At 70.4% G+C, this 115,343-nt stretch carries 102 protein-coding genes (1 of these 102 running past the window's edge); 57 read left to right on the top strand and 45 right to left on the bottom strand.

Annotated features, from left to right (window positions below; translation table 11 throughout):
• Together HNQ52_RS00510 and HNQ52_RS00505 are read left to right on the top strand one after the other, a co-directional pair.
• A protein-coding gene (locus HNQ52_RS00510) for a methylmalonyl-CoA mutase family protein (protein ID WP_183958706.1) crosses the window boundary here: on the top strand, positions 1-2,130 show its 3' portion. The gene continues 1,407 nt to the left of window position 1, outside the view; the window shows 2,130 of its 3,537 coding nt (coding positions 1,408-3,537); its start codon lies beyond the left edge, outside the window; the stop codon is at positions 2,128-2,130.
• 46 nt (positions 2,131-2,176) lie between these two features.
• On the top strand, positions 2,177-2,734 hold the full coding sequence (locus tag HNQ52_RS00505) for a DUF3228 family protein (protein ID WP_183958704.1): 558 nt from the start codon (positions 2,177-2,179) through the stop codon (positions 2,732-2,734).
• 23 nt (positions 2,735-2,757) lie between these two features.
• Here HNQ52_RS00505 and HNQ52_RS00500 read toward each other — a convergent pair whose 3' ends face one another.
• Complete coding sequence (locus HNQ52_RS00500; protein WP_183958702.1) at positions 2,758-3,657, bottom strand: hypothetical protein; 900 nt, start codon at positions 3,655-3,657, stop codon at positions 2,758-2,760.
• A gap of 96 nt (positions 3,658-3,753) precedes the next feature.
• Between HNQ52_RS00500 and HNQ52_RS00495 the strand changes: the two genes are divergently transcribed.
• Positions 3,754-4,419, top strand: a complete 666-nt coding sequence (locus HNQ52_RS00495) for an RNA polymerase sigma factor (RefSeq protein WP_183958700.1) — start codon at positions 3,754-3,756, stop codon at positions 4,417-4,419.
• Positions 4,412-4,789, top strand: coding sequence for a VOC family protein (locus tag HNQ52_RS00490; protein ID WP_183958698.1), 378 nt, complete (start codon positions 4,412-4,414; stop codon positions 4,787-4,789). Before HNQ52_RS00495 ends, HNQ52_RS00490 begins: the two co-directional genes overlap by 8 nt.
• 6 nt (positions 4,790-4,795) lie before the next feature.
• On the opposite strand, the gene HNQ52_RS00485 is transcribed toward HNQ52_RS00490, so the two are convergent.
• Positions 4,796-5,116: a thioredoxin family protein gene (locus HNQ52_RS00485; RefSeq protein WP_183958696.1), complete on the bottom strand. Its 321-nt coding sequence runs from the start codon at positions 5,114-5,116 to the stop codon at positions 4,796-4,798.
• Between the two features lie 71 nt (positions 5,117-5,187).
• On the bottom strand, positions 5,188-5,898 hold the full coding sequence (locus HNQ52_RS00480; RefSeq protein ID WP_183958694.1) for an rRNA pseudouridine synthase: 711 nt from the start codon (positions 5,896-5,898) through the stop codon (positions 5,188-5,190).
• A gap of 143 nt (positions 5,899-6,041) precedes the next feature.
• On the opposite strand from HNQ52_RS00480, the gene HNQ52_RS00475 reads away from it, so the two are divergent.
• On the top strand, positions 6,042-6,593 hold the full coding sequence (locus HNQ52_RS00475) for an NADPH-dependent FMN reductase (protein ID WP_183958692.1): 552 nt from the start codon (positions 6,042-6,044) through the stop codon (positions 6,591-6,593).
• Positions 6,594-6,615: 22 nt separating this feature from the next.
• On the opposite strand, the gene HNQ52_RS00470 is transcribed toward HNQ52_RS00475, so the two are convergent.
• Positions 6,616-7,296, bottom strand: a complete 681-nt coding sequence (locus HNQ52_RS00470; protein WP_183958691.1) for a glutathione S-transferase family protein — start codon at positions 7,294-7,296, stop codon at positions 6,616-6,618.
• Between the two features lie 253 nt (positions 7,297-7,549).
• Positions 7,550-8,407 (bottom strand): pseudouridine synthase, encoded by an 858-nt coding sequence (locus HNQ52_RS00465; protein ID WP_246387446.1) that lies wholly within the window; start codon positions 8,405-8,407, stop codon positions 7,550-7,552.
• 258 nt (positions 8,408-8,665) lie between these two features.
• Here HNQ52_RS00465 and HNQ52_RS00460 point away from each other — a divergent pair, with 258 nt between their 5' ends.
• The gene (locus tag HNQ52_RS00460) at positions 8,666-9,523 is read left to right on the top strand and encodes a PA4780 family RIO1-like protein kinase (RefSeq protein ID WP_183958687.1); all 858 of its coding nucleotides are present in this window, start codon (positions 8,666-8,668) and stop codon (positions 9,521-9,523) included.
• Positions 9,524-9,539: 16 nt separating this feature from the next.
• Here HNQ52_RS00460 and HNQ52_RS00455 read toward each other — a convergent pair whose 3' ends face one another.
• The gene (locus HNQ52_RS00455) at positions 9,540-10,340 is read right to left on the bottom strand and encodes an alpha/beta hydrolase (RefSeq protein WP_183958685.1); all 801 of its coding nucleotides are present in this window, start codon (positions 10,338-10,340) and stop codon (positions 9,540-9,542) included.
• A 95-nt stretch (positions 10,341-10,435) separates the two neighbouring features.
• Here HNQ52_RS00455 and HNQ52_RS00450 point away from each other — a divergent pair, with 95 nt between their 5' ends.
• Positions 10,436-10,897: a winged helix-turn-helix transcriptional regulator gene (locus HNQ52_RS00450; protein ID WP_183958683.1), complete on the top strand. Its 462-nt coding sequence runs from the start codon at positions 10,436-10,438 to the stop codon at positions 10,895-10,897.
• Position 10,898: 1 nt separating this feature from the next.
• Here HNQ52_RS00450 and HNQ52_RS00445 read toward each other — a convergent pair whose 3' ends face one another.
• Positions 10,899-11,444, bottom strand: a complete 546-nt coding sequence (locus HNQ52_RS00445; protein WP_183958681.1) for a gamma-glutamylcyclotransferase — start codon at positions 11,442-11,444, stop codon at positions 10,899-10,901.
• Positions 11,445-11,451: 7 nt separating this feature from the next.
• Positions 11,452-11,679: a hypothetical protein gene (locus tag HNQ52_RS00440; protein ID WP_183958679.1), complete on the bottom strand. Its 228-nt coding sequence runs from the start codon at positions 11,677-11,679 to the stop codon at positions 11,452-11,454.
• A 147-nt stretch (positions 11,680-11,826) separates the two neighbouring features.
• Between HNQ52_RS00440 and HNQ52_RS00435 the strand changes: the two genes are divergently transcribed.
• The 14 genes from HNQ52_RS00435 to HNQ52_RS00370 all read left to right on the top strand — a co-directional run bounded on the left by HNQ52_RS00435 (position 11,827) and on the right by HNQ52_RS00370 (position 22,495).
• Entirely contained in the window at positions 11,827-12,336 is a 510-nt protein-coding gene (locus tag HNQ52_RS00435) for a DUF1993 domain-containing protein (RefSeq protein ID WP_183958677.1), read from the top strand.
• A 431-nt stretch (positions 12,337-12,767) separates the two neighbouring features.
• Positions 12,768-13,361 carry a 2OG-Fe(II) oxygenase gene (locus tag HNQ52_RS00430; protein WP_183958675.1) on the top strand — a complete coding sequence of 198 codons (594 nt, stop codon included), beginning with the start codon at positions 12,768-12,770 and terminating at the stop codon, positions 13,359-13,361.
• A 37-nt stretch (positions 13,362-13,398) separates the two neighbouring features.
• Entirely contained in the window at positions 13,399-14,937 is a 1,539-nt protein-coding gene (locus tag HNQ52_RS00425; protein ID WP_183958673.1) for a B12-binding domain-containing radical SAM protein, read from the top strand.
• A gap of 92 nt (positions 14,938-15,029) precedes the next feature.
• Entirely contained in the window at positions 15,030-15,464 is a 435-nt protein-coding gene (locus HNQ52_RS00420) for an MbcA/ParS/Xre antitoxin family protein (RefSeq protein WP_183958671.1), read from the top strand.
• Positions 15,464-16,174, top strand: a complete 711-nt coding sequence (locus tag HNQ52_RS00415; protein ID WP_183958669.1) for an RES family NAD+ phosphorylase — start codon at positions 15,464-15,466, stop codon at positions 16,172-16,174. Before HNQ52_RS00420 ends, HNQ52_RS00415 begins: the two co-directional genes overlap by 1 nt.
• A 201-nt stretch (positions 16,175-16,375) precedes the next feature.
• Positions 16,376-16,681, top strand: coding sequence for a BufA1 family periplasmic bufferin-type metallophore (locus tag HNQ52_RS00410; RefSeq protein WP_183958667.1), 306 nt, complete (start codon positions 16,376-16,378; stop codon positions 16,679-16,681).
• A gap of 31 nt (positions 16,682-16,712) precedes the next feature.
• A complete protein-coding gene (gene bufB / locus HNQ52_RS00405; RefSeq protein WP_183958665.1) occupies positions 16,713-17,609 on the top strand; it encodes an MNIO family bufferin maturase in 897 nt (298 codons plus the stop codon).
• Positions 17,606-18,373, top strand: coding sequence for an HvfC/BufC N-terminal domain-containing protein (locus HNQ52_RS00400; RefSeq protein ID WP_183958663.1), 768 nt, complete (start codon positions 17,606-17,608; stop codon positions 18,371-18,373). Before bufB (HNQ52_RS00405) ends, HNQ52_RS00400 begins: the two co-directional genes overlap by 4 nt.
• Before the next feature lie 3 nt (positions 18,374-18,376).
• Positions 18,377-18,880, top strand: a complete 504-nt coding sequence (locus HNQ52_RS00395) for a DoxX family protein (RefSeq protein WP_183958661.1) — start codon at positions 18,377-18,379, stop codon at positions 18,878-18,880.
• Positions 18,881-18,946: 66 nt separating this feature from the next.
• Positions 18,947-19,540: an RNA polymerase sigma factor gene (locus HNQ52_RS00390; RefSeq protein WP_183958659.1), complete on the top strand. Its 594-nt coding sequence runs from the start codon at positions 18,947-18,949 to the stop codon at positions 19,538-19,540.
• Positions 19,533-20,204: an NrsF family protein gene (locus HNQ52_RS00385; RefSeq protein ID WP_183958657.1), complete on the top strand. Its 672-nt coding sequence runs from the start codon at positions 19,533-19,535 to the stop codon at positions 20,202-20,204. The genes HNQ52_RS00390 and HNQ52_RS00385 overlap by 8 nt, the downstream gene beginning before the upstream one ends.
• Positions 20,205-20,352: 148 nt before the next feature.
• A complete protein-coding gene (bufA2, locus tag HNQ52_RS16955) occupies positions 20,353-20,811 on the top strand; it encodes a BufA2 family periplasmic bufferin-type metallophore (protein ID WP_183958655.1) in 459 nt (152 codons plus the stop codon).
• Entirely contained in the window at positions 20,811-21,692 is an 882-nt protein-coding gene (gene bufB, locus HNQ52_RS00375) for an MNIO family bufferin maturase (protein ID WP_183958653.1), read from the top strand. The genes bufA2 and bufB (HNQ52_RS00375) overlap by 1 nt, the downstream gene beginning before the upstream one ends.
• On the top strand, positions 21,689-22,495 hold the full coding sequence (locus tag HNQ52_RS00370) for an HvfC/BufC family peptide modification chaperone (protein ID WP_183958651.1): 807 nt from the start codon (positions 21,689-21,691) through the stop codon (positions 22,493-22,495). The genes bufB (HNQ52_RS00375) and HNQ52_RS00370 overlap by 4 nt, the downstream gene beginning before the upstream one ends.
• A 90-nt stretch (positions 22,496-22,585) precedes the next feature.
• Here the strand turns inward: HNQ52_RS00370 and HNQ52_RS00365 are convergent, their stop codons facing one another.
• The 17 genes from HNQ52_RS00365 to HNQ52_RS00285 form a co-directional block, all read right to left on the bottom strand.
• Positions 22,586-25,030, bottom strand: coding sequence for a serine/threonine-protein kinase (locus tag HNQ52_RS00365; RefSeq protein ID WP_183958649.1), 2,445 nt, complete (start codon positions 25,028-25,030; stop codon positions 22,586-22,588).
• On the bottom strand, positions 25,017-25,592 hold the full coding sequence (locus tag HNQ52_RS00360; protein ID WP_246387444.1) for an ECF-type sigma factor: 576 nt from the start codon (positions 25,590-25,592) through the stop codon (positions 25,017-25,019). The genes HNQ52_RS00365 and HNQ52_RS00360 overlap by 14 nt, the downstream gene beginning before the upstream one ends.
• A gap of 627 nt (positions 25,593-26,219) precedes the next feature.
• Complete coding sequence (locus tag HNQ52_RS00355; protein ID WP_246387442.1) at positions 26,220-27,188, bottom strand: L,D-transpeptidase family protein; 969 nt, start codon at positions 27,186-27,188, stop codon at positions 26,220-26,222.
• Positions 27,185-27,817, bottom strand: a complete 633-nt coding sequence (locus tag HNQ52_RS00350; RefSeq protein WP_183958645.1) for a c-type cytochrome — start codon at positions 27,815-27,817, stop codon at positions 27,185-27,187. The genes HNQ52_RS00355 and HNQ52_RS00350 overlap by 4 nt, the downstream gene beginning before the upstream one ends.
• A 71-nt stretch (positions 27,818-27,888) precedes the next feature.
• Positions 27,889-31,149, bottom strand: coding sequence for an efflux RND transporter permease subunit (locus HNQ52_RS00345; protein ID WP_183958643.1), 3,261 nt, complete (start codon positions 31,147-31,149; stop codon positions 27,889-27,891).
• A complete protein-coding gene (locus HNQ52_RS00340) occupies positions 31,142-32,218 on the bottom strand; it encodes an efflux RND transporter periplasmic adaptor subunit (protein WP_183958641.1) in 1,077 nt (358 codons plus the stop codon). The genes HNQ52_RS00345 and HNQ52_RS00340 overlap by 8 nt, the downstream gene beginning before the upstream one ends.
• Positions 32,215-32,421 carry a YgaP family membrane protein gene (locus tag HNQ52_RS00335; protein ID WP_183958639.1) on the bottom strand — a complete coding sequence of 69 codons (207 nt, stop codon included), beginning with the start codon at positions 32,419-32,421 and terminating at the stop codon, positions 32,215-32,217. The genes HNQ52_RS00340 and HNQ52_RS00335 overlap by 4 nt, the downstream gene beginning before the upstream one ends.
• The gene (locus HNQ52_RS00330) at positions 32,418-33,752 is read right to left on the bottom strand and encodes an NAD(P)/FAD-dependent oxidoreductase (RefSeq protein WP_183958637.1); all 1,335 of its coding nucleotides are present in this window, start codon (positions 33,750-33,752) and stop codon (positions 32,418-32,420) included. Before HNQ52_RS00330 ends, HNQ52_RS00335 begins: the two co-directional genes overlap by 4 nt.
• Positions 33,753-33,976: 224 nt before the next feature.
• The gene (locus HNQ52_RS00325; protein ID WP_343059115.1) at positions 33,977-34,522 is read right to left on the bottom strand and encodes a GNAT family N-acetyltransferase; all 546 of its coding nucleotides are present in this window, start codon (positions 34,520-34,522) and stop codon (positions 33,977-33,979) included.
• A gap of 69 nt (positions 34,523-34,591) precedes the next feature.
• Positions 34,592-35,242: a BON domain-containing protein gene (locus HNQ52_RS00320; protein WP_183958635.1), complete on the bottom strand. Its 651-nt coding sequence runs from the start codon at positions 35,240-35,242 to the stop codon at positions 34,592-34,594.
• Positions 35,243-35,353: 111 nt separating this feature from the next.
• On the bottom strand, positions 35,354-37,033 hold the full coding sequence (locus HNQ52_RS00315) for an ABC1 kinase family protein (protein ID WP_183958633.1): 1,680 nt from the start codon (positions 37,031-37,033) through the stop codon (positions 35,354-35,356).
• A gap of 32 nt (positions 37,034-37,065) precedes the next feature.
• Positions 37,066-39,636, bottom strand: a complete 2,571-nt coding sequence (locus HNQ52_RS00310; RefSeq protein ID WP_183958631.1) for a cation-translocating P-type ATPase — start codon at positions 39,634-39,636, stop codon at positions 37,066-37,068.
• A 64-nt stretch (positions 39,637-39,700) separates the two neighbouring features.
• Positions 39,701-40,906, bottom strand: a complete 1,206-nt coding sequence (locus HNQ52_RS00305; RefSeq protein WP_183958629.1) for an acetate/propionate family kinase — start codon at positions 40,904-40,906, stop codon at positions 39,701-39,703.
• Positions 40,903-42,336, bottom strand: a complete 1,434-nt coding sequence (locus HNQ52_RS00300; RefSeq protein WP_183958627.1) for a bifunctional enoyl-CoA hydratase/phosphate acetyltransferase — start codon at positions 42,334-42,336, stop codon at positions 40,903-40,905. The genes HNQ52_RS00305 and HNQ52_RS00300 overlap by 4 nt, the downstream gene beginning before the upstream one ends.
• A gap of 4 nt (positions 42,337-42,340) precedes the next feature.
• Positions 42,341-42,853, bottom strand: a complete 513-nt coding sequence (locus HNQ52_RS00295) for a hypothetical protein (RefSeq protein ID WP_183958624.1) — start codon at positions 42,851-42,853, stop codon at positions 42,341-42,343.
• Positions 42,850-44,622: a PHA/PHB synthase family protein gene (locus HNQ52_RS00290; RefSeq protein ID WP_183958622.1), complete on the bottom strand. Its 1,773-nt coding sequence runs from the start codon at positions 44,620-44,622 to the stop codon at positions 42,850-42,852. The genes HNQ52_RS00295 and HNQ52_RS00290 overlap by 4 nt, the downstream gene beginning before the upstream one ends.
• Entirely contained in the window at positions 44,619-45,383 is a 765-nt protein-coding gene (locus tag HNQ52_RS00285) for a flavodoxin family protein (protein ID WP_183958621.1), read from the bottom strand. Before HNQ52_RS00285 ends, HNQ52_RS00290 begins: the two co-directional genes overlap by 4 nt.
• Before the next feature lie 66 nt (positions 45,384-45,449).
• On the opposite strand from HNQ52_RS00285, the gene HNQ52_RS00280 reads away from it, so the two are divergent.
• Complete coding sequence (locus HNQ52_RS00280) at positions 45,450-45,893, top strand: Hsp20/alpha crystallin family protein (protein ID WP_183958620.1); 444 nt, start codon at positions 45,450-45,452, stop codon at positions 45,891-45,893.
• 83 nt (positions 45,894-45,976) lie between these two features.
• Complete coding sequence (locus tag HNQ52_RS00275; protein ID WP_183958618.1) at positions 45,977-46,819, top strand: universal stress protein; 843 nt, start codon at positions 45,977-45,979, stop codon at positions 46,817-46,819.
• Positions 46,820-46,841: 22 nt separating this feature from the next.
• Here the strand turns inward: HNQ52_RS00275 and HNQ52_RS00270 are convergent, their stop codons facing one another.
• Positions 46,842-47,219 carry a low affinity iron permease family protein gene (locus HNQ52_RS00270; protein ID WP_183958616.1) on the bottom strand — a complete coding sequence of 126 codons (378 nt, stop codon included), beginning with the start codon at positions 47,217-47,219 and terminating at the stop codon, positions 46,842-46,844.
• Entirely contained in the window at positions 47,195-48,064 is an 870-nt protein-coding gene (locus tag HNQ52_RS00265; RefSeq protein WP_183958614.1) for a hypothetical protein, read from the bottom strand. Before HNQ52_RS00265 ends, HNQ52_RS00270 begins: the two co-directional genes overlap by 25 nt.
• A gap of 175 nt (positions 48,065-48,239) precedes the next feature.
• Here HNQ52_RS00265 and HNQ52_RS00260 point away from each other — a divergent pair, with 175 nt between their 5' ends.
• A complete protein-coding gene (locus HNQ52_RS00260; protein ID WP_183958612.1) occupies positions 48,240-48,947 on the top strand; it encodes a helix-turn-helix domain-containing protein in 708 nt (235 codons plus the stop codon).
• Here HNQ52_RS00260 and HNQ52_RS00255 read toward each other — a convergent pair whose 3' ends face one another.
• Both HNQ52_RS00255 and HNQ52_RS00250 read right to left on the bottom strand, forming a co-directional pair.
• Complete coding sequence (locus HNQ52_RS00255; protein ID WP_183958610.1) at positions 48,948-50,906, bottom strand: PAS domain S-box protein; 1,959 nt, start codon at positions 50,904-50,906, stop codon at positions 48,948-48,950. It lies immediately after the preceding gene.
• Positions 50,907-50,908: 2 nt separating this feature from the next.
• Entirely contained in the window at positions 50,909-51,631 is a 723-nt protein-coding gene (locus tag HNQ52_RS00250; RefSeq protein ID WP_183958608.1) for a response regulator, read from the bottom strand.
• 154 nt (positions 51,632-51,785) lie between these two features.
• Here HNQ52_RS00250 and adhP point away from each other — a divergent pair, with 154 nt between their 5' ends.
• The 19 genes from adhP (at position 51,786) to HNQ52_RS17500 (ending at position 71,115) form a co-directional block, all read left to right on the top strand.
• Positions 51,786-52,817, top strand: coding sequence for an alcohol dehydrogenase AdhP (gene adhP, locus HNQ52_RS00245; protein ID WP_183958606.1), 1,032 nt, complete (start codon positions 51,786-51,788; stop codon positions 52,815-52,817).
• Positions 52,818-52,913: 96 nt separating this feature from the next.
• Positions 52,914-53,744: a universal stress protein gene (locus HNQ52_RS00240; protein ID WP_183958604.1), complete on the top strand. Its 831-nt coding sequence runs from the start codon at positions 52,914-52,916 to the stop codon at positions 53,742-53,744.
• A 115-nt stretch (positions 53,745-53,859) separates the two neighbouring features.
• A complete protein-coding gene (locus HNQ52_RS00235) occupies positions 53,860-54,585 on the top strand; it encodes a thermostable hemolysin (RefSeq protein ID WP_183958603.1) in 726 nt (241 codons plus the stop codon).
• Positions 54,582-56,108 (top strand): AMP-binding protein, encoded by a 1,527-nt coding sequence (locus tag HNQ52_RS00230; protein ID WP_183958601.1) that lies wholly within the window; start codon positions 54,582-54,584, stop codon positions 56,106-56,108. The genes HNQ52_RS00235 and HNQ52_RS00230 overlap by 4 nt, the downstream gene beginning before the upstream one ends.
• Positions 56,105-56,788, top strand: coding sequence for an iron-containing redox enzyme family protein (locus tag HNQ52_RS00225; RefSeq protein WP_183958599.1), 684 nt, complete (start codon positions 56,105-56,107; stop codon positions 56,786-56,788). The genes HNQ52_RS00230 and HNQ52_RS00225 overlap by 4 nt, the downstream gene beginning before the upstream one ends.
• Positions 56,789-56,791: 3 nt before the next feature.
• Positions 56,792-57,595 carry an SDR family oxidoreductase gene (locus tag HNQ52_RS00220; protein WP_183958597.1) on the top strand — a complete coding sequence of 268 codons (804 nt, stop codon included), beginning with the start codon at positions 56,792-56,794 and terminating at the stop codon, positions 57,593-57,595.
• Positions 57,596-57,606: 11 nt separating this feature from the next.
• A complete protein-coding gene (locus HNQ52_RS16950) occupies positions 57,607-58,257 on the top strand; it encodes a tetratricopeptide repeat protein (RefSeq protein WP_183958595.1) in 651 nt (216 codons plus the stop codon).
• Between the two features lie 21 nt (positions 58,258-58,278).
• Positions 58,279-58,938: a response regulator gene (locus HNQ52_RS00210; RefSeq protein WP_183958593.1), complete on the top strand. Its 660-nt coding sequence runs from the start codon at positions 58,279-58,281 to the stop codon at positions 58,936-58,938.
• The gene (locus tag HNQ52_RS00205; RefSeq protein WP_183958591.1) at positions 58,935-60,290 is read left to right on the top strand and encodes an ATP-binding protein; all 1,356 of its coding nucleotides are present in this window, start codon (positions 58,935-58,937) and stop codon (positions 60,288-60,290) included. Before HNQ52_RS00210 ends, HNQ52_RS00205 begins: the two co-directional genes overlap by 4 nt.
• On the top strand, positions 60,251-60,619 hold the full coding sequence (locus HNQ52_RS00200; RefSeq protein WP_343059114.1) for a cupredoxin domain-containing protein: 369 nt from the start codon (positions 60,251-60,253) through the stop codon (positions 60,617-60,619). Before HNQ52_RS00205 ends, HNQ52_RS00200 begins: the two co-directional genes overlap by 40 nt.
• A gap of 1 nt (position 60,620) precedes the next feature.
• On the top strand, positions 60,621-61,433 hold the full coding sequence (locus HNQ52_RS00195; protein ID WP_183958589.1) for an FTR1 family protein: 813 nt from the start codon (positions 60,621-60,623) through the stop codon (positions 61,431-61,433).
• Positions 61,426-62,115 (top strand): hypothetical protein, encoded by a 690-nt coding sequence (locus tag HNQ52_RS00190; protein WP_183958587.1) that lies wholly within the window; start codon positions 61,426-61,428, stop codon positions 62,113-62,115. The genes HNQ52_RS00195 and HNQ52_RS00190 overlap by 8 nt, the downstream gene beginning before the upstream one ends.
• 151 nt (positions 62,116-62,266) lie before the next feature.
• The gene (locus HNQ52_RS00185) at positions 62,267-62,917 is read left to right on the top strand and encodes a BON domain-containing protein (protein ID WP_183958585.1); all 651 of its coding nucleotides are present in this window, start codon (positions 62,267-62,269) and stop codon (positions 62,915-62,917) included.
• A 37-nt stretch (positions 62,918-62,954) separates the two neighbouring features.
• The gene (locus tag HNQ52_RS00180; protein WP_246387441.1) at positions 62,955-64,316 is read left to right on the top strand and encodes an MBL fold metallo-hydrolase; all 1,362 of its coding nucleotides are present in this window, start codon (positions 62,955-62,957) and stop codon (positions 64,314-64,316) included.
• 74 nt (positions 64,317-64,390) lie between these two features.
• Positions 64,391-65,125: a DUF2238 domain-containing protein gene (locus HNQ52_RS00175; RefSeq protein WP_343059113.1), complete on the top strand. Its 735-nt coding sequence runs from the start codon at positions 64,391-64,393 to the stop codon at positions 65,123-65,125.
• A gap of 85 nt (positions 65,126-65,210) precedes the next feature.
• Entirely contained in the window at positions 65,211-66,152 is a 942-nt protein-coding gene (locus HNQ52_RS00170; RefSeq protein ID WP_183958583.1) for an MBL fold metallo-hydrolase, read from the top strand.
• Positions 66,153-66,782: 630 nt separating this feature from the next.
• Positions 66,783-69,167 (top strand): carboxypeptidase regulatory-like domain-containing protein, encoded by a 2,385-nt coding sequence (locus HNQ52_RS00165; protein WP_183958581.1) that lies wholly within the window; start codon positions 66,783-66,785, stop codon positions 69,165-69,167.
• A gap of 14 nt (positions 69,168-69,181) precedes the next feature.
• On the top strand, positions 69,182-69,886 hold the full coding sequence (locus HNQ52_RS00160; RefSeq protein WP_183958579.1) for a response regulator transcription factor: 705 nt from the start codon (positions 69,182-69,184) through the stop codon (positions 69,884-69,886).
• Positions 69,886-71,115 carry a histidine kinase dimerization/phospho-acceptor domain-containing protein gene (locus HNQ52_RS17500; protein WP_221281864.1) on the top strand — a complete coding sequence of 410 codons (1,230 nt, stop codon included), beginning with the start codon at positions 69,886-69,888 and terminating at the stop codon, positions 71,113-71,115. The genes HNQ52_RS00160 and HNQ52_RS17500 overlap by 1 nt, the downstream gene beginning before the upstream one ends.
• A gap of 102 nt (positions 71,116-71,217) precedes the next feature.
• Here HNQ52_RS17500 and HNQ52_RS00150 read toward each other — a convergent pair whose 3' ends face one another.
• The 4 genes from HNQ52_RS00150 to HNQ52_RS00135 form a co-directional block, all read right to left on the bottom strand.
• Entirely contained in the window at positions 71,218-73,365 is a 2,148-nt protein-coding gene (locus HNQ52_RS00150; protein ID WP_183958577.1) for a TonB-dependent receptor family protein, read from the bottom strand.
• A gap of 409 nt (positions 73,366-73,774) precedes the next feature.
• A complete protein-coding gene (locus HNQ52_RS00145; protein ID WP_183958575.1) occupies positions 73,775-74,488 on the bottom strand; it encodes a DUF4142 domain-containing protein in 714 nt (237 codons plus the stop codon).
• Between the two features lie 90 nt (positions 74,489-74,578).
• A complete protein-coding gene (locus HNQ52_RS00140) occupies positions 74,579-75,205 on the bottom strand; it encodes a ferritin-like domain-containing protein (protein WP_183958573.1) in 627 nt (208 codons plus the stop codon).
• A 67-nt stretch (positions 75,206-75,272) separates the two neighbouring features.
• Positions 75,273-77,630 (bottom strand): catalase, encoded by a 2,358-nt coding sequence (locus HNQ52_RS00135; RefSeq protein ID WP_183958571.1) that lies wholly within the window; start codon positions 77,628-77,630, stop codon positions 75,273-75,275.
• A 243-nt stretch (positions 77,631-77,873) separates the two neighbouring features.
• Between HNQ52_RS00135 and HNQ52_RS00130 the strand changes: the two genes are divergently transcribed.
• Entirely contained in the window at positions 77,874-78,359 is a 486-nt protein-coding gene (locus HNQ52_RS00130; RefSeq protein WP_183958569.1) for a hypothetical protein, read from the top strand.
• A 13-nt stretch (positions 78,360-78,372) separates the two neighbouring features.
• On the opposite strand, the gene HNQ52_RS00125 is transcribed toward HNQ52_RS00130, so the two are convergent.
• Positions 78,373-78,732 carry a response regulator gene (locus HNQ52_RS00125; RefSeq protein WP_183958567.1) on the bottom strand — a complete coding sequence of 120 codons (360 nt, stop codon included), beginning with the start codon at positions 78,730-78,732 and terminating at the stop codon, positions 78,373-78,375.
• A 354-nt stretch (positions 78,733-79,086) separates the two neighbouring features.
• Between HNQ52_RS00125 and HNQ52_RS00120 the strand changes: the two genes are divergently transcribed.
• Entirely contained in the window at positions 79,087-80,205 is a 1,119-nt protein-coding gene (locus HNQ52_RS00120; RefSeq protein ID WP_183958565.1) for a PAS domain-containing sensor histidine kinase, read from the top strand.
• A gap of 13 nt (positions 80,206-80,218) precedes the next feature.
• Here the strand turns inward: HNQ52_RS00120 and HNQ52_RS00115 are convergent, their stop codons facing one another.
• From HNQ52_RS00115 to HNQ52_RS00095, 5 genes are all read right to left on the bottom strand, one after another.
• Positions 80,219-80,641, bottom strand: coding sequence for a response regulator (locus HNQ52_RS00115; RefSeq protein WP_183958563.1), 423 nt, complete (start codon positions 80,639-80,641; stop codon positions 80,219-80,221).
• On the bottom strand, positions 80,626-81,165 hold the full coding sequence (locus HNQ52_RS00110) for a hypothetical protein (protein ID WP_183958561.1): 540 nt from the start codon (positions 81,163-81,165) through the stop codon (positions 80,626-80,628). Before HNQ52_RS00110 ends, HNQ52_RS00115 begins: the two co-directional genes overlap by 16 nt.
• Positions 81,146-82,501, bottom strand: a complete 1,356-nt coding sequence (locus HNQ52_RS00105) for a sigma-54-dependent transcriptional regulator (protein WP_183958560.1) — start codon at positions 82,499-82,501, stop codon at positions 81,146-81,148. Before HNQ52_RS00105 ends, HNQ52_RS00110 begins: the two co-directional genes overlap by 20 nt.
• Before the next feature lie 116 nt (positions 82,502-82,617).
• Positions 82,618-82,932 carry a hypothetical protein gene (locus tag HNQ52_RS00100; protein ID WP_183958558.1) on the bottom strand — a complete coding sequence of 105 codons (315 nt, stop codon included), beginning with the start codon at positions 82,930-82,932 and terminating at the stop codon, positions 82,618-82,620.
• Positions 82,929-83,123: a hypothetical protein gene (locus tag HNQ52_RS00095; protein ID WP_183958556.1), complete on the bottom strand. Its 195-nt coding sequence runs from the start codon at positions 83,121-83,123 to the stop codon at positions 82,929-82,931. Before HNQ52_RS00095 ends, HNQ52_RS00100 begins: the two co-directional genes overlap by 4 nt.
• A 274-nt stretch (positions 83,124-83,397) precedes the next feature.
• Here HNQ52_RS00095 and HNQ52_RS00090 point away from each other — a divergent pair, with 274 nt between their 5' ends.
• The 5 genes from HNQ52_RS00090 (at position 83,398) to HNQ52_RS00070 (ending at position 89,937) form a co-directional block, all read left to right on the top strand.
• Positions 83,398-86,829, top strand: a complete 3,432-nt coding sequence (locus HNQ52_RS00090) for a response regulator (RefSeq protein WP_221281863.1) — start codon at positions 83,398-83,400, stop codon at positions 86,827-86,829.
• Between the two features lie 25 nt (positions 86,830-86,854).
• Positions 86,855-87,691 carry a CheR family methyltransferase gene (locus tag HNQ52_RS00085; RefSeq protein ID WP_183958552.1) on the top strand — a complete coding sequence of 279 codons (837 nt, stop codon included), beginning with the start codon at positions 86,855-86,857 and terminating at the stop codon, positions 87,689-87,691.
• Positions 87,688-88,263 (top strand): chemotaxis protein CheB, encoded by a 576-nt coding sequence (locus HNQ52_RS00080; RefSeq protein ID WP_183958550.1) that lies wholly within the window; start codon positions 87,688-87,690, stop codon positions 88,261-88,263. The genes HNQ52_RS00085 and HNQ52_RS00080 overlap by 4 nt, the downstream gene beginning before the upstream one ends.
• On the top strand, positions 88,260-89,432 hold the full coding sequence (locus HNQ52_RS00075; protein WP_183958548.1) for a hybrid sensor histidine kinase/response regulator: 1,173 nt from the start codon (positions 88,260-88,262) through the stop codon (positions 89,430-89,432). The genes HNQ52_RS00080 and HNQ52_RS00075 overlap by 4 nt, the downstream gene beginning before the upstream one ends.
• Before the next feature lie 157 nt (positions 89,433-89,589).
• The gene (locus HNQ52_RS00070) at positions 89,590-89,937 is read left to right on the top strand and encodes a response regulator (RefSeq protein WP_183958546.1); all 348 of its coding nucleotides are present in this window, start codon (positions 89,590-89,592) and stop codon (positions 89,935-89,937) included.
• Between the two features lie 16 nt (positions 89,938-89,953).
• Here HNQ52_RS00070 and HNQ52_RS00065 read toward each other — a convergent pair whose 3' ends face one another.
• Both HNQ52_RS00065 and HNQ52_RS00060 read right to left on the bottom strand, forming a co-directional pair.
• Positions 89,954-91,072, bottom strand: a complete 1,119-nt coding sequence (locus HNQ52_RS00065; RefSeq protein WP_183958544.1) for a TFIIB-type zinc ribbon-containing protein — start codon at positions 91,070-91,072, stop codon at positions 89,954-89,956.
• Between the two features lie 78 nt (positions 91,073-91,150).
• Positions 91,151-92,215 carry an SPFH and helix-turn-helix domain-containing protein gene (locus HNQ52_RS00060; protein WP_183958542.1) on the bottom strand — a complete coding sequence of 355 codons (1,065 nt, stop codon included), beginning with the start codon at positions 92,213-92,215 and terminating at the stop codon, positions 91,151-91,153.
• A gap of 125 nt (positions 92,216-92,340) precedes the next feature.
• Here HNQ52_RS00060 and HNQ52_RS00055 point away from each other — a divergent pair, with 125 nt between their 5' ends.
• Together HNQ52_RS00055 and HNQ52_RS00050 are read left to right on the top strand one after the other, a co-directional pair.
• Positions 92,341-93,486, top strand: a complete 1,146-nt coding sequence (locus tag HNQ52_RS00055; RefSeq protein WP_183958541.1) for a threonine aldolase family protein — start codon at positions 92,341-92,343, stop codon at positions 93,484-93,486.
• Positions 93,487-93,643: 157 nt separating this feature from the next.
• Positions 93,644-94,108 (top strand): hypothetical protein, encoded by a 465-nt coding sequence (locus HNQ52_RS00050; RefSeq protein WP_183958539.1) that lies wholly within the window; start codon positions 93,644-93,646, stop codon positions 94,106-94,108.
• Positions 94,109-94,136: 28 nt separating this feature from the next.
• Here the strand turns inward: HNQ52_RS00050 and HNQ52_RS00045 are convergent, their stop codons facing one another.
• The gene (locus tag HNQ52_RS00045; protein WP_183958538.1) at positions 94,137-96,278 is read right to left on the bottom strand and encodes a tetratricopeptide repeat protein; all 2,142 of its coding nucleotides are present in this window, start codon (positions 96,276-96,278) and stop codon (positions 94,137-94,139) included.
• Positions 96,279-96,434: 156 nt separating this feature from the next.
• Here HNQ52_RS00045 and HNQ52_RS00040 point away from each other — a divergent pair, with 156 nt between their 5' ends.
• Together HNQ52_RS00040 and HNQ52_RS00035 are read left to right on the top strand one after the other, a co-directional pair.
• A complete protein-coding gene (locus HNQ52_RS00040; RefSeq protein WP_183958536.1) occupies positions 96,435-98,066 on the top strand; it encodes a hypothetical protein in 1,632 nt (543 codons plus the stop codon).
• Between the two features lie 90 nt (positions 98,067-98,156).
• A complete protein-coding gene (locus HNQ52_RS00035) occupies positions 98,157-99,386 on the top strand; it encodes an NAD(P)/FAD-dependent oxidoreductase (RefSeq protein WP_183958534.1) in 1,230 nt (409 codons plus the stop codon).
• Between the two features lie 63 nt (positions 99,387-99,449).
• Here HNQ52_RS00035 and HNQ52_RS00030 read toward each other — a convergent pair whose 3' ends face one another.
• Positions 99,450-100,877, bottom strand: a complete 1,428-nt coding sequence (locus HNQ52_RS00030; protein WP_183958532.1) for a choice-of-anchor Q domain-containing protein — start codon at positions 100,875-100,877, stop codon at positions 99,450-99,452.
• Between the two features lie 223 nt (positions 100,878-101,100).
• Here HNQ52_RS00030 and HNQ52_RS00025 point away from each other — a divergent pair, with 223 nt between their 5' ends.
• Together HNQ52_RS00025 and HNQ52_RS00020 are read left to right on the top strand one after the other, a co-directional pair.
• Positions 101,101-103,632, top strand: coding sequence for a winged helix-turn-helix domain-containing protein (locus tag HNQ52_RS00025; RefSeq protein ID WP_183958530.1), 2,532 nt, complete (start codon positions 101,101-101,103; stop codon positions 103,630-103,632).
• Positions 103,633-104,061: 429 nt separating this feature from the next.
• Positions 104,062-109,068 (top strand): S8 family serine peptidase, encoded by a 5,007-nt coding sequence (locus HNQ52_RS00020; RefSeq protein WP_183958528.1) that lies wholly within the window; start codon positions 104,062-104,064, stop codon positions 109,066-109,068.
• 162 nt (positions 109,069-109,230) lie between these two features.
• Here the strand turns inward: HNQ52_RS00020 and HNQ52_RS00015 are convergent, their stop codons facing one another.
• Positions 109,231-110,898, bottom strand: coding sequence for a hypothetical protein (locus HNQ52_RS00015; protein ID WP_183958526.1), 1,668 nt, complete (start codon positions 110,896-110,898; stop codon positions 109,231-109,233).
• 176 nt (positions 110,899-111,074) lie between these two features.
• On the opposite strand from HNQ52_RS00015, the gene HNQ52_RS00010 reads away from it, so the two are divergent.
• Positions 111,075-113,768, top strand: a complete 2,694-nt coding sequence (locus HNQ52_RS00010; RefSeq protein ID WP_183958524.1) for a protein kinase domain-containing protein — start codon at positions 111,075-111,077, stop codon at positions 113,766-113,768.
• A 340-nt stretch (positions 113,769-114,108) separates the two neighbouring features.
• On the opposite strand, the gene HNQ52_RS00005 is transcribed toward HNQ52_RS00010, so the two are convergent.
• A partial coding sequence (locus tag HNQ52_RS00005; RefSeq protein WP_281377897.1) for an RHS repeat-associated core domain-containing protein occupies positions 114,109-115,343 on the bottom strand: 1,235 nt, incomplete at its 5' end.

Here is a 115,343-nt window from a genome sequence, read left to right as displayed (position 1 = left end):
GGCAGGGCGATCAACGCGTCGATCCGGAAGCAGGCCGACGCCGCCAGCCGCGCGCAAAGCTACTGGCAGTCGCTGCGCGACATCGGCGAGGACGCGCTGCCGGCGGCGCTCGGCATCTACGCATCCGCGGACATCGCGCCGGGCGCCGTCGACGACCGCGCGCTGCTGACCCTGCGCCAGCGCTACAACGATGCGGTGCAGTCGCTCACGAACGACAACCTCAAACTGTTGCGCGATTGGCCCGAGCGGCTCAAGTCGATCACCGACGAACACTTCACCTACGAAGTGCGCGGCAAGCAGATCACCGGCGACAACTACCGCACGTCGCTCAGCCACCAGCAGATCCCGAAGATCGCGGCGCCCACCTACACCTCGTGGGGCGAACTGCTGGTGTTTCTCGGCAAGGAAAACCTGCCGGGCAGCTATCCCTACACCGCGGGCGTCTATCCGTACCGCCGCAGCGGCGAGGACCCGATCCGCATGTTTGCCGGCGAAGGCACGCCCGAGCGCACCAACCGCCGCTTCCATTACCTGAGCGTCGGCCAGCCGGCGGCGCGGCTTTCCACGGCGTTCGACTCGGTCACGCTGTATGGAGAGGACCCGGCGCCGCGTCCGGACATCCACGGCAAGATCGGCAACTCCGGCGTCAACATCCCGACGCTCGACGACATGAAGAAGCTCTACTCGGGCTTCGACCTCTGCGCGCCGACCACGTCCGTCTCGATGACGATCAACGGTCCCGCGCCGATGCTGCTCGCGATGTTCATGAACACCGCCGTCGACCAGCAGGTCGAGCTCTACCTGCAGGAAGACCCGCAGCGCTGGGCGCAGGCACAGGCGAAGATCGACGCATGGTTCGACGGCAAGCCGCGGCCGCGCTATCACGGCGACCTGCCGCCGACAAACAACGGCCTGGGTCTGAAGCTGCTCGGCATCACCGGCGATCAGCTGCTCGACGCAGACACCTATGCACGCATTCGCGCCAGGACGCTCGCCACCGTGCGCGGCACCGTGCAGGCCGACATCCTGAAGGAAGACCAGGCCCAGAACACCTGCATCTTCAGCACCGAGTTCGCGTTGCGGATGATGGGCGACATCCAGCAGTTTTTCGTCGACAACAACGTGCGCAACTTCTACTCGGTGTCGATCTCCGGCTACCACATCGCGGAGGCCGGCGCGAACCCGATCTCGCAGCTCGCCTTCACGCTCTCCAACGGCTTCACCATCGTCGAGTACTACCTCGCGCGCGGCATGAAGGTCGACGACTTCGCGCCCAACCTGAGCTTCTTTTTCAGCAACGGCATGGACCCGGAGTACACCGTGATCGGCCGCGTGGCGCGCCGCATCTGGGCGCGCGCGATGCGCGAGCGTTACGGCGCCAACGAACGCAGCCAGATGATGAAGTATCACATCCAGACGAGCGGTCGCAGCCTGCACGCGCAGGAGATCCAGTTCAACGACATCCGCACCACGCTGCAGGCGCTGTACGCGCTATTCGACAACTGCAACAGCCTGCACACCAACGCCTACGACGAAGCCATCACCACGCCGACGGAAGAATCCGTGCGGCGCGCGGTGGCGATCCAGATGATCATCAACAAGGAACTGGGCCTGAACTTCTGCGAAAATCCGTGGCAGGGCAGTTTCATCGTCGACAAGCTCACGGACATCGTCGAAGAAGCGGTATACAAGGAATTCGAGGCGATCAGCGAGCGTGGCGGCGTGCTCGGCGCGATGGACACGATGTACCAGCGCGGCAAGATCCAGGAAGAATCGATGTACTACGAGCACAGGAAACACGACGGCTCGCTGCCGCTGGTGGGTGTCAACACCTTCCTGCCGAAGGAGCATGGCGGCGACATCGTCACGCAGATCGAGCTGATTCGCTCCACGCCCGAGGAAAAGAACCAGCAGATCGACAACGTGGCCCGCTACCAGGCGCTGCGCAATCCGCTGGCCGGCGGCGCGTCTCCGTCATCCGGCGACGATGGCCTGCGACGGCTGCAGGCGACGGCGCGCGAGCGGCGCAACGTGTTCGCCGCGCTGATGGACGCGGTGAAGACGCACAGCCTGGGTCAGATCAGCCACGCGCTCTACGACGTGGGCGGCGAATACCGGCGCAACATGTGATGCGTCCGGATCGCGCCCTGCCTCCGCCTTGCGCCTGCGAGCCGCCGTGTCCATCGTCCTGACGCCCTTCGCCCGGGCCCGCCTGTTTCCGGTCCAGCCGCGCCGCAACACCATCCAGGACGTATCGGCCGAGGAGTTCGAGACGCATCTCAATACCGTGACGCCGCAGGCGGTGCTCGACGGCTACGCGCCGTTCTGCAAGCTGCATGTGCATCGCAACTGGACGTCGACACGCCTGCTCGCCATGCCGATCACCGCCGCGAACCGGCATTTGCTGCGTTCGGCGTACGAAGCGCGCACCGCCGACGAGTTGCCGATGCTGGTGCGGTGGTTCGAAGGCGTGGACCCTCCGGTGGCCGATTATCTGATCGCGATCCTCTACAGCCGCGAGCAGCTCGCGCGCGAGGGCACGGCGATCGATGCGTCGTGGGGCGTGGTCGGCTGCATGTACACGGCGCAGCCGCAGGAAACGCCGATGGCGCCGATCACGATGCTGCGCAATGCGCTGGGCGTGGAAGAAGGCGGCTCGGGCGTGCCGATCGATCGCGCGGCCTACCGCCGCGCCGTGGCGTTCTGGGACACGCACGCCAACTGGCGCGGCTAGCCGTCGCCGGGCGTTCGCATTCGTCAGTAGAACGCCACGCCGGGCCGCAGCACGCACTGGAAGACGAGGAGCAGGGCGGTCGCCGCGATCAGTGGCGCCGCGATCGACGGTGCCGCGATCGACTGCGGAGCAGGCGCCGCATTCACCGCCACGCGCCCGCGCCACGCGCCCGCAAGCATCCACGCAAGGCCTGGCACGGTCACGAGCACGGGCAGCAGAACCACCTCGATCGCCTCGCGCGGTACGCGGAACGGCACGATGAGTGCGATCGCAAGCAGCGCAGGCAGCGCCGCGGCGAGCGCGACGAAGCGCGTGCGCCCGGCCGCGCCGGCGACGTCCGCCGGGGTCGCCAATCCGAGCAGCGACGGCAGCAGCCACAGCGCGAACGCGCCGATGCAGGCCAGCGCAACAAGCGCGAGCGCCGTCGTCGTGGTCGGTTGCAGACCGAAGAACGCCATCGCCATGCCGACGTCGCTGCGTTCGCTCAACGTGCCGATCACCACCTGCGGCAGGGCCATCAGCACGCCGCAGTACGCCATCCACAACAGGAACAGGCGCATGCCGGTACGACGCACGCGGCTGCTGCGAAGCAGCCAGGCGCACGCCATGCCCAGCACCAGCGTCGCGGCCGCGCCCGTGCCCTGGAACAGGCGCGCGAGCGGGTGTTCGCCGTCCCAGCCGTGGTTGTTGTGGAACAGCGTCGGTCGCAGCCCGGGCGTCAGTGCCTTTGGCACGACGAGAAACAGTTCCTGCACGAAAAACGTCAGATTGAACGCGAGGGTGTAGTGCAGCATCGAAGCCACGCTCAGGCGCCACGACCAGGCCGGTGTCGGCACGTCGTTGCGCGAGGCGCGCCGCACGCCGGCCAGCCCCAGCAGCAGCGGCGCCACGACCAGCAGCACGAACACGGCGATCCACAGCATGCGTCCATCTCCGATCCGTCCGCGTGCGAAGCGCCGCGCGCGGCACGGCCGGGCAGTGTAACGACTCCGGCATGCCACGCCGCAACGCAGCTGCCGATGGCAGAATCGCGCATGGACATCGACACCATTCACGCGCTGCGCCGCATGGCCACGCGCGTCACCGCCAGCGCCGCGGACGCCGACGATCTGGTGCAGGACGTGTTGCTGGCGTCGCTGCAGTCCCGGCGCAACGACTTGCCGTGGCTCACCGGCGTGCTGCAGCGGCAGGCCGCGCTGGCGGTGCGAAGCGCGGTGCGGCGGCGCAGGCGCGAACAAGCGGCGGAGGTGCCGGAGGACGGCAGCATGGAGTCCGCTCCGCCGGACGCGGCCGCACTGCTGGCGCTGTTGCCGCCGGCGGCGCGCCGCGTCGCGCTGCTGGCACTGCATGGACTGGACGGCAGCGAAATCCGCTGGATCCTCGCACTGTCTCCGGCCGCGTTTCGCCAGCGCCTCACCTCGATCCGCAGGCGCCTGAGCACGCTCGCGCCGTCATTGCGTGCGCAGGCGCTCGCGCTGGCCTATGTGCGCGACCCCGCACGCAGCGTCGATCTGCAGTTCGGCCTCGTGCGGCGCGCGCTGCGCGCGGCCCTGGCCGACCGGCCCGGACTTGCCACGCACGACTGCGACGGGCATCTGCTGGTGATCCGGAACGATGCTCACACCGGGGCCCCGTCCGGCAACAACGGCACGGGACCACACCGAAGGAGGATTTCCCATGCTTGATAACTGCAAGGTCGGCGCCATCGTCTTCTTCGTGCGCGCGCTCGACCGCACCGTGGCGTTCTACCGCGACACGCTCGGCCTGCCCGTGCAGGCGATGGACGGACACGACGGACCGTTCGCGATCGCGCAACTGGGCCAGGTGACGCTGGTGTTCATCGTGCGCGAGGTGCCGGTGGGGCAGTCGCCGGTGGTCGTGTTCGGCCTCGACGGCGGGATCGACGACTACGCCGATGCGCTGGCCCGGCGCGGCGTCGAGATCGTGGTGCCGGTCAGCGAGAGCCCCGACGGCGGGCTCTCGCTCGATTTCGTCGACCCGGACCGGAACATGCTCAGCGTGTACCAGCCCGAAGGCGCGCCGCGCCGGCGCTGATCGGCCTCACGCGGACGGCAGCAGGCCGGCCACCGCGTCCACGGTGGCCGGTCGCACCGCGCGGGCGAGTTCGACGCCGTCGCGCACGGCGATCAGCGTCGGCCACAACTTGACGCGGAAGCTGCGCCCCAGCGGCCGCCCGGGACCGTCCTCGATGCGGATGTGGCGCACCTGCGGCATCGGGGCGAGCGCCTGCGCAACGAGCGGTTGCGCGGCGCGGCAGTGGGCGCACCACGGCGCGCCGAATTCGAGCACCGTGAGGCCGGGCAGGGCATCGACCTGCGCGCGTGAGGGTTCGACGGTGGCGTACGTGTCCGTGAACGGCATGGCGGTGATCTCCGGCAGCGGTCGCACAGGATGGTGCGGGCGGCATGAATCGCGTCCCAGCGCACGCACCGTCAGAACCGATCCCCGGGCGGCAGGTAACGCCATTGGCCCGCCGGCATCTTGCCCAGCACCACGCGGCCGATGCGGATCCGCCGCATCGCCACCACGTCAAGACCCACCTCGCCGCACATGAAACGCAGCTGTCCGGGCTGCACGTCCTTGAGCGCGAACCGCAGGCGCACCTCGTTCTGCCAGCTCACCTTCGCCGGTTGCAGGATGCGGCCGCGGTAGCGCAACCCCGTCCCGAGCCGGGCGAGGCCGTACACCGCCATCTCGCCGCGGATCTCGACGATGAACTCCTGTTCGAGCGAGGCGACATCCTCGCTCAGGCGCCGCACCACGCGACCGTCCTGCGACAGCACCATCAGGCCGTCCGCATCGGCATCGAGCGGCATCAGCGGCACCAGCCGATGGAGATGCCGCCCGAGCGGCCGCACGCCCGAGCGATCGTCCGCGGCATGCGCGGCGGCGGTCGCCAGCGCAGCCGCGGCGACCGAGTCCACGCCCGCCGGCTTGTGCAACAGCAGCGTCACGGGCGCGATGGCGTCCGGCCGAGCCTGCGGATCCACGCTCACCCGCTGCGTCGATACCATCGCCTGACAGGCCTCGACCACGGCGTCGTCGACGCGCACCCAGCCGCCCTCGATCAGCCGCTGCGCTTGCGCGCGCGAACAGTGCCGCAGTTCGGCCACGCGTTTGTCCAGGCGGATCGGTGCGGTCATCGCCGTGTCGCAGAGGAGGCGGTCCAGTGTAGTGATATCGCCGGCCGATGGCGGCTGCGGCGTGAACACGGCCGGCCCGCTCGGCGTCGCCGCCGGCGTGCGCAGGTATGCTGACGCACCCGACCGCACCGGAGACCGCCCGCATGAGCACCCGCAAGATCGCCGTCCTCGTCGGCAGCCTGCGCCGCGAATCCTTCAACCGTCGCCTCGCGCTGGCGCTCGCCCGTCTGGCGCCGGAGCAACTGGAGTTCGACCTGCTCGAACTGGGCGACCTGCCGCTCTACAACCAGGACGACGACGCCGACCAGGCCGCATCGGTCAAACGGCTCAAGGCGCAGATCGCCGCAGCGGACGGTCTGCTGTTCGTCACGCCCGAGTACAACCGCTCGATTCCGGGCGTGCTCAAGAACGCCATCGACCATGCCTCGCGCCCGTACGGCAAGAGCGCCTTTCCGGGCAAGCCGGCGGGCGTCATCGGCGTTTCGATCGGCGCCATCGGAACCGCGCTCGCGCAGCAGCATCTGCGCAACGTGCTCGCCTATCTCGACGTTCCCACGCTCGGCCAGCCCGAAGCCTTCGTCCAGGCCAAGGACGGACTGTTCGACGACGACGGCAACATCGGCGCCGACAGCCGCAAATTCCTGCAGGGCTGGATGGACGCGTACGTGAAATGGGTGAACCTGCACGCACGCTGATCGATGCGTTCCGGGAGGCGCCTCAGTCGCGGTCCGGCGCACCGAGCGGAAACCACGCGCGGTACGGCCGCGCCTCGTCCACCGCACGGGCGAACGAGGGGCGCGCCAGCAGCCGCTTGCGGTACGCGATGACGTTGGCGAAGGTCGGATCGATGCGCCGCGTCCAGTCCGCGTAGAACAGCGCCGGCGCGGCCGCGCAATCGGCGAGGCTGAACGCGTCGCCGGCCGCCCAGGTGCGCCCGGCCAGGCTGCGGTCGAGCCAGGCGTAGGCCGTGTCGAGCATTTCGCCGGCCTCGCGCACACCGCGCGGATCGCGTTCGGCCGCGGGGCGCAGGGCATCGAACACGAATTTCTGCTGCGGGGTCGCGATGTAGTTGTCGAAGAAGCGATCCATCGTCCGCACCTCCAGTGCCGCCGCAGGGTCGGCCGGGAGCAGGCGCACCGGGCCCGGATGGTGGATCTGGAGGTGCTCGATGATGATGCTCGCCTCGACCACGGTGCGACCCGCGTCCACCAGCATCGGAAACCGCCGCAGCGGCCAGCGCGACGCGAGTTCCTCCTGCGTCGCCGGATCGTCGCCCGACAGCAGCCGCCACTCGAACGGCGTGTCGTTTTCGTACAGCGCGATGAGCACCTTCTGGCAATACGACGAAAACGGATGCGCATAGAGCTGCGGCGGCGCGGTGCGGGGTGTCTCGGACATGCGTGGCTCCTGACTGGACGGACGCGATCTGCGCGTTGGAGTATCGACGAACAGGACCGCCTCCGATCGACACGCCGCCGCGCCGGCATTGCGGCAACCACTTCAGCGCCTCAGGCGCAGGGCGATCCGCGCCACGACCGTGCGGCCGCGAGGCGGGGATGTTTCACGGGACGGGTCCGGAAGGCCGCGTCCGGTCGGCGGTGCGCAAAGGGCGACGGCCATCGCGGCCGCTTGCACGCGATGGGGCGGCGTCTCAATCCGGGGTTTGCGACAGCGACAGCGACAGTGCGCTGCGGAAGTCCCGCCGCCGTCCGTCCAGCGGATCGTCGAAGCACAGGCCGGCCGCGAGCAGGGCCAGCGGTCGCGCGAAGTCGTCGGGTGTGTCCCGCGGCGCGGGCTCCGGATAGACGGCGTCGTTCGCAATCGGTGCGCCGAGCCCCGCCATGTGCACGCGCAACTGGTGCTTGCGCCCGGTCACCGGCTCCAGCGCGTAGTGCCACAGCCGCGGTCCGCGCGTCAGCACGTCGATGCGCGTCTGGCTGTTGGGTTCGCCGCCGGTTTCGCACATGCGGAAGAACGGGTCGCCGCGCACGATGCGCGAACGCCGCACCAGCGGAAATGCAAGCTCCCGCAACGCCGGCGCGAGTGCCTCGTAGCGTTTCCCCATCCGGCGATCGCGGAACAGCGCCTGGTAGGCATCGCGCGTCGCCGGATCGGCCGAGAACAGCACCAGGCCGGCGGTGGCGCGATCGATCCGGTGCAGCGGCACGAGATCGCGGTTGCCCGTCTCGCGCACCAGCCGCGCCAGCAGGGTGTCGCGCGCGAACCGCCCCGCCGGCGTTACCGGCAGCCAGTGCGGCTTATCGGCCACCAGCAGATGCGCATCGGCGAACACGATGGCGTGTTTCACCGGGATGTCCGCTTCGTCCGCCACCTCGCGGAAGTAGCGCACCTGCGCCCCGACCCGGTACGGCGCACAGACGGGCAGCGGCCGACCGTCGCCATCGAGCACGCGACCGCGCGCGAACCTGTCCTGCCACACGGCGCGCGGAATCGCCGGAAACCGCGCGCACAGGCATTCGAGCACGCTGCTCCACGGTCCGGGCGGCAACTGCAGGCGGCTTGGATTAACGCTGTCCAGCGCGGGCCTCCGGAACGGCGGGTCAGTGTAGCGTCCGGTCGCCGGCCGTGGGCCAGCGGTGGATGTCATTCAAAAACAATTTGATAGGACTATTTCATCAAGTGCTTTCGCAGGTCCGTCTGCCGTCCCGGCCTCGCCAAACCACGGTGGCCGCGCCGATGTGCCCGGTCCTGGCACGCGTGCATCGTCCATACTGTTTCATTCCCCGCACCGGACCCGATGTTGCCGATGAAGACCCCGAAAGGACTGCAGCCGCTGATCGACGACGGCGTCATCGATGCCGTGCTGCGTCCGCTCAAGAGCGGCAAGGAAGCCTCGGTCTACGTGGTGCAGTCCGGCGACGACGTGCTGTGCGCGAAGGTCTACAAGGACATGGCGCAACGCAGTTTCCAGTCGCGCACGGTGTACCAGGAGGGCCGCAAGCTGCGCGGCAGCCGGCAGGCGCGCGCGGTGGGGCGTGCGACCAAATTTGGCCGGCGCGAGCAGGAAACGGCCTGGAAGAATGCCGAAGTCGACGCGCTGTACCAGCTGGCCGATGCCGGGGTGCGCGTGCCGCGCCCGCGCGGATTCTTCAACGGCGTGCTGCTCATGGAGCTGGTCACCGATGCCGACGGCTTCAGCGCCGCGCGGCTGGGCGAGGTGGAGCTGACCGCCGAGCAGGCCCGGGCGTACCACGCCACGCTGATGCGCGACGTGGTCCGGATGCTGTGCGAGGGCCTGGTGCACGGCGACCTGTCCGAATACAACGTGCTGGTGGCGCCCGACGGCCCGGTCATCATCGATTTCCCCCAGGTCGTGACCGCCGCCGGCAACAACATGGCCCGGTCCCTGCTGCTGCGCGACGTGCACAACCTGCGCGACACGCTCGCGCGCTTCGCGCCGGACCTTGCCTCCACGCACTTCGGCGAGGAGATGTGGGCGCTGTACGAACGCGGCGAACTGCAACCCGACACGCCGCTGACCGGCACGTTCGTGTTCGACGACCACGCCGCCGACGTCGATGCGGTGATGCACTCGATCCACGACGCGCGCGAGGAAGCGCTGATCCGCGAGCAGGGGCGGGCGGCCGCGGCCGAAGCCGACTGAGCCCGAGCGGCGGATCCTAGCGACGCAGGAAGCGCAGCACCGTTTGCGCCACGCCCGCGTCCCGCAACAGCCGCGCGTGGCCCAGGCCGTCGGTCGCGTGCAGTGCGGCGCCCGCGATCTCTGCGATGCGGCGGCCGTCCGCGAACGGCACCACGCGATCGCCCCGATCGTGCACCACGAGCACCGGCGTGCCGCTGTCGCGTGCGAAGTGGGCGATGTCCAGCTGCGCGGCGGGCACGCCCGTGCGCCGCTCCATCCATGCCACGAAGCGCGCCGTGGCCGCCGCCGGCAGTCCGATCGAGCGTGCGATCCGCTCCAGGACGTCGACGTAGGCCGACGGTGCCGCCACCACGACTGCACGTTCGGCGCACAGGCCGCGGGCGAGGGCATGCATGACCGCGCCGCCGCCCATCGAGTGACCGATGACACCGTGCAGTGGACCCAGCTCCGGTGCGCTCTCCAGCAGCGCGTCGGAAAACGCCACCGGATCGGCGCGCCGTCCGGGCGAGCGGCCGTGCGCCGGTCCGTCGAGGGCGATCACCTGGAACCCGGCCGCGCACAAGCGTTCCGCCAGCGGCGCGAACTGCGCGGCCTGGCCGTCCCAGCCGTGCAGCGCCAGCACCCGCGGCCCCCGATCGCCCCAGCGCAGTCCCGCCAGCCCGAAGCGCAGCGTGACCGGCTCGGCGCCGGGCGGCACCGCCGCAAGAGCGCGGCGGCGGCGCGGGGTGGTGGCAAGGCGCACCGCCAGGCGTGCGGCCATGTCGGGGAACAGGGTGCCAAGCAGCTGGCCGTACGGTCGGATCGCGGATGCGCTCATGGGAACTCTCGCGGCAGAAAGGTTGCACGATGCAACCGATTCCAGCGTAGCCCGATTCGGTTGCCATTTGCAACCGGAATGGGCAAGCTGCCGGCATGAAACGGACCACTTTCGATGACGACCCGTGCCCGATCGCCCGCTCGCTGTCCGTGCTCGGCGAGCGCTGGACCCTGCTGATCCTGCGCGAGGCCTACCGCGGCGTCCGCCGCTTCGCCGACTTCGAACGCGAGCTCGGCATCGCGAAAAACGTGCTGAGCGCGCGGCTCAAGGCGCTGGTGGAATCGGGCGTGCTCGACCGCACGCCGTCGAAGGACGACGCGCGCTCGATCGAGTACCGCCTCGGGCGCAAGGCACGCGAACTGTTTCCGGTGTTGATGGCGCTGGCGCTGTGGGGCGAACGCTGGGCCTGCGACGGCAAGTCGCCGCTGCGTTTCCGCAATCGGCACAGCGGCGCCGCGCTGGCGGCGGTGAAGGTGTTCGACGCGGAGGGCATCGAGGTGCAGGCACGCGATGTCGCGATGGAACGCGTGCCGGCGGACGGCGCAGCCGCGGCCTGACTCAGCGCCGGCTCCGGTCGAGCAGCGCGCGTTCCAGGTCGAACACATGCGGGTCGTGGGCGTCGAGCTCGCGCAACGCCTGCGCGAGCCGCAGCAGATACTCACGGTTGCTGCCGCTGGGGCCACGCGACGCCGCGATATGCTCTGCGATCGACCGGTCCGACGCCGGCCCGAGCCAGGCCTCGTTGCCGGGGTCGGCCACGTACACCACGCAGCTTGCGCGGCTGCCATCGTCGAACTCGACCGTGTCCGCCATGCGCACGTAGCCGTTTTTTTCGCGGTGGTCCAGGTGCGTGAACACCGACGGCGTGATGCGATAGGCGACACCGCGGCAGACCGCGCCCGGTTCGCGCACCAGGGTCGCCACGCGGCCGGGCGCGTCCGGCGTGCCGCGGTGGTCGTGCGAGCCCTGCCAGAAGCGGCGCGCCCAGCCGTGCAACTGCGCCGGGCGGCGTTCGAGAAATTCGAAATCGACCTTGTAGATCAGCGAGCCGTAGCCGAACAGCCAGACGGCCGCGGTCACCGTGGAGGGATGGCCGTCGTGCATTCGCGACTCAGTGCGGGTCGCGCCAGAGGCGAAACGCGACGATCGATGCCAGCACACCGAGCTGCGCCAGCCCGACGCCGAGCATGCCGCCATCGAGTCGCAGCATCACGAACAGCGACACCACCAGCGAGACACCGCCCCAGAGCAGGCCCGAGCTGCCTTCCTCGTCGCCTGCGCGGTAGAAAAATCCGGCGCACGCAAGCGCAAGCACAAAGGCGAAGGAGTAGATCGGCATGATCGGTTGCGGCGAGCCGGTGCGCGTCAGCCGGCATGGTGCCCTGCGCGCGACGTGTCTGGCAAAGTCCGCGCGCGGCCGGCGCTTGGCGGCGGGTATCATGCCGGATTCATCCCGCGCACCCGCTGCGCCCGTCCGGAGTTGTCGATGTCGCTTTCCATGCACCAGGCCAGCGTGCCCGTCTTCGAGCAGATGCTCGGCAGTCTCGATGCACTGCTTGCCATCGCGCAAACGCACGCGATCGAGCGCAAGATCGAACCGTCCGCCCTGCTGCAGGCGCGCCTGTTTCCCGACATGTTCCCGCTGCTGCGACAGGTGCAGATCGCATGCGATTTTGCGCGCGGCGTGTCGGCGCGGCTTGCGGGTGTCGAGGTGCCGTCGAACGAGGATCGCGAGCAGGGATTCGACGACCTGCGCGCCCTGGTGGGCCGCACGCGCGCGTTCATCGGCGCGCTCGACGCAAACGCGTTCTACGGCAGCGAAGCGCGCGAGATCGTGCTTCGGCCCGGTACGCCGAAAGAGCGGCGCCTTGCCGGCGATGTCTATCTCACTCGCTACGGACTGCCGCAGTTCTTCTTCCACGTCACCACCGCGTACGCGCTGCTGCGCCACAACGGCGTGAGCGTCGGCAAGCGCGATTACATGGGGACGTACTGACGGGAGCCGGAGGTACTGACGGGAGCCTGCGCCTCGCCGGCGCGGCGCGGACCGCCAGCGATCGGAGCGGGACGCCGCCGTTGCGGCGGCGTCCGCGTGTTACTTGTTCTTCTTCTTTTCCTGCTTGGCGGCGCGTTTTTCCTTCAGCGTCTTCTCCGGTTTCTTCTTTTCGGCTTTCTTCTGCTCCATGCCCTTGGCCATGGTGCGCGCTCCTCGAGGGGTGGGTTGGCGTGGCGTGGCGTGGCGGCGATGCCGTCGTCCACGTGCGATTTCTATCGCGAACGCGCGCCGGACGCCAGCATCGCCGTCGCACCGGCCGGGCGTCGGGGCCCCGCGCGTGCGAGCGCGCCGGCAAGTCCACGGCCCGCGCCGCCGGTCAAGTGGCGACGGGCGTCTGGTTGCCTGTCGGGTCTGCCGCTATCATCCCTGCGATGCAGCAACGTGATTTTTTCGGCATCTACGACGGCGCGCTCGATGCGGAATTCTGCCGCGCCACCATCGCCCGCTTCGAGGCCGATCCGCACAAGATCGTCGGCAAGGTCGGCGACGGCACCGCCGAGGGCGCGGTGCGGCCAGACATCAAGGGCACGACGGAAATCATGCTCAATGCGACCCGCCCGGACTGGGGCGACGTGCTCGCCCGCGCCACCGCATCGCTGCGCGCCGCGCTGCCGCGCTACATGGCGAAATGGCGTCCGGCGTTTCCGGTGGACATCCGCGCCGAGGATTTCCGCATCGCGCGCTATCTGCCCGGCCAACTGTTCAACTACCACTCCGACAACATCGGCGGCAGCGTCACGCGCGTGATCACCGCGCAGTGGTATCTCAACGACGTGGCCGACGGCGGCGCCACCGAGTTCCCGTGGCAGAACATGGCGGTGCAGCCGCGCGAGGGCAGGCTGATGCTGGCGCCCGTCGGCTGGACCTACCTGCACCGCGGCGCACCGCCGGTGAGCGGGCCGAAATACATCATCATCACCCAGCTGCACCAGGTGCTGTCGCCCGCGCATGCCGTGATGGGCTGACGCTGGCGCGGGAGCGGGCAGGGCGGGACAATGGCGGATGGCTGCCATCGTCCTCGCCACCCTCAACGCGCGCTACGCGCACGCATCGCTCGGTCTGCGCTATCTGCGCGCCAATCTCGGCGACCTGCGCGAGGACTCGGTCATCCGCGAGTTCGTGATCGGGCAGAAGACCGAGGACATCGTCGAAAAGATCCTGCAGGACGTGCCACGCATCGTCGGCTTCGGCGTCTACATCTGGAACGTCGAGGAGACCACGCGTGTGGTTGCGCAGCTGCGCACGCTGGCACCCGAGCTCGTGATCGTGCTCGGCGGACCGGAAGTCGGTTTCGAGACCGAAACGCAGCGCATCTGCGCACTGGCCGATTACGTGATCACCGGCTGGGGCGATGTGAGCTTTGCCACGCTCGCGCAGGCGCTGATGCGCGGCGAGCGGCCGACCGGGCGTGTCATCGCGGGCGTGCAGCCGCCGTTGCCCGCGCTCGCCTTGCCGTACGGCGAGTACACCGACGAGGACGTGCAGAAGCGCCACCTCTACGTGGAAGCCTCGCGCGGCTGCCCGTTCAAGTGCGAGTTCTGCCTGTCCGCGCTCGACAAGACCGCATGGCCGTTTCCGCTCGACGCGTTCCTGGCCGAACTCGACACGCTCTGGCAGCGCGGCGCGCGGCAGTTCAAGTTCGTCGACCGCACGTTCAACCTGAAGATCGACACCTCGCTCGCGATCCTCGACTTCTTCCTCGCGCGCCTGGCCGCGGCGCCGGACGATCCGCCGTTCCTGCATTTCGAACTCGTGCCCGACCATCTGCCGGAGCGGCTGCGCGAGGTGATCGTGCGGTTTCCGCCGGGCACGCTGCAGTTCGAGATCGGCATCCAGACCTTCGATCCGGCGGTGCAGGCGCGCGTGTCGCGGCGGCAGAAAAACGAGGTCGCCGAAGCGAACCTGCGCTGGCTGCGCGAACACACCCACGCACATCTGCACGTGGACCTGATCGCGGGCCTGCCGGGCGAGGACATGGCCACCTTCGCGGCCGGGTTCGATCGCCTCGTGGCGCTGACGCCGCACGAGATCCAGTTCGGCATCCTCAAGCGCCTGCGCGGTGCGCCGATCATTCGCCACACCGTCGCCCACGCGCTGCGGTTCAATCCGGACCCGCCGTACAACATCCTCGCCACCGACGTGATCGATTTCGCCACCATGCAGCGGTTGTCGCGTTTCTCGCGCTACTGGGACATCGTGGCCAATTCCGGTCGCTTTCCGCGCACGTTGCCGCAGCTGCTGGGCGATGCCCCGTTCGCGCGCTTCATCGCATTCGCCGACTGGCTGTACGCGCAGACCGGGCAGACGCACGCGCTCGCCCACGAGCGGCTGGTGCATCTGTTGCACGCGTTTTTCTGCGAGGTGCTGGGCGAGGCGCCCGACATCGCCGGCCGGTTCCTCGCCGACGACTACCACGCGGCGGGCGGGCGTTCCCGGCTCCGCTTCGAGCCCGACGACGTTGCCCTGCCGCGCCCGAACCGGCGCGCCGGGTCGGGCGCGACGCCGAAACGGCAGGCGCGCCATCTGGCGGGCGGAAGCTGAGTCCGGCCCGAGCGCGGGCGAGCCGGGTGCAACGGCGGATACCGGCCCCCACGAGGCTTGAATCTGTTTCCATATACCCATACGATGGGGACATGGTCTCAATCCGCGAACAGCTTGCACACTACGACGCCGGTCCGCCCCCCCTGCCGGACTTGCAGCTGGAGCAGTCGCGCCGGGATCTGGCGCGCGTGGTATCGGCGCTGTTCGAACGCTGGAATCTCGACGGGGCCTCGCAGCTGCAATTGCTCGGCCTGAGCCCGGAAAGCCGCAAACTGCTGCCGCGCTACCGCGCCGGCGAGCGCGCGCTCCCGGCGCAGCGCGACATCCTCGACCGCGCCGGGTACCTGCTCGGCATCCACAAGGCCCTGCGCTTCCTGTTTCCCGAAGACGAGGCGCTGCGCTTCGACTGGGTGCACCGGCGCAATGCCGCGCTGGACCACGCCACGCCGCTGGACATCATGCTGCGCGACGGCCTGCTCGGCATCGCGCGCGTGGCGCGGCTGCTGGATTTCCAGCGGGGCCGCTGATGGGCCTGCTCGACAGCACCGTCGACTTCCACGGCGCCGTGTACCGCAACATCACCTCGGTGCGGGTGTCCATCGATCCATTCGACGATCTCGTGCCCGACGCCGCAGCGCGGCAGGTGGCGATCGCCGCGGACATGCGCGTGCGGCGCGGCGCGCCGGGCGTGATCCACCGCGGGCTGGCGTACAGCGAGGCCATCGACTATCCGTTCCGCGCCGACACCGTGGTCGCCTCGCGCTTCGGGGACGGCACGCACCGGGTCTGGTATGGCGCGCTCGACGAGGACACCGCCACGGCGGAAACCTGCTACCACCAGGTGCGCATGCTGCGCGAAGTGGACGGCATCGACCGGCCCGTGGTGCGGTACCGGAAGGTCTACGCGGTCCGCGCGCAGGGGCTGTTCCTCGACCTGCGCGCCAAGGCCACCGCGTACCCGGATGTGCTCGCCGACGACTACGCCTTCTGTCAGGCGGTCGGCAAACGTGTGGCACACGAGGGTTTGCCGGGTCTGCTCTACGCCTCGGCCCGGCGCCGCGGCGGCGAATGTCTCGCCGCCTTCCGCGCCGACGCCCTGTCCGATGCACGGGCGCTGTACTGCCTGACCTACCGCATCGACGCGGTGGCCGGCGAGGTGGCGGTGGAGCGCACGCCGGGTGTGGTGTCGGCGCGGTACCTGTTCGACGCGGGGCGCCTGGTGGACACGGCGGCCTGACCGGCGGGGCTCGGCGGCCTGCCGCCGCCTGGCCCAGGCGCAATCGGATGTTCCGCGACAGGCGCCGTGGCGCGTTTGGAGCCACTGTCGGCACCCGCTTGCCTGACGGTGTAACCCGCGGCCGTCTCGAGCGAAGGATTGGTCGTGTCCCGCCGCGCGCAGCGCGACGGCGCACGCTCAATCCACTTCCGGAGACTCCGCATGTCGACCACCACCCGCACCCTCGCTCTCGCCGCCGCGCTCGGTTCCGCGCTCGCCGTGTCCGCCACCGCCCATGCCGCCGAGGACGGCGCGAAGGAGAAATGCTTCGGCGTGGCGCTGGCCGGCAAGAACGACTGCGCCGCGGGCGCAGGCACCTCGTGTGCCGGCACCTCGACCCGCGACCACCAGGCCGACGCGTGGAAGCTCGTCCCGGCGGGCACCTGCGAAACCACCGAGTCGAAGACCTCGCCCACGGGCTTCGGCCAGCTCGCGGCGTTCACGCCGGTGGCGCCGAAGGCCGGCTGAGCGACGCAGGTCCGCGGCCGGTCACACGCGCATGCCGCCGTGCATCGCCGGTCTGCCGGCACGCGCGGGTGCGGGCTTCAAGCCGCAGCACCTGGACGCGTGGCTGAACGACGCCGACGCACCGGCATTCGCCGAGGTGCACGCGGAGAACTACATGGGGCAGGGCGGTGCGCCGCACCGCTGGCTGCGGCTGCTGCGCGAACGCGGGCCGGTGTCCGTGCACGGCGTGGGACTGTCGATCGGCGCTCAGGCGCCGCTCGACACCGCGCATCTGGAACGCCTCGCGGCGCTCGTGGCGCGCTGCGAGCCGGCGGCGGTGTCCGAACACCTGGCCTGGTCGACCCACGACGGGATCTTCCTCGCCGACCTGCTGCCCGTGCGCTACGACGCATGCGCGCTCGATCGCGTGTGCGAGCACGTGGACCGCGTGCAGTCGCGCCTGCGCCGACGCATCCTGATCGAAAATCCCGCCAGCTATGTCGAGTTCGCGGCCAGCAGCATGGACGAGGCCACCTTCCTGGCGCGCCTGGTGCAGCGCACCGGGTGCGGTCTGCTGCTCGACGTGAACAATCTCTACGTGTCATGCAGCAACTCCGGCAGCGATGCGCGGGTGCGCCTTGCCGCATTCCCGCTCGCGGCGGTGGAACAGGTCCACCTGGCCGGACATGCGGTCGACATCGGAGGCGAGACGGGGGGCGGTGTCGACCCCAGCGCCGCGGTTGAACCGGTGCTCGTCGACACGCACGGCGGGCCGGTGTCCGCTGCCGTGTGGGCGCTGTACGCGCGCTTGCTCGCCGCCACCGGGCCGCTGCCGACGCTGATCGAGTGGGACACGGACGTGCCGGGCTACGCGACCTTGCGACGCGAGGTGCGCCGCGCCGATGCGGTGCTCGCGGCGCGCCGCGGCGATGTGCGTGCCGCGGCATGAGCGCGGCGAAGGACATGCACGCGGAATTCGCGAACGCGCTGTCGCTCGCGGCACCCGCCGTGCCGCCGTCGCTGCGTGCAACGCGCGGCCTGGCGCGCCGCTTCGACGTGTACCGCAACAATAGCGTGGCCACACGCGTGCAGGCGCTGGCGGCGTCGTTTCCGGTCACGCGGGCACTGGTGGGCGAGGCCTTCTTCCGTGCGATGGCTGCCGCACGCGTGCGCGAGGATCCACCGCGCTCCCCGGTGCTGGTCGAGTACGGCGAAGGCTTCGCGGAGTTCATCGCGACGTTCGCACCCGCCGCCACGGTGCTCTATCTGGCCGACGTTGCGCGGCTGGAGCAGGCACGTGTCCGCGCGTTCCACGCGGCGGATGCCGTGCCGGTGCCGCAGGCTGCCCTGGCTGCGTTGCTCGCCGATCCTGCGCGCCTGGGCGCAACACGCGTCAACCTGCATCCGGCGTGCACGTGGCTGCGGTCGCGTCACGCGGTGCATGCGATCTGGCTCGCGCATCACACGGCGACCTGCGATCTTCGGGGGCGTTCGATCGATATGCCGCAGCAGGTGCTCGTCGCGCGTCCGGACCTTCGCGTGGAGGTCGAACCGATCGACGCCGCCATCGCCGACGCCCTCGACGCGCTGCACGCCGGAGCCACGCTGCTGCAGGCCACCGCCGGTCTCGCCGACGCGACGCTGGTCGCGCTGTTCACCCTCATCGTGCGGTACGGCCTGATCGTGTCGCTGTCGTCGTCAACGGAGTCCTGAGCCATGACCGTGCCCACTGCCGCGTCGCCCGCGCAACGTCCGCCGCATCCGCTGCTGCGCCTCTATCGCCGCATCCCCGACGCACTCGTGCTGCTGCTGGCGCGTGTTTCGATCGCGGTGACGTTCTGGGTGTCCGGACAAACCAAGATCGAAGGCCTGGTGCTCGATCCGATCCGCGGCAACATCTCGCTCGGCGTGCCGCGCCTGAGCGGCAATGCGGTCGAACTGTTCCGGCACGAGTACGCGTTGCCGCTGCTGCCGCCGGTGTTCGCGGCGCAGATGGCGGCCGTGGCCGAGCACGTGCTGCCGCTGCTGCTGGTGCTGGGGCTTGCAACGCGACTGTCGGCCAGCGCCTTGCTGGCGATGACGCTGGTGATCCAGCTGTTCGTCTACCCGCTTGCGTGGCCGACGCACATGCTGTGGGCGGCGCTGTTGCTGCTCCTGATGGCGAAGGGCGCCGGCCCGCTGTCGCTCGATGGCATGCTGGCGCGGCGGCGCGCCGGCTGACGCCTTGCGCGACGGGAAGGCATCATGGCCACCATCGTCGGCTTCGCGAGAACGGCTGCAGATCGCATGAATGTGCCATCGGACACCGACGGCCGCGACGACGACGCGTTGTGGGCCAGCCTGATGCTGCGGGCGCAGGACGGCGACCGCGGCGCCTACCATGCGCTGCTGCGTGCCATCGCGCCGTACCTGCGCGCGATCGCGCATCGCTACCTCGGCCGCGGCGACGACGCCGAGGACGCGGTGCAGGACGTGCTGCTGGTGATGCACGGCATCCGTCACACCTACGAACGCGGACGGCCGTTCAAGCCCTGGCTCGGGACCATCGCGCGCCGGCGCTGCATCGACCTGCTGCGGCGCCGCGCCTATCGCCTGCGGCACGAACTCGACGCGATGGACGATGCCGAACTGCACGCCGATCCGGGCCACGATCCGGAAACCTCGATGGCCAGTGCCGACGACGCCGGCATGCTGCACGACGCGGTGGCCGCGCTGCCGCTGCGCCAGCGCGAAGCCATCCGCCTGCTGCGCCTGAGCGAACTGACGCTGCAGGAAGCCTCGGTGCGGAGCGAGCAGAGCGTGGGATCGCTGAAGGTGGCGGTGCACCGCGCGTTCAAATCGTTGCAACGCACGTTCGCGAAGGAGCGAAGCCGTGACTGATACCGACAAGCTCATCGACCTGCTGGCAACACGCGCACGCGCCGTGCGGCCGATCGCGTCGCCGCTGCGGCGCACGATGCTGTGGCTTGCGTTCGCCGCGGCGGTGATCGTGGCGATCGTGCTCGTGCACGGCATGCGTCCCGGCGCGTGGCAGGCGCTGTCGCACCCGGCGGCCGCGCTTGAATGGTGTGCGAGCGTTCTCACCGGCGTGCTGGCGGCGTACGCGTTGTTCCATGTGAGCGTGCCGGGACGCTCGGCATCGTGGGCGTGGCTGCCGTTTCCGGCGGCGATGCTGTGGCTCGGCGGCATCGGCTGGGGATGTCTGGGCGATCTGTCGCGCATGGGTCCGGCAGCGCTCGCATTCGAGCCCGGACATTGGCAATGCGCATGGGTGATCACGCTCACCGGCGTTCCGCTCGGACTGGTGCTGCTGCTGATGGTGCGGCATGCGGGCGTCGTGCGCCCGGCGCCGGCGGCGATGCTCGCGGGCCTGAGCGCGGCGGCGCTGTCGGCAGCCGGCGTCACTCTTTACCACGAAGGCGAAAGCGCGCTGATGGTGCTGGTCTGGCATGCCGGCGCGGTGCTCGTGCTGTCGACGCTGAGCTGGCTGCTCGGCCGCACGATGTTCGGATGGATCGGCTACGCGCCGCGACGCGGCGACTGAGCGGGTGCGGCATTTGGTTGCGATGGCGTAACCGTCGCATGCCGTCGAGCGAACCGTCTGTCGCGAGTGGATGTTGCCGCAGCCGGCATCGTGCCGGCTGCGGTGCAGCGTCACCGTCGCGAACCCTTCGTCCATCCGGAGTACACGCATGAAAATCCATCCGATCCACGGCATTCCCGGGGCAGCACTGGCCATGATGGCCGCAGGCATGGCGCTGTCCGCGCCGGTCGCCGCGCAGAATGCGGGCGCGGCGGCCGAGGTCTCGCTCGTGCACTGTTCGGGCATCAACCAGTGCGGTGGCCACAACGATTGCAAGACCGCCACCAACGCCTGCAAGGGGCAGGGCAGCTGCAAGGGCCAGGGGTTCCTCGCCGCGCCGGCCGAAGCCTGCGGCCACATCGGCGGCAGCGTGATCGACGCGGGCGTGTCGATGCAGGTGGCCGCCAGCAGCCTGGTGCAGTGCTACGGCCTCAACACCTGCAAGGGCCACAACGACTGCAGGACCGCCGACAACGCCTGCAAGGGGCAGGGCAGTTGCAAGGGGCAGGGCTTCACCAACCTTCCCGCCGCCACCTGCACCAACGCCGGCGGCAAGACCTCGGCCTGATGCGGCACGGCCCGCCCCCGGGAGAGGCACACGCCGGCGCTGCGGCGCCGGCGTCGCGGCCGTGGCTCGGTTTCGGGCTGGGACTGCGCACGGCGCATTTCGAGGTGGTGCTCGCCGATGCGCCGCGCGTGGACTGGTTCGAAATCACCTCGGAAAATTTCATGGTGGCCGGCGGCAAGCCGCGCCACTACCTGGAACGGGTCCGCGCCGACTATCCGCTGGTGATGCACGGTGTGTCGCTGTCGATCGGCGGCACCGACGCGCTCGACCTGCATTATCTCGAACGCCTGCGCCGCCTTGCGCACGAGATCGAGCCGGCATGGATCTCCGATCACCTGTGCTGGACCGGGGTCGACGGCATCAACAGCCACGACCTGCTGCCGCTTCCGTACCACGAGGCCGCCATCGCGCATGTGGTAACGCGCGTGCAGCAGGTGCAGGATTTCCTCGGGCGCGAGATCGTGCTCGAAAACCTCAGCAGCTATGTTGAATTCTCCGCCTCGGACATGCCCGAATGGGAGTTCGTCGCGCAGGTAGCGCGGCGCAGCGGATGCTGCCTGCTGCTCGATGTGAACAACGTGTACGTCAGCGCGCGCAACCACGGCTTCGATCCGCTCGACTATCTTGCCGCGATGCCGGCCGATCGCATCTGGCAGATCCATCTCGCCGGACACAGCGACGAAGGCGATTACTGCATCGATACGCACGACCATGCCGTCGCGGACCCGGTGTGGTCGCTGTACGAGGCTGCCATCCGTCGCATCGGCCCGGTCAGCACCATGATCGAGCGCGACGATCGCGTGCCGCCTCTGCCCGAGCTTTTGCGCGAGCTGGACCAGGCCCGTGCGGCGTTCGCGCGTGCCTCGCGGACACCCGCGTGAGCGCGACCACGCTCGCGGCGCTGCAGCGCCGGTTTCTGGAGCGCATGCGTGGCGGCGGCGCCGGGTTCGACGATGCCATCGCGCAGACCCGCATGCCCGCCGGCACAGGGCTGCGCATCTACCGGAACGCCTACGGCGCCCGGCTGCGCGAAGCGCTGGAGCACGACCACGCCGCGCTCGCGCACCATCTGGGCGAGGCGCGCTGGCGCGCGCTGTGCACCGACTACATCGCGGCGTGTCCGTCACGACACCACTCGCTGCGCGACTTCGGTAATGCGCTGCCGCAGTACCTGCGCACCGCACCGGCCTATGCCGATGCCGCCGACCTCGCGCAGCTGGCAGCCTTCGAACGCGGGCTGCTCGACAGCTTCGACGCCGCCGACGCGGTACCCGCACTCTGGAGCGACCTCGCGACGCTGCCGCCTGCGCACTGGCCGACACTGGTGCCGCAGCTTCATCCGAGCGTGCGCGTACTGCGGTTCGACTGCAACGTGGTCGAGATCTGGCGCGCCGCGAAACGGTCGCATGCGCCGCCCGCGGTCGCGACGCGTGCGTCGGCGTGGGTGCTGTGGCGCGACGCGGAACGCGTGGGGCGCTTCCGATCACTGGCCGCCGACGAAGCGGCGGCGTTCGCGCACATCGCTTCCGGTGGCGATCTGGCTGGACTGTGCGAGGTGCTCGCCGCGTCGCATGCCGCGGACGCGGTGCCGGGCACGATGCTCGCCATGCTGCAACGATGGTGCGGCGATGGCTGGATCCGCGCGTGGGAATCGGTTCCATGCCCTGCGCAAGAGAGCGCGTGAACCTCGACACACTCGCGAGGAGACTAGGACGTTCGCGCGACCGGAATCGCCACGGAGCCACGCTGCGGACAAGTCCGCGCAGTGACTCGCTCAGGGCGGTGTCGGCGCCGCCCGCGGCACCGCGTATCCGATCGCGATGCCGGCGTCGTCGAGCTGCGTCCGCAGCGGTGCGGCCTGCTCGCCGAGGGTGTCCGCCAGGGTGTGCATGCGCGCAAGCAGCGCATGCGCCGCAGTTCGATTACCTGTGCCGTCGAGTTGCCGCGCGCGCACGATGCCGACGCGCAGCTGCAGCGGGGGAGGGAGCGTCATCGCCTCGAGTGCGTCGAGCACGGCATCGCAATCGTCGTGGCGCTCGAGCGCGAGCAGCAGTTCGGCGCGCGTGGCACGCAGCGCCGCCGTCAGCGGACTGCCGGTGCCGCTCAGTTGCAGGGCCATCGGTTCGGCTTCCTCCACCAGCACCAGCGCGTCGGCGACGCGTCCGCGCCGCTGCAGCACGCGCGCGTAGTTGCCGATCAGTGCGGCGGTGGCCGCGGACGGTCCGTAGGCGTCGCGACGCACCGCCAGCGCACGCGCGAAGTACTCTTCGGCGCTGGCGAGATCATCGGTGCGGAAATACGCCGCGGCAAGATTGTTGAGCGTGTTGAGCGCGTCGTTGCCGGTGTCCAGGTCGAGCGCGCTCCACAACGTCATCGCACGTTCGGATGCGACGATGCCTTCGTCGAAACGTCCGGCCTGGATGTAGGCCGCGCCGAGATTGGTGTACAGCACCGCGGTCTCGAAATCGTCGGTGCCCGAACGCGCGAGGCGCTGTGGCAGGCTGCGCTCGAGCGTCTGCAGCGCACCGGCCACATCGCCGGCCTGGCGTTCGAGCTGGGACTGCAGCATGCGGCTCACCAGCAGCACATCGGCGTGGCGTTCGGCGTCGGTGGCCCAGAACGCCTGCGCTCGGGCGAGCAGGGTACGCGCCTCGTCGTGCCGGCCCATGCGATGCAGGGTCTCGGCCAGCGTGAAGCGCACGTCGGCAGCCGCCACCGGGTCGCCGATCGCGTCCTCCTGCGTCAGCCAGCGCTGCAGCAGGGGCTCGGCGGCCGCATAGTCGCCGATGTAGAAATGCAGTTCGCCGAGTGCCTTGAGCAGCTCGGCCACGGCGGCCGGGTCGCCCGAGAATCCGTCCGCGACACGCGATGCGGCCTGGTCCAGCACCTGCTTGGCGCTCAGCGGTGCGCCGTCGCGGGCATGCTGGCCGGCGTCGCGGAACATCAGCGCGAGATAGTCGCGCACGGCCTTGCTGCGGCGCGCTTCGGTCTGCGCGATGTCGCGTTCGCGCGTGGCTTCGCGCTGGGCCAGCGAAATCGCCGCGAGGGCGCCGAGCAGGCCGGCGAGCACCAGCGCCGACGCCGTCGCCGCGAGCCAGTACCGGCGCAGTCCGCGCCGCAGGCGGTAGCCGAAGGCATCGCCGCGCGCACGCACCGGCCGCAGCGCGAGATGTTGCGCGATATCGTCGCGCAGGGCCTCGACCGACGGATACCGCGCATCGGGTTCCGGCCGCAGTGCCTTGCGCACGATGGCATCCAGATCGCCGCGCAGGCGGCGCGCATCCGCCGAGGCGAGGGCACGGGTGCTCGGCGCCGGCGGCGGGCCGGCGAGCGCACGCTGCAACGCGGCCATCGAACCGTGGCCCGACACCAGCGTCCACGGCGGACGCCCTGCAAGCAGCTCGTACAGCACCAGCCCCAGCGCGTAGACGTCGGTCAGCGTCGTCTGCGCCTCTCCGGCCAATTGTTCCGGCGCGGCGTATTGCGGCGTGAGACGCAGGCCGCGGGTTTCGGTGCGCGCGTCGCCACCGTCGAGCAGGCGCGCGATGCCGAAGTCGAGCAGCGCCACGCGGCCGTCGTCGCGCACGAGGATGTTCTGCGGCTTCAGGTCGCGGTGCACGACGAGGTGCCGGTGCGCATACGCCACCGCGTCGCAGACCTGCGCAAACAGCGCCAGCCGCGCGTCCACGGACAACGCACGCGCGCGGCAGTGCTCGGTCAGCGTGCTGCCGGCGATGTATTCCATCACCATGTACGGACGCCCGCCGTCGGTGCTGCCGGCATCGATCAGGCGCGCGATGTTCGGATGTTCCAGACGCGCCAGCAGCTGCTGCTCGCGCAGGAAGCGCGGCACTTCGTCTTCCGCCCAGTGGCGCAGCAGCTTGATCGCCACGTGCTGTTCGAAGCGACCGTCGTCGCGGCTCGCGAGCCAGACATCGCCCGAACCGCCGCGCCCCAGACGCCGCAGCAGGCGCCACGGACCGATGCGCTGCTCGGCATCGGCCGGCGGCTCGTCCGCGCCCGGTTCGAGAAAGCCGTCGGACGATTCGATCGCACGCAGCAGATCGATCACCTCGCGGCACAGCGCATCGTCGTCGCACTGCGCCCGCACCATCGCTTCGCGTTGTTCGGGGGGCAGTTCCAGGGCCGCATCGAGCAGGGCATCGATACGCGCGAAGCGCAACGCGGCGTCGTGCGCCTCCGGATCAGGCGTCGCCATCGGAAGGCGCCGCTTCGCCGAGTTCGCGGTACAGCCAGGCGCGGGCCTTGAGCCAGTCGCGCCGCACGGTGCGGTCGGTGACGCCGAGCGCCTCGGCGGTTTCGGCATCGCTGAAACCGGCGAAGAAGCGGCATTCCACCACCTGCGCCAGACGCGGACTGAGCGCGGCGAGACGACCGACGGCCTCGTTGACCTGCAGGATCTGTTCGTCGGCGGCATCGGCGGCGTCGAGGCCGGCGTCGAGCGGCAGCGGTGCCTCGCCGCGGTTGCGCTTGCCGGCACCACGCGCCAGCGCATCGTTGACCAGCACCTGCCGCATCGCGAGCGCGGCGGTGGCGAGGAAGTGTTGCCGATCCTGCCAGCCGGACTGGCGTTGCAACTTCAGCCAGGCTTCGCTGATCAGGGCCGTCGTGCAGAGCGTGGCACCGGCGCCGACGCGGAACCTCTCGCGCCGCGCCACCTTGCGCAGATCGGCGTACAGCGCCTCCATCAGGGCATGGAGCGAAGCGTCCTGCGGTGGCGTGCCGTTGCCGGCGGACGTCGCGCTTGCGTCGGGAAGCATGCCGGGAGTCTGGCACAACATACGCAATTCTGTCGCTCGGGGCGCTGCGGGCGGCGGGTTTTTTTGGAAGTGCCTGACGCAACTATCGGGCAAGGCTGGCGACGGCAGCTGCGATGTGGTCGACAGCTGCAGGGGGATGGCCAAGGGCAGCAGCGTATTGACCGTCGATCCGGACTTAAAATTATTACATAATATACATTATGCGCAATTACGACTCGCGGCCTGTTGCGTTTGTTCACCACGATTCGTGCGAGATCCCAGGCACTTAGCGCAGCCCGACAGTTCCCGTTCCCTGCAACGGCTCCTGCGCATGCTCTCCGACGCTCAGTCGTGCCACGTACAACGCGTGCTCTCGCGTGCTTGCTCGCGCTCCACGACTGGAGTTTCGCAGGCTGCGGACGACTGCATGCCCCGTGGCAAGCTGGCGCATCGTCGGGTGCTGTCTCGCGTCGCCTCACGGCGCACGGCTACCGGTCAACCGCGCGCTCGGGCTTGCGTGGAGGCAGGACGCGGAACAGCGCGCCGTCAACGCGCCTGCACGCAGCGCCGCGACGCCGTCGATCGGCAGCCGCTGCGCGTGGTCGTGGTGCCATCGACCAAGTTCCGGGAGCAATGCCTCGGCGCGGCCTACAGGCCCTTGCACGCAGTCTGAACGCGGTCGTCCCAGTTCCGAACCTCCCCGAACGTGGCACCCACACCACGCCGCTTGCGCTCGGACTCGACATCTTTCCGGACCTGCAGACAGTGCTCGCGCTGACGGTCTCTGGCGTCCGGCACACGTGGGTCACCGGCCGAAAAATACCAGGACTGATCCGCCGGCTCACGCCGCAAGATCCGTTGTTGTTCCTGCGCCTGCTGCTGCCAGGTCCGAGCCGATCCGTCGCGTGGCAGATCCGGTGTGACCTCGACCTTGCGCGTCAACTTCGCTCCTACCGGGCACTGGTGCTGCGTGAAAACGACATGTCCATCCGCGGTAACGCATCGCAGGATCGGATCGGCCGCACCGGCAAGTATCGGCATGCCGCACAGTGCGGCGAAAAGCAGGCAACGCATCGACGGCCCCTGTTCCGTTTCTCCCGTGCTGTCACGTCGAGGGCAAACCTCCCACACCGCCCAGTCAGGGGGCGGCGCGGCCGACCGGTTGGCGCCCTCGACGCGACTGCAGCCATGCGATGCCGGATAGCCCGGGACCAGCCCGCCATGCAGCGCGACGCCGTCCCACGTGAGCCGCGCCATGTGCGGCATCGGTGCGTCGTTGTACCGATTGGAGCGATGGTCGCGGTCCTTCTGCAGGATCGTGAAGACGCCCGTGGGTGTTTCGTACCCTGCCCGTCCAGAGCTGATCGGGCTGCTCCCGATGGCGACGCCGTTGCGGAACACGTCGATCCGCTGCCGGTCGAGGCGAACCAGCATCAGCAACGGGCCGGCCGGCGCGAGCGACGGCGTCCAGCGCACCTCGGCGGCGCCGGCCTGCATCGCGGCGAGCCAGACGCACAGCACGCCCAGCGCGAGTGCCGTGCCGCGGAAACCGACGCGAGACCGGAGCATGGGCCGAGCATGCGCGCGCACGCCGTGCACGCGATTGATCCGGATCAATCGCGGCCGCGGGCCGGGTCGGGCGGCGTGCGGTCCTCGCGTGCAGGTTCGGCCTCCGCATTCCCGGGCGCTACCACGCGCAGCGTGCCGAAGTACGCCCCCAGATCCGCCGCTTCGGCGGCGGAAATGGTGTGCATCGGCGCACCCGTGCCCGACGGCGGATGGTAGCGGTCGCCGCGACCGAAGCCTTCGATCTGCCGCGCCAGATATCCCGGATGCTGGCCCGCCAGGCGCGCGATGTCGCCGATCCCGGTGAAGTCGGCGCCGTGGCAGCCCGCGCAGTCGCGCCGCGTGGCGGCATCTGCGCCGCGGCGCGCGGCGGCGGCATCGCGCGGTGCGCCGGCGTCGCGCCACGCACGGGCGGACAGACGCGATGCCAGGTCGCGCAGGGTGGCATCGTCGGTGGCGCTCACGAGGGCGGACATGGGGAACGTGTCGCGGTGCCGCGCACGGAAGCGACGCAGCTGGTGCTCCAGGTAGTCGCGCTGCTGCCCTTCGATCAACGGCACCTCGCCGCGTCGCTGGTGCGGGCGGTGGCAGTCCAGGCAATGGCTCCGCAGATCGATGCCGGACGCGCACAGCGACCCCGGCGCGAGCAGCAGCCACAGCACGGCAGTCACTTTCGTCATGTCGCACTCCGGGGATGTGCGCCATCCCGATGCGTGCATGCGGCCGACGCTGCGGCCGCTGCAGGGTCGAGTCAGGGCCGGACAGCCGCCGCGCCGGCAGCGCGCGGCGTTCGCTTCGCCGTCCGCTCCAGCAGGCCGACATAGAGCAACGGGATCACCAGCAGTGTCAGCGCGGTGGAGACGAGGATGCCGAAGATCAGCGACACGGCGAGCCCGCTGAAGATCGGGTCGTCGAGGATGAAAAATGCGCCCGTCATCGCCGCAGCGCCGGTGAGCACGATCGGGGTCGCGCGCGCGGCGCACGCGGCGACGACCGCGTCGCGCGGCTCGCTGCCGTCGGCCAGCGCCTGGTTGACGAAGTCCACCAGCAGGATGGAGTTGCGCACGATGATGCCGGCGAGCGCGATCATGCCGATCATCGAGGTGGCGGTGAACTGCGCACCGAGCAGCGCGTGCCCGGGCAGCACGCCGATCACCGTCAACGGAATCGGCGCCATGATCACCAGCGGCACCACGTAGCTGCGGAACTGCGCGACCACCAGCAGGTAGATCAGCAACACGCCCGCGGCATAGGCGATGCCCATATCGCGGAAGGTTTCGTACGTGATCTGCCACTCGCCGTCCCATTTGACGGAGAAGACGGCAGTGTCCGCGGGCTGGGCGATGAAGTGCTGCGCGAGGCGGTGTCCGCCGACATCGCCGTCGCGCAGCTGCCCGACCAGCGAAAACATGCCGTAGAGCGGACTGTCCGTCGCACCGGCCTCGTCCGCGGTGACATAGACGACCGGCAGCAGGTCCTTGTGGTGGATGACACTATCCCGGGGAGCGCGCTGCACGCTCACGAGCTCGGACAACGGCACCAGCGCACCGTCGTTGCCGCGCACGCGCAGCCGCAGCAGGCGCGCGACGTCGGCCTGGTCGGCGACCGGCAGGCGCAGGCGGACCGGGCGCGGATACTTGGATGTGCCGTCGTGCATGTAGGTGGCATCGAGGCCGGCCGTTGCCGCCGCGAGGGCATCGACGATGGCCGACTGCGCGACGCCGAGGCGCGCGGCACGGACGCGATCCACCACCAGCGTTTCCCGCGGCGCGTCGCTCTCCACGCTGGTGTCCAGATCGACGATGCCCTCGGTGCGCGCGAAGCGCTGCGCCAGCGCCAGCGCGACGGTGCGGGCGTGCGCGGGGTCGGGCCCGTAGACCTCTGCGACCAGCGGCGCCATCACCGGCGGGCCCGGCGGCACTTCCACGACCTTGATCGACGCGCCATGCCGCGTGCCGATGTCGGCCAGCACCGGACGCAGCGCGCGCGCGATATCGTGGCTGCGCCGCTCGCGCCGGTGCCTGTCGACCAGGTTGACCTGCAGGTCGCCGACGTTGCTGCCGCTGCGCAGATAGAACTGGCGCACGAGGCCGTTGAAATTCATCGGCGCCGACGTGCCCGCGTACGCCTGGTAGTCGAGCACCTCGGGCACGGTGTCCAGCACGTTCGCAAGATCGGCGAGCAGCGCGTCGGTGTCTTCCAGCGTCCGCCCTTCGGGCAGGTCCACCACCACCTGCAGTTCGGACTTGTTGTCGAACGGCAGCATCTTCAGCACCACGACCTGCAGCACCGCCAGCAACCCCGCGAGCAGCACCGCGCCGACGACGGCCGAGAAAAACAGCCCGCGCCGACGGCGGCCGCGCACCGGATCGAGGAACGGCCGCAGCAGGCGGCCGAAGACGCGCAGCAAGCGCGACGGCGTCGCGTCCGTCGTGCCCGCGGGTGCGCCGCCGGCATGGCGCGCGAGCAGCCGCAGCGACAGCCACGGCGTCACGACCAATGCAATCGCGAGCGACAGCACCATCCCGACCGACGCATTGATCGGGATCGGCCGCATGTACGGTCCCATGAGGCCGGAGACGAAGGCCATCGGCAGCAGTGCCGCGATCACCGTGAAGGTGGCAAGGATCGTGGGCCCGCCGACCTCGTCCACCGCGGCCGGGATCGCGTCGGCGAGCGTCGTCGCGCCGCGTGCGAGGTGCCGGTGGATGTTCTCGACGATGACGATGGCATCGTCGACGAGGATGCCGATCGAGAAGATCAGCGCGAACAGCGAGACCCGATTGATCGTGAAGCCCATTACCCACGAGGCGAACAGCGTGACCGCGAGGGTCAGCACGACGGCGCCGCCGACCACGATGGCTTCGCGCCAGCCGAGCGCGAACAGCACCAGCAATACCACCGACGCCGTGGCGAAGGCCAGCTTCTGGATGAGCTTCACGGCCTTGTCGGTCGCGGTGGCGCCGTAGTCGCGGGTGACGGTGACGTGCACGCCGTCGGGGATCAGCTCGCCCTGCAGTTGCCCGATGCGCTGCCGGATCGCGTCGGTGATGTCGGCCGCGTTGCTGCCGGGTTTCTTCGCGATCGCGAGAGTGACCGCCGGCGCGCGTCCCGCGGCGGGTCCGTCGCGACCCGGCGGCGCTCCGTGCCAGACGTATCGCGTGGCGACATCGGCGCCGGCACGGACCTGCGCCACGTCGGACAGGTGCAGCGGCCGGCCGCCGTCCAGGCCCACGACCAGGTCCGCGATCGCGTCCGCGTCGGCCAGGAACGTGCCGGCGGTGACCGGCAGCGCGCCCTCGACGCTCACACGCTCGCCGACATGGCGGACCCGATTCGCCGCATGCAGCGCCTGCGCGAGATCGGCGACGGTGAGATCGTAGGCGGCGAGTTTCGCCGCATCGAGCGTGACGGCGACCACGCGTTCCGGCGCCCCGATCGTGTAGACATCGCGCGTGCCGGCGATGCGCTTGATCTCCGTTTCGAGCGTGTGCGCCACGTCCGCCAGCGCGTCCGCGCTGCGCGCCGGATCGTCGGTCCACACGGTGAGCGCCATCACCGGCACGTCGTCGATGCCCTTGGGCTTGATCAGCGGCTGGCCCACGTCCATGCCGGCGGGCAGCCAGTCCTGGTTCGAATACACCTGGTTGTACAGGCGCACCAGGGCCTGCTGGCGCTCGACCCCGACCACGAATTCGACGGTCAGCACCGCGAGGCCCGGCCGGCTCGCCGAGTAGACATGCTTGATGCCGTCGATCTCGGACAGCCGCTGCTCCAGCGGCGTGCTGATCTGCTGCTCGACATCGCGCGCGCTCGCGCCCGGCGAGGTGACGAACACGTTGGCCATGGTCACGTCGACCTGGGGCTCCTCCTCGCGCGGCGTGATCAGCACCGCGACCAGGCCGAGCAACAGGCCGAGCAGCGCGAGGATCGGCGTGAGCGGGTTGGCCTGGAACGTCCGTGCCAGCCGGCCGGAAAGCCCGAGCGACCGCGCCGACGCTCCCTCACGCATCGTCGGAACCGACCGCTGCGCGCTGCGCGGCGATCGCCTGCATCGCGGCCACCGGATCGGCCGCGATCGTCTCGCCGCCGGAGAGGCCCGCGAGCACGTCGACCTCGTCGCCGCGACTGTGTCCGAGGCGCAGCTGGCGCAGCGTCAGCCGCCCATCGGCAAGCACGTACACGCCGCTCAGCTCGCCGCGCTGCACGGTGGCGCTGCGCGGAATCCGCGGCGGCGCGCCGGGCTGCGGAATCGGAAACTCGACGCTCGCCGTCGTGCCCGGGTGCGGCGCATCGGGCATGGCCGGAACGGCGATGCGCACCGCCACGCTGTGCGTGGCGGGGTCTGCCGCCGGGAACACGGTGACGCCGGCGGCGTCCAGAGCGCGGCCGTCGTCCAGCACGATCCGCGCGCGCTGCGCGGCGCGGATCGCCGCAGCCTGCGACTGCGGCACCTGCACCTCGATGCGCAACCCGTCCGGCGCGTGCATCGACAGCAGGCTCTGCCCCGGCACGACGCTCTCGCCGGGCTCCACCCGACGCGCGCCGACGATGCCGGCGAACGGCGCGCGGACCACCGTGTACTCGGTCTGCTGCGCGGCCTCGCGCAGCCGCGCACGTGCCACGTCGCGCTCCGCCACGGCGGTGTCGCGCGTCGCCCGCATCTGGTCGAGCTGCAGACGCGACACGAACTGCCGCTCCGCCAGTTCGAGATAGCGCGCATAGTTCGTTGTGGCTTCCGCTGCGCGCGCGTCGGCCGCACGCAGCTGTGCGCGCGCGGTGTCGGCGCCGGCCTGCTGCTCGACGGCGCTGATGCGCACAAGCACGGCGCCGGCGTCGACCCGGTCGCCCACGTCCGCCTCCACTGCGACCACGCGGCCGCCGGTCTGCGCCGTGAGATCGGCGGCGTTCACGGCCTCGACCACGCCGTCCCAGCGCGCGCCGCTCACGGTGCCGGCAACGGCGACAGTGTAGGTTTGCAGCGGCGGCAGCGGCGGCAACGCAACCGTCGTCGCGTCCGGCGTGCAGCCGAGCAGGCCGAGCAGCACGCCGGCGCACCACGGCAGGCAACGTGCTCTCACTTGAACGCGCACCCGCCGCCGGCGACGCCGAGCTTCCTGAACACGATCGCCGCCGGACAGAAGCCGGTGACGCTGGACTGCAGCAGATTGAGGCCGACGAAGGCGGTGAGCAGCAGCCACCACGGCGACACGAAATACACCAGCGCGACGCTGGCGAGGATCATCACGCCGGCGAAGGCGAGGACGGCACGATCGAGGTTCATCGCTGTTCCCTTGTGGTGGAGGACGGAGAAGTGCGGGAATCGGGCGTGCTCGCCTGCATTTCCCTGAGTCGGGCGATGCCGAGCAGGCCGAGGAGATATTTCTCGTAGATCGGCTCGGAGGTGCCGTGCCGCATCTTGTAGAGAAAGTATTTTTCGAACGCGACCTTGGCCGCGTGCACCCACCGGCCACGCCTGGCCCAGGTCACGTTGCGCGGCGGAATCTGCGGCAGCGCGACGAAGGCCATGCCGGTGTCGCCGAGATCCGCGAGGCAGACCGCATTCCACGTCGCGCGGAACTCCGCCGGCTTGCCGCGCACGGTGGCGTCGATGTTGCGCACGATGGCGGTGACCATCGATTCGATCATGAAGCCGGTCTTCGGTGCGCCCGTGGGCACCGGCGTTGCCTCCACCGGCGGAATCGCGACGCACACGCCGGCGGCGTGGATGTTCGGGTACGCCGTGCTGCGCTGGTGCGCGTCGACGAGCACGAAGCCGCGCGGATTGCACAGCCGGTCGACGGCCGCCACCGGCGCGACGCCGCGGAACGCCGGCAGCAGCATCGCGTAGCCGAATGGCAGGACATGCCTGCGCTTCACCGCGCCCTGCTCGTCATGCTCGCTCACGTCCATCGCGTCGGCACGGACGGCATCCACGCTCGCGTTGGCGATCCACTGGATGCCGCGTTCGCGCATCAGCGACTCCATCAGCCCCCTGGAATCGCCGACCCCGCCCAGCCCCATGTGCCCGACATAGGGTTCGCTGGTGACGAACGTCATCGGCACCCGGTCGCGCAGGCGGCGCTTGCGCAGATCGTGCTCGACCATCATCGCGAACTCGTACGCGGGGCCGAAACAGCTCGCGCCCTGCACCGCGCCGATCACGATCGGCCCCGGGGCATCGAGGAACGCGCGGTACGCGTCCCAGGCCGCCTGTGCGTGCGGTGTCGTGCAGACCGACTGCGTGTGGCCCGGCGCCGGGCCGAGCCCCGGCACGTCCTCGAACGCGAGCCGCGGTCCGGTGCAGATCAGCAGATCGTCGTAGCCGAGCCGGCGCCCGGTGCCGGTGGTCACGGTGTTGACGTCGGGCTCGATCGCGGCGACGGCGTCGGGCACGTATGCGATGTCCTTGCGCGCGAGATAGTCGCTCGCGGCCAGCGTGATCTCCTCCGCGGTGCGCCACCCGAGCGCCACCCAGGGGTTGGACGGCGTGAAACTGAAACGCTCGCCGTCGCCGACGACCGTGATGCGGACGTCCCCGCCCAGGGTCTCGCGCAGCTCGTACGCCGCGCTCATTCCGGCGAGCCCCGCTCCGATGACGACGATGTGTCGCATGCGCTTCTCCCGGTGTTCGCCGACAACCGGCGGGCCGTGACTGCACTGTGCGCCTGCCGCGGAATGACGTTTTGACGCAGATCAAGCGGAAGATCGCGTCGTGGGTGCCGGACGATCGACGCGCGAGTGCAGTCCCCGTCCAACGGGACGAGGCGCTCCGTCCAGTGCGCCGGAACGCGTGCGCACCCCGCGCGACTCGCTCCACCACGGCAGCACGGGCTCGATCAGAGAGCGAGCTCGTGGATGACCTGCGAGCGATCGTCGGGATCGCTCCGGCGCGTGAATCCGAGGTACCGGGCCAGCTCGGCCATCGGCTGGTTTTCCGCCGCGTCGATCGAGTACATCGCCCGCACGCCGCGCTGGCGCGCGACATCGATCAGGTGCTGCATCAAGCGCGTGCCCAGGCCGCGGTGCTGCCAGTGATCGTCGACTACCACCGCGCATTCGCAGCGCACGTTCGAGCGGTCCATGCCGAAGCGCGCGACGCCGACGATCGGCCCGTCCTCGCCACCGACCGGCTTGGCGACGAAGGCCGCCTCGGTGGCGACATCGACGTGCGTCAGCCGTTCGATGGTCGCATCGCTCGGCACGCCGATCTGCCCGAGGAAACGCATGCGGCGGCTCTCGGACGACAGGGCGCGGATGAAGGCGCGTTCGGCGGACGCGTCGTCGGCGTGCATCGGACGGATCAGCACCTGCGATCCGTCCCGCAGGGTTTCGACCCAGCGCGCGGTGGCGGCGGGATTGGTCGGTGCGAGAGTCTGGCTCACGGCGGCTCCTGGCGTTCGTCGACGGGAGCGCGCGCCGCGCGGTGGCAGCCGCGCGGCGCGCGCGATGCGTCACATGATGCGGAGGTGGTCCTCGACGCGGTGCACGCCGGGGGCCGACCAGACCGCACGCTCCACGGCCTGGCGTTCGTCCCAGTCGTCGACCACGCCTTCGACCTTCACCAGGCCGTTGTCGCGCACGTCGATGCGGATGCGGTCCGCCTCGACTTCGGCGTTGCGCTTGAGCGCGCTGACGATGCGCTGGCGCACGTCGACCGCGCTGACCTGCGGCACGAGTTCGATGTTGTTGATGACGCCGGCCACGCCCGACAGCTTGCGCACCTGGTATTCGGCCGCGGTGCGCTGGTAGTTCCACGGCACGCTGCCGCTCAGCGTGACCCAGCCGGACGCGACGCGGACCTTGACCGCATCCGTGGGCACCGACTCGTCCCACGCGAGGATGTTGACCGCGCGCCGCGCGATCTCGTCGTCGGCGAGCTGGCGGTCGCCGGGCAGGCGCACCTCGATCTCCTGGGCGATCGCCTTGACACCCTTCACGCGCCACGCGGCGCGCTCGGCCGACATCTTCTGGAAGTAGCTGGCGACGTGACCGGTGAGCGTGACCACGCCGCGCTCGGCTGCAACGCCGATGTTCGCCGCATCGAGGCTCGGTTCGAAGTCGAGTTCGTCGATGACGTTCTGACGCAATTCGTTGTCGTTCATGGAAGTCTCCAAGGGGTGTGCATTGACGCGCCGGCATCGTTGCGCCGTGCCGGGACGTGCACCTTGATCCGCGTCAACGAATCGGACGGTTGCGCAGCGACGGAGCGGCAGCTATTTGCCGCCGCCGCTGCGCCAGATCGACACCAGCAGCCAGGTGGCGGCGAGCACCGCACCGATGAAGCCGAGGAGTCCGAATGTGGGCAGGCCCCAGAGCGTGGGCCCGCCCGCGACCGTCATCGTGATCGACGATCCGACGATGAGCGCCGCCAGCACCAGGCCCATCGCCAGGCGGTTGGCGGAGTGGTCGACCTGGCGCCCGAACGCCTGCAGCTGCTCGAGGTCGAGGTGGATGCGGACCTTGCCGGCGCGCGCCGCGCGCACCAGCGCGCGCAACGTCCGCGGCGCGTCCGCCAGCAGGTCGCCAGCGACGGCGAGCGCGGACAGGCTGCGACCGGCGACCGCGCGCGGCGCGTAGCGTGCGCGCATCGCGTGGCGCAGGAACGGTGCCGCTTCGCCGGCCATGTCGAACTCCCCGTCGAGCGAGCGTCCGAGACCTTCGAGCGTGATACAGACCTTCACCATCAGGGCGAGGTCCGGCGGCAGCGCCAGACGGTGCTGGCGCAGCAACACGGTGGTGTCGAGCAGCATGCCGGCGAGGTCGAGCCGGTCGAGGGTGACGCCGTGGTAGCGGTCGATGAACGCGTCGACGTCGTCCTGCAGCCGGCGCTCGTCGGTCGCCTCGCGGCCGGCCCAGTCGAGCAGCACCTCCGCCACCGCGGTCGCGTCGCGTTCGACCAGGCCGTGCAGCAGCGCGATCACCTCGCCGCGCCGCCGCCGCGACAGCCGTCCCACCATGCCGAAATCGATCAGCGCGATGCGGTTGCCGGACAGGGCGAAGACGTTGCCCGGATGCGGGTCGGCGTGGAAGAAGCCGTCGAGCAGCATCATTCGCAGGATCGCCTGGGCGCCGGCGCGCGCCAGTGCCCTGCGGTCGATGCCGGCGCGCTCCAGCGCGGCGATGTCCGCGATCGGGATGCCGTCGATCCAGTCCTGCACGTTGACGCGCTCGCTGGTGTAGTCCCAGCGCACCGCCGGAACGACGAGCGCCGCATCGCCCGCGAACGCGGCGGCGATGCGCTCGGCGTGCCGACATTCGGCCGCGAGATCGAGTTCGCGCAGCAGCGACTGCCTGAACTGCTCCACCACCTCCGGCAGATGAAACGCGCGCAGCTCCGGCATGTGCGCGTGGATCGCGGCGGCGGCGCGCTGCATCAGGCGCAGGTCGGCCTCGATCACGGGGCGGATGCCGGGGCGTCGCACCTTCACCACGACCTGGGTGCCGTCGTGCAGCTGCGCGCGGTGCACCTGCGCGATGGACGCAGCCGCGAGCGGCGCCGGATCGATGCGCAGGAACACCGCGTCGGGCGGCGCGCCCAGATCCTCGGTCAGTTGCGCACGGATCGCGTCGTAGGGCACCGCGGGCACATGACTCTGCAGGCGTTCGAACTCGGCGATCCAGTCGGGCGGAAACAGGTCGACGCGGGTCGCGAGGATCTGGCCAAGCTTGACGAACGTGGGCCCGAGCGCCTCCATCGCCATGCGCACACGCGTGGCTGCGGGCAGCGGCTCGGGCGGTGCCACGTGCGCGAGCGGCAGCAGGCGTCCGGCGCGACGCAGCGCGGCGGCGAGGCCCGTGCGTTGCACGAGGTCGCCCCAACCGTGCCGGACCAGGATGCCGGCGATCTCGTATGCGCGTGCCGCATCGCGCGTCAGATGGTAGCCATCCCACATGTTCGCCTCCCGCGGCCGCCCGGTGCGGCCGCTCACGGAACGATGCTCGCGTCGGCCGCCCGCATCCGGGCGCGCGAGCGCATCGCCTTGATCACGTCGAACGACAGCGCGGCCGCGGCACCGGCCAGCGCGGCGACGGCCGTCGCCGCGACGGACGGCGCGACGAAACGGAACAGCGATGCAAGCGGCGGCAACCACAGGCACAGCCCCACCACGGCCACGGCGACGGTCGCGACCGTCCAGTACGCGCCGTAGCCCGGCCTGAGCAGGTGGGGCAGCGTCGCGCCGGGCGCGGCGTTGACCCGCACCAGCGCGAGATTGCCCGCCGTCAGCGCGACGAACGCCAGCGCGCGTGCCTCGTCCATGACGACGCCGGCGCGGTGCGCCAGCGCGAAGACGCCGAGCGCGGCCGCGAGCACGAGCATCCCCTGCACCGCCGCGAGCCCGAGCGGGCCCGGACCGAGCATGGCCGCGCGGATGTCGCGCGGTTTTTTCTGCAGTGCGTCCGGATCGCCCGGCATGGTTTCGAAGGCGATCGAGCAGACCGGGTCGATCACCATCTCCGTCAGCACCACATGCGCCGGCAGCAGCAGCGGCGGCAGCCCGGCGAGCACCGGCAGCAGCGCGAGTCCGGCGATCGGCACGTGGATCGCCACGATGTAGCTCATTGCCTTCTGCAGATTGTCGTAGATGCGCCGGCCCTCGCGCACACCGTCGACGAGGTGGCCGAGGTCATCGTCGAGCAGCACGATGGCGGCCGCCTCGCGCGCGACATCGGTCGCACGCGCGCCCATCGCAAGGCCGACGTGCGCTGCCTTCAGCGCCGGCGCGTCGTTGACGCCGTCGCCGGTCATGCCCACCACCTGCCCGCTCGCCTTGAACGCCTCGATCAGGCGCAGCTTCTGCTCGGGTCGCACGCGTGCGAACACGCGCACCGACGCAAGCGTCGCCGCCAGCATGTCCGTGTCCATCGCATCGATCTGCGCGCCGGTGACGGCGCCGGCCGTGATGTCGATCCCGGCCGCGGCGGCGATCGCGAGCGCGGTCTGCGGAAGGTCGCCCGTGATCATCGTCACGGCGATGCCGGCCGCGCGCAGCCGGGCGACCGCGTCCCGGGCCGAGGCCCGCAGCGGATCCTCGAACGCGACCAGGCCCTGCCATTCGAACGGCATGGCAGATGGATCGTCCGGCGGTGTGCGCAGGTCGCCAGGCACCGCCGCGGCGACGCCCAGCACGCGGGCCCCGCCGCGCGCGAGTTCGTCGACATGCCGCATTGCCGCCGCACGCGCTGCGGCGTCCAGCCCGCACAAGGTCGCGATCGCCTCGGGCGCGCCTTTCGCGGCGGCAATGAGCGCACCGTCGGCGCCTTGCCAGACGTGCACCAGCATCGGGCGGTGGTCGGTCAACCCGTACTCGCGTACCAGGACACGGGCGGCCGGCGGCGCGCCGAGCTCGATCAAGGCCCGGTCCATCGGATCGACCGCACGCGGGTTCGACGCCAGCACGGCGACCTCGACCAGGCGTCGGAACGCCGGTGGCAGCACCTGTCCCGGGCCGTCGATCCCGCAGCCTTGCGTGCCTGCGACCAGTGCACGGACGCGCATGCGGTTCTCGGTCAAGGTGCCGGTCTTGTCCAGACAGACGACACTCGTCGCGCCGAGGGTCTCGACCACGGCCGGGCGTCGCACCAGCACGTGCACACGCGCCAGCCGCCACGCGCCGAGCGCGAGGAACACGGCGAGCACCATCGGGAATTCTTCCGGCAACATCGCCATCGAGAACGCGATGCCGGCGAGCGATCCTTCCAGCCAGTCGCCGCGCAGCAGGCCGTAAAGCACCACCAGCGCGACGCTCAGCGCGAGCGCGCAGGCGCCGAACACGCGCACCAGGCGGCCGATGGTCCGCTGCAGCGGCGTGGGCGACGACTCGATGGTGGCGAGCGACACGCCGATGCGCCCGGCCTGCGTGGCCAGTCCCGTGTGCACAACCTCGGCGACGCCATGCCCGCGCACCACCAGCGTGCCCGAGTAGATCCACGGGGACGCATCGCCCCCCGGCGGCACCGACGGCAGATCCCCGGCCGCCGACACCTTGCCCACCGGCACCGACTCCCCGGTCAGCAGCGACTCGTCGACCGCCAGCGATTCGGCGCGGCGCAGCAGCGCGTCGGCGGCCACACGCTCGCCCTCGGCCACCAGCAGACAATCGCCGCGCACCACCGCGCTCGAGGCGATGCGCATCGCCTGCCCCTCGCGCAGCACGCGCGCGGTCGGTGCACCGAGCGCGCGCAAGGCCGCGAGCGCACGTTCGCTGCGCGCTTCCTGCACCGCCACAAGGCCGATCGTCATCACCGCGAAGGCCGCGAGCATCAGCCCTTCGCCCAGATCGCCGACCACCAGGTACACCGCGGCGGCCACCGTCAGCAGCAGGAACATCGGCTCGCGCAGCACCTCCAACGCGAGCCGCAGCAGGCCGCGGCGCGGCGGCTCGGGCAGTGCGTTCGGCCCGTCGGCGAGCAGCCGGCGCGCAGCCTCGTCCCGGCTCAGGCCCGCGGGTCCGGATCCGTCCGTCGGTGCGGGCAGGACGCGATTGCTGGAGGACATGGCACGGTTCCGGCGACGTGGCACCCAGCCTCGCGCAATCGCGCGCGTGCCTCATTGATCCGCATCAAGCCTGCACGACGGCGGTGCGGGCCACCGTTGCTGCCAGCGCCGCGCGCGCCTGCGTGGCGAGAATCCATTCCTCGTTGGTTCGCACCACGCACGCGCGGACGCGACTTCCGTAGGCCGAGATCGTCGCGCGATGCCCGGCGTTGGCCGCGGCATCGAGGCGCAGCCCGAGATGCCCGAGCCGGTCGCAGACGCGCGAACGCACCTCCGCGCTGTGTTCGCCGACGCCTGCCGTGAAGACGAGCATGTCGAGCCCGCCGAGCACGGCGGTCATGGCGCCGATCTCGCGCACGATGCGATGCACGTAGAGCGCCACCGCGTCCTGCGCGCGCCGGCCCGCGTCTGGCGCCAGCAGCTGGCGCAGGTCGGCCGAGAGGCCGGAGACTCCGAGCAGGCCGGCGCGGTGATAGAGCAGATCGGCGAGCGTACGCGGCGTGTAGCCCTCGTGTTCGAGCAGATGCAGCAGCAGGCCCGGATCGATCGAACCGCAACGCGTACCCATCATCAGGCCATCGAGCGCGGAGAACCCCATCGTGGTCGCGACGCTGCGCAGATTGCGCAGCGCGCACAGGCTTGCGCCGTTGCCCAGGTGGGCGACGATCACGCGGCCGACGGTACAGGAACCGATGCCGCGTCGCAGTCGGTGCGCGACATAGTCGTACGAGAGCCCGTGGAATCCGTAGCGGCGCAGTTCCGGCGACATGGGCGGCAGCGGCAGCATGGTTTCGACCGCCGGGAGCGTCGCGTGGAACGCGGTGTCGAAACCGGCGACCTGCGGCAGGTCCGGGCCTTGCCGGAGAAACGTTTCGATCGCGTCGAGCGCTGCCGGCTGGTGTAGCGGCGCCATCGGCGAGACAGCGCGCAGCGCCGCGAGCACGCCGGCATCGACACGCACCGGGCCGGCAAAACGCCCCCCGCCGTGCACCACCCGATGCGCGACGTAGGCCAGCGGGCGACCGCCGAGCCACGCGTCCACGCGCCCGCACACCGTCTGCACCGCGCATGCGAACGTGGATGCGGCGCCCGCGGGCAACGGTGTCGCAGCCGCGCCCTCGCGCAGCGTCGCCTGCGGCGTGCCGATGCCTTCGACCTCGCCGCGCCACGCCGCGGTCTCCGGCATCGGCTCGGCTCGCGCATCGAACAGCGCGAACTTGATGCTCGACGACCCGCAGTTGAGCGCCAGCGCCCATCGCCCGGCGCTCATGCGGGGGCGTGCCGGTCGGCGTGCAGGAACAGCGCGGCCAGCGCGCAGCCGTCGACGCGTTGCCGCACCGTGTCGGCGCGGCTGCCCAGGACGATCGGAACACGCGCGCCCAGCACCAGGCCGGCACTGCTCGCATCGCCGAAATACATCAGCTGCTTGGCGAGCATGTTGCCGCTTTCCAGATCCGGCACGACGAGGATGTCGGCCTGGCCGGCCACCGGCGAGCGGATCGCCTTGCGTGCGGCCGCCACGGGCGAAATCGCGTTGTCGAACGCGAGCGGGCCGTCCACCGCGGCACCGGCGATCTGTCCGCGATCGGCCATCTTGCACAGCGCGGCCGCATCGAGCGTCGCGCGCATGCGTCCGTTCACCGTCTCGACCGCGGCGAGGATCGCGACGCGCGGTTCCGCCACGCCGATCGCGTGGGCCAGATCGATCGCGTTGCGCACGATGTCGGCCTTGGCATCGAGGTCGGGTTCGATGTTGATCGCCGCGTCGGTGAGGATGAAGGGCCGTGGATAGGCGGGCGTCTGCAGCAGGAAACAGTGGGAAATCCGCCGCTCCGTGCGCAGGCCGCCGTCGTGCGCGAGCATCGCCGACATGAGTTCGTCGGTGTGCAGGCTCCCCTTCATCAGTGCATCGACACTGCCGCCGGCCGCCAGCGCCACCGCGCGCGCGGCCGCGGCGTGGCTGTGCGGCACGTCATCGATCTCGAAGGCATGCACGTCGAGACCGTGGGCCGCGGCGAGCGCATCGATGCGCGCGCGCGGGGCGACGATGCGCGGCGCGATCGTCCCTGCCGTCGCGGCGGCGACCGTCGCCTGCAGGCTTGGCGCATCGCAGGGATGCACCACCGCGACGCGGATCGCCGGCAGTCCGCGCGCGCGCTCGAGCACGGTGGCGGTGCCGGCCTCGACCCAGCGGATGCCCGGCAGCTGCACGACGCTGCGCTCGACACGTTCGGCCGGCGCGATGACATCCGCCTCGCCCGCGAGCACGCAGGTACCGGTCTGGTTCGTGCAGCGGCAGGCCAGCCGCACGCGGCGTGTGTCCGGATCGCGCGCGACCACGGTGACCGCCGCGGTCACCGTATCGCCCACGCGCACCGGCGCCAGGAACCGCAGCGTCTGCGCGATGTAGACCGTGCCCGGCCCCGGCAGCTGCGTGCCGAGCACGGCCGACAGCAGCGCACCCGCCCACATGCCGTGCGCGACGATGCCGCGCAGCGGCGTCCGTTCCGCGTAGGCGACATCGACATGCTGCGGATTCCAGTCGCCCGAGACGAGCGCGAACAGGCGGATGTCGTCGTCGCTCAGGGTGCGGACCAGTTGCGCGCGGTCGCCGATCGCCAGTTCCTCGAAGGTGCGGTTGCGCAACGCGGGCGTGGCCTTGCCCGCGAGCGCGGGACGGGCGCCGGCTTCGGTCTCCATCGTGCTAGCTGCGCCGTGCGCGCGGCTTCGCGCGGGCGGCCTGCGCAGGTGGCGGCGCGTCCGCGGCAGCGGCGCCCTGCCCGTCGCCGCTCTCCCGTCCCGCCAGGATCGGGGCGAACAGGGCGTTGAGCGAGGTGCTCAGCGGCGCCGTCGTGGCCCCGCGTCCGAGCGCCTGCGCGCACTCGTCCTGCCAGATCGCCGCGGCGTTCTGCAGTCCGGTCAGCACGTTGGTCTGGTTGGTCATCGCGGTCTCGATCGATCGCTGCAGATAGCGGGTCGCGGCGTCGATCCACTGGCCGCCGAACGCCAGCGGCAATTCGCGCAAACGGGTCCAGCCGTCGGCGTGCGCGACCTGGTCGGTGTCGGTCTCGGCGATTTCGATCGATTCGTCCGCGCAGCGCGCGCCCGCTTCCAGCCAGCGACGCTGGGCCTCGAGCACGGTGCCGTTGATGCGCAGCATCAGCTCGAAGGAGGCTTTCATCAGCGCGAACGGTGCATTGAGTGTCGGTGCTGTCATGGGATCGTCCTCGATGGGTTGGGTCGGTGCGGCTGGCGTACATGCACGTACGTGCCTGGCGCGTCGGCACGCGGGCGCGCGCCGCGGGCGCCCAGGGTCGGTGGCTGCCGCAACGCACCGGAGCGCGCGGCAAGCCAGTCGCGCCACGCCGGCCACCAGCTGCCCGGCACGGCGGGCGTGGCCTGGCGCCAGGCATCGGGGGTCGGCGTCGCCGCGCCCGGCGCACGCCGCTGCTGGCGGAATTCGCCGCGCGCCGCGCCGGGCGGATTGACGATGCCGACGTTGTGGCCGCCCGACACCAGCACGAACGTCAGATCGGCATCGGTCAACGCGTGGAGTTTGTAGACCGACGGCCACGGCGCGACGTGATCGCGCTCGGTGGCGACGCAGAACACCGGACCGCGGATGTCGTGCAGCGACACCGGGCGGCCGTCGACGCGATAGCGGCCCGCGGCCAGGTCGTTGTCGAGGAACAGCTGCCGCAGATACTGCGCGTGCATGCGCGCCGGCATGCGCGTGGTGTCCGCGTTCCAGGCCGCCAGCGCGGTCGGCGCGGCGCGTTCGCCGAGCAGGTAGTCGCGCACCAGGCGCGACCAGAGCAGGTCGTAGGACCGCAGCATCTGGAAGGCGCCGGCCATCTGCCGTGCGCCGAGGTAGCCGGTGTCGGCCATGCGGTCCTCGAGGTAGGCGACCTGGCTGTGGTCGATGAACAGGCCCAGTTCACCCGGTTCGGTGAAGTCGGTCTGGGCCGCGAGCAGCGTGACCGAAGCCAGGCGCGTGTCGCCGTCGCGGCCCATCGCGGCCGCGGCCATCGCCAGCAGCGTGCCGCCGAGGCAGTAGCCGACCGCATGCACGCGCGCACCGCGCAGGATCTGCCCGATCGCGTCGAGCGACGCACGGACGCCCAGATCCAGGTAGTGCTCCAGGCCGAGACCGCGGTCCTGCGCGTCCGGGTTTTTCCACGAGAGACAGAACACCGTGAAGCCGGCATCGACCAGGAACCGCACCAGCGAATCGCGTGGCGTCAGGTCCAGCACGTAGTACTTCATGATCCATGCCGGCACCAGGAGGATCGGTTCCGGACGCGTGCGCCGCGTCGTCGGCGCGTACTGGATCAGTTCGACGAGGCGATTGCGCAGCACGACCCTACCCGGCGTGCACGCCACCGTCCTGCCGGGCACGAACGCGTCGGTGCCGGCCGGCGGCAGGTCGAGCAGCAGACGCTCGGCATCCTCGATCGCGTGCAGTGCGCCGGCGACGAGATTGGCGCCGCCGCTTGCCACCGTGCGCTGCCAGGCCACCGGGTTGCCGAGCAGCGTGTTGGTCGGGGACAGCAGGTCCAGCCACTGCCGCGCGCCGAAGGCGACCAGTCGCTCGTGGTGCGGGGCCACGCCCGGCACGCCGTGCGTGGCGGCCTGCCACCAGCGCTCGCAGGCGAGGAAGGCATCGCGAAGTGCGTCGTACGGCGGTCTGTTCCACGCCACGTCGGCAAAGCGGGCGGCGGCCGCAGTCTCTTGGGCTTCCGCGCGGGCATGTGTGGGGACAAGCAGCGCCAGCGCGTCCCGCGTGGCCAGGCGCGTCAGCGCGAGCTGGTGGCCGGGCGCGCCGGCCAGGTGCAGCATCCAGTCGTACAGCGCGAGCGCGGACGATGCGGGCGACAGCGCCCCGGTGAGTCGTGCCAGCAGGCCCCTGAAGGCGCGGTCCGCGCCTGCCGCCGCCGCCGCGGTCTCGCGTTCGTCCGCGCGATGCACACGGGGCGCGGCGTTCATGACACGTCTGCGTCGTCGCCGGGGACGGCGCGGCTCCTGCGGTGCGTTTGCGCCGTGCGCGTGCCGATGGCCTGCAGGGCGCCGCGCAACGTCGCGCAGAAACTGCGCAGCCGCGGCGCATGCAGTCCGTCCGTCACCTCGGCGGCCGGCACCCACAGCTGCGCCAGCGGCGTGCGGCCGAGGTGCCGCTGCAGGTCGGCGAACGCACGCATGCGCGGGCGCCTGCCCCCCACCAGAAACAGCGCGACCTCGGATCCGTGCAGCGCCAGCCCGCGCACGAAACTGCGCAATGGCGCGGCCGGCAATCCCGCATGCACCGGCCCGCCGACGACCACCAGCGTGTAGCGCCACGGATGCAGTTCGCGCGGATGGACGCCGGGCAAGTTGCCGGTCAGCGCGTCGAACGCCCGCCGCAGCCGCCCGTCCCTGCCAGGATGCACCTCCCTGACGGCTTCGATATCGCAATGCGACACGCCGAGCAGGGTCCGCAACTCCTCCGCCACGCGGCGGCTCACGCCGGTGCGCGAGAAATACACGATCAGGATCTTTGCGTCCGCGGACTGCAGCGCATCCGCGGTGCGCCCTCCGGATGTGGCGGCCCCGCGATCGGTCGGACACATTGCGTGCACGGACTCCATGTCCGCAGCGTGCGAGCCGGCGCGCAGCGGCACGTTGATGCAGATCAACAAGCCGCTCGATGGACGGCGTTTCCCGTCCCATTCGAAGGATTGACCTGCGTCAATGCCGTGCGCGTCGCGCAACCTACGATGGCCGTTGCGGGACGTGCGATCGCCGCGTCCCGGCATCCCTTCCATCGGAGACATCCCATGAACACGCTGACCCGCTTCAATCCGTTCAAGCAGATCGCGAATGTCGACACCCTCGGCGACATCGGCGATCTCGTCCGCGGCTTCGGCCTGCGCTCGATGCTGCGCGACTTCGACGCCCCGCTCGACCTGCGCATGGACGTGACCGACAACGACACCGCCTACCTGGTGAAGGTCGACCTGCCAGGCGTCGCGAAATCCGACATCGACGTGTCCATCGAAGGCAACCGCGTCACGATCAACGCCGAGGTCAAGCGCGAGACCAGCAAGAAGCACGGCAAGGAGCTGCACACCGAGCGCTACTGCGGCACCGCGTTCCGCAGCTTCACGCTGCCGCAGGACATCGACCGCGCCAAGGCGCAGGCGTCCTACGACAACGGCGTCCTCGCGCTCACGCTGCCGAAGAAGGCAAACGGGGACACCCGCAAGCTCACGATCAGCTGACCATCACGACGCGTGCGTCGCGGCGCGAGCTGTGGTTGGCCCGTGCCGCGGCGCGCGCCGCGTGACCGCGAGGTCCGGAATCCATGTACCGATCGATCGTCGTCGCGCTGTCCGGTCAACCGTCCGACGACGACGCGGCGCGCGTCGCCATGGATCTGGCCGAACGCCATCGCGCACGGGTCACGCTGCTGCAGGTGATGGCCGTGCCCGTCCCCGATGCCACGGCCTGGGGCTTCGCCAGCGCCGCATCGCTGAAGGAGCTCTACGCGGCGATGGCGGCAGCTGCCGCGCAATCCGCCGAGCGGCTGCGCGCACGCGTCGCGCGCGACGGCGTGCCGCTCGCGGTGCGCACGCTGGAGGCATGGTCCGGCGATGCCGGCGGCACGGCGGCCGATTCGGCGCGCACCGCGGATCTGGTCGTCACCGGCGCACGCGGAGCCGAGGCCGCGGACCGCCTCGTCACGACGCTGCTGTTCGAGTGCGGTCGCCCGGTGCTGATCGTGCCTCCCGCCTGCCGTGCGCTGGCACCGCCTGGGCGCGCCGTGGTGGCGTGGACGCCGACGCGCGAAGCCGCGCGCGCCGTGCACGACGCGCTGCCGCTACTCGCGGATGCGGCGTCGGTCGACGTCGTCACGATCCGGTCCGACCCCGCCGCCGACCGCAACGGCGGAACGCAGCAGGTGACGCAGAGCCTCCGCCTGCTCGTCGATCACCTGCGCCGGCACGGCGTCAGCGCACGGGCGCAGAGCGCGCCAGAGGGCGGACGAACGGCGGCGGCGGAGTTGCTCGATCGCGCCCGCACGCTGCACGCCGACCTGCTGGTGGCCGGGGCCTACGGCCATGCCCGCATGCGCGAGTGGTGGCTCGGCGGGACGACCCGCGACCTGCTGCGCGACGCGGCGCTGCCGCTGCTGCTCGCGCACTGAGCCGCGCGCCGGCGCTCCGCGCTCAGCCCTGCGGACGCGAACGCCGGGCCAGCGATTCATACTCGTCCCGGTATCGATCCAGCGTTTCCTCGTCGAGCTCCTCCAGATCGAGCAGCGCGTTGCTCGCCGCCTCGGTCGCCCGGATGAGTTCGTCGAGCTTGATCTGCATCGCTTCGGTGTCGCGCGCCTGCGTGTTCTGGATGAGGAACACCATCAGGAACGTGACGACCGTCGTGGCCGTGTTGATCGCCAGCTGCCAGGTGTCGCTGTAGTCGAACAGCGGACCCGAGACGAGCCAGCCCAGCACCAGCACGCAGGACAGCACGAAGCTCGCGGGGCGCGCGGCGAAACGGGAGGCAAGTTTCGCGAGACGGTTTACCGATCGGACGAGGGACGGCATGGCGATGTCTCCGTGGGCGCGGGGTGTCGATAGGTCGGGTCGCAGGCGATGGGATCGTCGATCCACGGCTGCATCGCGCCGCAGACCCGTGCACCTGGATCGGCCCCGCAGGCAACGCCCGACGCCGCACCGCAGGGCAAGGCCACGCCGTTGGCCAGCAGCGCGAGATCCGGCTGCGGCTGCAGCCGCGTCACGATCGCATGCCGCAGCGTGCCGCGGCGCGCGTGCGCGGGACGGCACAACGCCGCCTGCGCATTGCGTATCGCCGCGGGCCCCCGCTCCATGCCCAGTTGCAGGTTGCTGCGGAGGCAGCCGAGCGCAAGCAATTCGGCGACATCGCTGCAGAAGCCGACAGCCGCGTCGCCCGCGCACGCCAGGCCGAGCGCGTCGAGTGCCTCGCCCAGCCCCATCAGGCCGACCCGCGGCTCGGGACGCGCACGCGTCGCCCAGAGCAATGTCGCGTCGTCCGCGAGGCGCAGCGCGAGCGATGCCGTGGCGCGGAACCCCGCTGCATCGAACGACCGGGTGCCGTCCGGCCTGCGCCGCACGAAGGCGAGCACGTTGACCGTCGCCGTGCCGACGGCCTGCTTGGCGGGGTGCATGTGCGTTCCTGCGAACCGCAGTACCGCCGGATCGGGCAGCAGCCGCCACGCGCGGAAGGCTGCAACGAATCGCGTCGCCCAGACGTCGGCAGCAGCGCCCTCGGCGGCGGCGACGGCTGTCGCCACGCGGCGCCAGGTGTCGTCGACGACGCGATCCCGGATCCGGCGCCCTTCGCGCCAGCGGAACTGCGCGTCCCACACATCCACCGCCGCGCGCGAAACGAATGTCGTACTGCCCTGCACTCCGCCTCACCTGCCCCTGTCTGCCGGCAGCATCGGCGAACCGGTGCGGGGGCCGCTTGACGCAGGTCAATCGCGCGCGTGCGGTTACAAACGGTTACACACCGTCACTGCGGAGACATCGCCGGTCACAGGCGGCGCGCTAGCCTGACTCCATCCGATCACTGCGGGAACCGCCATGCTCCAGACACGCGCCTCCGACCAACTGCGGCATGCACCCGCTGCGGCACCCGCCGGACTCCATGCGCCCTCGCGCCTGGAGCAGCTGTTCCGCGACGAACTCGCGCAACGCCGCCGGCTGCGCGCGCACGAAACGGTGTTCCGCGCCGGGCAGCAGCGCCATGCGCTCTACTTCGTGCACGCAGGCTGCGTGCGGACCAGCATCGTGACCGACGACGGTCGCGAGAAGATCACCGGCTTCCGCCTGCGCGGCGAGCTGCTGGGACTCGATGCCATCGACATGCCGACCTACGCCTGCGACGCGGTGTCGCTCGACGTGGGCGAGGTGCTCGAACTGCCGATCGCACGCCTGCAGCACGCCTCGTCCGCGCTGCACGAATGCATCACCGCGACGCTCGCCGCGGAAATCCGCCGCGACTGGCGCTGGATGCTCGCCACCGGCAGCCTGTCGGCCGACCAGCGCGTCGCCGAATTCCTCGTCGACATGGGACAGCGGCTGGAAACGCTCGGCTTCAGTCCGCGCCGGATGCTGCTGCGCATGACGCGCGCGGACATCGGCAATTTCCTCGCGCTGACGCTGGAAACCGTCACGCGCGCCCTGACCCGGCTGCAGGAACGCGGCCTGATCGAAGTGGCCGGGCGCAACATCGGGATCGTCGATCGGGCGACGCTGGGCCTGTTCAGCCGCGGCGCCGCCGTGCACTGATCAGGCGGCGTCGAGCATCCTGCGCACGGTGGCGGCCAGCACGTCGAGCCGGTAGGGCTTGCGCAGCAGCGGCAGTGCGGACGCGGGCACTTCGTTGTCGAATCCGGAGGCCAGCAACACGGGCAATCCCGGGCGCAGATCGCGCGCGGCCGCGGCCAGCTCGCGGCCGTTCCTGCCCGCGCCAAGCCGCACGTCGCTGAACAGCAGCGCGATGTCCGGGTCCGCACGCAGCGCCGCGAGCGCCGCATCGGCCGAGGCGGCAAGCACGACCCGATACCCGCCGCGCTCCAGGCACGCGACGGCGACGCGCGCGACGTCGGCATCGTCCTCGACCACGAGGATCGTCTCGCTGGCGCGCGTCGGGCTCTCGATGCGCGCCGGAGCCGGCGTCGGCGTCTCGCCGACGCCGTCCGCCACCGGCAGATACAGCTTCACCTGCGTGCCGTACCCGAGACTGCTGGCGATGCGCAGCTGGCCACCGCTCTGCCGCGCGAAGCCGTACACCATGCTCAGACCCAGTCCGCTGCCGCGGCCGGCCTGCTTGGTGGTGAAGAACGGCTCCATCGCGCGCGCAAGCGTGTCGGGCGACATGCCCATGCCCGTGTCCGAGACCGTGATCAGGACGTAGGCGCCGGGCGGCAGATCCTCGTCGCCGCCCATGCCCTGCAGCGTGACGTTTTTCGCCGACAGGTCGATCTCGCCGCCGCGCGGCATCGCATCGCGCGCGTTCAGGGCCAGGTTCACCAGCGCCGCATCGAGCTGGGCGGGATCGGCGAAGGCGCTGCGCAGGCCGCTCGCGCATTCCAGGCGAAGCTCGATGCCGTCGCCGAGCGTGCGCTTGAGCATGCGCTGCACGTCGCGCAGCAGCTCGGCGACATCGATCACCCGCGGCGCGAGGCTCTGGCGGCGCGCGAACGCCAGCAGCTTGGCGGTGAGTTCGGCGCCGCGGTCGGCGCTGCGCGCCGCCGTCGCGATCAGGTCCTGCGCCTCGGCATTGCCGGGGTATTCGGCCTCCAGCATCTGCAGCGCGCCCGACAGCACGGTCAGCAGGTTGTTGAAATCGTGCGCGATGCCGCCGGTGAGCTGGCCGATCGCGTCCAGGCGCTGCGAGTGCGCAAGCTGCTCCTCGGTCCGCCGCCGCTGGACGAAGGCCGAGATCATCGTGGCGAACGACTGCACCAGGTGCAGGGCATCGTGATCGAAGGTGTCGGGACCGGGGCCGAGGCAGACCAGCACTCCCATCGTGCCGCGCCGGTCCAGCAGCGGCATCATCAGGGCGTGCGTCGGATCGCCCGCGCCGCGCTGCGGAGCGTGGATCGCGTAGCGACCGGTCTCGAGCACGTCGCGCAGCGGCGCACGCGCGGTGTCGAGCAGTGCGGTGAGCACCGACTCGTGTCCGTCGCTGCCGACGGACGCCTGCACGAGCATGTCCTGTCGGTCTGCGCCGACGAAGCCGAGCAGCACGGTCGCGATGCCCAGGGCCTCCGCGATCGCGGGCGCCGCCTGGTCTAGCACGGCGGACGTGCTGTCGGATTCGATCGCGCGCTGGCCGAAACGCGCCACCACCGCATCGTAGTGCGAGCGCACGATCGCCTGGCGCGCACGCTGTGTTTCGGAGATGTCGCGAATGGAGGCGAGATAACGCAGACCGTCCTGCGTCGCGATCGGGCTGAGCGCGATCTCCACCGGGAACTCGACGCCGTCGGCGCGCAGGCCGACCAGCGATTGCCCGGTCCCGCCCATCGGACGCACGTGCGGGTCGTCCATGTAGTGTGCCCGGTGCCGCCGGTGACGGTCCCGGACGCCGGCGGGCATCAGGGTCTCGATCGAGCGACCGATCAGTTCGCCGTGCGCGAAGCCGAACAGGCGCCCCGCCTGCGCGTTGGCCTGCGCGATGCGTCCGTCGCCGTCGACGACGAGCAGCGCGTCCGGGACGATGTCGAGCAGTTCGCGCAGCATGACTACAGGCGCCTGACGTCGGCGGCGAACAGATAGCCGACGCCGCGCACCGAGCGGATCAGCGTCGGCGATGCGGCATCGTCGCCGAGCTTGCGGCGCAGGCGCGCGATGCCCACGTCGATCGAGCGGTCGTACGGCCCCGCGTCGCGGCCGTGCAGGCGCGTCATCAGCCGGTCGCGATCGACGACCTTGCCCGCGTCTTCCAGCAAGGCGGCCAGCAGATCGAACTCGCCGCTAGTCAGTGGCAGTGCCGCGCCGCTCGCATCGACAAGGCTGCGCGTGGACAGATTGAGCGAGAAGCCGGCGAACCCGATCCGCTGGCCGTCGCCGGCCGACGCCTCCGGCCGCGCGGCGCGCCGCAGCACGCTGCGGATGCGCGCGAGCAATTCGCGGAAGTCGAACGGCTTGGTCACGTAATCGTCCGCGCCCAGCTCAAGTCCCACCACGCGCTCGACCGCGTCGCCGCGGCCGGTCACCACGATCACCGGCCCGCGCCAGGCCGTCTGCAGGTGCCGCAGCACGGACAGCCCGTCCTCGTCCGGCAGGCCGAGGTCGAGCAACACCAGGTCCACGGCCTCGCCCGCGATCTGCTCGCGCAGCCCGGCGCCGCTGCCGGCAGTGCGCACATGGAAGCCGTTGCCGGCGAGATAGCGCTGCAGGAGCGCGACGATCTCCGTGTCGTCGTCCACCACGAGCACGGTGGGTCGATCGGATGGTGGGGCCATTGCAGGGACCGTGCGATGGAAAAGGCGCCGGACGGCGACATCGCCAAGGATGGAGATTGTCGCTCCGCAGTGCAATCGCGCATGCGCTTGACCCAGATCAAGGCCCGCTCCGGCACGCGGGCTAAGGTCACGCCTCGACACGCGGAGTGCGGCCATGAGCAACCTCATGAACGCGGCGGTCGCCCATCAGTTCGGGGCGCCACTGTCGCTGGAAAAACGTCCGATCCCCTACCCCGCCCCGGGCCAGGTGCTGGTGAAGCTGCGCGCCTCGGGCATCTGCCACACCGACCTGCATGCGGTGGACGGGGACTGGCCGGTGAAGCCCACGCTGCCGTTCGTTCCCGGGCACGAAGGCGCCGGCATCGTGGTGGCCTGCGGCAGCGGCGTGCGCGGCGTGCGCGAGGGCGATGCCGTCGGCATCGCCTGGCTGCACGATGCCTGCGGTGGCTGCGAATACTGCGAGACCGGCTGGGAGACCCTGTGCGAGGCGCAGCACAATTCCGGCTACGGCGTCGACGGCACCTTCGCCGACTACGCCATCGGCGCGGCCGACTACGTCGCGCGCCTGCCCGCGCACTGCGATTTCGTGCAGATGGCGCCGATCCTCTGCGCCGGCGTCACCACCTACAAGGGCATCCGCGAAACCGAAGCCCGCCCGGGAGAGTGGATCGCGATTTGCGGCGTCGGCGGCCTCGGCCATCTCGCGATCCAGTACGCCAAGGCGATGGGCCTGCACGTGGTGGCACTGGACGTGACGGCGGAAAAACTGGCGCTCGCGCGCGACTGCGGGGCCGACGCGGCCGTGTCTGCCGCGGCGCCCGACGCGATCGAACAGGTGCGGACCCTGACCGGCGGCGGCGCGCACGGCGTGCTGGTGACCGCCGTCTCGCGCGCCGCGTTCTCGCAGGCCATCGGCATGGTGCGCCGGCGCGGCACCGTGAGCTTCGTCGGCCTGCCGCCGGGCGGGTTCGAGACGCCGATCTTCGATGTGGTACTCAAGCGCATCACGCTGCGCGGATCGATCATCGGCACGCGCCAGGATCTGGCGGAGGCGGTCGCCTTTGCCGCCGAAGGCAAGGTGCGGGCAAGCGTGGAGCGCGTGCACCTGGACCAGATCAACGATGTCTTCGCCCGCCTGCGGAACGGAACGCTGCGCGCACGCGCGGTCATCGAGTTCGACGCATAGCCCGCCGCCGCGGCGGCCCGTTCCGGCTTCGACTCAATCCTGCCTTCGACGCAACCCGGCCTTTGACCCAACCACGCCCCGACTCCGGAGATCGCCATGCTCAAGGACATCCTCGTCGCGCTGACCGACACCGACGGCGACCGCGCCGCTCTCGCGCTTGCCGCCACCATCGCGCAACCGTTCCGCGCGAAGGTCGCGGCGCTCGTGACCGTGCAGCTCGGCCACCCGGCGGCGTTCGAATGGCGTGCGATGCCGGCGAGCGTCTATGCCGAAATCGTGTCGATGGAACGCGAACGCGGCGAGGCCCTGGCCGCACGGACGCGCGAGGCGCTGAAGGCGGTCGACGACGCCGAGGTCCGCATCGCCGAGAGCATGTTGCCGGTGCGGATGGTGGCTGCGCTGCACGCGCGGCATGCCGACCTGGCCGTGGTCGCGGCGCCGGTCGGCGACACCCGCGATCTGATGGAAGACCTGGCGGTGGACCTGCTGATGCAGTCCGGTCGCCCCGTGCTGGTGGTCCCGCCCGACCACGTGCGCCGCGAGCGGCCGCTGCATGCCGTGATCGCGTGGCAACCGCGACGGGAGGCGGCGCGCGCGGTGCACGATGCGCTGCCGCTGCTCGGCACGTTCGCCACGGTCGACGTGTTGATGGTCGATCCGCAGACGCGCGAGACCGGCCACGGCGAGCAGCCCGGCGCCGATATCGCGGCGCACCTCGCGCGCCACGGCCTGTGCGTGAACGTGGTCACGCTGCCGCGCATGGGCGACACGGTCGAAATCTGCATCCTGCGCCATGTCGTCGAATCCGGCGCGGACCTCGTCGTTGCCGGCGGCTACAGTCATACGCGCTTCCGCGAGCAGATTCTGGGCGGCGTCACGCGGACCCTGCTGCAGGGCTGTCCCGTCCCCGTCCTGCTATCGCACTAGCCGGCGCATAGGCAACCGTCCGCCGCGATCTCGATCTCGATCCGGCTGCGCATAAGTCTGTCTTAAGTTTCGACGGCCATCCTGCCGCCATCGAAGCAGCGCAGGACGGAACACGATGCAGGTGGCAACCATGCCGGGCGGCAACGCCGCCCCCCTCGCGCGTCGCGTGCACCTGCACCAGCTGCGCCTGCTCCGATTCGCGCTGCACGAACCCAGCGACGCGGCGCGGCCCGAGGTGGAGAACTACATCCGGCGGCGGTTCGCCGGCAGCCACGACGCTTGCATCAGCCACTTCCTGCCGCATCTGGTGAGCCTGGGCAGCGGCGGTCAACCGTGCGCAGCGGTCGGGATGGCGGATGCCGCGCGTGGGCCGCTGTTTGCAGAAACCTATCTGCCCGCACCGATCGAAACGCTGGTGTCGCACGCCTGCGGCGGTCCGGTCGGGCGCGGCGACATCCTCGAAATCGGCAATCTGGTGTCGGGCTGGCGCGGCGGCAGCCTGCTGCTGTTCGTGTTCCTCGGCGAACTGATTGATCGGCTCGGCTACCGCTTCGTGACGTTCACGGCGACACGCGAGGTCGAGCGCCTGCTGGCGCGGCTCGGGCACGCGCCGGTGGTGCTCGCCGATGCCGACCCCTCACGCCTGCCCGACGGCGGTGCGAGCTGGGGCCGCTACTACAGCCACCGTCCGCGCGTGATGTTCGGCGAGGTGCGGCCGGCGGTGCAGGCGGCGCGGCGCGACACGCTGTATCGCGCCGCGGCGCGCGCCATCGCCCCGCAGGTGGAACGCGTGCTTGCGCAGTGGCCGCGCCGTTCCGATGCCGGGAGCGCCCGCGCGTGACCGCGTCGAGTGCCGTGCTGGCCGCACTCCGCGCCCACGCCGTGCGGTCGCCGCATGCGACCGCGCTGGTCGGGGACGACGAGACGATCGATTACGCCACGCTGTGGCAGCGCGTCGAGTTGCTCGCGGCGTGGTTGCGGCAGCGCGGCGTGTCGCGCGCCGGGCTGTGGGGCGACAACGGCATCGGCTGGATCGTGTCCGATCTCGCCGCGTGGCATGCGGGCATCGCGCTCGTGCCGTTGCCGGCGTTCTTTTCGTCGACGCAGCTGGCGCACGTGATGGAACGCACGGCGTTGCGGCATGTGATTGCCTGCGGCGATCGCAACGGGCCCGCCACGCCGATCGACGCGGTCGCGAGCCCGCTGGCCGGGATCCGCCTCGACCGCATCCGCGTCGCAGACACAGCTGTCCCGCTCCCGCCCGATGTGAGCAAGATCACCTTCACCTCCGGCACCACCGGCGCGCCGAAAGGCGTCTGCCTCACCACGTCCATGCTCGACGCCGTGGCGGGCGCACTCGCGGCGCGCATCCATGCGGCGCCCGGCATGGCCGACGCCCTGCACGCGCACTTCGCCCTGCTTCCGCTCGCCACGCTGCTGGAGAACGTTGCGGGCGTGTACGCGCCGATCCTGCTCGGCAAGCGCGTCGTGGTGCGCGCCGGTGCCGGCATCGGCCTGCACGGCAGCTCGAGCCTGGACGTGCCCACGCTGCTGCGCGCCCTGCACGCGGCACAGCCGGGCAGCCTGATCGTGCTGCCGCAGATCCTGCGCGCACTCGTGCTCGCGGCCGAGCAGGGACACGCACCGCCGGCGTCGCTGCGCTTCGTCGCCGTCGGCGGTGCTGCCACGCCGGTTTCGCTGCTGCTGCGCGCCCGGGCACTCGGCATTCCCGTGTTCGAAGGCTACGGCCTGTCCGAATGCGCGTCGGTGGTGGCGCTGAACGCGCCCTCGGCGGATCGCGTCGGCAGCGTCGGGCGCGTGCTCGACCATGTGCGCGTGCGCATCGACGACGGCACGATCCTCGTCGCCGGCAACGTGTTTCCCGGTTATCTCGGCCAGGGGCACGCGACGCAGGACGGCTGGCTCGACACCGGCGACCTCGGCCACATCGACGCCGACGGCTTCCTCCACGTCACCGGCCGGCGCAGGAACGTGATCATCAGCAGCTACGGCCGCAACGTGTCGCCCGAGTGGGTCGAGGCCGAGCTGGCCCTGTGCCCGACGATCGCGCAGGCGATGGTGATCGGCGAAGCGCAGCCGTCCCTGGGTGCCATCGTGGTGCCCGCAGCGGGTGCGACGCACGACGCGGTGCGGCGCGACATCGCAACCGCAAATATCCGGCTGCCGGACTACGCGCGCATCGCGCACATCGCTTTTGCCGACATGCCGTTCACCACGGACAACCATGCGCTGACCGACAACGGCCGCCTGCGCCGCGACGTCATCGCCGCGCGGCACGCGGCGCAAATCGACGCGCTCTACGCATCCCCTCCCGCCGTACCGGCCACAGGAGTCCTCCGATGACCTTCTTCGAAACGCTGCAGCAGCAGACCCAGGCCGAGCGCGCCGGCCTGCTGTCCGCGCCGCTGATCCAGCGCTGTCTGCACCACGGCCAGTTCGACCTGTCCGAATACACCGCCTTTCTCACCGAGGCCTTCCACCACGTGCGCCACACGGTGCCGCTGTTGATGGCCGTCGGCAGCCGCCTGCCGATGGAGAAGGAGGCCTTCCGCACCGCGATCGCCGAATACATCGACGAAGAGCTCGGCCACCAGGAATGGATCCTCAACGATCTCGCCGCCTGCGGCGCCGATGCGGATGCCGTCCGCCACGGCCAGCCGGGGGCCGCCACCGAGCTGATGGTGGCGTACGCCTACGACACGGTGATGCGACGCAATCCGATGGGCTTCTTCGGCATGGTGTTCGTGCTGGAGGGCACCAGCATCAGCCTCGCCACCCGGGCGGCGGACATCATCCAGCAGCGCCTGCACCTGCCGGACAAGGCCTTTTCGTATCTGCGCTCGCACGGCAGCCTCGACCAGGAACACATGCTGTTCTTCGAGACGCTCATGAACCGGGTCGAGGACGCGCGCGACCGCGAGGACATCCTGCATGCGGCACGGCGCTTCTTCCGTCTCTACGGCGACATCTTCCGTTCCATCGATGCCGGCGCCGGTTCCGCGTCGGCGCAGCGGGCGGCCTGACCGATGGCGCTTGGAGGCCAGCTCATCCTGCTCACCGGCGCCAGCGGCGGCATCGGCCGCGCCATCGCGCAACGCCTCGCGGCACGCGGCGCGCAGCTGGTGCTGGTCGGCCGCGCCGTCGATCGCCTGGAAGGGGTGCGCGACATACTCCCCGGCAACCACGGCATCGTGCCGGCGGACATTGCCACGGCGGCCGGCCGCGCGCGCGTCGCCGCCGCCGTCGATGCACTGGGCCGGCCGCTCGACGCGCTCATCAACAACGCCGGCGTCAGCCGGTTCACGCTGCTGCCCGACGCGGCGCCCGCCGACATCGAGGCGCAGATCGCCACCAACGTCACCGCGCCGATCCTGCTGACCCAGCTCGTGCTCCCGCGCCTGCACCGGGTCAACGGCCGCATCGTCAACATCGGTTCGAGTTTCGGCGGCATCGGTCATCCCGGATTCAGCACCTACTGCGCCAGCAAGTTCGCGCTGCGCGGCTTCACCGAGGCGCTGCGGCGCGAACTCGGCGATGGCGCCATGCAGGTGGCCTACCTCGCGCCGCGCGCCACCCGCACGCCGCTCAACGACAGCGCCGTGGATGCGATGAACGCGGCGCTCGGAAATGCCGTCGATCCGCCCGAGCGCGTCGCCGCCGCGGTCGAGGCGATGCTGCTCGCACCGGTCATGCGCGACCGCGCGATCGGCTGGCCGGAACGGCTGTTCCTGCGCATCAACGCGGTCTTTCCTGCCCTGGTCGATGGCGCCCTGCGCAAACGCCTGGCGGCCATCAAACGTTTCGCGGCCCCCGCGCCTAACTCTCCCTGAAGGACACTGCCATGCGATACATACCCGTCGCCCTGCTCCTGCTCGCCGCGTCCGCCCTGCCCGGCGTCTGCCGTGCGGACGAAGCCTCCGACATCGCGCACCTGCAGACGCGCTGGGCGCAGGTCAAATACCAGACTCCGGCCGCACAGCAGGAAGCCGCGTTCGCCGCGCTCGCCGCCGAGGCGCAGACCCTGCGCACCGCGCATCCCGACGCACTCTCCTACCCCGTCTGGGAAGGCATCATCCGCGCGACCTATGCCGGCGCGAAGGGAGGCCTCGGCGCGCTGGGCGAGGCGAAGAAGGCCAAGGCGCTGTTCGAGGACGCGATCGCGCACGATCCGAAGGCCGCGTCGGCCTACGCCGGCGCCGCATACACCAGCCTCGGATCGCTGTACTACCAGGTGCCCGGCTGGCCGCTCGGCTTCGGCAACGACGACAAGGCCAAAGACCTGCTGCAGCAGGGTCTGCAGCTCGATCCGGACGGCATCGACTCCAATTTCTTCTACGGCGACTATCTGCTCGAGGAGGAAGACTACAAGGGCGCGCTCGCGGCCTTCGAGAAGGCCCTCGCCGCACCGCCGCGGCCCGGACGGGAGCTGGCCGACTCCGGCCGCCGCGCAGAAATCGCGAAAAAGATCGAGCAGACCCGCAGCGAACTGTAGGAAAAACGCCGACAATGGCGCATGCGCATCCTGCTGGCGGAAGACGATCCACTCATCGCCGACGGCGTGACGGTGGCGTTGAAGCAATCGGGCTTCGTGGTGAACCGGGTGGCCGGCGGCAGGCTCGCGTGCGCCTCGCTGCAGGCCGAGCCACCCGACATCCTCGTGCTCGACCTGGGCCTGCCGGACATGGACGGCATGGACGTGCTGCGCTTCGCCAAGCGGCACGCACCGCAGACGCAGGTGCTGATCCTCACCGCGCGCGACAGCGTCGATGCCAAGGTGCACGGCCTCGACCACGGTGCCGACGACTACCTCACCAAACCGTTCGCGCGCGACGAGCTGCTGGCGCGCCTGCGCGTGCTCGAACGCCGGCTCGGCAACGCCGCCACGGCCACCATCGCCGTCGGCGCACTGCGCCTGGACACGCGCCAGCAGGAGGCCACGCTCGACGGTGCGCCGCTCGCCCTGTCGCGGCGCGAATACATGGTGCTCAAGGCGCTGGTGGAAAACGTCGGCGCCATCCAGACCCGCGAAGCGCTCGAATCGCGCCTGTACGGCTGGGGCGAGGAAGTCGCGAGCAACGCGATCGAAGTGCACATCCACCATCTGCGCAGGAAACTGCCGGCGGGTTTCATCAAGACCTTGCGCGGCATCGGCTACATGGTGCCGCGACCGTGAAGTCGATCCGCGTGTTCCTGACGCTGACGCTGCTGTCGGTGGCGGCGCTGCTGGATTTCGCCGCGGCCCTGCGCGGCTACGACCGCGGCATGGTGGAGGCCGAACGGCTGTTCAACCAGCGCATGGTCCAGCATCTGGATCTGCTCGACTACACCCTCCCCGACCTGCTCGCGCGCGGCGACATCGAAGGTGGCCGGTTGAACCTGCCAACGCGCGTGCTGGCCGGCGAGAGCCGACTGGAATTCCAGTGGGCGACGCCGGACGGCACGCTGCTGGCGCATTCGGACGGCATGCCCGACACGCTCGTCGGCCCGCTCGAGGAAGGCTTCCGCTTCCTCAACGTCGGCGGCTACCGTTGGCACGCGCTGGTCGCCCCGAGCCGCGACGGCACGAGCTGGTTTGTGCTCGCCGAACGCGACGACCAGCGCTGGCGCATGGCCGAATCGATCATCCTGCCCGCGGTGTATCCGATGCTGCTGGCCATCCCCATCTTCGGCGCGCTCGTGTGGCTGCTGCTCGGCGTCGGCCTGCGGCCGGTGGCCACACTCGCGCGCGATCTCGAACAGCGCGAGGCCAGCGACCTGCGTCCGCTGCCCACCGATGCCCTGCCGTTCGAACTGCGCCAGCTCGCGGCCTCGGCCAACGCGCTGCTGCGGCGGCTCGATGCCTCGTTCGCGCGCGAACGGCGTTTCTCGTCGGACGCCGCGCACGAATTGCGCACGCCGCTCGCGGCGCTGCGCATCCAGTGCGAGAATCTCGCGTTCGCGCTGCCGGGGACGAACGCCCCGGTCGACAAGCTGCTCGCCGGCATCGAGCGCCTCGACCACCTGGTGCAACAGATCCTCATGCTCAGCCGCGTCGCCCCCGAACAGGCGATGCGCCGCTTCGAGGCCATCGCGCTGCACGCCGCGATTGCGCGCAGCGTGGCCGACCAGGGCGCCGCGCTGCAGGAAAAGTCCATCGAGATCGAACTGCTTGGCGATGCCGCCACCGTGCACGGCGACGCCTATGCCATCGATTCGCTGATCGGCAACCTGATCGGCAATGCGATCCGCTACACGCCGACGGGCGGGCGCATCCGGGTGCAGACCGTGCTGCTGGACAGCGGCGTGGCGCTCGATGTCATCGATAGCGGGGTCGGCATAGCGCCCGAGCTGCGCGCGCGCGTGTTCGACCGCTTCTACCGCGTCGACGGCGACCGGCACGACTCGGGCACGTCCGGCTGCGGCCTCGGCCTGTCGATCGTGAAGGCGGTGGCCGACCTGCACGGCGCCGACATCGAATTGCGCGATTCGGTCTTCGCCACCGGGCTGTGGGTGCGCGTGGTGTTCCCGCGCGGGGGTCGCGCGTGAGCGTCCGGGCGGCGGTCGGATGGCTGGCCTGTGCCTGCGCGTGCGTCGTACACGGCGCGGAGGTGCCCACCTTCGCGATCGATATCCGCGACCATCTCTTCTATCCGTCCGAGCTGGTGATTCCGGCCGACACCAAGGTGAAGATCATCGTGTCCAACCTCGACCCCACGCCCGAGGAGTTCGAGAGCTACGAACTGAACCGCGAGAAGGTGATCATGGGCGGTGCCAGCGCCACGATCTTCCTCGGTCCGCTGGAGCCGGGCGTGTATCCGTTCTTCGGCGAATTCAATCCGAAGACCGCGCAAGGCACGGTCCGGGTGGAGCCCTGAGATGCTCGACGCCGTGATGCTGGTGCTGCGCGAGACGCTGGAGGCGGCGCTGTTCGTCAGCCTGCTGCTGGCGCTCGGTCTGCATCTGGGCCTGCGCGGCCACTGGGCACGCCTCGCGCTGCCGCTCGGGTTGCTGGGGTCCTGGCTGCTGAGCCGGTTCGCGGGCGACATCGCGGACGCCTTCGAAGGCACCGGGCAGGAGCTGCTCAACGCGGCGCTGTACGCCGCCGCCATCGCCTGCTTCATCGCGGTCAACACCCTGCTGGTGCCGCTCCTCGCACGACCCGACCGCGATGCCGGCCCGGCGCCGTCACCGCCGGTCCAGGGCATCGCGTACCGGGTGCTGTTCGTGGCGATCGTCACCTGTTCGATGGCGCGCGAAGGCTCGGAGGTGTGGATCTACCTCTCGAGTTTCGTCGGCGTGCCGGACGCGATGTCGGCGGCGGTGACCGGCGGGCTGGTCGGCACCGGCATCGGGTTGAGCGTGTGCGCGTTGATCTACTACGCGTTTTCCTTCCTCGGCCGGACCACGTTCCTGCGGCTGTTCTTCGTGCTGGTCACGCTGGTGGCGGGCGGACTCTCGATGCAGCTGGCCAAGCAGGGCCTGCAGATCGGCTGGCTCGACTCGGGCAGGGCGCTGTGGGACACCTCCTGGATCGTCGGCGAGCGTTCGTGGCTCGGCGAATTCCTGCACGCGCTGTTCGGCTACGACGCCAATCCCGACGCCACGCAGGTGATGTTCTACGCCGGCACGCTGCTCGCCGTGGCCGCCGGCTTCGCGTTGCAGACGTGGCGACGGCGGGCGCATGCGTAGTCCGTGCATCGTGCTGTCGGCGTGCCTGGTCGCGGGTCCCGCAGCGGCGGCCACGAGCGGCGTCTACCACCCCTACGTCAACGCGCACGAAAGCGAACTCGAATACGGCGTCACATGGCGCGACATCGGCGACGGCGCGCTTGCGCTGCAGCGCGCAAGCGTGGGCCATGCGTGGACCGACGACGTGTCCACCGAGCTCTACCTGCTGTCCGAATTCGCCACCCACGATCGCCAGCGCGTGCGCGGCTACGAACTCGAAGTGCGCTGGCAGCTGACCGAACAGGGCGAATACGCCTCGGACTGGGGCCTGCTGGTGGAACTGGAGACGGCCGCCGGGCTCGACCGCAACGAAGCCAGCACCGGCATTCTGTGGGAGAAGGAGCTCGGGCACCGCTGGGTCGCCGCCGCGAACGCGTTGCTCGAATATGAATTCGGCGGCGATGTCGACAACGAATTCGAAACGGCGTTCCGCGGCCAGCTGCGCTACCTGCAGCGGCCCGCGTTCGAGCCCGCGATCGAGATCTACCTCGACGACACCGACTACGCGCTGGGGCCGGCGCTGCTCGGCGCGCATCGGCTCGCGGCCGGCCGGCAGCTGCGCTGGGAAGCGGGGCTCTACTTCGGCATCGATGCCGCCACGCCGTCGCTCAGCGCACGGACCAGCATCGAGTTCGAGTTCTAGGCCGCGCAGCGGCGAGGCGGGCGCTTCGCTACGCACCGGCCGGGTCGCGAAGCGTGGCGTTCTTGACGCAGGTCAATGCGGTCCGGTTCCGACAGCGCAGCATGGATACGCAGCGTCTTGCATCCCTTGCCCTTGCCTTCGGAGACTTGCCATGAACGACACCGAATTGCGCCAGCACGTCATCGACGAACTCGAGTTCGAACCCAGCCTCGACGCGGCCAACATCGGCGTCGCCGCGGAGCGCGGCGTGGTCACGCTGACCGGTCACGTGTCGAGCTACTCGCAGAAGGTCGCGGCCGAGCGCGCGACCTGGCGCGTCGAGGGCGTCAAGGCCATCGCGCAGGAGATCCAGGTGCGCCTGCCCGGCGACCGGCAGCTCGCAGACGACGAGATCGCGCGCCGCGCCATCAACATTCTGGCGTGGGACGACTTCGTGCCGAAAGATGCGGTGAAGTTGCGCGTCGCATCCGGCTGGATCACGCTGACCGGCGCGGTGACCTGGAACTATCAGCGCAACGCGGCCGAATCGCAGGTGCGCAAGTTGTCGGGCGTGGCGGGCGTGAGCAACGACATCACGCTGGTGCCGCAGGTCAGCTCGACCGATGTGCGCCAGCGCATCGTGAATGCGCTCAAGCGCAACGCCGAGGTGGAAGCCGAGCGCATCCACGTCGACGTGCGCGAGAACGGCGTGGTGAAGGTGGATGGTGTCGTCGACGACTGGGACGAGCGCCAGGCCGTCGAACGCGCGGTGTGGTCGGCACCGGGCGTCCACAGCGTCGACGCGCGGCTGCGTATCGCTTGATGCGGTGGCCGCGTCTCCGCGCTGCCGGCGACACGCGATGAGCCTGACGCTCCGGTTCCTTGGCGCCGCGGAGACAGTCACCGGGAGCCGGTACCTGCTGTGCGACGGGGAACGGCAGGTGCTCGTGGACTGCGGCCTGTTCCAAGGCTACAAGTCCCTGCGCCTGCGCAACCGCGAGGATCCCGGCTTCGATCCCGCGCACATCGCGGCCGTGATCCTCACCCACGCCCACCTGGACCACAGCGGCTGGTTGCCGCGGCTGCACGCGCTCGGCTTCGATGGACCGATCTACTGCACGCCGTCGACGCTGGCGCTTTGCCGCATCCTGCTGCCCGATGCCGGGCGCCTGCAGGAAGAGGACGCGCGCTACGCCAACGCCCACGGATTCTCGAAACATAGGCCCGCCCTGCCGCTTTTCACCGAGGCCGACGCGCTGCGCGTGCTCGCCCGATTCCGCACGGTCGATTTCGGCGACACGTTCGGCCCCACGCCCGCGCTCACCGCGCGGCTGAGCCAGGCGGGACATCTGCTGGGCGCCGCGTCCGTGCATCTCGCCGGTGCGGGCACGAGCGTCCTGTTCAGCGGCGACCTCGGGCGGCAAAATGACCCGATCATGCCCCCACCGGCCGCGCCGCCGGCGGCCGACCATGTCGTGATCGAATCCACCTACGGCAACCGCGTGCACACCGACGTGCCGCCGGACGACGAGATCGCCGGCATCGTCGCCGCCACCGCAGCGCGCGCGGGCAGCGTCATCATTCCCTCGTTCGCCGTGGGCCGCGCGCAGGCGCTGCTGCTGATCCTGGCGCGACTGATGCGGCAACAGCGGATTCCGCGCCTGCCGGCGTTCCTCGACAGCCCGATGGCGATCGACGCCACCGCGATCTACCTGGCGCATCGCGGAGAACATCGTCTCGACGACGACGACTGCCGCGCCATCCAGGGCGTGGCCACGATGATCCATACCGCAGACGAATCGCGGCAACTCAATCGCCGCGACGGACCGATGATCGTCGTCGCCGCCAGCGGCATGGCGACCGGCGGCCGCGTGCTGCACCACCTCCGGGCGCGCGGCGGCGATCCGAGGAACGCGATCGTGCTCTGCGGCTACCAGGCCGGCGGCACGCGCGGCGCACAGCTCGCGAACGGCGAACGGACGCTGCGCATCCACGGCCAGGACGTCGAGATCCGCGCCCAGGTGCACCAGATCGCCTCGCTGTCCGCCCACGCCGACGCTCCGGCACTGGCGGCCTGGCTGCAGCGGCTGCCGGCGCCTCCGCGCCGGGTGTTCGTCACGCACGGGGAGCCCGATGCGGCCGACGCCCTGCGCCGGCGCATCGGCCACTGGCCGGGCTGGTCGGCGACGGTGCCGCGGCACGGCGACGAGGCGGTGCTGTAGGCCGTGCCGCGCCGACACACGCGCGATTGACCTGCATCAACCCGCCGCGCGGACGCGCATGCCAGAGTCGACGCGTGAACACCTCCGCGCACGCGAGCAGCCATGCGACGAACGGGCCGGGCATCCGTCCGCATCCCGCAGCGCGGTATCCGCTGACCCTGCTGGGCCTGTTCGTACTCGTCTGGATCCTGCTCGGAATCGCGCCGTGGTATCGCGCGGACTGGCTGCTCGAAAACGTGCTCGTGTTCGTCGCCGTCCCGGCGCTGGTGCTGCAGTACCGGGTGCTGCGCTACTCCAACGCGGCGTACACCTGCCTCTTCGCATTCTTCGTGCTGCACCAGGTCGGCGCGCACTACACCTATGCCGCGGTGCCCTACGACACCTGGGCAGACGCGCTGTTCGGGCGCAGCCTCAGCGATCTGTTCGACCTGTCCCGGAACCACTACGACCGCCTCGTGCATTTCCTCTACGGCCTGCTCGTCGCGCCCGCGGCGATCGAACTGCTCGATCGGCGCGCCCCGCAGTCCCGTTCCTGGCGCTGGTGGCTGCCGTGGTTCTTCATGGTGTCGCACGCGACGATCTTCGAAGCGCTCGAAGCCGCCGCCGCCGTGGTGTTCGGCGGCGATCTCGGGCAGGCCTACCTCGGCACGCAGGGCGACGTCTGGGACGCGCACAAGGACTCCGCGCTGGCGGCACTCGGCGCGGCCATCGCGATCATCGCGTACCGGCAGCTGGAGGCGAGCGCAACGCTGCCTTGGCTTGGTCGACGGGATGTCGATACGCGCGGCACCTCACCGGGCCGACCGTGACGCGACGGCCTCGCTGCCGGCATCATTGTCACGCGGTGCCGCATCGAGCGGAGTCGACGTTTGTGCATCTACTCGGGGTCTTGCCATGACGCAGCAGCCAGCCACCGACGCCGCGCTCGCCGAGGCCGACGCCATCGTCCGGCGCGCATTGCACACGCCGCGCCTGCGGCCCGAGGTGCGCTCGTTCTTCGATGCAGCCACGTTTACCGCGAGCCACGTCATTCGCGATCCGTCGTCGGGTGCATGCGCCATCGTCGACAGCGTGCTCGACTTCGATCCGGCCTCCGGGCGCACCGCCACACGGGCCGCCGATGCCATCGTCGAACACGTCCGCGGCCATGCGCTCACGGTGCAGTGGCAGCTCGAAACGCATGCGCATGCCGACCACCTGTCCGCCGCGCCGTACCTGCAGGCGGCGCTCGGCGGACGCCTTGCGATCGGGGATCAGATCGTGCAGGTGCAAGCCGAATTCGGCAGGATCTTCAATGCCGGCGACGACTTCGCGCGCGACGGCAGCCAGTTCGATCATCTGTTCGCCGACGGCGAGCGTTTCGGCATCGGCGCGCTGGAAGCCATCGCGTTGCATGTGCCGGGCCATACCCCGGCCTGCCTGGCCTACGTGATCGGCGACGCGGTGTTTCCGGGCGACACGCTGTTCATGCCGGACTACGGCACGGCGCGCTGCGATTTTCCCGGCGGCGCTGCGGGGACGCTGTATCGCTCGATCCGTCGCCTGCTCTCGCTGCCCGACGCGGCGCGCGTGTTCCTGTGCCACGACTACAAGGCGCCCGGGCGCGATGCCTACGCGTGGGAGACCACCATCGGCGCCGAACGCACCGGCAACGTGCATGTGCGCGACGGCGTCGGCGAGGTCGCGTTCGTGGCCATGCGCGAGGCACGCGACGCCACCCTGCCCGTGCCCCGTCTGCTTCTGCCGTCGGTGCAGGTGAACATGCGCGCGGGACGCCTGCCGAACCCCGACGACAACGGCGTGCGTTATCTCAGGCTGCCGTTGGACCTGCTGTGATGCCGCTCCGTGTCTTCCCCGGCAACGTTCCGGAGGAATCGCTTTCGCGCGTCATTGCCACAAAGGCGGGCGTCCGGCGCCTCTGATCCAACGGCTCGCAGCGCCGGCTCGCGGACTGTGCGTACTGCTGTCCGAGAACGTTTCAGCTCACCCCGTTCGACCACAGACGCTGCGTGGCTCACGAGTCAACGGACGCTCCGTGGACTCGTTTCGACTCGAATCGACGAAGACCTCCATACCCGTCGTCCCGGCGAACGCCGGGACCCAGCGGCGTTGTTCGGTCTTCCTGGACCACCCCGAAAACCAGGAAACGTCACTGGGTCCCGGCGTTCGCCGGGACGACGGTGAGGGAATACATGAGCACGCGCGCGAACGCACTGACCGTGCAGCCGTCCCGGATTTCGCCGGGATCGCGTTGAGGGAGTTTCGCCGGGCACCACGGACAGCACCGCGCCTGCACAGGGATGCCGTTCGCCGCCCGCACTTGTTTTCTCGCGCGCAGGGAGTGCTGTGCCCGGCAACCGCCGTCGACGCACTGCCGCGCCGGATGGCGACGTTTCGGCGACATCGGCGTCGCTAGTCTCGCAACGCTTCATCCAGCGAGCAGCCAATTCCCGGAGGCGGAGCACTATGAGCAGGCACTTGAAATGGGCGTCGGGCTTGACGTTGTCGACGCTCCTGATGGGAGTTCCAGTTCCCACCCACGCAGCCGAGGCACCGGGTGCGCTGACGTTCGTCGTCAGGGACCAGGCCACCGACCGGTCGCTCGCGGCGGTGCAGATCACGATCACCGAACGCGAAACCAATGTCACGCGATCTGTCGAGACCGACGCGCAAGGGCGCATCGTGATCGATGAGCTTGACCCCGGCCTCTACTCGGTCAGCGTCCGCAAGCCCGGATTCACTTCGCTGTACGAGCCGAGCGTACGCGTGGTGACGCGGAAGAATTCCAGGATCGAATTCGAACTCGGAACGGCGGTGCTGGACGAAGTGGTGGTCCAGGCACGCGCAACCGACGCGTTTGCATCGCCGTCCAGCGCCTACCTCGACAGGGACGCGTTGCGCAGTGCCGTTGGCGGTGGCGCAGATCCCCTCCTCTCGCTGGACGGGTTGCCCGGGCTGGCCTCCGCCAGCGAATTCGCGAGTTTCAGCGTACGTGGCCGCGGTCCGAGAGACAATCTGCTGTTCGTCGACGAATTTCCCTTCGACAAGGCGGTGCACTTCGACGCGACGCTGGGCGAGGACGAAGATGTCGGGGGCGGCGGCCGTTTCTCCATCTTTGCACCGAATGTCATCGGCGGTGCGGAGTTCTCCCCGGGAGGATGGGGCCCGGCGTACGGCGGACGGGCTGCATCGCTGCTGAAACTGGAGGTCGCCGAGGGGAGCCCCAGCCCGTCGGCCAGCCTGCGCCTCGATCTCGCAGGCAACGAAGTCGGCTACGACGGCCCGCTCGGACTCACCGACGACTCCACCGTGCTGTTCTCCGCCCGTCGACTGGATTTCGGCGACTTTTTCGAGGATATCGAAGAGCTCGACATCGGAGACCCGGTCCTGAGGGACGTCATCGTCAAGTCGGTCACGCCGATCGACGAGAACAACACGATCGAGGTTCTGCTGATCGACACACACGAAACTTACACCCGCGACGTGACCCACGTGTTCGCGTCGAACAACTTCGAAGACGCATCGCTTCTGGATTTCGAACAGGACAGCGATCTGTACGGGTTGACATGGCGTGCATTGATCGGCGAGGACGCCGTCTGGACCAACAAGGTCTACAACCGCAGCAGCGACAAGATCAGTTCGGAGGGCGAATCGTTTCCCGACCTCGTGCCCGCGGGATCGCCCGCCTCCAGCTTTCCGGTGCGCGAGGACATTCTCACCATCACCGAAGACGAGACCGAGACCGGCTGGCGTAGCGACGTCGGCACGGTGAATCGATGGGGTGTGTTCAGTGCAGGCCTCCAGGTAACGCAGATCGACCTCAACTACAGCACCGTCCTGGACGGCGACTGGATCCGGTTCGTCTACGACGACGACGACGTCCGGCCGGACCCGGAGCAGCATTACATTGTCCTGACTCCCGCGAACATCAACGCGTCGCTGCGCCGGAAGGAAACGAGTTACGCAGGTTACGTGGATCAGGTCTTCCGGCGCGCGCAATGGGATGTTCGCACCGGCCTGCGGCTCGAGCGCGACGGGCTCACCGACGAGAGCCTCGCCTCGCCGAGGTTCAGCGTCACATGGCGGCCGAACACGAGGACCAGGTACTTTGCGACCGCAGGACTCTTTCATCAGTCGCCGCGATTCCTGGACCTTGCGGCCAACGCAACGAACGCGCTCGAGAACGAGGAAATCACGCACACGAGCGTCGGCGTCGAGTACCTCGTGAACGACAGCTGGTCGGTGTTGACGGAAGCCTACCGTCAGGATCTCGCCAACCTGGTCGTCGACCTCGATCGGGCCAGCGGAACCTTTGCGAACATCGGCGACGGCACGTCGCAGGGTGTCGACGTCGTGGTCAAGGGCACGATTCGCGAAGGCCTGTACGCGACCGCAACCTACTCCTACAACGATGCGGACGTCGACCGGAAAGACGGTCGGGGCGCCGTTGCCGACGACTTCAGCCGCGAGCATGTCGCCACCCTCGGACTGACCTGGGAAATCACCGACCGCTGGAAGGTCGCCGGTCGCTACAAGTACCTTTCCGGCAGGCCCGAGGACGCCTTCGTCATTCATTCCGAGGTGCTGGGGCCCGGGCAACCCTTGCGCTACTCGCGAGAGACCACCGAGCGCAATGTGGGGCGCAAGGCCGGCTACGGCGTGTTGAACGCCCGCGTCGACTACCGGCGCGCCTTCGGACCGGTCGATGTGACGGCCTTTCTCGATGTCATCAACGTCACGTCGGCATCGTCGACGGACGACACCGAATTCGACTACCGTCGCGGCGTCGACGTGAAGGACGACAGCGAAGCCGAGCCGCTGATCGGACTGCGGCTCGACTACGCCTGGTAGAGGAAACGCAGCCAATGGCAATCGCGCCCGATGCAGCGCCCGTCAGGGTGTTGGTGGTCGAAGACAATCGCGATATCTGCGCGAACATTGCCGCCTACCTCGAAAAACACGGCTGCATCCTGGATTTCGCATACGACGGCCTCAGCGCGATGCAGCTGGCGGTGACGAACCGGTTCGACGTCATCGTCCTGGACCTGATGCTCCCCGGAATGGACGGCCTGCGCTTCTGCCGCACGCTGCGCGCCGACTCCGACGTGGAAACGCCGGTGCTCATGCTGACGGCGAGGGACACGCTCGACGACAAGCTGAAGGGGTTCGCCGCCGGCGCAGACGACTATCTGGTCAAGCCGTTTGCCTTGCAGGAGCTGCATGCGCGACTTCGGGCGCTGCACAAACGCAGTTGCCGCAACGGCGACGCCCTGTTGACCGTCGGCGATCTGACGATGAACAGGTCGACGTTGCAGGTGCATCGCGCGGGGCGGCGTGTCGAGCTCAATCCTGCCGGAATGAAGCTACTTCGACGGTTGATGGAAGAGGCGCCGGCCGTTGTCGCTCGCGACGACCTCGAAACCTTGCTGTGGGCCGACGAGCGCCCGGACGGCGATGCGCTTCGCTCGCACATGTACAAGCTGCGTCAGGCGATCGACCGGCCGTTCGATCGCCCCCTGATTCATACGGTGCATCGCATCGGGTACCGGATCGCGGAGGATGGCCAGTAGTGCGCCGGCACAGTCTGCGCAAGCGTGTGGAGATTGCGTTTGCGATGTGCGTCGTCGGACTCAGCGTGGCCTGGGGATTCGCCTTCTACTCCGCGATCCGGCTGAGCGAAGACCGCGTGTTGACGAACCAGCTGCAGCGGGCTGCGGAACGCTATCCCGACCTGGGCATGAACCTTCGCGGCTACGACACGGTTGCCGACCTGCCGGAACCGCTCAGGGCGTGGGCGCGGACGCACCCCGAGGCGGGTTTGCACGAGTTCGTTTCCGAAGAGTTGCATGTCGCTGTCATCGCTGCCGACAACGAGGAGCGACGCGCGTTTGTCGTTTTCGATGTCGCCGGGATCGAGGCTGCGTCGTCGGAGGACTGGTGGTGGCTGCTCGTCATCACCGGCGTCGTCGGTACGCTAGGTGCTCTGGGTTTCGGGCTGGGCGTTGTCGTGATGCGCAGAGCGGTCGCTCCCGTCGTGCAACTGGCCAACGTGGTCGCGGACATCGACCTGGAACATCTGTCGGCCGCAGATCACAAACGCATCGCGTCCGGCCGGTTCGGCGATGACGAGGTCGGCGTGCTCGCCTGCGCCATCGAGAAAACGCTCGAGCGCGTCAGCGCGTTTGTCGCCAGGGAACGGTACTTCACCGGCTCGGCCAGTCACGAGTTGCGGACACCGATCACCGTGATGACGGGCGCGCTGGAGCTGCTGGAACAAAGCGACCTGTCGGCGGACGATGCCAAGGCGGTGGAGCGGGCGAGACGTGCGACGCTCGAGATGAAGTCCACGATCGAGATGTTCCTGTGGCTTGCCCGCGAAACCGACGACGGGTCGTATGGCGAGCAGTTTCTCGTGATGCCGCTGGTGACGCGTGCGATCGATCAGCAGCGCTACCTGCTGGCCGGCAAATCCGTCGACGTCGACGTCGCAGGCCTCGCGGCGCCCAGCGTTCGCGGACATTCCCAGGCGTTTCTGATCGCGGTCAACAATCTGGTGCGAAATGCATTCGAGCAGACGCTCGCCGGACAGGGCCCGGTCACGATTCTAGTGAAGGAGCGCGCGCTGACGGTCACCAACACCGTGAGCAGCGAGGCTGTCGGGCGAACGACGCCCACCGACGCACCGTCGCACGGATACGGGCTGGGTCTGGGCATCGTTCAACGACTGTGCGAACGCAATGGCTGGACGTTCTCGCTCGATGTCGACGGCGCGCGTGTCATCGCCTGTCTGTCGTGGTGACGCCGACACACGACGACTTGCAGGAGCCTTCCCGGCGCGTCGCAAACGGCAGGAACTCGTCCCTGCCCTGCCCCCGTCCCGGAACTCCGAACAGCGCCGGACCTAACGCGCTGACCAGTCCCAGCGCGCACCGACGAGCACGCCGCGGCCCAGTGCAGGCTCGAAGAACCGGCCGTTGCCTTCGTTGACGATCACCGAGCCGATGTGGCCGCGGTCGAGCGCGTTGTCCACGCGCACGAAGCCGCGCAGCGTGCCGTCGCCGACGCGCCACTGCCTTGCCAGTTCCAGGTGCAGCAATGCGTAACCGGCGGCCCGTTCGCTGCCGGTGTCGTTGACCGTGACGTCGCCCACGGCCTCCAGCTCCAGCACGGCGGTCCAGTCGCGTGCCTCCCACTGCACGTGTGCGGACATCTGGTCGCGCGCGACGCCGGGAATCCGGGTGCCGGCGGCGACGACGGTTTCCGGCGTGGTGCAGCCCGCGCCGCTGCAGAGGGCGAAACCGTCGCGGAACGTCGCATCGGTGCGCGTGTATGCGGCTCCTAGGTGCCAGGCTTCGCCGAGCGGCACGCGCAGTGCCGCCTCGATGCCCGCACGGCGCGCGGCACCGACGTTGCGGAAGCTGCTGCGCCCACCGACGTTGCGCGCCACCGCAAGTTCGTCGTCGGTGTCGGCGCGGAACAGCGCGGCATTGACGGTGGCACCGTTGTCGCTGCGCCACTTCGCACCGACTTCGACCGTGCGGCTCACCGCGGGCCGCAGGTCGAACGCAAGACCGGCGCCGCCGTCGGCGCGGTAGGCGATCTCGTTGAAGGTCGGCGTCTCGAAGCCCCGGCCCGCGGAAACGTACCAGCGCAGGTCCTGCGTCGGCGAAAACATCAGGCCGGCGACGGGCGTGGTCTCGCGGTAGTCGACGCGTCCGCTGTCGTCGGGATTGGCGGCAGTCACGTAGCGGTCGCGCGATTCGAAGCGCACGGCGCTGTGGCGCGCACCGGCCAGCAGCGACCAGCGGTCGGCGAACTGCCAGAACGCCTGCGCGTAGCGATCGACGTTGCCGACCTCGTTGCGTTCGTCGCGCCGCAGCCCGCCGCGCACGCCGAGCCTGTCGCCGACGAAATTCTCGTAGCCGCTGCGCGCCTGGCGCTGACGGTCGGCGGCCAGGCCGACGCTGAGCTCCAGTGGCCTGCGGGCAAGCTCGGTGTGCCACGACCAGCGCCAGTCGGTGCCGCCGTAGCGGCCGGCAAGATCGATCACGCCGCCCGAATTGAGCGGATTGGCCTGCGCCGCGACCGGCAGCGCGAGGAACTGCTCGACGCCGCGTCGACCGGCGTAGGCCATCGCGCGCAGTGTCTGGTCCGCCGACACGGCATGTTCGTAGACGAGGCCGAGCTGGGTCTGGTCGACCGACTTGCGGGTGTCGAACTGCGTCGCTGCCGGCGCCGCCTGTCGCGGGTCGGCCTGCAGCTGCGCGCGCGTGAGACCGAGCGGATCCTGGGCGTCGGGCGCATCGAACGCGTTCGCGACCAGGCGCAGCGTGGCGGCATCGCCGATCGCCACCTGCAACCTGGCATTGCCGAGCGTGCGCCGCGCGGCGCCGTGGTCACGGTAGCCGTCGGTGGCGAAGCGCTGCGCGAGCACGGCATAGTCGACGAACTCGCCACCGCCGCGCAGGCGCGCCCCGACGGTGCGGCCGTCGTCGCGACCGAACGTTGCCTGGGCGCGCATGTCGGTGCCATCGAGCCCGTCGACCCCGATGATGCGCACCACGCCGCCGGACGAGTTGCCGTACAGCGCCGAAAACGGGCCGCGCATCACCTCGATGCGGTCGGCATCGAGCAGGCTGACGTGCGAGATCTGGCCCTGTCCGTCCGGCATCGTGGCGGGGATGCCGTCCGCGTACAGGCGGAGCCCGCGCACGCCGAAGGTGCTGCGTGCGCCGAAGCCGCGGATCGACAGCTGGGTGTCCTGCGCGTAGTTCTGCCGTTCGCGCGCGAGCACGCCGGGAATGCCGTCGAGCGCTTCGGACACCGATGCATTCGCATCGTCGTTGCCGGCGCGCAGATCGACGACGGTGACGGACGCAGGCACCTCGAACGCCGGCGCCCGTTCGAGCCCGGTGGATTCGACGACGATGCGATCCAGGCGTTCGGCCGACGCGTCAGCCCCCGGTGTCGCCACGGAGCGATCCGTGCCGGGTGGCGCGGCGACCGCACCCGGACCGATCAGCGCGGCGACGACGGATGCGACGAACAACGATCCACGCAGCCGCGACGGACATCCGCCACTGCCGAACCCGATGTGCGTGCAGCCTCGATGACGGGCGGGCGCTGTCGCGGCGTTGTCTTGCGAAGAGGGACGGCGCGTTCCGCGCGGGACCGGCGCGCGTGCGACACACTCCGCATGAATGCCAGGCGTCGCGGGCGGAGCGTTTTCCAGCGTCATGTCACGGCCTCGGCGACGGAACGGTGTCCGGTCCGAGCGCCGTCGCGGACGGGAACGGAGCAAACAGGCCGCGATGATCGCGGCGTCGTCGCAGCGACGCAACGATGACGCGCTCGATCGAACGACCGTCGCGTCGGACGCACGCATACGCGGGTGTCCCGTACCCGGAAATCGGCGGAATCACGCTCCGTGCGCGTCACCTGCGCCCGGGGTGGCCACGTCAATGACCGCGTGCGCTGCCGGTCCGCACCGCCGGGACAAACGGCGACACCGGATCGCTCGCCGGAAACGTTTCTTCCAATGCCTCGTCGAGGTTCGCGTTCGTGTCGCCGGCACGTGCCGGACGCGTGGCATCCGGCGTTCGGGTGGGAGAGCGCGCGCTGCCAGACGGCGTTGCGCTGGCCCTGGTGCCGTCCGTTCCGCTCGCCATCGTTTCGGCCTGCGCAAGATGTGCGTCGAGCCGCGCGCGAACCAGGCGCAGGTGCTCTGCGACACGCGCATTGCCGACGTTGGGCAACAGGGCGGTGTCGATCCACTCGAGCGCGTGGGCATGCTGCTCGATGATCCCCTGGACGAAGGCGTCGTCCTCGTCACGGCGCCGTGGACGGCGCGGCGGCGCGATGTCGTCGGCCATCGACGCAAGGTCCAAGCCCAGCACGTCGGCGAGTCGCAAGGTGCGTTCGAGCGACGCGGCGTGGTCGTCGCGCAGCTCCTGCGCAAACGCCCGCAGCGCGTCGTCCACGTTGCGCTCGAGCTCGCGGTCCGCGGCAGCGATCAGGCGGCGATCGAACGCAGCCACCGTGGCGAGCGCCGCCGCGTCGCCGGCCCGTTCGCGCGGCAACGGCGCACGTTCCGCCGCGGTCCCGCGCCGTCCGCGCTTGCGGTAGTAGCCGATCGCCGCGACGGCGGCTGCAAGTACCAGCAGTTTCTTCATGATTCGCTCCTGTGTGCCGGGCGCGGCGTCGCGCCCGGCGTCGGATGGTCACCGTCACGCGGACGGTGACCACCGGGTCCATGCAATAGCTCATTGCTTGCGCTTGCGGCCGATGTACTCCTCGCGCGCCTGCTCGGCACGCGACGCACCGATGGCGGTCTCGACCTTCTTCACTTCTTCCGGCGGCGGCAGCGCGGCCGGGTAGCCGAGTGCCTGGATCCACAGTTCGCGCATCCAGCCGCGGGTGTGGTACAGGTGATGGTCTTCGTCTTCCTCGACGTCCTCGAATGCGGGACGCAGGATGTTCGCGACCGCGGCCGGCGCGTTTTGCGCGACGTGGCCGATCAGCTCCCAGTTGCTGTGGTCCTTGGTTTCGGCGAGCACCACGCATTCGGCCGCGACCAGTTCGGCGGCCTCCGGCGTCGCCGAAGCCTGCGCCTGCTCCATCGCGGCGACCAGCGCGTCGCCGATGCCGGCGACGACGCGGCGGCCGGGCGTCTGCGCCGCGGGATCAAGGCCCAGCGCTTCGATCACGCCGGTGATCACCTGCTCGTGGCGCGTCGTTTCCTCCAGGTACTCCTGCCATTCGTGGCGCAGGTCGTCATTGAGCGCGCAGGCGATGGCCTGCGTGTAGATGCGGATGCCGCCCTGCTCGGTCTGCAGCGCCTGGTACAGGAGGTCTTCGAGCACCGGTTCGACGGGGTTCTTGCGGGCCATGGTCTTGCTCCTTCGGCTGGAATGGCGAGGATGTGTTGCAGGTTCCGCGCCAGCGGCGCGGACGGGGTCAGACGGACGGCGGATCGGTCTCGCGCGCGTCGAAACGATGCGCTGCGATCGCCTTCACGAAGCGTCGCAGGATCGACGCGGACGCGGACTTCGCGGACAGCACGCCGGGCGCCGGATCCGCGATGGCGATGCCGGCCCGCTCGAACAGCGCCCCGCCGTCACCGAGAGCGAGCATCGGCTTGGCGTGGCGGAACTGCTCGCGCAGGAACTCGATCGCGCGTCCGTCGCGCGCAAGCGTCGCGACACCCTTGCCGCCGGGCACGGCGACGGCGTCGAACAGCACTCCGGGTTCGGTTTCGAGCGATGCGTCGGCCACGATCGCGGACCGGTCACGCGCCGCAATCTGCCCGACCCGCGGGCCGATCAGGCGCGGCACTGCACCTTCGGCGCGCAACGCGTCGACGAGCGCGGCGACGGCGGCGGCGTCGGTGCCGTCGGCCACGAGAATCGCGACGCGCCGACTCCGGATGCCGCCATCGCCCGGTCGCGCCCGCAGCGACAGCGCCGGCGAGTGCCGCACTTCGGCCTGCGGTGTGTCCGCCAATGCGCGCGGCATGGATTCGGGCACGGCGAGGCCGAGCCCGTCCGCCACGCGCGCGGCCAATGCCTCGGACACATTGCGCAACTGCGACAGCACGCGTGTGCGGATCGCCGGCACCGTGACCTTGCTCAGTTCGAAGCGGAACGCGGCCGCGATGTGGGCCTGCTCCGCCGGTGTCTGGCTGTCGAAGAACAGCGTGGCCTGGTTGTAGTGTTCGGCGAACCGTTCGGGCTTGCCACGCAGTTCGTCCGCCGCGACCGGCTCGGGAAACGCGGTGAAGCCTGCCGCGCCGGCCTGGAACGGACATCCGCCACCGAGCGAGTTGGGTTCGTACGACACCGCGCCGCGGTGCACGGCCTGGCGGTGCATGCCGTCGCGCTGGTTGTTGTGCACCGGCGCGAGCGGCGCGTTGATCGGAAGCTCGTGGAAGTTCGGGCCGCCCAGACGCGAGAGCTGCGTGTCGACGTAGGAATGGATGCGACCGGCCAGCAGCGGATCGTTGGTGAAATCGATGCCCGGCACCAGGTGCGCGGTGCAGAACGCCACCTGTTCGGTTTCGGCAAAGAAATTGTCCGGGTTGCGGTCGAGCACGAGCCGCCCGATCGGCGTCACCGGCACCAGTTCCTCCGGCACGAGCTTGGTCGCATCGAGTACGTCGAAGCTGAAACGCGAGGCGTCGTCCTCGGTGAAGAGCTGGACGCCCAATTCCCATTCGGGGAATTCGCCGGCCTCGATCGCGTCCCACAGGTCGCGGCGATGGAAATCCGGGTCGCAGCCGGAAATCTTCACGGCCTCGTCCCAGACCAGCGAATGCGTGCCCAGTTTCGGGGTCCAGTGGAATTTCACCAGCGTCGCGACGCCGTCCGCGTTGACGAAGCGGAACGTGTGCACACCGAAGCCCTGCATCATCCGATAGCTGCGCGGGATCGCGCGATCGCTCATCGCCCACAGCAGCATGTGCGTGGATTCGGGCATCAGCGAGACGAAGTCCCAGAACGTGTCGTGCGCGGACGCCGCCTGCGGCATGGCGTTGTGCGGTTCGGGCTTGAGCGCGTGCACCAGATCGGGGAACTTCATCGCATCCTGGATGAAGAACACGGGCATGTTGTTGCCGACGAGATCCCAGTTGCCTTCCTCGGTGTAGAACTTGACGGCGAATCCGCGCACGTCGCGCGCGGTGTCCTTGGATCCGCGCTCGCCGGCGACGGTGGAAAAACGCACGAACACGGGCGTGCGTTTGCCGGCCTCGGCGAACAGCGCGGCGCGCGTGACTTCGCCCAGCGCGCGCAGGCATTCGAAATAGCCGTGCGCGGCGGAACCGCGCGCGTGCACGATGCGCTCGGGGATGCGCTCGTGGTCGAAGTGCGTGATCTTCTCGCGCAGGATGAAGTCCTTCAGCAAGGCAGGGCCACGCAGGCCCGCCTTGAGCGAACTCTGGTTGTCGCCGATCGGCACGCCGTGGTTGGTGGTGAGGCGCTGCCCGCCGGCATCGGTCCGCACGCGCGCGAGCGCCGCGTCGAGCGCCCCCTGCCCGCGCGCCGCGGGCGAGCGTGTCTTGTCGTTGGCAATGCCCTCGGCCAGCGTGCTCGCCGATGCGATCGGCGCCACCGCCGCGTGGTAACCCGCGGGCGAACCCGCGCGCGGCGCGGCCGCGTCGGCGCCGTACTCGCCCGGTTTGTCCGGGTTGAACGGGCAGGCGGCGGCCGCGGCTTCGCGCGCCTGCGCCTGTGTCGCGAGCGCGTCGGGCGACGCGGAAAAAGACCGACGTTGCGCGGAGCCGCGCGATGACGGCGGGGAGGATTTCTTGCGTGCCATGGTGGCTCCGGGCGATGACGGGAACGGCGTGCGCTGCGTGCGCTGGCCGCGACGATCCCTGCACGGACTGCGCCAGCGTGCGTGCGGCTGCAGCACTGGGTGCGGGCGTGTCGGGACGGGTCGAATTGCCCGATCCGCCCCGCCGTGGTCGTGCGTTAGCGCTCGCATCTGGCGTGGAAGTTGCTCCAAGACCTTGCGGGCATGTATGCCACGCGATATCGCGGCGGCGTATGCCGACGCAGCATGGCCTTCTACGGCACCGCTGCGCCGCTGCACTTGATCGACAGCCACGTCCTCGACGCCGCAACGCCCGGATGCAACTTTTTCACTCGCGTGAAAAACCTGCACAGCGTCGTTCCCGTCACCACGGAGTCCCACATGAGTCACGCCAGACTGGCAACCGCGCTGTGGATCCGCACGGCCGCACCGGCCACCGACATCCGCGCGGCGCTCGATGCGCTCCCGGTGGTCGTGGAGGCAGGCAGGGACGGGTTCCTGCATGTTCTCTACGATGTCGAATGCCCCGCGGCAACGGAGCCCGGAATGCGTGCGCGTGACGGCGGCCCCCGCGAAGGCGTCGTGGCCTTGCAGGGCGCGATCCGGCAACGGTTGCAGCGCGCAGGCATCGACTTCGTGCCCGCCATCGGTGCGTGCGTCGTGCCGCCGCCGCGGGCAAGCTCCACGCAAGGCGAGGCGGAGCACGCATCTCCGACACACCGCCGCAGTTAGGTCGCAACTGACGTCAGGCGACGGCGCGCTCGAGTGCGTCGATCATCTGTGCCGACGTCGACGGCTTTCGCAGCACACCCACGGCGCGGAGACTGGCGGCAGCGCGTTCGACCCGATCCTGCGAGCGTGCCGAAAACACCACGATCGGCGGCACCGCCACCCCGGCCGCGCGGGCGCGCGCGACGAGGTCCACGCCGTCCTCGTCGCCGAGCTCCAGGTCGAGCAGCAACACGTCGGCGGGCGTCCGTGCGAGGAGCGCGGCATAGAGCGAGCGCCCCGAATCGCACCACCGCACCGAATAGCCCAGCATGTCGAGCAGATCGGCGATGGCGCTGCCGCAGGCCACATTGTCTTCCGCATACAGGATGTTCATCGTCCGCTCCCGAAAGCCGCGGCGCGTGCGCGGCAGCGTGATACACATCGCGCTGCCCGTGCGATGCGGAACTTCCGCGTCGCACGCCGGCGCTGCCACGGTCGGACGCAGCACGAATCGTGCCTCCGTGCAGCCACGTGCGCACAGGCCTGTCGTACATGGCGACGTCGTGCCTGTCTCGTGCGGCACGCGCGCAACGCGGGTACGCCCGCGTTCATCGCAGGTGCGCAAGCGCCGTGGTTGGATGGTGGCGTTGCCGCATCCGTGGCCGTGCGCCTACCGCATCCGGGGAACGCGTCCGTCGCGGAGATTGCAGCGCGCCCTGTACGTTCGCCACCGTCCCGCGAGGTCCACATGCACAACGCCCACCCCACGCCGCCGGTCGATCGCCTCCTGCTCGCACTGGCCGCACAAAACGCCGAGCACGGCACGCTCCTGCTGGATCTGGAGCACCGCATCGTGTGGGCCAGCGCAACGGCCGAGCGCATCCTCGGCGCCGACCCCGGTGCCCTGCATGGCCGCCCGCTCGCCACGCTGTTCACCGACGAGGAACGCGGGCTCGGCATCCCCGCGGTGGAAGTGGCCATCGCTCGCGCCGGCAGCCCGTCCGAGGACGATCGCTGGCTGCAACGCATGGACGGCTCACGCTTCTGGGCCAGCGGCGCGCTGGTGCCGCTGTACGACGACGCCGGCGCGCTGATCGGGTTCGGCAAGACGTTCCGCAACCGCACCGACCTGCGCCTGCAGTTCGAAACGCTGCGCAACAGGATCGCCGCGGGCCAGGCCGCCGCGCAGCGCCGCGAAGCCTTCCTGCTGACGCTCGCGCACGAACTGCGCAATCCGCTGGCACCGATGACGACCACCTGCCACGTGTTGCGCACTCTCGACGGCGATCCGCGGCTGCAGCACACCGCCGACCTGCTGGAGCGGCAGATCCGGACGATGGCGCGTCTGATCGACGACATGCTCGATACCACCCTCGCCGGACCGACCGACCTGTCGCTGCACCGGGCGCCGATCGTGATCAACACGCTCCTGCGCGAAACGGCGGAGGCCTTCCGCGCGCAGGCGCAGGCGCGCGGCCAGTCGATGGACGTGATCGCCCCGGACGAACCGCTGATCGTCGACGCAGATGCCGACCGCCTGCGCCAAGTGTTCTCGAACCTGGTCGCAAATGCGGTGAAGTTCACGCCCGACGGCGGACGGTTGTGGGTGAAGCTCACCAAGGAAGGCAACGAATGCGTGGCGCGCGTCGAGGACACCGGCATCGGGCTCGCACCCGAACAGCACGCGCGCGTGTTCGAACTGTTCGCCCGCGCCGAGCCGGAGCCGCCGTCAGCCGGCCAGGGGGTGGGCCTTGCCCTGGTCAAGACGCTGGTCGAACGCCACGGCGGTACCGTCCAGGTGGAGAGCGACGGCGCCGACAAGGGCGCCAAGTTCACCGTGCGCCTGCCGCTGCGCGAACCGGGATGACGCGCACCGCGCCTCAGCCGTTGCGCTTGCGCTGCAGTCCTTCGTGCATGAGCGTGGCCAGCGTGGTGGGTGCGGCGGGCTTGATCAGATGCGCATCGAAGCCTGCATCCAGCGCACGCGCTATGTCGGCGGGCGTTCCCGACCCGCTGTAGGCCAGCAGCCACAGCGCCTTCCCGTGGCGCGCACGCAGGCAACGCGCGACGGCGTGTCCGTCGTGCGGCGGTTCCAGGCCCAGATCGCAGATCACCGCGTCGACCGCCTGCGCGGCACAGTGCGCGATGGCCTCGGCACCGTCGCAGACGGCCGTCGCGCGGTAGCCGTGCAGGCGCAGGAACAGCGCCAGCGATGAGGCGCCGTCGGTGTCGTCGTCGATCACCAGCACCCGCGGCGGCGGCCGCTCGGTGACGGTGGCGCGGGCGTTCACGAGGCGTTGCAACGGGTTTCGAGCAGCGTCACCAGCCGGTGCAGCTCCACACCGCTGCGACCCGACGCCTGCTCCACCTGCTTCACCACCGGCACCAGGTCGTGCGGCAGTTGCGCGGCGCAGGCCGCAAGCACCGCGGCATTCATTCCCGTGGTGTTGAGCCCGTTGCGCAGCGCGTGGATCGCATCGGTCAGCGCGGGGTCCAGCGGCGCATCGGCGGCCATCTCGCCGCCCGGCGCGTGCAGTTGCCACGCGAGGCGGCACACCGTCGACGCGAGCAGCACGCCGCGGTCGCGCGCCGCGCCGCGCGGGGTTTCGATGAACACCGCCGCGGCGCCCTCGTGCAGCGGGCCGAGCATGAAGAGCCAGCCCTCGCCGACCGCGCCGCCGTCGGGCAGCACGTGCACGGCATGCCAGGACACCGGCGCGGTGTCCGCCGGCACCCGCAGCCACTCGACGCGGGTCGCCTGGATTGGTTGCAACAGCGGCAGCAGGCTCCGGGCCCACGTCGCCGGCTCAGGCGGAACGTGCGGCATCGTCGGCGTCGGCCGCCTGGTAGCGCGCCAGGCGGTTGTAGATCGTCTTCACGCTGACGCCCAGCGCACTGGCTGCGCGCGCCTTGTCGTTCTCGAAGAAGCGCAGCGTCTTGAACAGCATGCGCCGCTCGATGTCGTCGAACGTCATGCCCACGGCGATGGTCAGCGTGCCCGGGGTTTCGTGCAGCGGGTCGGTGACCTGGGGTGCGTCGATCGGCTGTTCGATGACGTCGCCGTCGGCCAGAATGAAGGCGCGGTTGACCACGTTGCGCAGTTCGCGGACGTTGCCCGGCCAGCTGTAGCGCCGCAGCTGGTCCATCGCCGCGTTGCTGAAGGCGCGCTGCGTGCCGTAGCGTTCGTTGAGCCGGCGCAGGAACAGGCTGGCGAGGACGGGAATGTCGTCGGGCCGTTCGCGCAGCGGCGGCAGCACGATCGGGAACTCGCCGATGCGGTAGAACAGGTCTTCGCGCAGCCTGCCGTCGTGGATCGCCTGGTGCGGCGAACGGTTGGTGGCCGCGACGATGCGCACGTCGGTGACGATGTCCTCGGTGCCGCCCACACGGCGGATGCTGTGCGTTTCCAGCGCACGCAGCAGATGCGCCTGCAGGTGCGTCGGCATCTCGGTGAGTTCGTCGAGGAACAGCGTGCCGCCGCGGGCCTGTTCGAAATAGCCCAGATGGCGCGCCGCGGCGCCGGTGAAGCTGCCACGCTCGTGGCCGAACAGCTGGCTCGCCAGCAGCTCGGGCGCCACCGCGCCGCAGTTGATCGCGACGAAGTCGCCGCTGCGGCCGCTCGCCTCGTGCACGGCGCGTGCGACGAGTTCCTTGCCGACGCCGCTTTCTCCCTGCACCAGCACGGACGCATCCGTCGGTCCGACCCGTTCGATCTGGGTGAGGATCGAACGCAACGCGGCCGACTCCCCCGCCAAGCCGTGCACGCCGTCGACCTGCGCCGGCGGCGGCAGCGCGATGCGGGCGGCGGTGTCGGCGAGCAGCTGGCGGTAGCGCTCGGGATCGAGCGGCTTGATCAGATAGTCGAGCACCGGCGTCTTCAGTGCCCGGACCGCCGATTCGACGCTCGGATGGCCGGTGATCAGCACCAGCTGCGTGCTGCTGATGTCGCAGCTGTCGACCAGATCGAGCCCGGACCCGTCCGGCAGCGCCAGGTCGATCAGCGCCAGGTCGAAATCGCAGTCGCGCATGCGCGCACGGGCCTGCGCGAGCGAACCGGCGACCGTGATGCGACATCCGGCGGCACGCGCGATCTGCGCCGCGGCGCGGACGAATCCGACATCGTCGTCGACAAGCAGGACCGAGGGCTGGAAAGCGTCGGGCAAGGAGGACACCGTGGGCGAAGTCGCCTGCGATCGGGCGGTGGGGCTCCGGCGCGGATGGAGACGCCCGTCGTCCGGAGAACGGGGTTGCTAGTTCTACAACGACTTGTCCGCGCCGGCTACTGCGATCCTGCATCCACGTCCCGCACCGGCGCCACCCCGAACGGGCGCAACTGCGCGTCGAGGGTCGGGCCGAACGCACCGCGTTCGCGGAAGAAGGCGAGTTCGACGTGCGCGGCGCCGTCGTCGTACACGCGCACCACGTCGATTCCGTAGGCGCCGGCCCGTCCCAAGGCGTCGAACGCCCGCTCGATCAGCGTGGCCGGCGCATCGTCCAGATCGCGCAACACGATGCCGAATGCCGGTGCATCGCCCGACATCGTGTCGTCGTGCAGGGCGCGAGGACCGCCGTCGGCGTGGAACGTCATGCTCATGGACGCACCGATGCCTCGAGTGCGGCGGCAAGCGAGGCGTCGCCGTTGACCAGTGCCGTCCATGCAAGCTCGATCCCGCGCCGCCGGCCTTTCTCGACCAGCTTCAGACCGGACGGATCGATGGTGAGCGTATACGCCGCGTCATCGATGCGCAGTTCGCGCCGCAGCGGCTTGTCGAGGGGCGTGGTCATGGCGTCTCCGCGGAAGTCCCGTCCCTGCGCGAGCATGCTTCGTGCCATGCAGACGTCCGTGCGGACACGCAGCGCGACGTCGGTTGACGTACAGCCGGGGTCGTATTTCGCACGGTCGCGCGCGACGGCCCGTGTCGTTTGCACGGCGGGCTGGCGCGCTGCGGCACCAGGCGGACGGGGCATGACGGCATGCTTGTCTGACGGCATCGCAACGGCTTCAATACCGGTTTGCCGATCCGTACCGGCGGAGCGGCCATCCAGGGGACCCGAACCCGTGACTTCGCAACGTCCAGCCATCGCCGCGACGGCGAGCCCCAATCCTGCCGTCCTTCCTCCCCGTGCCGTGGTCGGTTTCCTCGTGGCGGCCGCGACCGTGCTGCTCATCACGTTGCTGTCCTACCAGTCGCTGGTTTCGCGTTCGGAAACCCGCGACCAAGTCGAGCACAGCAGCGAGGTGATCCGCGCCGTCAGCGGCGTTCTGGCTGCCGCGCTCGACGCCGAAACCGGCCAGCGCGGATATCTGCTCACCGGCGAGGAGCGCTACCTGCGCCCGTTCGAACGCGCGATCGGCCAGATGCCGGGATTGCTCGGGCATCTGGACGCGCTGACCGAAACCGACGTGGAGCAGAACCGGCGCGTGGTGGCGATGGAAACGTTGTTCGCGCAGAAACGCGAGGAGCTGGAACAGACCATCTCGCTGCGCCGCGGCGGCAACGGCGAGGCCGCGATCGCGGTGGTGGTCACCGACCGCGGCCGGACAGCGATGGAACAGCTGCGCGGCCTTGCCGCGGACATGATGACCGAGGAACAGGCGACCCTCGCCCGTCGCCAGGCGGAATGGACGGAGGCGGCGCGCGGCTCGTTCCTCGTGGTGCTGGGCGGCGCCGGTGCGCTGCTCGCGTTGTTCGGGGTGGCGGCGGTGTTCGCCTCGCGCGACTACCGCGAGCGCCAACGCGAGGCCTGGCTGCGCGGCGGCCAGGTGCAGCTGTCCGAGCGTCTGCAGGGCGACCAGAGTCTGGACCATCTCGGGCGCTCCGCACTCGACTTCCTGACCGCGTTCCTCGATGCCCCCGTCGCAAGCCTGTTCGTGGTCGAACGCGGCGGGCGCGCGCGCCACGTCGCGAGCCACGGACGCGTCGTCGACGCCAGCACGGCGCTCGATGCCGGCCTGCTGCGGCAGACCGTCGAATCCGGGCGCACCGTGCATCTGCGCGAGGTGCCGGCCGGCTACTTCGACGTGCGGTCGAGCCTGGGCAATGCCGACGCGCGCGAACTGCTGGTGGTCCCGGCCACGGTGGACGGCGTGGTGCACGCCGTGATCGAGATCGGCCTGTTCCGCAGCGCACAGGCCTGGGACCGCGCGTTCCTCGATCGGGTGTCCGAACTCGTCGGCGTCGCCACGCGCGCGGCCAAGGACCGTACCCAGCTCGAACAGCTGCTGGAGGAAACCCAGCGCCAGGCCGAGGAACTGCAGACACAGCAGGAGGAGCTGCGCGTCAACAACGAGGAGCTGGAGGAACAGAGCCGCATCAACCGGCAGTCGCAGGCGATGCTGGAGGCGCAGCACGCGGAGCTGGAGCAGACCAATGCGCACCTGGAGGAACAGACCAGCCTGCTGGAGGCGCAGAAACAGGATCTGGCGGATGCCCGCACCGCACTCGAGCACCGCGCCAGCGAACTCGAACGCGCCAACCGCTACAAGTCCGAGTTCCTCGCCAACATGAGCCACGAGCTGCGCACGCCGCTCAATTCGACCCTGATCCTGGCCAAGCTGCTCGCCGACAACCAGGGCGGCAACCTGAGCGACCAGCAGGTGAAGTACGCCCAGACGATCTCGTCGGCCGGCAACGATCTGCTCGCGCTGATCAACGACATCCTGGACCTGTCGAAAATCGAATCGGGCAAGGTGGAGCTCGCGCGCGAGCAGGTCGCGCTCGCGACCATGCTCGACGGCCTCGCCGCGACCTTCAGCACCGCCGCGGCACAGAAGGATCTGCAGTTCGGCATCGAGGTGGACGACGATGCGCCCCGCAGCCTGACCACCGATCGCAACCGGCTGGCGCAGATCCTGCGCAACCTGCTGTCGAATGCGCTGAAATTCACCGAACGCGGCAGCGTCCAGTTGCATGTCGCGCGCGACGGCGACGACGGCATCCGGTTCGATGTGCAGGACACCGGCATCGGGCTGTCGCAGGCGCAGCAGGACATCATTTTCGAGGCCTTCCGCCAGGCGGACGGCAGCACGCACCGCAAGTACGGCGGAACCGGCCTCGGCCTGTCGATCTCGCGCGACCTGGCGCGCCGCCTCGGCGGCGATGTCACCGTGCGCAGCGCGCCGGGAGAAGGCAGCACCTTCACGCTGCGGCTGCCGCTGCGCCTGGGCAACACCACGGGCACGCCGACGCCGGTGCCGCCGGCAGGCAGTCCGCTCCCTCCCCCGTCGCCGTCGCGCGCGGCGGCCGCGCCGGCGCCGGCGGCCGCGGCAATCGACGACGATCGCGACGCGCTCGGCCGCGGCCGGCGCGCGATCCTGGTGGTCGAGGACGACCCGGCCTTCGCGTCGATCCTGCGCGACCTGGTGCGCGAATCGGGCTTCGACTGCATCGTCGCGCAGACCGGCACCGATGCGCTCGATGCCGCACGCCGCTACGTTCCGCACGCGGTGCTGCTGGACATGATGCTGCCCGATCTCTCGGGCCTGGGCGTGCTCGACCAGCTCAAGCGCGACGCCGCCACGCGCCACATCCCGGTGCACGTGGTGTCGGTGTCGGACTACACGCGCGAAGCACTGGAGCTCGGCGCCATCGGGTATGCGCTCAAACCGGTCAAGCGCGAGCAGCTGGTCGATGCTCTGCAACGCATCGAATCCACGCTGGCATCCGGCCAGCGCCGGCTGCTGATCGTCGAGGACGACGCGCGCCAGCGCGAAAGCATGCGTGCGCTGCTCGCCAACCCGGACACCACCATCGTGGCCGTCGACACCGCCGCCGACGCGCTCGCGCAACTGTCCGGCGCCACGTTCGACTGCATGGTCATGGACCTCAACCTGCCCGATCTGTCGGGCTACCAGCTGCTGGAGAAGATGGCCGAGCGCGAAGACGTGCCCTTCCCGCCCGTGATCGTCTACACCGGACGCTCGCTGTCGCGCGACGAGGAGCAGCGCCTGCGCCGTTTCTCGCGCAGCATCATCCTCAAGGGCGCGCGCTCGCCCGAGCGCCTGCTCGACGAGGTGACGCTGTTCCTGCATCGGGTCGAATCGACGCTGCCGCCGGAAAGCCAGCGCATGCTCAAGGCGCTGCGCGCGCGCGACGAGGTGCTCGAAGGTCGCCGCATCCTCGTGGTGGAGGACGACGTGCGCAACATCTTCGCGCTCAGCAGCGTGCTCGAGCCCAAGGGCGCCGTGGTGGAGATCGCGCGCAACGGCCGGGAAGCGCTGGAACGGCTTGCCGCGGACACCGGCGACGGCGACGCGCCGTTCGACCTGATCCTGATGGACATCATGATGCCGGAGATGGACGGCCTGACCGCCATGCGCGAAATCCGCAAGCGGCCCGAGTGGTCGCGCATTCCGATCATCGCGCTCACCGCCAAGGCGATGAAGGACGACCAGCAGCAGTGCCTGGCCGCCGGTGCGAACGACTACATCGCAAAGCCGCTCGACGTCGACCAGCTGCTCTCGCTGGCACGCGTGTGGATGCCGCGGTGACCGACGCTGCGCCGGGAACCCCACGATGAACGCGCAGGCGCCGCGGCAGGTGCAGGACGTGGAATTGCGCGCCCTCATCGACGCGATCTACCTGCAGTACCACTACGATTTCCGCAGCTACGCCTTCGTGTCGATCAAGCGCCGCATCGGCGCGGCGCTCGCGCGTTTCGGCTTCGATACGGTGTCGGAACTGCAGGGCAAGGTGCTGCGCGACGCGACACTGTTCGGCGCCTTGCTCGATTATCTCACCGTGCAGGTGAGCGACATGTTCCGCGACCCGGAGTACTTCCGCGTGCTGCGCGAACGCGTGGCGCCGGTGCTGCACACCTATCCCTCGCTGAAGGTCTGGGTGGCCGGCTGCAGTTCCGGCGAGGAGGCCTATTCGTTCGCGATCCTGTTGCGCGAATGCGGGCTGCTTTCGCGCACGCTGATCTACGCCACCGACATCAACGCGCGCGCGCTGGAACAGGCCCGCAGCGGTGTCTACGCAATCGACCGCCTCGCCGGCTTCACCGAAAACCACCGCCGCTCCGGCGGCACCGCGGCGTTTTCCGACTATTACACCGCCGCCTACGGCAACGCGGTGTTCGATCGCAGCCTGCGCGACCACATCGTGTTCGCCGATCACAGCCTCGCCACCGACAGCGTGTTCGCCGAGATGCAGCTGGTGTCGTGCCGCAACGTGCTGATCTATTTCGATCGCGGACTGCAGGATCGCGCCGTGCGCCTGTTCCGCGATGCGCTGTGCCTCAAGGGCTTTCTCGGCATCGGCGCACGCGAATCGCTGCGCTTCACCAGTTACGCGGCGGCGTTCGAACCCGTGTCGCAGGAACACCGCGTGTTCCAGAAGGTCGGGGCGTGACGCCGGCCGCGATCGTCATCGGGGCCTCGGTCGGTGGCGTCGAAGCGCTGCTGCAGCTGCTGCCGGCGCTGCCGCGCGACCTCGACGCGGCGGTGTTCGTCGTGCTGCACCTGCCGCCGGACCGCGCCAGCCTGCTCGCCGACATCTTCGCGCCGGCCTGCGCGCTCGCGGTGAAGGAAGCCGAGGACAAGGAACCCGTGCTGCCCGGCACCCTGTATTTCGCGCCGCCGGACTACCACCTGCTCATCGACACCGGGCCGCAGGTCGTGTTGTCGGCCGACGCGCCGGTGCAGTTTTCCCGGCCGTCGATCGACGCCCTGTTCGAGACCGCGGCCGATGTGTACGGACGCCGCCTGCTCGGCATCGTGCTGACCGGCAACAGCGAGGACGGTGCCGCCGGCCTGGCGGCGCTCGCGCGCGCCGGTGCCCGCACCCTCGTGCAGGACCCGGCCCGGGCACGCGGACCGATCATGCCCTCCGCTGCGCTGCGCCGCGTGCCGCAGGCGGAGGTGCTTGCGCTTGCCGACATCGCCGCACGCCTGCATTCCATCACCTTCGATCCGCCACCATGACGCCTCCCACCGTGCTCCCACCGGTCAAATGCCTGCTCGTCGACGATCTCGACGAAAACCTCCTTGCCCTGGGCGCGCTGCTCGAGGGCGGCGATGTCGAGATCCTGACCGCCCGCTCCGGTTCGCAGGCACTGGAACTGCTGCTGGCGCACGACATCGCGCTCGTGCTGCTCGATGTGCAAATGCCGGGCATGGACGGTTTCGAAGTGGCCGAGTTCATGCGCGGCAGCAAGCGCACGCGGCACGTGCCGATCATCTTCGTCACCGCGAGCGGCAGCGACCGTTTGCGCCTGTTCAAGGGCTACGACGCGGGCGCGGTGGACTTCCTGCACAAGCCGATCGAGCCGCACGTGCTGCGCAGCAAGGTGGGGGTGTTCGTGGAGCTGCACCGGCAGCGCCTGCGGCTCGCGGACGAGTTGCGCGAACGCACCGAAGCGCTGCGCCTGAGCCAGATGTTCATGGCCGTGCTCGGCCACGACCTGCGCTCGCCGCTCAACACGATGGTGATGGGCGCCAACCTGCTCAACGCGCAGTTGCCGCCGGAACGGCTGGCACACGTGGCCGAACTCATCACCAGTTGCGGACAGCGCATGAAGCGGATGATCGCCGACCTGCTGGACGTGGCCCGGGCGCGCGTCGGCGGCGGGCTCGCGGTGCAGCCGCGGCGCGAGGACCTGCGCGCGCTCGCCGAAAGGATCGCCGCCGAGCAACGCCTGCTCTATCCCACGCGCACCCTCGAGCTTGCGTGCGTCGGCGATCTCGAGGGCGAGTGGGATCCGGACAGGCTCGCGCAGATGTTCACCAACCTCGCCGGCAACGCGCTCGACCACGGCGGCGACCAGGTGCCGGTGCGCATCCGCGTCGACGGCACATCGCCGGACGAGGTCCGCATCGTGTTCGCCAACGCCGGGGCCATCCCGGCCGACGTGCTCGAACATCTGTTCGACCCGTTCCACGGTGCCCAGCGCCCGCGCGGGCGCGACGACGGCCTGGGCCTCGGGCTCTACATCGCCGAACGCATCGTGCACGCGCATCGCGGCCGGATCGCGGTGCAGTCGAACGCCACCGACGGGACGGCGATCGAAGTCCTGCTGCCGCGCCGCAACGTGCCGGCCGACGGCGCCTCCTGGCACGCGCACGATGCGGGCTCGCTGCGTCTGGACGCTTGAAACGATTGCAAATTTTTCATTTTTGCGTCGGCGCCGTGTCACTGCGCTGCACGATTGTCTTAACCTTGCATCCTGCAACCCGACGCACGGACCGTGCGTGCGGACGCGTCCCCACGGCCCCACGCGCACGGCGCATTCGATCCCCGGAGAGTTCTTCATGACGGCGTTGACCATCCTGGTTGCCGACGACGACGCACCCAGCCTGGAAGTCATCGCGATGTTCCTGGAAATGGAGGGCCATCGCGTCGTGACGGCCACCGATGGCCTGCGCGCGTGGGACCTGGCCTGCACGCATGCGCCCGATCTCATCATCCTGGATTCGAGCATGCCCGGCCTGAGCGGTGCGGAGGTGGCGCGGCGCGTGCGCGCCGACGATCGGCTGCGCGGCTGCAGGCTCGTTGCGCTCAGCGGGCGCGACGCCTGCGACGCGGAGGATCCGCATCTGTTCGACCGCTACCTCACCAAACCCGTGAGCCCGCCGGATCTGCTGTCGGTGACGCGCTGACCCGCCGCGCCGCCGATCACTGCGACTGCAGGACCACGTAGACGACGATCGCCGCCAGCAACAGGGCCACGACGCCCGCGAAGAACACCTTGACCCAGCTCACCGGCCACTCGCCCGCCACCTTGCCGGTGTAGCCGTTCGCGATCACCTGGAAGCGGCGCGATCCGTAGGTGTAGCTGACCAGCCACAGCGGCACGAGGATGTGCTTGAACGTGCGGCCCCGGTAGCTGGCATCCACGACCAGATTGCGCTGCGTGTCGCCCGGCACCTGCGCCGCACACAGCGCGCGTACCTGGTCCTGCATCTGCGCCATGTTGGTCTCGGCCGCGCGCCGCAGATCCACCTGGTAACGCTCCACCGTCCAGCCGCGCACGAACTCGTGCGCATAGGGTTTCAGATCGCTCGTGGTCGGGAACGGCTCCACCACGCGCAGCAGGTCGGCGTGCACGCCGGTGGTGCCGGGCACGAGTTCGTCGTCGAAGAAATGCTCCAGTTCCCCGGCCGCCGGCACCCAGCGCGTGTGCCGCACCTGCCGCGTCCGCCGCTGACCCTTGGAATCGGTGTAGTGCTCGGTCTCGTAGTAGTAGTGCCCCGCCTCCGCGGTCCACGTGGCGTGGACGTGCGAATCGAACGTCCAGTAAGGCAGGTAGATGCCGCTCAGCGTGTCGGTGAGCGCTGCCGTCTTGAGCTTGTTCGGCGCGAAGAAGTGCGAGCCGTACCAGGTGCGGATGAGGTCGCGCACCTGCCCGTCGCTGATGCGGAACGGCAGCAGGCTCTGCGGCGTGATCGCGTCCTGCTGCGATTCGTGCGGGATGATCGCCGGCGAGCCGCAGAATTCGCAGCGTTTGGCAACCTTGCCGTCGACGAACACCGAGATCGCGTGGCAGCTCTGGCACTGCACCTCGCGCCGGTCGCTGCCCCAGCCGCGGTCGACTGCGGGGTCGGCGAGCGCTGCGGCGAGGTCGAGCTCGACGACGCCGGCGCCGGGATCGGCCGCCTGCGCCGGCGTCCACGGCACGATGGTGCCGCAGTACGGGCAGCGCAGCGACTGCGCGGCGGCGTTCCACTGCAGGTCGCCGCCGCACTCGGGACAGGGGTGCTTGCCGACGGTGGCGGTGCTGGGGGCGTCGGTCATCGAAGTGTCGAAGGCAACGTCGCTGGGTCCGGGCATTCGCCGGGACGACGGGGAGTCAGGAATGCCGCTCGGCGAGGATCATCCTTTCAGGAATTCATCAAGCGATGACTTCGCGATGCGCCAGGCACTGCCGATCTTGCGCGCCTTCAAGTCGCCCGCCGTGATCGATGCCATCACATCCTCCAGCGACACGCCCAGTGCCTGCGCCACCTGCTCCGGCGTGAGCACGTCGGGCGTTGCCGCAGCGGCCGGTGCTGCCGGCGCAGGCGGCGGCGAACCCGCACCGCCGTTCTGCATGCCGCGCATCATCTCCTGCGCCATGCCGAAGCCCATCGCCATAGTCGCCGGCACGGTCGCGGCGGAAGCCGCCTCGCCGCCGGCGCCCATCGCATGGCCCATCTGGTATTTCACGTAGTCGTTGAGGTTGCCGACGATGCCCATGCCGGAACGCTTGTCGATCGCCTGCTCCACTTCCGGCGGCACCGACACGTTCTCAAGCACGAACGAGGTGATTTCCAGGCCGTACTTTTCGCTGACCGCCGGGTTGATGATCGGCAGCAGCGCCTCGCCCATCTCGCCGTAGCGCGAGGCGATGTCGAGCGCGGGCACCTGCGCGGTGGCGAGCGCATCGGTGAACACGCTGACGATGCGCGAACGCATGGTGTCGGCGAATTCGTCGAGGCGGAAATTCTGGTCCGTGCCGGCCACCTCGCGCAGGAACTTCGGCGGATCGACGATGCGGAAATCGTAGGTGCCGAAGGCGCGCAGCCGCACCACGCCGAAATCCTTGTCGCGCATCATCACCGGATTGGAGGTGCCCCATTTGTTGCCCGTGAACAGGCGCGTGTTGAGGTAGTAGACATCGCACTTGAACGGCGAATTGAAGCCGTATTTCCAGCCCAGGATGGTCGACAGGACCGGGATGTTCTCGGTCGTCAGCGTGTGCTTGCCGGGACCGAAAAGATCGGCGTATTTGCCGGCCGCGACAAACTGCACGACCTGCGATTCGCGCACGATGAGCTGCGCGCCGTTCTTGATCTCCTTGTCCTCGTCCGGATAGCGATACGAGAGCGTGTCTCGCGAATCGTCGGTCCACTCGATGATTTCGAGCAGTTCGCCCTTGATGAATCCGAGAATGCTCATTGGCACGGTCCGGCAGGAGGAAGCGGCGATTGTAGTGCAGGTGCGGCAGCGAATTGCCATGCCGTGCCCGCCATGCGCCGCCGGCGTGAGGCACACTTCCACTCCCACGAACACGCCGGACAGCGATGAAACGCCGACACTTCCTCGCCGCGGGCGGCGCTGCCGCCGTCGCGCCCGCGCTTGCCGCCGCCACGGTTGCCGACGCGTCGTCGGGACCGTGGCCCGGGCGGGTCAATTTCATCCACGACGGGCTGAATCCGTCGCCCGACGAATACGCCCGCACGCTTGCGACCCTCGCCGCCGATCCGGCGTTCGCGCCCGACGGATATTCGCTCGGCGGCAGCATCGCGCAGCTGGAACAGGCGTTCGCCGAGCGGCTCGGGAAACAGGCGGCGATATTCCTGCCGACCGGAACACTGGCCAACCACATCGCGGTGCGGCAACTGGCCGGCGCCGACCGGCGCGTGCTGGTGCAGGCCGAAAGCCACCTCTACAACGACAGCGGCGACGGCGCGGCGACGCTGAGCGGCCTGACCCTGCTGCCGCTGGGCGAAGGGCGCGCCACGGTGACGGTGGAGGACGCGCAGCAGGCGCTCGAACGCGCGCGCAGCGGCCGCGTGCGACAGGGCGTGGGCGTGCTCAGCATCGAGACGCCGGTGCGGCGGCGCCAGCACGCGATGGTCGATCCGGCGCAGCTCGACCGTCTCTGCGCCTGGGCGCGCGGCGAAGGCATCCGGCTGCATCTGGACGGGGCCCGGCTGTTCAACCTGCCGCAGCATTCTGGCCGCAGCGTGCGGGAGTACGCGGCGCCGTTCGACACGGTGTTCGTGTCGCTCTGGAAACACTTCAACGCAGCGTCCGGCGCGATCCTCGCGGGGGACGCCGACTTCATCGACGGTCTGTACCACGTGCGCCGCATGTTCGGTGGATCGCTGCCCCAGGCCTGGCCGCTGGTCGCGCCGGCGATGCTGCACCTGCCGTCGTACGAACAGGACTACGCACGCGCCTGGCAGACGGCCGACGCGGTCCTGGCGCGGCTCAATGCCGACGGGCGCTTCGGCGTGCGCCGGCTCGACGGCGGCACCAGCCTGTTCCTGCTGACGGTGGCCGATGTCGCGCCGGACGCGTTCGTCGCGCGGGCAGCCGAGCGCGGGATCGATATCGCGCCGGCGCGTCCGGACAGTGGCGAGTTCGCGATGCAGGTCAACCTGTCGTTGCTGCGCAGGCCGGCCGAGGAGATCGCGCGTGTGCTGATCGAGGCCGCCGGCTGAGGTCGGGGAACGCCGGATGCGGTCGCAACCGACTGAGGTTCCGTGATTTTTCTGATTCGTTCCCGGATCGTCCCGGTTTTCCGTGGACAGCGCCGCGGCCTGCGCCTAGCCTGCAGCGTCCTGCGCGGCAGCCGCGCGTCCTTCGAGGTTCCCGTCCATGCCCATGTCGCGCCCGTTCGCCCTGTGCGCCGCCATCGTCCTGTGCATCGCCGCGCATCCGCAGCGTGCGCACGCGCATGCGCAGTTGCCGTCCGAGACCTGGTGCGAGGCCGGCGTGGAGGTGGTGCTGGCGACGTTCCAGATCTCTCCGCAGACCCTGGTCGACCTGCGCGTCGCGGACGAATGCCCGCCGCCGGGATCGCCGGTGGTCAAGGACTGCGGCCAGTTCGACGACGATTACGGCATTGCCAAAAGCGCGGCCGGCGCCGCCTGCGCCGCGTACATGCCGCGCAAGCAGCCGCCCGGGGATTTCGGCTCGGTGATCGTCGTGGTCGAAGCGCCGGCGCAGTACAACGCCGAGACCCACCACGTGGACTACGACGTGCAGCAGGGCCTGTCCGGCGCCTGCGTGCGGTGCGACCGGCCGCGCCCGGACGAAGCGCTGCCGCCGCGCACGCGGTAACCCACCCGGCGCGCGGCGGCGCCATCGTTCACGGCGCGCCGCGACGCGCGGCGGCGCGCTGCACGAGCGCGATCTGCGCTTCGATGTCATCGCGCTGCGCGGTGTCGAGCGGCAGTTCGGCGAGCACGAAGTAGGCGGTTCGCAGCACCTCGCGCCAGCGCGGCCGCTCGGGCAGCGTGCCGAGCGCCAGGTAGCGGTCGAGCGCGCGCACGCGCAGGCGACCCTCGTCGATGGTGACGCGCCACACGCCGCTGCGTTCGGCAAGTTCGATGCGGGTCTTGAGCGTGATGCGCTCCCACAGCGCGAGGCTGGTCTGCATGAGCCGCACCAGCGCGGCCCGCAGGTCCGGTTCGGAGGCCGGCTCCGCCTCGGTCACCGGCACCGGCGCCGCGACGGGGGTTTCCTCCCACGAAAGCACGCCCAGTTCCTCCTCGCGCGCGATGCGTTCGCAGCGCACCGTGCTGTCGCCGTCCGGCGGCGGCGTGGCGTCCATCGTGCCGTCGAGCGAGGCTTGTTCGATCCGCGCCTGTGCCCACGCCGCCATGGCGGGACCGACGAGCGCGGCGAGGCTGCGCCCGGACGCGTCGGCGACCCGCACGCCGAGGCGCCGGGCCGCCGCCGGCGTGATGCCGCGCACGCATCCGGCGGCGTCGAACACCAGCGCCGCGGTCTGGCCGCGGTCGAGCAGCCACGCCAGCGAACGCAGGTCGGTGCGCAGCGCGTCGGCCGCGTCGCGCGCGTGCGCGATGCGCTGCTCCAGGCGCAGCCGTTCGGCGTCGGCGGCCAACCGTTGCCGGTAGACCCGGCGCTGGAACAGCGCCGCGAGGACCGCGAGCAGCAGCGTCGCACCGGCCGCGATCGCGAACCGTTGCGCCCGCACCCGTTCGATCTCGCCCGCCTGCCGCGCCTGCGCCAGTTCGAGCCGCTCGCGGTCGGCTTCGAGCGCGGCCACGTCGAACCGCACGCGAAGCGCATCGAGGCGTTCGTCGTGGCGCGCGGCGGCGAGCGGCTCGGCATGCGCGACATAGTGGCGCAGCGCGCGCAGGGCGGCCGCGCTGTCGCCGTTGCGCTCGTGGTGTTCGGCCAGGCGCGCGTAGGCGTCGACCGCGAGCGCGGGATCGTCGCTGCCGGCGCGCTCCACGTTGCGCGCCAGCGTCGCCGCCGCGCGGTTGCGGGTATCGGCATCCGCGGCCAGTGCCAGGTCGAGCAGGTCGGCCTGCAGCACCGGGTCGCGTCCGATCGCGGCCGCCGCACCGCGGGCGCGCTCGAGCCATGTGCGCGCGCTCGCGACGTCGCCGCGGCGCGCCTCGATGTCGGCCCGGTGCAGCGCCACCCGCATCTGGTCGCGCGCCAGATTGGCGGTGGCGAAGGCCTGCCATGCGGCGTCGAGTTCGGTCGCCGCGCGCGCCGCGTCGCCCTGGGCGTCGTGCAGCAGGCCGAGTTCCTCGCGGGTGCGCGCGGCGGGCACCGCCTGCCCGGCGTCCTGCTGCGCGGCGAGCGCACGCCGCAGGAAACGCTCGGCCTGCCCTGTGTCGCCGAGCCTGCGGTAGAGGCCGCCGATGTTGGCGACGGTCACGGCGAGCTCGGCCTCGTCGCGCTCGCCCTTCAGGTCCAGGCTGCGCTGCAGCTGGTCGAGTGCCTCGGCGTAGTCGCCCAGCTTCTGATAGACGACGCCGAGGTCGTTGTGGCTGATCGCCAGTGCGGCGGTGCCCTCGCCCGCCGCCGCGGCCGACAGCGCTTCGAGAAATTCGCCGAGCGCCGCGACCGGCGCGCCGCGATGGTAGGCGAGCAGGCCGCGCCGCCGGTGCAGCCGATGCGCGGCGAGCGGGTCGTTGACCGCCGGCAGCAGCTGCTGCGCCTGCGTCAGCGCGGTCTCGGCCGCGTCGACATCGGCCGCGTGCGTGGCGGCCTCGGCGGCGTGCATCAGCGCTTCGAAGGCGCCGTCGCTGTCGCCCCGCGCGTGCAGCGCGTCGGCGGCGGCGGCGCAAACGGTGGCGGCTTCGACAGCGGCGGCACCGCGTGCAGTCCGGCATGCCTCCAGCGTGCCGGCGGCCGCACCTGCTGCCGGCGGCTGCAGGCCGGCGAGCGCGACACAGACCAGACAGGACAGGCGAAGCGGCGCCCCGCTCTTTCGGCGGTGGGCGGTGGGCGAGGACGGGCGGTCGAGCAACGGTCGGATCTTGCGGGCGGGACGCACAAGACTGCACGAGCGTCCCGGCGAAGTCATCCCGTTGCGACGTGACGTCCGCCCCGCCGCCGGCGCAATGTCCCGAATCGTGGCCAGATCGCGTATCCGTGCATCAGCCCCCTTGTCTGGAGTCCAACCATGCGAACGCCGCACTCCCTTCGTTCCCGCCGCTGGCCGCTGTGTGCGGCGCTGGTCACCGCCCTCGCCGCCGCCCCGGCGTTCTCGGCAACCTTCAACGGAAGCAACGCCGGCGCCATCCCGGACGGCAATCTCGCTGGGCGCGAGATCGGCTTCGCGGTCAGCGGCCTGCAACGGGGCGTGCGGCGCGTCTCGCTGTCGGTCACCATGGCGCACCCTTGGGCCGCCGATCTGACGCTCACCCTGGTCTCGCCCGACGGGCGCGCGCGGCTGGTGCTGCTGGGCCGCCCGGGTCTGAATCGCGGCGCGCCGTCCGGCAACACGGTCAATTTCGACGGCACCTACACCTTTTCCGATAGCGCCGTCGGCGATCTGTGGGCCACGATCGCCGGCCAGGCCGAGGACTTCGTGGTGCCGCCGGGCAGCTACCGCACCACCACGGCCGGCCGCTCGGGCCTCTCGGACATCGGCGGATGCTCGACCCACCTCAACCGCGCGTTCGCCGGTCTCGGCGGCAGCGCGCTCAACGGTCAGTGGACCCTGCACGTGGTCGACTCGGCCAACGGCGATCTCGGCACGGTGAGCGCGGCCACGCTGACGATCGAGACCGGGCCGTCGCTGTTTTCCGGCGGCTTCGAGGACGGCGAGCCGGCCGCGTCCCCGCCGCCGCCGGCGTCGGCCACGCGCGGACGCTGCCTCGTGACCCTGTTCGATTACACCGGCACCGGCCTGAGCAGCTACGCCACGGTCCGCAACACCGGCGGTGGTCCGAACGGCGCCGTGACCTGGACCGTGCGCGAGAACGACGGCACCGCGACCGGCGCCGTGCAGGAGTTCGAATTCGGCAAGGCCAGCGACACCTTCCTCGACGGCGATTTCGACGGCGACGGCATCCGCGACGCGACGGTCTGGCGCTCGGGCACCAAGGGTCACTATCTCGTGCGCCGCTCCAGCCGCCCGGACGATGTGCCGCTGCGGATCACGCTCGGCACCACCGGCGACAACCCCGACATCGCCGGCGACTACGACGGCGACAATGTGACCGACGGCGCGCTGTACCGCGCCGGCGCAAGCGCCGGCCTGGCGTCGACGGTGGAGATCCGGCTGTCGAGCGACGGCAGCGTGCGCAGCTTCGAGGCCGGGGAGAACGGCGATTTCCCGATCGGCGGGCTCGACTACGATGCCGATGGCGCGGCGGACGTGGCCATCCAGTCCAACGCCGGCGGCGGCAACGCGAGCTTCGAGGTCTTCAACGGCGGCAGCGGCGCCGCGGGCGAGACCTTCCTCTTCGGCAAGCCCACCGACGTGATCGTGCCGGGAACGCATGCCGGCACGCCGCGCGCCGACGTGACCGTGATTCGCGGCGTCGGCGGCCAGCTGGAATGGCACGTGCGCGATTCCCAGACCGGCCTCGCGCAGCCCGTGGTGACCTTCGGCGCGAGTGCGACGGACTTCGTGCTGACCGGCGACTACGACGGCGACGGCATCTACGACCCTGCGGTCTGGCGCCCCGGGCCGCTGCCGGCCGGCGGGACCTTCTTCGTCCGGCGCAGCAGCGCACCGGACACGTCATTCGAGGTGCCCGGCGGCGCCAACAGCGACTACCCGCCGGCGAACGGCCGCAACAACTGATCCGGGGCCGCGCCCGGTCGGCTGCCGCCGTCCGGGCCGTCTCCGCGACCGTGCGCTGAAGCGTACCGGGCCCTCTGCCACAATGGCGGGATGATTCCGCATCCCGCTTCCATCGTCATCGTCGGCGCAGGGCACGCCGGCGGCACGGCCGCGATCGAACTGCGCCGCCTCGGCTACGCCGGCGCGCTCGTGCTGGTCGGCGACGAAGTTCATCCGCCCTATCAGCGCCCGCCGCTGTCGAAGGCGTTTCTCGGCGGTGCGGTCGAGCCGCAGGCGCTGTCGCTCAAGCCGGCCGCGTTCTACGCCGAGCACGCGATCGAACGCGTCGTGGCAAGCGTGGCGTCGATCGATCGCGCTGCGCGCCGGGTGCTGCTCGACGACGGCCGCAGCATCGCGTACGAGACTCTGATCCTCGCCACCGGCGCGCGCGCGCGCCAGCTCGACGTGCCCGGCGCGGAACTCGACGGCGTATTCCACCTGCGCGGCATCGACGATGCGCAGCGCCTGCGCGCCGCCTTGCGCCCGGGCCTGCGCCTTGCCGTGGTGGGCGGCGGCTACGTCGGACTCGAAGTCGCCGCGGCGGCCCGCGGCCTGGGGCTGGAGGTGTGCGTGATCGAACGCGAGCCGCGCCTGCTGGCGCGCGTCGCGAGCCCCGCGATCGGCGATTTCTACGCCACCGCGCACCGCGCGCGCGGAGTCGAGGTGCGGACCGGGACGCGCGTAACGGCGTTCGCCGGCAGCCACGCCGTGACCGGCGTGGTGCTCGCCGACGGCAGCGAGATCGCCTGCGATGCGGTGCTGGTGGGCGTCGGCGCGATGGCGCTCGACACGCTTGCCCGCGCGGCAGGCCTGGAGTGCGAGAACGGCATCGTGGTCGACGCCGATGCACGCACCCGCGACTCGCACGTGTATGCCATCGGCGACGCGACGTGGCGCCCGCTGCCGCTGTACGACGGACGACACGCACGCCTGGAAAGCGTCTCGAACGCGCTCGAGCAGGCGCGCCGCGCCGCCCACGGCATCCTCGGCCTGCCGCTGCCGGCGCACGAGGTGCCGTGGTTCTGGTCCGAACAGTTCGATCTGCGCCTGCAGATCGCCGGCCTCGCCTTCGACTGCGACACGACCGTGCTGCGCGGCGCGCCCGCGGACGGCAAGTTCGCCGTGTTCCACCTGCGCGGCGACCGGGTACTGGCGGCGGAAGCGGTGAACGTTCCGCTCGATTTCCTCGCCGCGAAGCAGTTCATCGCGGCCGGCACCGCGATCGATCCGGCGAAGCTGGCCGATCCGGCAATCAAGGCCAAGGACTCGGCACGCGCCTGATCCGAGCGATCGGAGCGTCGGCACGGCAGCGGCCGCGCCGCCGTCGAATGATCGCGCAGAGGATCAGTCCTCGAAACCGTCTCCGAAGATCGCTGCCTGCGGCGCTTCGTAGGCACCGGCGTCACAGGCGACCACACCGTCGTGGTTGCCATCCTGCGGCCGTGCGTTGCCGCGCGCGTCCTCGGGAAGGCAACGTGCGGCGTCGGCGCCATCGATCGCCGCACTGTCGCGCTCGAACACCACCACCGGCATCGCGGCGCCATCGTCCACGCCCAGGATGCGCAGGTCCGCCACCGTCACGATGCCGGGCAGGATCAAGTCGCATCCGATGCCGGCGGCGCCCACGTTGCCGACGGCCACGGTCGCCGCGCTGCCGGACGCACACGCCGGTCCCGAACCATCGCCCACCGGACCCATGACGCTGTTGCTCCATTCGGCGACGTTGCCGTTGAACGCGGTGACATGGCTGCCGGAGGGCGCGCGGTTGGCATCGAAGGTGACATGGCGCACGGCGAGATCGGCACCGACCGTCAGCAGCGCGCCACCGTTGACCGAGGCTTCGTTGTTCACGAAGCCGACGTTGTGCACGCGCGTGGTCGCAATGCCAGAATTGCCGCGCACCATCGCGGCGCCGCCGTTGTCGCTGCGGTTGTCGCCGAAGAACACGCGCTCGAGCTGCACGCTGCATGTTTCGCAGTCGAGGCTCAATGCCCCGCCGCTGCCGGAGAATGGGCTGCCGGGCTCCGGCACTGCGCGGTTGCCGACGAACACGCTGTCGACGATGCGGACCGGCGCATCCTGCGCGTAACGCTGGACCGCGCCGCCGAACACGGTGTCGCCGTTCGCCAGGTTGGAGAAGAAATACGACGACTCGATCTGCAGCGGCCCGTTGACGGAGACCGCGCCGCCGCTGGCCTCGCCGCCGCCCAGCGCTGCGACCCCGTTGCCCTGGAACACGCTGTCGACGATGAAGACAGGCGCATTGGCGCGCCACGCGACCGCGCCGCCGCGCACCCACTCGCCGGCACCGTAAGCGACGGCGGTGCAGCCGGTGAACGTCATCGTGTCCAGCACCAGCACGCTGTCCTCGTTCAGCCCTTGGCCCAACACACAGCCGCCACCCGCATCGCCTTCGCCCCTGCCCGAGCTCAATGCCATCCCGCGCAGCGTCAGGCTGCTGCCGGTGCGGAAAAACCGGAAGCTCGACGAGGCATCGAACGGAAGCAGGCCCGGCGTGCGGCCGGCACCGTCGATCTCCACGGCGACCTCCAGCGGCGGCAATCCGCTGAACAGTTCGATCAGGCCTCCGACGGGAAACCCGTCGCCGAACTCGATGCGGTGCGGCGGCAGCGGCGCGGCGTTGGCATCGAGCATGGCCTGGCGCAAGGTGCCGGGTCCGCTGTCGTCGATGGATTGGACGACGAACGTCGCCGCAGTTGCCGGCGCACTCAGCACGGCGAGGACGATGGCGAAAACAAGACGATGGGGCATGCGGACACTCCGGCTGCGAGACACGTCGGACACGGTGATGAAAGGCAATCTCCAGGGGTAACAGCACACGGCATGCGATCCGGACACTTTGCCGGTCGTGCGCGCAGCGTTGGGGAGTCCGCGACGGCAATTCGCAACGCGCGAAGCCCGATTTCCGTCGCCCACGTCCGAATCCCACTTCCGACACGCGGCAGTGGCGCATCCCTCGCACTAGACTGCCCGGATGCCGCTGTACCGATTCGCGAACTTCGAGCTCGATCCCGCGCGCCGCGAACTGCGGCGCGACGGCGTGCCAGTGGATCTGCCGCCGAAGGCGTTCGACGTGATCGTGTACCTGGTGCAGCACCGCGACCGCGCCGTCGGCCGCGACGAGCTGATCGCCGGGGTGTGGGGCCGGGTCGACGTGTCGGACAACGTGCTCGACCAGATCGTGCTGCGCGCCCGCCGTGCACTCGACGACCGCGGCGAAGCCCGGCGCTGCATCGCGACGCGGCCGCGTTTCGGGTTCGCATGGGTGGCCGAGGTGGACGCGATCGAGACGGTGGTCGCGCCGCCGCGTCCGGTGTTTGCTGCGCCTGCGCCGGAGCCCGCGCTGGAGCCGGAGCCGGAGCCGGACAGGGTCGGCGACGCGGCGCCTGCGTCGCCGCCGACGCCCGCGCGGCCGGCGCGCCTGGACGACGCAGACCTACCCGCGCGGCGGACACGGCGCGTGGCCGCTTTCGCACTCGCGGCGCTCGCGCTCGCGGCGGTGGCGCTGCTGCCGATGTGGCGCTCGGCACCGGACACCGCGCCGCCGCCGACGCTGCCGACAACCGGCGCGGCGGATCTGCTCGTGCTGCCGTTCGCGGTTGCGCCGGAGGCGAACGCCGGCTGGGCGCGGCTCGGGCTGATGGACCTCGTCGCACAGCGCCTGCGCGACGCGGGCGCGGACGTGGCACCGAGCGACAACGCCGTCGCGCTCGTCCGCGGCGGCGCAGCCAACGGTACCGACAGCGACACCGCCGCGCTCACGTTGGCAGGCGACGCGGGCGCCGCGCAGACCGTGCGCGGCGATGTGGCGTTCATCGCCGGGCGCTGGCGGGTCGCGCTGCGCGCGCTGGCGGCGGACGCCGCACCGATCGCCGTGCAGGCCGACGCCGACGATCCGCTCGACGCCGCGCGCGCCGCCGCCGACCGGCTCGCACTCGCGCTCGACCTGCATCCCGCCGGTCTTCCCGACGTGCCCGGCGATGCCGACCTGGCCCTGCGCCTGCAACGCATCGACGCCGCGATCCTCGGCGACGCGCTCGACCAGGCCCGCAGCGAACTGGCCGCCATGACGCCGGCGCAGCGCGCCCTGCCCGACGTCGGCCGCCGCGAGGCCACGCTGCTGTTCCGCACCGGCGACCTCGACGCGGCGCAACGCCGGTTCGACGCGCTGCTGGCCGACACCTCGCCGCAGGACGACCCGCAGGAGCGCGGCACCCTGCTCAACGCGCTCGGCAACCTCGCGCTGCGGCGCGGCGACGCGGCGCAGGCCGAGCGGCGCGCGGACGAAGCCATCGCGCTGCTCGCGCCGCTGCCGCCCTCGTCCGCGCTCGGCCGCGCCTACACCGGCCGCGCCATCGCACGCAGCACGCAGGAGCGCTTCGCCCCGGCGATGGAGGACTTCGCGCGCGCGCGCGTGGTGCTCGAAAGCGTCGGCGATCGGCTGGGCGTGGCGCGCATCGACGTCAACATCGGCATCCTCGAGGCGCGCCGCGACCGCCACGCCGACGCCGAGCCGGTGCTCGCCACCGCCGCCGATCGCCTCGCCGCGTTCAACGATCTCACCAACGAACTCTACGCCCGCGTCACGCTCGCCCAGGCGCGGCTCGCGCTGCTGGACCCGGGCGCCGCACTGTCGGGCGACGCACGCCTGGCCGATCTCGTGGCGCGCGAACCCAACGCCGAGCGCCGCCGCTACGCCAACCTCACCCGCGCCGACGTGCTGGCGGCGAACGGGCGGCTGCGCGAGGCACGCGCGCTGCTCGACGCGCTGCGCAGCGACGCCGGCACCGACGGTGACGTGGTGCTGCTCGGCGCCGCGCAGGCGCTCGGCGCGGCGTGGCTGGCCACCAGCGACCCCGCGGCCGCCGCGCGCGAGGCCCGCACCGCGCTCAACGCGCCGTGGGACACCGAAAGCCCGCGCGCGTACGCCTGGACGTGGCATACGCTGGTGCGTGCGTTGATCGCACAAGGCGACGCGACCGGCGCCGAGGCCGCGCTCGACGGGTTTTCCGCGTGGGCGCAGCGCCAGCGCCCCGATGCGGTCGGCACGGCGCTGGCACTGGCACGTGCCGAACTCGCCGCGAGCGGCGCGCAGTCCGGACGCGAGGCGGACGGCGACAGCCGCGGAAGCGATGGCGACAGCCGTGTGGTCGACGGCATCACTGACGCTGCCGACGCTGCCGACACCGTACGCGCGGCCTTCGACGCCGCCCTCGCCGCCGCCGACGCCACCCGTCTGCCGGTGGACCAGCTGCGCGCCAGCGACGCGTATGCGCGCTGGCTCGCCGCACGCGGCGACAGTGCGCAGGCCGCCGCCGTCGCCGGACGCGCCACGCGCTGGGCCACGCGCGACTTCGACGCGGCGCTGCTGGCCGCACGGGTGCAGCGCGACGGGGGCCACGTCGAGGCCTGGCACGCGGCGCTGGCGCAGGCGCGGCGGCTGGCCGGGGAGCGCGCGCTGCCGGCGGAGGTCGTCGCCGAGCCGGTGGCGCGCGGCGGGCGCTGACGCTCCGCACGGGGATGGAATGGGCAGGTTGCCGGCTCGCCGGACTGCGGGTGTTGCCTCGCCCACCCCCTTCCGCCTGCCGGCACCTTCCCCCGCAAGCGGGAGAAGGGATGCTTCGTTGTGCGCTGCGACGAAGGTGGGAGCTCGTGAACTTGGAACCGCCGCCGCCCCTCACGCCGCCTTACCGGCGACCGAAGAAACCCTTCTCCCGCTTGCGGGGGAAGGTGCCGGTAGGCGGAAGGGGGCGAGACAGCCACAACCATCATCTTACATATGAAGTATATTTCATAAATTGTTGATATAAATACAAATAAAGAAAAAAATCAGACCACATTCAGCCTCCACGAAGGCACACCCACACCAACGCAGTCACGGTGTCGCCACCGCACGCCCCGGCGTGCGGCCCGACCGTTTCCGCGAGATCCCCGCATGCCCCGTACCGATCCCCACGCCCCTCCGCGTTCCCCACGCCTGCCGATCCTGCTGCTGCTCGCCGGCCTCACCGTGGCCGGCGGTGGCCCCGCCGCCGCGCAGACCGCCGGGGTGCTGCGTACCCCCGTGCCCCAGATCTCCGGGCGTGATGCGGCCACCGTCACGGTCGACGAGGCGCTCTCGCGCCGCCTGCGTGCGGGTGGCGCGCAGGATTTTGCGATCGAGCTGCGCGAGCGCGCCGACCTGTCCGCCGCCGCCGGCATGGACTGGGACGCACGCGGCCGCCACGTGTTCGAACAGCTGCGCGCCACCGCCGAACGCAGCCAGGCCAGCCTGCGCCGCGCGCTGGACGCGGCCGGCACGGCGTACGAGGCGCACTGGATCAAGAACGTGATCCTCGTGCGCGGCGGCGACGCGGCCACGCTGCAGCTCGCCGCCGCGCACCCGGGCGTGGCGCGCATCCGCCCCCTGCCCGACGCCGCGCCGATCCTGCCCGAGCCCGGCAGCGCCAAGGCCGCCCCGGCCAAGGCTGGCGTGGCCGACAACATCGCGTGGATCGGCGCCGACCAGGTCTGGGCCCAGGGCACGCGCGGCAACGGCGTCACCGTCGGCGTGATCGATACCGGAGCGCTGCACACCCACGCCGCGCTGCGCCGGCAGTATCGCGGCTGGAACGGCGGCGACTACCAACACGACTACAACTGGTTCGAGCCGGGCGGCGCCAGCGGCGTGCCGCATTCGGTCGACGCCCACGGCAGCCATGTGCTCGGCACCATCGCCGGCGACGACCACGCCGAGGATCCCGAGCAGCGTGCCCGCATCGGCGTGGCGCCCGGCGCGCAGTGGATCGCGTGCATGGGCTTCACCACGTCCGGCGGCAGCGATTTCAACCTGCTCAGCTGCGGCGAGTTCATGCTCGCGCCGACCCGCACCGACGGTTCCGAGCCGCGTCCGGAGCTGCGCCCGCAGGTGGTCAACAACTCCTGGTCCGAAGGCAACTGCAACGGCGAGACCAGTCCGTTTTATGCCGACATGGTCGATGCCTGGGTCGCGGCCGGCATCTTCCCGGTGTTCGCGGCAGGCAATGCCTTCACCTGCTTTCTGCCCGAACCGGCCGGGTTGTCGACGGTCTCGGCGCCGGCCTCGCTCGCCGCTGCGTTTGCGGTCGGCTCCAGCGGCAACCACGACGGCACCTACGCCGCGCACTCGCTCTGGGGCCCGACGACGGCGGTGAGCCCCGGTCTGCCGCTGCTGCCGGACCCGGCCGGGTTTCCGCAGATGAAACCGCAGGTGGTGGCGCCCGGCGTGGACATCGTTTCCGCCTACGACGGCGACGACGCCGCTTACGGCACGATGACCGGCACCTCGATGTCAGCCCCGCACATCGCGGGCCTGGTCGCACTGATGCTGGACGCAGGCGACTGCCTGGTGGGCGACTACGCCACGCTCGGCACGCTGATCATGCGCACCGCGCGGCCGATGCCCTACGCCAGCGGCGGCGATCCCGCGCCCGGCCCGGGCGACGTGCCCAACTACGCCACCGGCTGGGGCGAGATCGACGCCCCCGCGGCGGTCGCCGCGGCCGGTGCCACGTGCGGGCCGCGCGGTGTCGTGGCCGGTACCGTGACCGATGCGGCCGGCGCCCCGGTGGCCGGCGCGACGGTCGAACTCTCGGCCGCACCGGAACCGCGCGTCTACACGGTGCACACCGACACCGACGGCAGCTACTCGCGCCGCGTGCTGGAAGACACCGATGGCGGCTACACCGTGCGCGTGACGGCCTACGGCTACCTGCCGAGCGAGGAAGCGGGCGTGGTGGTGCGCGAAGGCCAGACCACGCCGTTCGACGTGCGACTCGCCACCGCGCCGCTGCACAAGGTGTCCGGACGCGTGCGCGACGCCGCCACCGGCTGGCCGCTGCACGCGCGCGTGCGCATCGCCGGCTATCCCGGCGGCGCGGTCTGGACCGACCCGGTCAGCGGGCAGTATTCGGTGCGCCTGCCGGCGGGCACGGCCTACCGCCTGGACGTGGACAGCGACATCCCCGGCTACCTGCCGCAGACGCGCGAGCTGCCGGACGTCGCCACCGGCGGCACCCAGGATGTCGCGCTGCCGGCCGACACGGTCGCCTGCGTGGCGCCGGGTTACGCGTTCGCGCAGTCCGTGGCGGCAGAGGATTTCGAGGCCGCCGACGGCGCGCCCCCGGCCGGCTGGAATGCGACCAGCGCCGGCATCGGCTGGCGCTTCGGCACGCACGCGCAGCTGCAGTCGCCGGACTGGAATCTCGCCGCGCGCGACGGGCGCTTCGCCGCGAGCATCGATCCGTTCCCGCCCGAGGGCGAGATCAACGATGCGCGGATCGACTACCTCGATTCGCCGCCGATCGATCTGTCCGGCGCCGTGGCACCGGTGCTGCGCTTCGCGAGCTACCACTGGACCTTCAACGGCCGCAACGGTCCCGGTGGCGGGCGCGTGCTTGCCAGCGACGACGGCGGCGCGACATGGATGCCGCTCGGCATGCCGGCAATGAACGAGGATGCATTCGGCCCGTGGCGCGAGGAGGCGTTCGACCTGTCCGCCCATGCCGGTGGCACGGTGCGCCTGCGCTTCCACTACGACGACGGCTCCGATGACGAGTTCGACAGCATCAACCCCGGCTGGGCCATCGACGATGTCCGCATCGACGCACAGTGCCTGCCGCCGGCCCACGGTGGCCTCGTGGTCGGCCACGTGCGCGATGCCAACACCGGCAACGGGCTCGATGGCGCCAGCGTGAGCATCGCCGGCGCGCCGCCGCAGGCGACGCGGACGAGCGACGACCCCGGCGTCGGCAGCGGCTTCTTCGCCGGCTGGGCCCCGTCCGGCAGCGCCGCGCTTGCCGCCACGCGCGGCACGCAGCCGGTCGGATACGGCGAGGCCGCCGGCAATGTCGCGGTGGCGACCGGCGGCACCGTCGCGACCACGCTCGCGCTGCCGGCCGGCCGCCTGCGCACGTATCCCGCGGGCGGACCGAGCGTCACGGTCGAACTCGGCCAGACCGCCAGCGTGCCGTTCACGCTGCGCAATTCGGGCACGCTGCCGCTGCGCTACGGCCTCGAGGGCGAGCACCGCGTCGAACACTTCGAGGACGGCGTGCCGCCGTCGGGCTGGACGGCCACCGACAACGGCCAGGGCTGCGCCTGGAGCCCGAACGCGATCGGCAACGGCGCCGGCGGCGACGGGATCGCGGCCGAGGTCTACCTGTACCCGTGCTGGGGCGCGACCCGGCTCGACAATAGTCTGGTGCTGCCACCGGTGGACTTGTCGCAGAGCGACAGCGCCTCGATCGGGTTCTTCCTGTCGCACTTCGTCGGCGCCTCGGCCGATCCACGCTTCGACGTCGAAGCCTCGACCGACGGCGGCGCCAGCTGGACGGCGGTCTATACCGAAACCGCCGACACCGGCGCGCGGGATCCGTTCAACCTGGTCGAACAAGACCTCTCCGCGTATGCCGGCCAGCCGGACCTGCGCCTGCGCCTGCGCTACCGCGCGCTGCCGCCGTGGGGTTTCGTGCAGGTGGACCAGGTGCACGTGTTCCGCTCGCTTGGACAGGACGGGCCGCTCGCCGTCGCGCCCGTGGCCGGCACGCTCGCGCCGGACGCGGGCATCGATACCACGGCGCTGTTCGATGCCACCGGCGTCGCCCAGCCCGGCATCTACACCGTGCCGATCCGCATCGGCGAGGACACGCCGTACGTCCACCCGTACGGCGAACTGCACGGCACGATGACCGTCACCGCGCCGCCGTCGTACGGTGCGGTGGCCGGCACGGTGCGCAGTCTTGGCCGCTGCGACGCCGCACCGCAGGCCCTGGCGCAGTTCGACCTCGCGATCGAGGACGCGCACGGCGGCCAGCACCTCGCCCGCACCGATGCCGACGGCCACTACCGCTACTGGCTCGATGCCGCGCTCGGGCCGTTCACGCTCACCGCACAGGCCGACGGCCACGTGCTGCAGACGCGCGATGTCGGCATCGTCGCGGGCGAGGACATCGCTGCGGACTTCGATCTGCGGCCGCTGCTGCCCTGCCTTGCGACCGCCCCGGACGCGCTGACTTTCGCGCTCGACGCCGGCGGCAACGCGCAGCTGCCGCTCGATCTGCTCAACCTCGGCGCCGCCGCGGGCGACTACAGCGCACGCATCGGCGGCGATCCGGCCGTGCCGTCGGCGCTGCGGCTGAGTCAGAGCGTGTCGCCCGAGCCCGAGCAGTTCGTCGCGTTCGGCTGCGTCAACACCGGCGACGGCTTCATGCTTGAAAGCCACTGGTACCGCGTGTATCCGTTGTCGGAGCAAGGACTTGCGGGCGATCGGCTGTTTGTCGACGGGGTCCGTTTCGGGGCCGACTCGGCGTTCTCCGGCGCCGGCGTGCAGACCGTGACGGTGCGCGTGCACGCGCTCGACGGCGAGTTCGTGCGCGCCAACCTCGCCCTGCTCGGCGAAACCACGGTGGACGTGGCCGACATGCCGCTGCAGCTGCTGTCGGCCCGATTCGATCCGCCGATCGAAGTGGCGCTCGACACCGTGCTGGTGGCGGAAATCAGCGTGCCGGACGGCTCGGACACGTTCAGCACGTTTTACCCGGCCGGCAACACCGCCGGCGACACCGCGCCGACGTACTACTCGGCCGATGCCTGCGGCAGCCCGGAACCGGTTCCGTACGCCGACCTCGGCCTGGAATGGATCGCCACGCTGATCGACCTGGACATCCGCGCCAGCGACGCCTGCGGCCCGACCGCAACGCCGGTCACCTGGCTCGACGTGACGCCGGTCGTCGGCAACGTGGCCGGCGACGGGGAGCAGACGCTCGCGGTGCGGGCCGATGCCGGCGCGCTTGCGACCGGCACGCATGACGCCGCGGTCTGTGTCGCCGGCCCGATGGTCGGCGGCGGCCTGGGCGTGGTGCCGGTGCGCGCAAACGTCGGAACGGCAGGCGACGGCCCGGTCTTCGCCGACGGCTTCGAGTAAAACGACGGGGTCCGGGGGCGCTCGCCCCGGACCGCACCCGCACCGCCTCGGCTCCAAGCCCCTCTCCCGCCGGGAGAGGGGTTGGGGTGAGGGTCCGGGCTTGCGCGGTGCGTTGGACTCAGTGGGACAGTCGTCCCGTACTGCGCATCAACCCCACATCGCTCATTCGAACCCGCCGATGAAAATCACATCCGGATTCGGCACCGCCAGCGAGGTGGTGATCAGCAGGCGCCCGTAGTTCGACGTGCTCACCGCGAGGAACAACGTGCCATCCGCGCCCACCCAGCGGTCCGCGCCCTCGTTGTAGTCCGCGCCGTCGGCCGGCACGGAGAAACTCGACACCGGCACCTGCACGGTACCGGTGGTGGTCTGCACCGTCACCGGCGTGCCGGGCGACAGGATGCGGCGCGGTGCGGCGCCGTCGCGCAGCAGCCACAGATCGCGCAGGTTGTCGGGGTTGGTGGTGGCCTGCAGCAGGATGTCTCCGTTGCTCAGCACCACCATCTCCTCGAAGCTGCGCCAGGTGCGCCCCGGCTCGGGCTGGTAGTCGGCCAGGGTCAGGCCGATCAGCGCCACCAGCTGCGGGCGGTCGCCGGCGCGCACGCGCCACAGGCCGTTCGGATCGCCGCCGTCCGCGGTGTCGAGCCCGGCGACGAAGGCCGCGTAGTCGTGCGAGACGCTCAGCGAATCGGTGGAGAACGTGCGCCACGTGGCATCGGCCCAGTTGGGTCCGAAATAGCCGGTGGACTCGGTGTAGGCAATGCCGCGGTTGGCGACCCCGTCGAAGCGGAACAGGCCGGCGCGGCTGCCCTGTCCCGGCACGCGCCAGTCGGCGAAGAACGTCAGCGCGGTGTTGCCAGACGGCTGCGGCGCGCGGGCGTAGAAGCCGGTGAATTCGGCGGAGATCGGCGCAAGATCGGGACCGCGCGGGCCGATTTCGCCGTCCACCGCGATCGCGCGCGGAGCCCCGTCGCACAGTTCGAAAATGCCCTCGCGCGATCCGCTCACCGGCATGCGACCGAAAATGCGCCCGGCGCGATTGACCGAAAACCGCGCGATGCCGGCCGAGATCGACAGGAAGGAATCGCCCGGCACCAGCCCCGGCGCCAGCGCCGGCTCGGTCGCACCCGAGCGCGCGCACGGCAGGTTGCCCTGCCCCGGCACATGCAGGGCGAGCAGACTGCTGTCGGCACCGGTGGGGCTGTCGACATCGGCGTAGATCAGCATGCGGCCGTCGTTGAGCATGCGCGCGGTGGCGAAGCCGCTGCTGTTCGGGAAGACCCAGTTGGCGCCCAGGCCCGGCCCGAGCACGCCGTCCGTCGAGGCCCGCGCCACCTCGATGTTGGAGGTGCCGTTCCAGCGCCACAGGCCGTAGCTGGCGGCAAGCGTGGCGGCTGGATCGGACGCACGCGCGAGGAAATTGCGCTGGCCGTCGGGCGCGGCCCCGCCCCAGCCGCTGTTGATGCTCAGGAACACGTGCCCGGCCTCGGCGCCGCTGCGGCCGGGGCCGAGCGCGCCGGTGTTGCCGAGCTGGGTGTAGCGCACCAGCCGGTTGCCGCGCTGGGCCCAGTAGCCTTCGAGCGCGGTCGGGCCGCTGACGCGCAGGCCGAACAGGTCGCGGCCGGCGTCGCCCACGTACACGTCGGTGAGGTCGCGGAACGTGCCGGCCGGCAGATCCGGCGCCACCACGCTGCCGTTTTCGCCCGCCACGGCACGCCAGACCGGCGTCTGCGCGGTCGCGCCGCCGGGCAGCAGGGCCAGGCCCAGCGCGGCCTGCAGCGGAATCGATGCGGCGACCATCGCCGCCCGCGTGATGTTCGAACTCTTCATGCGCCACTCCTGTCGTCGGACCGTCCATCGGTGCCCGTCACGTCCGTGACGCGGCTCGACCCCGATGCTAGGGTGCGCTCCCGGCCGCGTAAGCACGGCGCGGAAACGCCGCGGTAACGCTTCGGTAACGCCGCGCGTCCTGACTGTCATCCCATTGATCCGGCAGCATTTTCCCGATGGAACGCTCGGCCTTCAGTTACCGCTTCGGAACGGCAGAATTCGACGAATCGCGCTTCGAGCTGCGCGTGGCCGGGCTACCGGTGGAGGTGGAGCGGCGCGCGCTGGAGGTGCTGGCCTACCTGCTGCGCCACGCCGGCGAGGTGGTGACCAAGGACGAACTGCTGCGCGAGGTCTGGGCCGGCCGCGTCACCGTGGACAAGGTGCTGCCGAACGCCGTGAACAAGCTGCGACGTGCGCTGGGCGAGGCCAACGCCGGCCACATCACCACCCAGGCCCGGCTCGGCTACCGGCTCGACGGCCCGGTCACGCGCACCGCCGTCGGCCGCCAGCCCGCGAGCGAACTGGAGCTTGCCGCCGGCCATCCGGTGGTCGGGCGCGAGAATTTCATCCTGCAGCGCCAGCTCGGTCGCACCGCCGGCAGCGAGGTGTGGCTCGCGGTGCACGGCAAGACGCGCGAACGCCGCGTGTACAAGTTCGGCCTCGATCACCACCGCCTGCGCGCGCTCAAGCGCGAGGCCACGCTGCTGCGCGTGCTGCAGGAAAGCGTGGCCGACCGCAGCCACTTCATCGAGATCATCGACTGGAACTTCGAGAACCCGCCGTTTTTCCTCGAATGCCAGTACGGCGGCCGCAGCCTCGCCGACTGGGCGCCGCAGCATCTGCATGCGCTCGACGAAGCCGCGCGCATCGCGCTGTTCCTGCAGATCGCCGATGCCGTGGCCGCCGCGCACTCGGTCGGCGTGCTGCACAAGGATCTCAAGCCGGCCAATGTGCTGATCGACGACGACGTCGTCCCGCCGCGCGTGCGCCTGACCGATTTCGGCAGCGGCGGCCTGCTCGATCCCGAACGCCTGGAACGGCTGGGCATTACCCGCCTGGGCATGACCGTCGAACAGCACCTGGCCAGCGACAGCAGTTCCGGCACGCCGCTGTACGTGGCACCGGAACTGTTCGACGGCCAGGCGCCCACGGTGCAGAGCGATGTCTTTGCGCTCGGCATCCTGCTCTACCAGCTGCTGTCGGGCCGCATGGCGCAGCCGATGGCGTCGGGCTGGGAGCAGAACATCGCCGATCCGCTGCTGCAGGACGACCTGCGCCGCGCCACCGACGGCGATCCCGCGCGACGCCTCGCGAGCGCGGCCGACCTCGCCGCGCGCCTGCGCCGGCTCGACACCCGCCGCACCAACGCACGCGAACGCGCGCGGCGCGACGACGAGGCCCGGCGCCTGAGCGCGTCGCTCGCGCGCACCCAGGCGCGGCGCCCGATCCTCGCGGCACTGGTCGCGACGCTGGCGCTCGGCGTGGTCGTGGCCGTGGTGCTGCAGCAGGCGGCGGTGCGCGCGCGCAACGAAGCGCGCGCCGAACTCGAACGCGCCACGGCCATCACGCGGTTCGTCAACGACGACCTCATCGGACGCTCCAATCCCCTGGTCAGCGCGCGCGGCGCCGACGCCACGCTGCGCGACGTGCTGCTCGCCGCGCGCGCCCGGGTGGCTGCGCGTTTCGGCAATCAGCCCGCATCGGAAGCCGCGGTGCGCGCGAGCCTCGCCGGGCTGTTCAACGCGCTGGACCTATGGCCCGAGGCCGAAGCCGAGGCGCAGCGCGCACTGGATCTGTACGAATCGCTGCAGGGCGTGGCGAGCCCGGACGCGCTGCGTGCACGTTCGAACTACGTGCGCATCCTCAGCCGCCTCGGCCGCAACGACGACGCCGATGCCCAGCTCCGGCAGCTGCAGGCGCTGCTGCCCGACGCCTCGGGCGCGTCGGCGCGCTACCTTGTCGAATCTGCGCGCAGCACGCTGCTGATCGCACGCGGCGACTTCGCCGGTGCCGTGCCCGCGCTGCAGACCGCCATCGCCGCGCTGCGTGAACTCGAGCCGGACAACACCGCCCTGCACGACGCGCTGCGGCTCGATCTCATCGCCTGCCTCGCGCTCGCGCAGCAGCCGGACCAGGCGCGCATCGAAGCCGACGCGCTGATCGCCCAGGCCCGCGCGCGCGACGAGGACAGCGCGCTGGTGGTTGCGCTCGCGCAGCTGGCGCTGGCACGCGCGATGGGCGAAGACCACGATGGCGCCGAAGCGCTGCTGCTGCAGGCACAGCCGGTGATCGTCGAACGCCTCGGCGAGAACCACTCGCGCCACCTGCAACTGCTCGGCGAACTGCTCGGCGTCGCCTTCCGCCGCTCGGACTGGGCGAGCGCCGCGGTCTACGCGCAACGCGTGCACGAACGCGTGCGCGCGAAGTTCGGCGATGCGCACCCGATGACCTGGGTAACGCTCGGCAACTGGGGTCGCACCCTCAACGAGGCCGGCGACGCGCGCGCAGCGCTGCAGCCACTGCGGGAGGCGGTCGCACGCCTGCGAGACGTCGCCGGCGGCGATGCGCCGCAGACGCACGATGCCAGCTTCGTGCTCGCGCAGGTGGAGCTGGAACTGGGCCATGTCGATGCGGCGGCCACCCTGATCGATGGCTTGGACCCGGCCATCCTGGAAGCCGGACGCCCGCACGGCCTGTGGCCGTCCGCGATCGACGCACTGCGCGGCCTGCTTGCATTGCAGCGCGGCGACACCACCAGCGCGCACGCATTGCTCGACCGCGCGTGCAATGCACTTGCATCGGAAGAGGACCTCTCCGCGCCGAGCCGGCTCTACGCCCGAGCCAGCGCCGCGCTCGATACGCTGCGCTGAGTCGCGCCGCGCGTCGGATCGCGGTCGATCGCAGGCGGCGACGCGGCGACAGCGTCAGCGCCGTCGTCCGTGTCGGCGGATGCCGATGCAATCCCTCGGACCGGCTGCAGCGGCATGCTGTCTCGCTTCCACTGCGCTTCGCATTCGCAGCGCGAGCCCGCCGGTCTGAGATACGCTGCGCGTACGCACGGGCCGCGCAGCACGGATGCCGATGCAGCAACGCATCATTGCGTCGTGGCGCCTGGGCCGCTGCCCCCGCAAGGCGCGACGCGGAAACAGAACGCGTCGCCGCAAACCTGAACACGTTGCATCGCGCGCAGTGCGTCCGCCGTATCCGGATTCAATCGTCGACAATTCTTATGTGCGTATGAACATTCATCGCACCGCCAGACTCGGAGCCAAAATATGTGTGACCCACTTCTACGCGCTGCATATTTCTGAAGCCGTCGACATTCGTCGGCCTGAAGGCGCCAATATTTTTGCGCAATTCTGAAGCGAATTCTCTCGCCGCATCCAGATTTCCATCGAAGCTGAAATCCAGGGTTACCGCAGGAGCCTGTTTCCGCAAATCCCGCTGCATAACTTCCCATACGGCCTTTGCGTTTTCAACGGTAGCATACTTTGCATCCAGACTGACGATCTGCGTAAAGCGGCCGTTATAGAAAAATACCAGCTCCGAACCGATCTCGTCGCCATACATCCGCAATACGCGCTGCCCCGCCCGTTCACCTGCTCCGAACCAAAGGAGTCCTTTGTGATTGGCAGCCGCGAGGTCCAAGGCCCGCGCCTCCCGCTGGCGGGCGACCTGTCTCGCAGCCGCGGCGACTTCCGGAGATACCCGTCCCAGACGGAGAAGATTGGCCATCCAGCTCTTGAAGCTCGATGCGGAAATGCCGCCGCGCTTCATCGGATTCGCCGCACCGAACCCCACGACGTCAGCGGCTGTATCCGCGCGCAGCGCCATGTCTTCCATCATCTGACTGTTCATGCCCATGGCCTGAGCTTCCATTGAGAAGGCGCGCCAGACGATATATTCCTCGACGGTTTCGAACGGCGCCCGCATGCCTGCGATCCTGTAATTATTCGCATCGCGACGATAACCGTTGTACCAGAATTTTTCTTCGTTCGACATTTCCGCAACGGTTTTTTCACCGAGCGACTTGTCTGCGTGTGCCATGTGCGCGCCGGCGACCTTTCTGGCGCGCATGCCGGCGAGCAGATCGCCGGCCTGCGTGCCCGTCGGGGCGCTGCCGAGCCCGCCGCCGTTGCTGTAGCCGAAGCCGCGGTTGTCGGCAAACTCGTCGAGCTCCATCCCTTTGCGCTCGGCGGTCTGGGCTTGGGATTCCTGCAGTTGCGGCGCCATGCCGGTGGGGTCGGAGAACATCACCGGGCTGTTGTTGACATAGGTGCGGCGGTTCCAGCTCAGCGGCTGGTAGACGTCCGGGACGATGCTGTCGGGCTGCAGGAACTGCATCGCGGCCGGGTCGTAGTAGCGGGTGTGCATGTCGATGAGCCCGCTGATGCCGGCCGCGGTGGCGCCGAACTGTTTGCGTTCGTGGTGGCCGGTGTAGCCGG

Origin of the sequence: Chiayiivirga flava (genome assembly GCF_014202825.1) — a bacterium.
In the GTDB taxonomy this organism is placed as follows: Bacteria; Pseudomonadota; Gammaproteobacteria; order Xanthomonadales; family Xanthomonadaceae; genus Chiayiivirga; species Chiayiivirga flava.
Note: the sequence above shows the minus strand (reverse complement) of the source record. Positions and strands in the feature narration are given on the sequence as shown.

Bases quoted from the DNA above. Each gene is read 5' to 3' on its own strand.
- HNQ52_RS00500 (WP_183958702.1), bottom strand. From the start codon at position 3,657: ATGCTGTGGATCGCCGTGTTCGTGCTGCTGGTCGTGGCGCCGCTGCTG.
- HNQ52_RS00495 (WP_183958700.1), top strand. From the start codon at position 3,754: ATGGCAGAATCGCGCATGGACATCGACACCATTCACGCGCTGCGCCGC.
- HNQ52_RS00490 (WP_183958698.1), top strand. From the start codon at position 4,412: ATGCTTGATAACTGCAAGGTCGGCGCCATCGTCTTCTTCGTGCGCGCG.
- HNQ52_RS00485 (WP_183958696.1), bottom strand. From the start codon at position 5,116: ATGCCGTTCACGGACACGTACGCCACCGTCGAACCCTCACGCGCGCAG.
- HNQ52_RS00480 (WP_183958694.1), bottom strand. From the start codon at position 5,898: ATGACCGCACCGATCCGCCTGGACAAACGCGTGGCCGAACTGCGGCAC.
- HNQ52_RS00475 (WP_183958692.1), top strand. From the start codon at position 6,042: ATGAGCACCCGCAAGATCGCCGTCCTCGTCGGCAGCCTGCGCCGCGAA.
- HNQ52_RS00470 (WP_183958691.1), bottom strand. From the start codon at position 7,296: ATGTCCGAGACACCCCGCACCGCGCCGCCGCAGCTCTATGCGCATCCG.
- HNQ52_RS00460 (WP_183958687.1), top strand. From the start codon at position 8,666: ATGAAGACCCCGAAAGGACTGCAGCCGCTGATCGACGACGGCGTCATC.
- HNQ52_RS00455 (WP_183958685.1), bottom strand. From the start codon at position 10,340: ATGAGCGCATCCGCGATCCGACCGTACGGCCAGCTGCTTGGCACCCTG.
- HNQ52_RS00450 (WP_183958683.1), top strand. From the start codon at position 10,436: ATGAAACGGACCACTTTCGATGACGACCCGTGCCCGATCGCCCGCTCG.
- HNQ52_RS00445 (WP_183958681.1), bottom strand. From the start codon at position 11,444: ATGCACGACGGCCATCCCTCCACGGTGACCGCGGCCGTCTGGCTGTTC.
- HNQ52_RS00440 (WP_183958679.1), bottom strand. From the start codon at position 11,679: ATGCCGATCTACTCCTTCGCCTTTGTGCTTGCGCTTGCGTGCGCCGGA.
- HNQ52_RS00435 (WP_183958677.1), top strand. From the start codon at position 11,827: ATGTCGCTTTCCATGCACCAGGCCAGCGTGCCCGTCTTCGAGCAGATG.
- HNQ52_RS00430 (WP_183958675.1), top strand. From the start codon at position 12,768: ATGCAGCAACGTGATTTTTTCGGCATCTACGACGGCGCGCTCGATGCG.
- HNQ52_RS00425 (WP_183958673.1), top strand. From the start codon at position 13,399: ATGGCTGCCATCGTCCTCGCCACCCTCAACGCGCGCTACGCGCACGCA.
- HNQ52_RS00420 (WP_183958671.1), top strand. From the start codon at position 15,030: ATGGTCTCAATCCGCGAACAGCTTGCACACTACGACGCCGGTCCGCCC.
- HNQ52_RS00415 (WP_183958669.1), top strand. From the start codon at position 15,464: ATGGGCCTGCTCGACAGCACCGTCGACTTCCACGGCGCCGTGTACCGC.
- HNQ52_RS00410 (WP_183958667.1), top strand. From the start codon at position 16,376: ATGTCGACCACCACCCGCACCCTCGCTCTCGCCGCCGCGCTCGGTTCC.
- bufB (WP_183958665.1), top strand. From the start codon at position 16,713: ATGCCGCCGTGCATCGCCGGTCTGCCGGCACGCGCGGGTGCGGGCTTC.
- HNQ52_RS00400 (WP_183958663.1), top strand. From the start codon at position 17,606: ATGAGCGCGGCGAAGGACATGCACGCGGAATTCGCGAACGCGCTGTCG.
- HNQ52_RS00395 (WP_183958661.1), top strand. From the start codon at position 18,377: ATGACCGTGCCCACTGCCGCGTCGCCCGCGCAACGTCCGCCGCATCCG.
- HNQ52_RS00390 (WP_183958659.1), top strand. From the start codon at position 18,947: ATGAATGTGCCATCGGACACCGACGGCCGCGACGACGACGCGTTGTGG.
- bufA2 (WP_183958655.1), top strand. From the start codon at position 20,353: ATGAAAATCCATCCGATCCACGGCATTCCCGGGGCAGCACTGGCCATG.
- bufB (WP_183958653.1), top strand. From the start codon at position 20,811: ATGCGGCACGGCCCGCCCCCGGGAGAGGCACACGCCGGCGCTGCGGCG.
- HNQ52_RS00365 (WP_183958649.1), bottom strand. From the start codon at position 25,030: ATGGCGACGCCTGATCCGGAGGCGCACGACGCCGCGTTGCGCTTCGCG.
- HNQ52_RS00360 (WP_246387444.1), bottom strand. From the start codon at position 25,592: ATGCTTCCCGACGCAAGCGCGACGTCCGCCGGCAACGGCACGCCACCG.
- HNQ52_RS00350 (WP_183958645.1), bottom strand. From the start codon at position 27,817: ATGACGAAAGTGACTGCCGTGCTGTGGCTGCTGCTCGCGCCGGGGTCG.
- HNQ52_RS00345 (WP_183958643.1), bottom strand. From the start codon at position 31,149: ATGCGTGAGGGAGCGTCGGCGCGGTCGCTCGGGCTTTCCGGCCGGCTG.
- HNQ52_RS00335 (WP_183958639.1), bottom strand. From the start codon at position 32,421: ATGAACCTCGATCGTGCCGTCCTCGCCTTCGCCGGCGTGATGATCCTC.
- HNQ52_RS00330 (WP_183958637.1), bottom strand. From the start codon at position 33,752: ATGCGACACATCGTCGTCATCGGAGCGGGGCTCGCCGGAATGAGCGCG.
- HNQ52_RS00320 (WP_183958635.1), bottom strand. From the start codon at position 35,242: ATGAACGACAACGAATTGCGTCAGAACGTCATCGACGAACTCGACTTC.
- HNQ52_RS00315 (WP_183958633.1), bottom strand. From the start codon at position 37,033: ATGTGGGATGGCTACCATCTGACGCGCGATGCGGCACGCGCATACGAG.
- HNQ52_RS00310 (WP_183958631.1), bottom strand. From the start codon at position 39,636: ATGTCCTCCAGCAATCGCGTCCTGCCCGCACCGACGGACGGATCCGGA.
- HNQ52_RS00305 (WP_183958629.1), bottom strand. From the start codon at position 40,906: ATGAGCGCCGGGCGATGGGCGCTGGCGCTCAACTGCGGGTCGTCGAGC.
- HNQ52_RS00300 (WP_183958627.1), bottom strand. From the start codon at position 42,336: ATGGAGACCGAAGCCGGCGCCCGTCCCGCGCTCGCGGGCAAGGCCACG.
- HNQ52_RS00295 (WP_183958624.1), bottom strand. From the start codon at position 42,853: ATGACAGCACCGACACTCAATGCACCGTTCGCGCTGATGAAAGCCTCC.
- HNQ52_RS00290 (WP_183958622.1), bottom strand. From the start codon at position 44,622: ATGAACGCCGCGCCCCGTGTGCATCGCGCGGACGAACGCGAGACCGCG.
- HNQ52_RS00280 (WP_183958620.1), top strand. From the start codon at position 45,450: ATGAACACGCTGACCCGCTTCAATCCGTTCAAGCAGATCGCGAATGTC.
- HNQ52_RS00275 (WP_183958618.1), top strand. From the start codon at position 45,977: ATGTACCGATCGATCGTCGTCGCGCTGTCCGGTCAACCGTCCGACGAC.
- HNQ52_RS00270 (WP_183958616.1), bottom strand. From the start codon at position 47,219: ATGCCGTCCCTCGTCCGATCGGTAAACCGTCTCGCGAAACTTGCCTCC.
- HNQ52_RS00260 (WP_183958612.1), top strand. From the start codon at position 48,240: ATGCTCCAGACACGCGCCTCCGACCAACTGCGGCATGCACCCGCTGCG.
- HNQ52_RS00255 (WP_183958610.1), bottom strand. From the start codon at position 50,906: ATGCTGCGCGAACTGCTCGACATCGTCCCGGACGCGCTGCTCGTCGTC.
- HNQ52_RS00250 (WP_183958608.1), bottom strand. From the start codon at position 51,631: ATGGCCCCACCATCCGATCGACCCACCGTGCTCGTGGTGGACGACGAC.
- adhP (WP_183958606.1), top strand. From the start codon at position 51,786: ATGAGCAACCTCATGAACGCGGCGGTCGCCCATCAGTTCGGGGCGCCA.
- HNQ52_RS00240 (WP_183958604.1), top strand. From the start codon at position 52,914: ATGCTCAAGGACATCCTCGTCGCGCTGACCGACACCGACGGCGACCGC.
- HNQ52_RS00235 (WP_183958603.1), top strand. From the start codon at position 53,860: ATGCAGGTGGCAACCATGCCGGGCGGCAACGCCGCCCCCCTCGCGCGT.
- HNQ52_RS00225 (WP_183958599.1), top strand. From the start codon at position 56,105: ATGACCTTCTTCGAAACGCTGCAGCAGCAGACCCAGGCCGAGCGCGCC.
- HNQ52_RS00220 (WP_183958597.1), top strand. From the start codon at position 56,792: ATGGCGCTTGGAGGCCAGCTCATCCTGCTCACCGGCGCCAGCGGCGGC.
- HNQ52_RS16950 (WP_183958595.1), top strand. From the start codon at position 57,607: ATGCGATACATACCCGTCGCCCTGCTCCTGCTCGCCGCGTCCGCCCTG.
- HNQ52_RS00210 (WP_183958593.1), top strand. From the start codon at position 58,279: ATGCGCATCCTGCTGGCGGAAGACGATCCACTCATCGCCGACGGCGTG.
- HNQ52_RS00195 (WP_183958589.1), top strand. From the start codon at position 60,621: ATGCTCGACGCCGTGATGCTGGTGCTGCGCGAGACGCTGGAGGCGGCG.
- HNQ52_RS00190 (WP_183958587.1), top strand. From the start codon at position 61,426: ATGCGTAGTCCGTGCATCGTGCTGTCGGCGTGCCTGGTCGCGGGTCCC.
- HNQ52_RS00185 (WP_183958585.1), top strand. From the start codon at position 62,267: ATGAACGACACCGAATTGCGCCAGCACGTCATCGACGAACTCGAGTTC.
- HNQ52_RS00180 (WP_246387441.1), top strand. From the start codon at position 62,955: ATGAGCCTGACGCTCCGGTTCCTTGGCGCCGCGGAGACAGTCACCGGG.
- HNQ52_RS00170 (WP_183958583.1), top strand. From the start codon at position 65,211: ATGACGCAGCAGCCAGCCACCGACGCCGCGCTCGCCGAGGCCGACGCC.
- HNQ52_RS00165 (WP_183958581.1), top strand. From the start codon at position 66,783: ATGAGCAGGCACTTGAAATGGGCGTCGGGCTTGACGTTGTCGACGCTC.
- HNQ52_RS00160 (WP_183958579.1), top strand. From the start codon at position 69,182: ATGGCAATCGCGCCCGATGCAGCGCCCGTCAGGGTGTTGGTGGTCGAA.
- HNQ52_RS00145 (WP_183958575.1), bottom strand. From the start codon at position 74,488: ATGAAGAAACTGCTGGTACTTGCAGCCGCCGTCGCGGCGATCGGCTAC.
- HNQ52_RS00140 (WP_183958573.1), bottom strand. From the start codon at position 75,205: ATGGCCCGCAAGAACCCCGTCGAACCGGTGCTCGAAGACCTCCTGTAC.
- HNQ52_RS00135 (WP_183958571.1), bottom strand. From the start codon at position 77,630: ATGGCACGCAAGAAATCCTCCCCGCCGTCATCGCGCGGCTCCGCGCAA.
- HNQ52_RS00130 (WP_183958569.1), top strand. From the start codon at position 77,874: ATGGCCTTCTACGGCACCGCTGCGCCGCTGCACTTGATCGACAGCCAC.
- HNQ52_RS00125 (WP_183958567.1), bottom strand. From the start codon at position 78,732: ATGAACATCCTGTATGCGGAAGACAATGTGGCCTGCGGCAGCGCCATC.
- HNQ52_RS00120 (WP_183958565.1), top strand. From the start codon at position 79,087: ATGCACAACGCCCACCCCACGCCGCCGGTCGATCGCCTCCTGCTCGCA.
- HNQ52_RS00110 (WP_183958561.1), bottom strand. From the start codon at position 81,165: ATGCCGCACGTTCCGCCTGAGCCGGCGACGTGGGCCCGGAGCCTGCTG.
- HNQ52_RS00100 (WP_183958558.1), bottom strand. From the start codon at position 82,932: ATGAGCATGACGTTCCACGCCGACGGCGGTCCTCGCGCCCTGCACGAC.
- HNQ52_RS00095 (WP_183958556.1), bottom strand. From the start codon at position 83,123: ATGACCACGCCCCTCGACAAGCCGCTGCGGCGCGAACTGCGCATCGAT.
- HNQ52_RS00085 (WP_183958552.1), top strand. From the start codon at position 86,855: ATGAACGCGCAGGCGCCGCGGCAGGTGCAGGACGTGGAATTGCGCGCC.
- HNQ52_RS00075 (WP_183958548.1), top strand. From the start codon at position 88,260: ATGACGCCTCCCACCGTGCTCCCACCGGTCAAATGCCTGCTCGTCGAC.
- HNQ52_RS00070 (WP_183958546.1), top strand. From the start codon at position 89,590: ATGACGGCGTTGACCATCCTGGTTGCCGACGACGACGCACCCAGCCTG.
- HNQ52_RS00065 (WP_183958544.1), bottom strand. From the start codon at position 91,072: ATGACCGACGCCCCCAGCACCGCCACCGTCGGCAAGCACCCCTGTCCC.
- HNQ52_RS00060 (WP_183958542.1), bottom strand. From the start codon at position 92,215: ATGAGCATTCTCGGATTCATCAAGGGCGAACTGCTCGAAATCATCGAG.
- HNQ52_RS00055 (WP_183958541.1), top strand. From the start codon at position 92,341: ATGAAACGCCGACACTTCCTCGCCGCGGGCGGCGCTGCCGCCGTCGCG.
- HNQ52_RS00050 (WP_183958539.1), top strand. From the start codon at position 93,644: ATGCCCATGTCGCGCCCGTTCGCCCTGTGCGCCGCCATCGTCCTGTGC.
- HNQ52_RS00040 (WP_183958536.1), top strand. From the start codon at position 96,435: ATGCGAACGCCGCACTCCCTTCGTTCCCGCCGCTGGCCGCTGTGTGCG.
- HNQ52_RS00035 (WP_183958534.1), top strand. From the start codon at position 98,157: ATGATTCCGCATCCCGCTTCCATCGTCATCGTCGGCGCAGGGCACGCC.
- HNQ52_RS00030 (WP_183958532.1), bottom strand. From the start codon at position 100,877: ATGCCCCATCGTCTTGTTTTCGCCATCGTCCTCGCCGTGCTGAGTGCG.
- HNQ52_RS00025 (WP_183958530.1), top strand. From the start codon at position 101,101: ATGCCGCTGTACCGATTCGCGAACTTCGAGCTCGATCCCGCGCGCCGC.
- HNQ52_RS00020 (WP_183958528.1), top strand. From the start codon at position 104,062: ATGCCCCGTACCGATCCCCACGCCCCTCCGCGTTCCCCACGCCTGCCG.
- HNQ52_RS00015 (WP_183958526.1), bottom strand. From the start codon at position 110,898: ATGAAGAGTTCGAACATCACGCGGGCGGCGATGGTCGCCGCATCGATT.
- HNQ52_RS00010 (WP_183958524.1), top strand. From the start codon at position 111,075: ATGGAACGCTCGGCCTTCAGTTACCGCTTCGGAACGGCAGAATTCGAC.